Source organism: Curtobacterium sp. NPDC088465, from assembly GCF_044753165.1.
In the GTDB taxonomy this organism is placed as follows: Bacteria; Actinomycetota; Actinomycetes; order Actinomycetales; family Microbacteriaceae; genus Curtobacterium.
In genome coordinates this window covers 166,415-280,831 of record NZ_JBIVMR010000003.1, presented here as the reverse complement: position 1 = coordinate 280,831, position 114,417 = coordinate 166,415, and the positions used below count along the sequence as shown (strand labels likewise).

99 protein-coding genes and 1 pseudogene (1 of these 100 running past the window's edge) are annotated in these 114,417 nt (G+C 72.3%); 49 read left to right on the top strand and 51 right to left on the bottom strand.

The annotated features are described in order from the left end of the window. Positions 1-920, bottom strand: the 5' portion of a protein-coding gene (locus ACIP6W_RS13045) for an LLM class flavin-dependent oxidoreductase (RefSeq protein WP_400429964.1). 481 nt of this gene lie to the left of the window's left edge; 920 of the gene's 1,401 nt are visible here — the first part of the coding sequence; it begins with the start codon at positions 918-920; its stop codon lies off the left edge, out of view. A 113-nt stretch (positions 921-1,033) separates the two neighbouring features. On the opposite strand from ACIP6W_RS13045, the gene ACIP6W_RS13040 reads away from it, so the two are divergent. Further along, complete coding sequence (locus ACIP6W_RS13040) at positions 1,034-1,522, top strand: SRPBCC family protein (RefSeq protein ID WP_066655465.1); 489 nt, start codon at positions 1,034-1,036, stop codon at positions 1,520-1,522. A gap of 10 nt (positions 1,523-1,532) precedes the next feature. Here ACIP6W_RS13040 and sufU read toward each other — a convergent pair whose 3' ends face one another. The 6 genes from sufU to ACIP6W_RS13010 form a co-directional block, all read right to left on the bottom strand. Next, positions 1,533-1,979 carry a Fe-S cluster assembly sulfur transfer protein SufU gene (gene sufU, locus ACIP6W_RS13035; protein WP_066655467.1) on the bottom strand — a complete coding sequence of 149 codons (447 nt, stop codon included), beginning with the start codon at positions 1,977-1,979 and terminating at the stop codon, positions 1,533-1,535. Then, positions 1,976-3,271 carry an aminotransferase class V-fold PLP-dependent enzyme gene (locus tag ACIP6W_RS13030; protein ID WP_400430131.1) on the bottom strand — a complete coding sequence of 432 codons (1,296 nt, stop codon included), beginning with the start codon at positions 3,269-3,271 and terminating at the stop codon, positions 1,976-1,978. Before ACIP6W_RS13030 ends, sufU begins: the two co-directional genes overlap by 4 nt. Positions 3,272-3,369: 98 nt before the next feature. Further along, positions 3,370-3,582, bottom strand: coding sequence for an antitoxin (locus ACIP6W_RS13025; RefSeq protein WP_066655469.1), 213 nt, complete (start codon positions 3,580-3,582; stop codon positions 3,370-3,372). Between the two features lie 169 nt (positions 3,583-3,751). Beyond that, entirely contained in the window at positions 3,752-5,047 is a 1,296-nt protein-coding gene (locus tag ACIP6W_RS13020) for a chloride channel protein (protein ID WP_209684972.1), read from the bottom strand. A gap of 121 nt (positions 5,048-5,168) precedes the next feature. Then, a complete protein-coding gene (locus ACIP6W_RS13015; protein WP_400429961.1) occupies positions 5,169-7,289 on the bottom strand; it encodes an alpha-galactosidase in 2,121 nt (706 codons plus the stop codon). A 136-nt stretch (positions 7,290-7,425) separates the two neighbouring features. After that, positions 7,426-8,409 (bottom strand): magnesium and cobalt transport protein CorA, encoded by a 984-nt coding sequence (locus ACIP6W_RS13010; protein ID WP_400429959.1) that lies wholly within the window; start codon positions 8,407-8,409, stop codon positions 7,426-7,428. Between the two features lie 99 nt (positions 8,410-8,508). On the opposite strand from ACIP6W_RS13010, the gene ACIP6W_RS13005 reads away from it, so the two are divergent. Further along, positions 8,509-9,342: a tryptophan-rich sensory protein gene (locus tag ACIP6W_RS13005; RefSeq protein ID WP_400429957.1), complete on the top strand. Its 834-nt coding sequence runs from the start codon at positions 8,509-8,511 to the stop codon at positions 9,340-9,342. A gap of 141 nt (positions 9,343-9,483) precedes the next feature. On the opposite strand, the gene ald is transcribed toward ACIP6W_RS13005, so the two are convergent. The 3 genes from ald to ACIP6W_RS12990 all read right to left on the bottom strand — a co-directional run bounded on the left by ald (position 9,484) and on the right by ACIP6W_RS12990 (position 12,733). Further along, positions 9,484-10,584, bottom strand: coding sequence for an alanine dehydrogenase (gene ald, locus ACIP6W_RS13000; protein WP_066655475.1), 1,101 nt, complete (start codon positions 10,582-10,584; stop codon positions 9,484-9,486). 141 nt (positions 10,585-10,725) lie between these two features. Next, positions 10,726-11,730 carry an AraC family transcriptional regulator gene (locus tag ACIP6W_RS12995; RefSeq protein ID WP_081984986.1) on the bottom strand — a complete coding sequence of 335 codons (1,005 nt, stop codon included), beginning with the start codon at positions 11,728-11,730 and terminating at the stop codon, positions 10,726-10,728. 61 nt (positions 11,731-11,791) lie between these two features. Beyond that, entirely contained in the window at positions 11,792-12,733 is a 942-nt protein-coding gene (locus tag ACIP6W_RS12990) for a sugar-binding transcriptional regulator (protein WP_251154656.1), read from the bottom strand. A gap of 229 nt (positions 12,734-12,962) precedes the next feature. On the opposite strand from ACIP6W_RS12990, the gene ACIP6W_RS12985 reads away from it, so the two are divergent. Next, the gene (locus tag ACIP6W_RS12985) at positions 12,963-14,705 is read left to right on the top strand and encodes a glycerol-3-phosphate dehydrogenase/oxidase (RefSeq protein ID WP_251154551.1); all 1,743 of its coding nucleotides are present in this window, start codon (positions 12,963-12,965) and stop codon (positions 14,703-14,705) included. 273 nt (positions 14,706-14,978) lie between these two features. Here the strand turns inward: ACIP6W_RS12985 and ACIP6W_RS12980 are convergent, their stop codons facing one another. Both ACIP6W_RS12980 and ykgO read right to left on the bottom strand, forming a co-directional pair. Further along, entirely contained in the window at positions 14,979-15,635 is a 657-nt protein-coding gene (locus ACIP6W_RS12980) for a histidine phosphatase family protein (RefSeq protein WP_066655482.1), read from the bottom strand. Between the two features lie 27 nt (positions 15,636-15,662). Continuing rightward, entirely contained in the window at positions 15,663-15,785 is a 123-nt protein-coding gene (ykgO, locus tag ACIP6W_RS12975) for a type B 50S ribosomal protein L36 (RefSeq protein ID WP_058743312.1), read from the bottom strand. A gap of 60 nt (positions 15,786-15,845) precedes the next feature. Here ykgO and ACIP6W_RS12970 point away from each other — a divergent pair, with 60 nt between their 5' ends. After that, positions 15,846-16,883 (top strand): GTP-binding protein, encoded by a 1,038-nt coding sequence (locus ACIP6W_RS12970; RefSeq protein ID WP_400429954.1) that lies wholly within the window; start codon positions 15,846-15,848, stop codon positions 16,881-16,883. Between the two features lie 226 nt (positions 16,884-17,109). Here ACIP6W_RS12970 and ACIP6W_RS12965 read toward each other — a convergent pair whose 3' ends face one another. Beyond that, on the bottom strand, positions 17,110-18,612 hold the full coding sequence (locus ACIP6W_RS12965; RefSeq protein ID WP_400429952.1) for an MFS transporter: 1,503 nt from the start codon (positions 18,610-18,612) through the stop codon (positions 17,110-17,112). A gap of 189 nt (positions 18,613-18,801) precedes the next feature. Here ACIP6W_RS12965 and ACIP6W_RS12960 point away from each other — a divergent pair, with 189 nt between their 5' ends. Then, positions 18,802-19,338, top strand: coding sequence for a DinB family protein (locus ACIP6W_RS12960; protein WP_066655496.1), 537 nt, complete (start codon positions 18,802-18,804; stop codon positions 19,336-19,338). A gap of 135 nt (positions 19,339-19,473) precedes the next feature. Here ACIP6W_RS12960 and ACIP6W_RS12955 read toward each other — a convergent pair whose 3' ends face one another. Further along, positions 19,474-20,439 (bottom strand): sugar-binding transcriptional regulator, encoded by a 966-nt coding sequence (locus ACIP6W_RS12955; protein WP_066655499.1) that lies wholly within the window; start codon positions 20,437-20,439, stop codon positions 19,474-19,476. Positions 20,440-20,491: 52 nt separating this feature from the next. Then, positions 20,492-21,310 (bottom strand): GolD/DthD family dehydrogenase, encoded by an 819-nt coding sequence (locus ACIP6W_RS12950; RefSeq protein ID WP_271826878.1) that lies wholly within the window; start codon positions 21,308-21,310, stop codon positions 20,492-20,494. A 142-nt stretch (positions 21,311-21,452) separates the two neighbouring features. On the opposite strand from ACIP6W_RS12950, the gene ACIP6W_RS12945 reads away from it, so the two are divergent. From ACIP6W_RS12945 to ACIP6W_RS12930, 4 genes are all read left to right on the top strand, one after another. Next, the gene (locus ACIP6W_RS12945; RefSeq protein ID WP_400429949.1) at positions 21,453-22,628 is read left to right on the top strand and encodes a zinc-binding dehydrogenase; all 1,176 of its coding nucleotides are present in this window, start codon (positions 21,453-21,455) and stop codon (positions 22,626-22,628) included. 19 nt (positions 22,629-22,647) lie between these two features. Next, positions 22,648-23,973 carry an MFS transporter gene (locus ACIP6W_RS12940; RefSeq protein ID WP_066655506.1) on the top strand — a complete coding sequence of 442 codons (1,326 nt, stop codon included), beginning with the start codon at positions 22,648-22,650 and terminating at the stop codon, positions 23,971-23,973. 155 nt (positions 23,974-24,128) lie between these two features. Next, positions 24,129-25,868 (top strand): dihydroxyacetone kinase family protein, encoded by a 1,740-nt coding sequence (locus tag ACIP6W_RS12935; RefSeq protein WP_066655508.1) that lies wholly within the window; start codon positions 24,129-24,131, stop codon positions 25,866-25,868. Continuing rightward, positions 25,865-26,431: a ribose-5-phosphate isomerase gene (locus ACIP6W_RS12930; protein ID WP_081984988.1), complete on the top strand. Its 567-nt coding sequence runs from the start codon at positions 25,865-25,867 to the stop codon at positions 26,429-26,431. Before ACIP6W_RS12935 ends, ACIP6W_RS12930 begins: the two co-directional genes overlap by 4 nt. A 254-nt stretch (positions 26,432-26,685) precedes the next feature. Here ACIP6W_RS12930 and ACIP6W_RS12925 read toward each other — a convergent pair. Beyond that, positions 26,686-27,984: pseudogene (locus ACIP6W_RS12925) on the bottom strand (FGGY family carbohydrate kinase); the annotation flags it as partial. A gap of 150 nt (positions 27,985-28,134) precedes the next feature. Between ACIP6W_RS12925 and ACIP6W_RS12920 the strand changes: the two are divergent. The 3 genes from ACIP6W_RS12920 to ACIP6W_RS12910 are packed head-to-tail and all read left to right on the top strand — an operon-like array spanning position 28,135 to position 31,020. Beyond that, entirely contained in the window at positions 28,135-29,205 is a 1,071-nt protein-coding gene (locus tag ACIP6W_RS12920; protein ID WP_400429946.1) for an outer membrane lipoprotein carrier protein LolA, read from the top strand. Then, positions 29,202-30,191 (top strand): ABC transporter ATP-binding protein, encoded by a 990-nt coding sequence (locus ACIP6W_RS12915; RefSeq protein ID WP_400429944.1) that lies wholly within the window; start codon positions 29,202-29,204, stop codon positions 30,189-30,191. Before ACIP6W_RS12920 ends, ACIP6W_RS12915 begins: the two co-directional genes overlap by 4 nt. Next, positions 30,178-31,020, top strand: coding sequence for an ABC transporter permease (locus ACIP6W_RS12910; protein WP_209684958.1), 843 nt, complete (start codon positions 30,178-30,180; stop codon positions 31,018-31,020). The genes ACIP6W_RS12915 and ACIP6W_RS12910 overlap by 14 nt, the downstream gene beginning before the upstream one ends. A gap of 76 nt (positions 31,021-31,096) precedes the next feature. On the opposite strand, the gene ACIP6W_RS12905 is transcribed toward ACIP6W_RS12910, so the two are convergent. Further along, positions 31,097-32,158 carry an NADP-dependent oxidoreductase gene (locus ACIP6W_RS12905; protein ID WP_081984992.1) on the bottom strand — a complete coding sequence of 354 codons (1,062 nt, stop codon included), beginning with the start codon at positions 32,156-32,158 and terminating at the stop codon, positions 31,097-31,099. 81 nt (positions 32,159-32,239) lie between these two features. Further along, positions 32,240-33,160, bottom strand: coding sequence for a metallophosphoesterase (locus ACIP6W_RS12900; RefSeq protein WP_209684957.1), 921 nt, complete (start codon positions 33,158-33,160; stop codon positions 32,240-32,242). A 133-nt stretch (positions 33,161-33,293) separates the two neighbouring features. Here ACIP6W_RS12900 and ACIP6W_RS12895 point away from each other — a divergent pair, with 133 nt between their 5' ends. Continuing rightward, positions 33,294-34,304, top strand: coding sequence for a low specificity L-threonine aldolase (locus tag ACIP6W_RS12895; RefSeq protein WP_081984994.1), 1,011 nt, complete (start codon positions 33,294-33,296; stop codon positions 34,302-34,304). 42 nt (positions 34,305-34,346) lie between these two features. Here ACIP6W_RS12895 and ACIP6W_RS12890 read toward each other — a convergent pair whose 3' ends face one another. The 4 genes from ACIP6W_RS12890 to ACIP6W_RS12875 form a co-directional block, all read right to left on the bottom strand. Next, a complete protein-coding gene (locus ACIP6W_RS12890; protein WP_209684956.1) occupies positions 34,347-34,781 on the bottom strand; it encodes a hypothetical protein in 435 nt (144 codons plus the stop codon). Between the two features lie 79 nt (positions 34,782-34,860). Beyond that, positions 34,861-35,136, bottom strand: a complete 276-nt coding sequence (locus ACIP6W_RS12885; protein ID WP_066655542.1) for a type II toxin-antitoxin system RelE/ParE family toxin — start codon at positions 35,134-35,136, stop codon at positions 34,861-34,863. Next, complete coding sequence (locus ACIP6W_RS12880; protein WP_066655545.1) at positions 35,129-35,392, bottom strand: type II toxin-antitoxin system prevent-host-death family antitoxin; 264 nt, start codon at positions 35,390-35,392, stop codon at positions 35,129-35,131. The genes ACIP6W_RS12885 and ACIP6W_RS12880 overlap by 8 nt, the downstream gene beginning before the upstream one ends. A 60-nt stretch (positions 35,393-35,452) precedes the next feature. Beyond that, the gene (locus ACIP6W_RS12875) at positions 35,453-36,652 is read right to left on the bottom strand and encodes an ROK family protein (RefSeq protein WP_251154547.1); all 1,200 of its coding nucleotides are present in this window, start codon (positions 36,650-36,652) and stop codon (positions 35,453-35,455) included. A 134-nt stretch (positions 36,653-36,786) separates the two neighbouring features. Here ACIP6W_RS12875 and ACIP6W_RS12870 point away from each other — a divergent pair, with 134 nt between their 5' ends. The 6 genes from ACIP6W_RS12870 (at position 36,787) to ACIP6W_RS12845 (ending at position 44,101) form a co-directional block, all read left to right on the top strand. After that, positions 36,787-38,085, top strand: a complete 1,299-nt coding sequence (locus tag ACIP6W_RS12870; RefSeq protein WP_400429941.1) for an ABC transporter substrate-binding protein — start codon at positions 36,787-36,789, stop codon at positions 38,083-38,085. Between the two features lie 10 nt (positions 38,086-38,095). After that, positions 38,096-39,046: a carbohydrate ABC transporter permease gene (locus tag ACIP6W_RS12865; protein ID WP_066655553.1), complete on the top strand. Its 951-nt coding sequence runs from the start codon at positions 38,096-38,098 to the stop codon at positions 39,044-39,046. Then, entirely contained in the window at positions 39,046-39,951 is a 906-nt protein-coding gene (locus tag ACIP6W_RS12860; protein ID WP_066655554.1) for a carbohydrate ABC transporter permease, read from the top strand. Before ACIP6W_RS12865 ends, ACIP6W_RS12860 begins: the two co-directional genes overlap by 1 nt. 86 nt (positions 39,952-40,037) lie before the next feature. Then, positions 40,038-41,699 (top strand): glycoside hydrolase family 13 protein, encoded by a 1,662-nt coding sequence (locus ACIP6W_RS12855; protein WP_400429938.1) that lies wholly within the window; start codon positions 40,038-40,040, stop codon positions 41,697-41,699. 210 nt (positions 41,700-41,909) lie between these two features. Then, complete coding sequence (locus ACIP6W_RS12850; protein ID WP_066655558.1) at positions 41,910-42,878, top strand: ABC transporter ATP-binding protein; 969 nt, start codon at positions 41,910-41,912, stop codon at positions 42,876-42,878. Beyond that, a complete protein-coding gene (locus tag ACIP6W_RS12845; RefSeq protein ID WP_251161008.1) occupies positions 42,875-44,101 on the top strand; it encodes an ABC transporter permease in 1,227 nt (408 codons plus the stop codon). Before ACIP6W_RS12850 ends, ACIP6W_RS12845 begins: the two co-directional genes overlap by 4 nt. 64 nt (positions 44,102-44,165) lie before the next feature. Here ACIP6W_RS12845 and ACIP6W_RS12840 read toward each other — a convergent pair whose 3' ends face one another. Beyond that, entirely contained in the window at positions 44,166-44,798 is a 633-nt protein-coding gene (locus ACIP6W_RS12840) for a TetR/AcrR family transcriptional regulator (RefSeq protein ID WP_209684953.1), read from the bottom strand. Positions 44,799-44,872: 74 nt separating this feature from the next. Next, positions 44,873-45,538 carry a nicotinamide riboside transporter PnuC gene (pnuC, locus tag ACIP6W_RS12835; RefSeq protein WP_066655568.1) on the bottom strand — a complete coding sequence of 222 codons (666 nt, stop codon included), beginning with the start codon at positions 45,536-45,538 and terminating at the stop codon, positions 44,873-44,875. A gap of 99 nt (positions 45,539-45,637) precedes the next feature. On the opposite strand from pnuC, the gene ACIP6W_RS12830 reads away from it, so the two are divergent. Then, the gene (locus ACIP6W_RS12830; protein ID WP_209684951.1) at positions 45,638-46,180 is read left to right on the top strand and encodes a hypothetical protein; all 543 of its coding nucleotides are present in this window, start codon (positions 45,638-45,640) and stop codon (positions 46,178-46,180) included. A gap of 25 nt (positions 46,181-46,205) precedes the next feature. Here ACIP6W_RS12830 and ACIP6W_RS12825 read toward each other — a convergent pair whose 3' ends face one another. Next, the gene (locus ACIP6W_RS12825; protein WP_066655576.1) at positions 46,206-46,964 is read right to left on the bottom strand and encodes a TetR/AcrR family transcriptional regulator; all 759 of its coding nucleotides are present in this window, start codon (positions 46,962-46,964) and stop codon (positions 46,206-46,208) included. 85 nt (positions 46,965-47,049) lie between these two features. Here ACIP6W_RS12825 and ACIP6W_RS12820 point away from each other — a divergent pair, with 85 nt between their 5' ends. Beyond that, on the top strand, positions 47,050-47,913 hold the full coding sequence (locus tag ACIP6W_RS12820) for an NAD(P)H-binding protein (protein WP_400429935.1): 864 nt from the start codon (positions 47,050-47,052) through the stop codon (positions 47,911-47,913). 65 nt (positions 47,914-47,978) lie between these two features. On the opposite strand, the gene ACIP6W_RS12815 is transcribed toward ACIP6W_RS12820, so the two are convergent. Further along, positions 47,979-48,719 (bottom strand): hypothetical protein, encoded by a 741-nt coding sequence (locus tag ACIP6W_RS12815; protein WP_400429933.1) that lies wholly within the window; start codon positions 48,717-48,719, stop codon positions 47,979-47,981. 68 nt (positions 48,720-48,787) lie between these two features. On the opposite strand from ACIP6W_RS12815, the gene ACIP6W_RS12810 reads away from it, so the two are divergent. Continuing rightward, positions 48,788-49,342 (top strand): TetR/AcrR family transcriptional regulator, encoded by a 555-nt coding sequence (locus tag ACIP6W_RS12810; protein WP_251154545.1) that lies wholly within the window; start codon positions 48,788-48,790, stop codon positions 49,340-49,342. A gap of 12 nt (positions 49,343-49,354) precedes the next feature. Here the strand turns inward: ACIP6W_RS12810 and ACIP6W_RS12805 are convergent, their stop codons facing one another. After that, positions 49,355-50,239, bottom strand: coding sequence for an aminoglycoside phosphotransferase family protein (locus ACIP6W_RS12805; RefSeq protein WP_400429931.1), 885 nt, complete (start codon positions 50,237-50,239; stop codon positions 49,355-49,357). Between the two features lie 287 nt (positions 50,240-50,526). Between ACIP6W_RS12805 and ACIP6W_RS12800 the strand changes: the two genes are divergently transcribed. Together ACIP6W_RS12800 and ACIP6W_RS12795 are read left to right on the top strand one after the other, a co-directional pair. After that, on the top strand, positions 50,527-52,032 hold the full coding sequence (locus ACIP6W_RS12800) for a cryptochrome/photolyase family protein (RefSeq protein WP_311206041.1): 1,506 nt from the start codon (positions 50,527-50,529) through the stop codon (positions 52,030-52,032). A 229-nt stretch (positions 52,033-52,261) separates the two neighbouring features. Continuing rightward, complete coding sequence (locus ACIP6W_RS12795) at positions 52,262-53,578, top strand: GNAT family N-acetyltransferase (protein WP_400429929.1); 1,317 nt, start codon at positions 52,262-52,264, stop codon at positions 53,576-53,578. A 184-nt stretch (positions 53,579-53,762) separates the two neighbouring features. Here ACIP6W_RS12795 and ACIP6W_RS12790 read toward each other — a convergent pair whose 3' ends face one another. The 5 genes from ACIP6W_RS12790 to ACIP6W_RS12770 all read right to left on the bottom strand — a co-directional run bounded on the left by ACIP6W_RS12790 (position 53,763) and on the right by ACIP6W_RS12770 (position 60,619). Next, positions 53,763-54,761, bottom strand: a complete 999-nt coding sequence (locus ACIP6W_RS12790) for an ABC transporter permease (protein ID WP_066655611.1) — start codon at positions 54,759-54,761, stop codon at positions 53,763-53,765. Continuing rightward, on the bottom strand, positions 54,758-55,696 hold the full coding sequence (locus ACIP6W_RS12785; protein WP_400429927.1) for an ABC transporter permease: 939 nt from the start codon (positions 55,694-55,696) through the stop codon (positions 54,758-54,760). Before ACIP6W_RS12785 ends, ACIP6W_RS12790 begins: the two co-directional genes overlap by 4 nt. Next, positions 55,693-57,357 carry a dipeptide ABC transporter ATP-binding protein gene (locus tag ACIP6W_RS12780; RefSeq protein WP_400429925.1) on the bottom strand — a complete coding sequence of 555 codons (1,665 nt, stop codon included), beginning with the start codon at positions 57,355-57,357 and terminating at the stop codon, positions 55,693-55,695. Before ACIP6W_RS12780 ends, ACIP6W_RS12785 begins: the two co-directional genes overlap by 4 nt. Further along, complete coding sequence (locus ACIP6W_RS12775) at positions 57,354-59,021, bottom strand: ABC transporter substrate-binding protein (RefSeq protein ID WP_209685711.1); 1,668 nt, start codon at positions 59,019-59,021, stop codon at positions 57,354-57,356. Before ACIP6W_RS12775 ends, ACIP6W_RS12780 begins: the two co-directional genes overlap by 4 nt. Before the next feature lie 317 nt (positions 59,022-59,338). Then, a complete protein-coding gene (locus tag ACIP6W_RS12770; RefSeq protein WP_400429923.1) occupies positions 59,339-60,619 on the bottom strand; it encodes an MFS transporter in 1,281 nt (426 codons plus the stop codon). A 56-nt stretch (positions 60,620-60,675) separates the two neighbouring features. On the opposite strand from ACIP6W_RS12770, the gene ACIP6W_RS12765 reads away from it, so the two are divergent. Next, positions 60,676-61,632, top strand: coding sequence for a DUF5937 family protein (locus tag ACIP6W_RS12765; protein ID WP_066655635.1), 957 nt, complete (start codon positions 60,676-60,678; stop codon positions 61,630-61,632). A gap of 21 nt (positions 61,633-61,653) precedes the next feature. On the opposite strand, the gene ACIP6W_RS12760 is transcribed toward ACIP6W_RS12765, so the two are convergent. From ACIP6W_RS12760 to ACIP6W_RS12735, 6 genes are all read right to left on the bottom strand, one after another. Next, positions 61,654-62,589 (bottom strand): cation-transporting ATPase, encoded by a 936-nt coding sequence (locus ACIP6W_RS12760; protein ID WP_400429920.1) that lies wholly within the window; start codon positions 62,587-62,589, stop codon positions 61,654-61,656. Between the two features lie 585 nt (positions 62,590-63,174). Continuing rightward, entirely contained in the window at positions 63,175-64,434 is a 1,260-nt protein-coding gene (locus ACIP6W_RS12755) for an FAD-binding protein (protein ID WP_400429918.1), read from the bottom strand. Positions 64,435-64,444: 10 nt separating this feature from the next. Further along, positions 64,445-65,971, bottom strand: coding sequence for an L-arabinose isomerase (gene araA / locus ACIP6W_RS12750; RefSeq protein ID WP_400429916.1), 1,527 nt, complete (start codon positions 65,969-65,971; stop codon positions 64,445-64,447). Then, a complete protein-coding gene (locus ACIP6W_RS12745; RefSeq protein WP_066655643.1) occupies positions 65,968-66,678 on the bottom strand; it encodes an L-ribulose-5-phosphate 4-epimerase in 711 nt (236 codons plus the stop codon). The genes araA and ACIP6W_RS12745 overlap by 4 nt, the downstream gene beginning before the upstream one ends. Further along, a complete protein-coding gene (locus ACIP6W_RS12740; protein WP_400429914.1) occupies positions 66,675-68,453 on the bottom strand; it encodes a xylulokinase in 1,779 nt (592 codons plus the stop codon). Before ACIP6W_RS12740 ends, ACIP6W_RS12745 begins: the two co-directional genes overlap by 4 nt. A 507-nt stretch (positions 68,454-68,960) precedes the next feature. After that, positions 68,961-69,965 carry a LacI family DNA-binding transcriptional regulator gene (locus ACIP6W_RS12735; protein WP_400429912.1) on the bottom strand — a complete coding sequence of 335 codons (1,005 nt, stop codon included), beginning with the start codon at positions 69,963-69,965 and terminating at the stop codon, positions 68,961-68,963. 150 nt (positions 69,966-70,115) lie between these two features. On the opposite strand from ACIP6W_RS12735, the gene ACIP6W_RS12730 reads away from it, so the two are divergent. Beyond that, positions 70,116-72,185, top strand: a complete 2,070-nt coding sequence (locus tag ACIP6W_RS12730) for a glycoside hydrolase family 127 protein (protein WP_400429910.1) — start codon at positions 70,116-70,118, stop codon at positions 72,183-72,185. 117 nt (positions 72,186-72,302) lie between these two features. On the opposite strand, the gene ACIP6W_RS12725 is transcribed toward ACIP6W_RS12730, so the two are convergent. After that, a complete protein-coding gene (locus ACIP6W_RS12725; protein WP_066655657.1) occupies positions 72,303-73,352 on the bottom strand; it encodes a substrate-binding domain-containing protein in 1,050 nt (349 codons plus the stop codon). Positions 73,353-73,533: 181 nt separating this feature from the next. On the opposite strand from ACIP6W_RS12725, the gene chvE reads away from it, so the two are divergent. From chvE to mmsB, 3 genes are all read left to right on the top strand, one after another. After that, positions 73,534-74,667, top strand: coding sequence for a multiple monosaccharide ABC transporter substrate-binding protein (gene chvE, locus ACIP6W_RS12720; RefSeq protein ID WP_066655659.1), 1,134 nt, complete (start codon positions 73,534-73,536; stop codon positions 74,665-74,667). Between the two features lie 102 nt (positions 74,668-74,769). Beyond that, the gene (gene mmsA / locus ACIP6W_RS12715; protein ID WP_066655660.1) at positions 74,770-76,320 is read left to right on the top strand and encodes a multiple monosaccharide ABC transporter ATP-binding protein; all 1,551 of its coding nucleotides are present in this window, start codon (positions 74,770-74,772) and stop codon (positions 76,318-76,320) included. Further along, positions 76,307-77,488, top strand: a complete 1,182-nt coding sequence (gene mmsB, locus ACIP6W_RS12710) for a multiple monosaccharide ABC transporter permease (protein WP_066655663.1) — start codon at positions 76,307-76,309, stop codon at positions 77,486-77,488. The genes mmsA and mmsB overlap by 14 nt, the downstream gene beginning before the upstream one ends. A 103-nt stretch (positions 77,489-77,591) precedes the next feature. On the opposite strand, the gene ACIP6W_RS12705 is transcribed toward mmsB, so the two are convergent. Continuing rightward, complete coding sequence (locus ACIP6W_RS12705) at positions 77,592-78,872, bottom strand: alpha-amylase family glycosyl hydrolase (RefSeq protein ID WP_066658547.1); 1,281 nt, start codon at positions 78,870-78,872, stop codon at positions 77,592-77,594. Between the two features lie 124 nt (positions 78,873-78,996). Between ACIP6W_RS12705 and ACIP6W_RS12700 the strand changes: the two genes are divergently transcribed. The 3 genes from ACIP6W_RS12700 (at position 78,997) to ACIP6W_RS12690 (ending at position 80,832) form a co-directional block, all read left to right on the top strand. Then, positions 78,997-79,395 carry a DUF3253 domain-containing protein gene (locus ACIP6W_RS12700; RefSeq protein ID WP_400429908.1) on the top strand — a complete coding sequence of 133 codons (399 nt, stop codon included), beginning with the start codon at positions 78,997-78,999 and terminating at the stop codon, positions 79,393-79,395. A 35-nt stretch (positions 79,396-79,430) separates the two neighbouring features. Next, a complete protein-coding gene (locus tag ACIP6W_RS12695) occupies positions 79,431-80,525 on the top strand; it encodes an SDR family oxidoreductase (RefSeq protein ID WP_251161026.1) in 1,095 nt (364 codons plus the stop codon). Between the two features lie 130 nt (positions 80,526-80,655). Next, a complete protein-coding gene (locus ACIP6W_RS12690; protein ID WP_126891475.1) occupies positions 80,656-80,832 on the top strand; it encodes a CsbD family protein in 177 nt (58 codons plus the stop codon). Between the two features lie 65 nt (positions 80,833-80,897). On the opposite strand, the gene ACIP6W_RS12685 is transcribed toward ACIP6W_RS12690, so the two are convergent. Continuing rightward, positions 80,898-81,971, bottom strand: a complete 1,074-nt coding sequence (locus ACIP6W_RS12685; protein ID WP_066655668.1) for a spore photoproduct lyase family protein — start codon at positions 81,969-81,971, stop codon at positions 80,898-80,900. A 45-nt stretch (positions 81,972-82,016) separates the two neighbouring features. On the opposite strand from ACIP6W_RS12685, the gene ACIP6W_RS12680 reads away from it, so the two are divergent. After that, positions 82,017-82,346: a biopolymer transporter Tol gene (locus tag ACIP6W_RS12680; RefSeq protein WP_400429905.1), complete on the top strand. Its 330-nt coding sequence runs from the start codon at positions 82,017-82,019 to the stop codon at positions 82,344-82,346. Positions 82,347-82,355: 9 nt separating this feature from the next. On the opposite strand, the gene ACIP6W_RS12675 is transcribed toward ACIP6W_RS12680, so the two are convergent. The 4 genes from ACIP6W_RS12675 to ACIP6W_RS12660 all read right to left on the bottom strand — a co-directional run bounded on the left by ACIP6W_RS12675 (position 82,356) and on the right by ACIP6W_RS12660 (position 87,607). After that, positions 82,356-84,182, bottom strand: a complete 1,827-nt coding sequence (locus ACIP6W_RS12675) for a beta-galactosidase family protein (RefSeq protein ID WP_400429903.1) — start codon at positions 84,180-84,182, stop codon at positions 82,356-82,358. A 75-nt stretch (positions 84,183-84,257) separates the two neighbouring features. Beyond that, on the bottom strand, positions 84,258-85,589 hold the full coding sequence (locus ACIP6W_RS12670; protein ID WP_251154530.1) for a sugar ABC transporter substrate-binding protein: 1,332 nt from the start codon (positions 85,587-85,589) through the stop codon (positions 84,258-84,260). Positions 85,590-85,691: 102 nt separating this feature from the next. Then, complete coding sequence (locus tag ACIP6W_RS12665; RefSeq protein WP_066655680.1) at positions 85,692-86,675, bottom strand: carbohydrate ABC transporter permease; 984 nt, start codon at positions 86,673-86,675, stop codon at positions 85,692-85,694. Then, positions 86,672-87,607 (bottom strand): carbohydrate ABC transporter permease, encoded by a 936-nt coding sequence (locus ACIP6W_RS12660; RefSeq protein WP_066655681.1) that lies wholly within the window; start codon positions 87,605-87,607, stop codon positions 86,672-86,674. The genes ACIP6W_RS12665 and ACIP6W_RS12660 overlap by 4 nt, the downstream gene beginning before the upstream one ends. Before the next feature lie 188 nt (positions 87,608-87,795). On the opposite strand from ACIP6W_RS12660, the gene ACIP6W_RS12655 reads away from it, so the two are divergent. From ACIP6W_RS12655 to ACIP6W_RS12645, 3 genes are all read left to right on the top strand, one after another. Then, complete coding sequence (locus tag ACIP6W_RS12655; RefSeq protein WP_400429901.1) at positions 87,796-88,824, top strand: LacI family DNA-binding transcriptional regulator; 1,029 nt, start codon at positions 87,796-87,798, stop codon at positions 88,822-88,824. A 63-nt stretch (positions 88,825-88,887) separates the two neighbouring features. Further along, on the top strand, positions 88,888-89,745 hold the full coding sequence (locus tag ACIP6W_RS12650) for a 3-hydroxyacyl-CoA dehydrogenase (RefSeq protein ID WP_400429899.1): 858 nt from the start codon (positions 88,888-88,890) through the stop codon (positions 89,743-89,745). 70 nt (positions 89,746-89,815) lie between these two features. Further along, a complete protein-coding gene (locus tag ACIP6W_RS12645; RefSeq protein WP_400429897.1) occupies positions 89,816-91,324 on the top strand; it encodes a GNAT family N-acetyltransferase in 1,509 nt (502 codons plus the stop codon). 269 nt (positions 91,325-91,593) lie between these two features. Here ACIP6W_RS12645 and ACIP6W_RS12640 read toward each other — a convergent pair whose 3' ends face one another. Next, a complete protein-coding gene (locus tag ACIP6W_RS12640) occupies positions 91,594-93,096 on the bottom strand; it encodes an alpha-N-arabinofuranosidase (protein WP_251154527.1) in 1,503 nt (500 codons plus the stop codon). Between the two features lie 231 nt (positions 93,097-93,327). On the opposite strand from ACIP6W_RS12640, the gene ACIP6W_RS12635 reads away from it, so the two are divergent. The 3 genes from ACIP6W_RS12635 to ACIP6W_RS12625 all read left to right on the top strand — a co-directional run bounded on the left by ACIP6W_RS12635 (position 93,328) and on the right by ACIP6W_RS12625 (position 96,634). Beyond that, positions 93,328-94,695, top strand: coding sequence for an extracellular solute-binding protein (locus ACIP6W_RS12635; RefSeq protein ID WP_251154526.1), 1,368 nt, complete (start codon positions 93,328-93,330; stop codon positions 94,693-94,695). 123 nt (positions 94,696-94,818) lie between these two features. After that, positions 94,819-95,715: a carbohydrate ABC transporter permease gene (locus ACIP6W_RS12630; protein WP_066655692.1), complete on the top strand. Its 897-nt coding sequence runs from the start codon at positions 94,819-94,821 to the stop codon at positions 95,713-95,715. A gap of 1 nt (position 95,716) precedes the next feature. Beyond that, positions 95,717-96,634: a carbohydrate ABC transporter permease gene (locus tag ACIP6W_RS12625; RefSeq protein ID WP_066655694.1), complete on the top strand. Its 918-nt coding sequence runs from the start codon at positions 95,717-95,719 to the stop codon at positions 96,632-96,634. 226 nt (positions 96,635-96,860) lie between these two features. On the opposite strand, the gene ACIP6W_RS12620 is transcribed toward ACIP6W_RS12625, so the two are convergent. Both ACIP6W_RS12620 and ACIP6W_RS12615 read right to left on the bottom strand, forming a co-directional pair. After that, positions 96,861-97,238, bottom strand: a complete 378-nt coding sequence (locus ACIP6W_RS12620) for a VOC family protein (RefSeq protein WP_066655697.1) — start codon at positions 97,236-97,238, stop codon at positions 96,861-96,863. Positions 97,239-97,261: 23 nt separating this feature from the next. After that, the gene (locus ACIP6W_RS12615) at positions 97,262-98,089 is read right to left on the bottom strand and encodes a siderophore-interacting protein (RefSeq protein WP_066655700.1); all 828 of its coding nucleotides are present in this window, start codon (positions 98,087-98,089) and stop codon (positions 97,262-97,264) included. A gap of 29 nt (positions 98,090-98,118) precedes the next feature. Here ACIP6W_RS12615 and ACIP6W_RS12610 point away from each other — a divergent pair, with 29 nt between their 5' ends. The 4 genes from ACIP6W_RS12610 (at position 98,119) to ACIP6W_RS12595 (ending at position 102,332) form a co-directional block, all read left to right on the top strand. Beyond that, positions 98,119-99,198, top strand: a complete 1,080-nt coding sequence (locus ACIP6W_RS12610; protein ID WP_235426357.1) for an iron ABC transporter permease — start codon at positions 98,119-98,121, stop codon at positions 99,196-99,198. Next, positions 99,195-100,316 carry an iron ABC transporter permease gene (locus ACIP6W_RS12605; protein WP_209685674.1) on the top strand — a complete coding sequence of 374 codons (1,122 nt, stop codon included), beginning with the start codon at positions 99,195-99,197 and terminating at the stop codon, positions 100,314-100,316. The genes ACIP6W_RS12610 and ACIP6W_RS12605 overlap by 4 nt, the downstream gene beginning before the upstream one ends. Beyond that, the gene (locus ACIP6W_RS12600) at positions 100,313-101,233 is read left to right on the top strand and encodes an ABC transporter ATP-binding protein (RefSeq protein WP_251161033.1); all 921 of its coding nucleotides are present in this window, start codon (positions 100,313-100,315) and stop codon (positions 101,231-101,233) included. The genes ACIP6W_RS12605 and ACIP6W_RS12600 overlap by 4 nt, the downstream gene beginning before the upstream one ends. 73 nt (positions 101,234-101,306) lie before the next feature. After that, the gene (locus ACIP6W_RS12595; protein ID WP_400429893.1) at positions 101,307-102,332 is read left to right on the top strand and encodes an ABC transporter substrate-binding protein; all 1,026 of its coding nucleotides are present in this window, start codon (positions 101,307-101,309) and stop codon (positions 102,330-102,332) included. An 81-nt stretch (positions 102,333-102,413) separates the two neighbouring features. Here ACIP6W_RS12595 and ACIP6W_RS12590 read toward each other — a convergent pair whose 3' ends face one another. After that, complete coding sequence (locus ACIP6W_RS12590) at positions 102,414-104,474, bottom strand: transglycosylase domain-containing protein (protein ID WP_400429891.1); 2,061 nt, start codon at positions 104,472-104,474, stop codon at positions 102,414-102,416. A 219-nt stretch (positions 104,475-104,693) separates the two neighbouring features. On the opposite strand from ACIP6W_RS12590, the gene ACIP6W_RS12585 reads away from it, so the two are divergent. Further along, positions 104,694-105,686 carry an alpha/beta hydrolase gene (locus ACIP6W_RS12585; protein WP_400429889.1) on the top strand — a complete coding sequence of 331 codons (993 nt, stop codon included), beginning with the start codon at positions 104,694-104,696 and terminating at the stop codon, positions 105,684-105,686. 20 nt (positions 105,687-105,706) lie between these two features. On the opposite strand, the gene bla is transcribed toward ACIP6W_RS12585, so the two are convergent. Next, entirely contained in the window at positions 105,707-106,672 is a 966-nt protein-coding gene (gene bla / locus ACIP6W_RS12580; protein ID WP_400430129.1) for a class A beta-lactamase, read from the bottom strand. A gap of 169 nt (positions 106,673-106,841) precedes the next feature. Further along, positions 106,842-108,323: a mannitol dehydrogenase family protein gene (locus ACIP6W_RS12575; protein WP_400429887.1), complete on the bottom strand. Its 1,482-nt coding sequence runs from the start codon at positions 108,321-108,323 to the stop codon at positions 106,842-106,844. 182 nt (positions 108,324-108,505) lie between these two features. Here ACIP6W_RS12575 and ACIP6W_RS12570 point away from each other — a divergent pair, with 182 nt between their 5' ends. The 5 genes from ACIP6W_RS12570 (at position 108,506) to ACIP6W_RS12550 (ending at position 114,240) form a co-directional block, all read left to right on the top strand. After that, entirely contained in the window at positions 108,506-109,141 is a 636-nt protein-coding gene (locus ACIP6W_RS12570; RefSeq protein ID WP_158407762.1) for a TetR/AcrR family transcriptional regulator, read from the top strand. Positions 109,142-109,213: 72 nt separating this feature from the next. Beyond that, a complete protein-coding gene (locus ACIP6W_RS12565; protein ID WP_400429885.1) occupies positions 109,214-111,922 on the top strand; it encodes an MMPL family transporter in 2,709 nt (902 codons plus the stop codon). A gap of 461 nt (positions 111,923-112,383) precedes the next feature. Then, a complete protein-coding gene (locus ACIP6W_RS12560) occupies positions 112,384-112,830 on the top strand; it encodes a MarR family winged helix-turn-helix transcriptional regulator (RefSeq protein ID WP_400429883.1) in 447 nt (148 codons plus the stop codon). A gap of 49 nt (positions 112,831-112,879) precedes the next feature. Beyond that, complete coding sequence (locus ACIP6W_RS12555; protein WP_400429881.1) at positions 112,880-113,092, top strand: hypothetical protein; 213 nt, start codon at positions 112,880-112,882, stop codon at positions 113,090-113,092. Positions 113,093-113,145: 53 nt separating this feature from the next. Continuing rightward, positions 113,146-114,240: an alkene reductase gene (locus ACIP6W_RS12550; protein ID WP_209685658.1), complete on the top strand. Its 1,095-nt coding sequence runs from the start codon at positions 113,146-113,148 to the stop codon at positions 114,238-114,240. Positions 114,241-114,417 lie beyond the last annotated feature (177 nt).

Below are 114,417 nucleotides of genomic sequence, written 5' to 3'. Positions count from 1 at the left end.
TACGACCGGTAGTCGCGGTACTTGGCCTGGGCTGCCTCGTCGGTCTCGTCGGTGATGACGGTGAGCAGCGTGTAGACGCGGGCGGCGTAGCGGTCGCGACCAGCGGCCTCCAGGGCGTCACGGATCCTGCCGACGGTCGCGGCGAGCTGCGGGACCGTCGGTGCGCCGACGAAGACCGCCTCGGCGTTCTCGGCGGCGAAGCGGATGCCGCGGGGCGAGGCGCCCGCCTGGTAGACCACGGGGCTCCGCTGGACCGAGGGCTCGGACAGGTGGATGCCGGGCACGTCGAAGTGCGTGCCGTGGTGCTCGATCGGGTGCACCTTCGACGGGTCGGTGAAGACACCGGTCTCGCGGTCCTCGACGACGGCGTCGTCCTCCCACGAGCCCTCCCACAGCTTGTAGAGCACCTCGAGGTACTCGTCGGCGACGTCGTAGCGGTCGTCGTGGGAGAGCTGGTCGGTCTGCCCCATGTTGCGCGCGGCGCTCGGCAGGTACCCGGTGACGACGTTCCAGCCGATGCGGCCCTTCGTCAGGTGGTCGAGCGTCGAGATGCGCCGGGCGAACGGGTACGGGTGCTCGTAGGCGGTGCCCGCGGTGATGCCGAAGCCCAGGTGCTCCGTGACGGCGGCCATCGCGGAGACGAGCAGGATCGGGTCGTTCACCGGCACCTGCGAACCGGTGCGGAGCGCGGCCTCGTTCGTCCCGCCGTACACGTCGTAGGTGCCGAGGACGTCGGCGATGAAGATGCCGTCGAAGCGCCCGCGCTCGAGCAGCTGCGCCAGGTCCGTCCAGTACGACAGGTCGTTGTAGTGCCGCGAACGGTCGCGGGGGTGGCGCCACAGCCCCGAGGACTGGTGCGCGACGCAGTTCATGTCGAACGCGTTGAAACGGATCTGCCGGGTCTCGTTCGTCGAGGTCACGCGGCGAAGCTACGTCCAGCAGCCCGACGCGTCACGTGAGGTGACGCCGTGTGACGCCCGCCCGACGCACGGCGCCTCGGACCTGAGTCGATCTCGCGTGGCAGCATGGCGGCGTGCCCGTCGTCGAGTCCCGCTGCGTCGTCCCCGTCCCCGTCGCGGTCGCCTTCGCCGTGTCGCAGGTGCAGGGACCGGTCCGGAAGCGCTGGGACCCCTTCATCCGTCGACAGCACCTCATCGGCGCCGACGCGCCGGCGAAGGGCGTCCGGACCTTCACGGTGCAGCGCTCGGGCCTGCGGATGGAGAGCGAGTACGTCTCGTACAACCCGCCCTCGAACGTCGGCATGAAGATGACGAAGGGCTCGTGGTTCTTCGAGAAGATGGGCGGTGGGTGGCGCTTCACGCCGGTGGAGGGCGAGCCGGGCCGCACGCTGGCGGTGTGGCGCTACAACTTCACGTGCCGACCCGCCTGGCTCGCACCGCTGGCCGAGCGCATCGGCGCGTTCGTCCTGCAACGCGACATCGACCGACGGATCGCCGGGTTCGCCCGGGGGTGCAGCGACCCGGTCGTGCTCGCACACGTCGGTGCCGCTCCTGGGAGCTGACCGGACCGGTTCAGACCGCGGTGGCCTCGCGGACGGCAGCCTCGGCAGCCACCCAGGCGAGCATCCCGCACTTCACCCGCATGACGAACTTCGAGACGCCGTGGAAGGCGACGAGGTCCTCGAGGACGTCCTCGTCGGGCTCCCCGGCCCCGCGCGACCGCATCATCGTGCGGAAGGACTCGGTGAGCTCGAGCAGCTCCGGGACGGTCCGGCCGACGGCCATGTCGGTCAGCACCGACGCCGAGGCCATCGAGATCGAGCACCCGTCGCCCTGCCAGCCGATGGCCGCGATGCGGTCCGACCCGGGCTCGAGCCGCACGCTGACGGTGATCTCGTCGCCGCAGGTGGGGTTCCGTTCGAAGTGCGACGCGTCGGCGCCGTCGAGCACGCCGTCGCCGTGCCGCGCCTTCGCGTGGTCGAGGATGACCTGCTGGTAGAGGGAGTCGAGGCCGTTCACGAGGCCGCTCCGAAGTACCCGCGGACCTCGCCGACGGCGGTCAGGAAGCGATCGACGTCCTGCTCGGTCGTGTACACGTAGGTGCTCGCCCGGCTGGTCGCGACGAGTCCGAGCCGACGGTGCAGCGGCTGGGCACAGTGGTGCCCGGACCGGACCGCGATGCCCTGCGCGTCGAGGTACTGCGAGACGTCGTGGGCGTGCACCCCGTCGACGTCGAAGGACACGAGTCCGGAGCGCGGCACCCCGGCGGGCGGGCCGACGACGCGGATGCCCGGCACCGCCGCCAGACCGTCGAGCATCCGGCGGGCGAGGTGCTCCTCGTGGGCGCGGACGCGTTCCATGCCGATGGCCTGCAGGTAGCGGACCGCCTCGGCGAGTGCGACGGCCTGGGACACCGGCTGCGTCCCGGCCTCGAAGCGCTCGGGCGCCGGCATGTACTCCGACGACTCCATCGTCACGGTCGTGATCATCGATCCACCGGTGCGGAACGGCGGCAGGGCGTCGAGGAGTTCCCCGCGACCCCACAGGACGCCGATGCCGTTCGGCCCGAGCATCTTGTGCCCGGAGAACGCGGCGAAGTCGACGCCGAGCTCCTGCACGTCGAGGGGCCGGTGCGGCGCGGACTGGCACGCGTCGAGGACGACGAGGGCGCCGTGCGCGCGGGCCGCTGCCACCACCGCGGCGACGGGCGCGACCATGCCGGTGACGTTCGAGACGTGCGCGAACGCCACGATCCTCGTGTGCTCGGTGATCCGGGAGACCGCGTCCTCGGCGGTCCAGGTGCCGTCGTCGGCCACCGGGACCCAGCGCAGGGTCGCACCGGTGAGCGCGGCGAGCTCCTGCCACGGCACGAGGTTGGCGTGGTGCTCGGCCTCGGTGACCAGGACCTCGTCGCCGGGACCGATGCGGAAGCGCTCCGCCGCCGCTCCCCCGCGTCCGCGGCTGGCGTTGGCGATGCCGTACGCCACGAGGTTCAGCGCGTCGGTGGCGTTCGCCGTCCAGACGACCTCGGACGGCGACGACGCCCCGAAGAAGCCGGCGACCGTGGCCCGTGCGTCCTCGTAGGCGTCGGTGCTCAGGGCCGCGAGCGTGTGCGCACCGCGGTGGACGGCCGCGTTGTCGTGCTCCAGGAACCGTCGCTCGGCGTCGAGCACCTGCCGCGGCCGCTCGGCCGTCGCGCCGGAGTCGAGGTACGCGAGCGGCTGCCCGTTCACCTCCTGCTGGAGGATCGGGAAGTCCCGCTTGATCGCGGCGACCTCGGACTCGGTCAGCGGCTGGTTCGGGGCGAGCACGGTCACGCGGTCAATCGTGGTCGGTCCCGCCCCGTGCGTCCAATCGCCTGCAGCGGACAAGGAGCCGGAACGGCGGCGGGACGCAGGCAGGCCGGCCGCTACTCGTTGCCGATGCGCTTGTCGGCCTGCTCGCGTGCGGCGTCGATCTTGTCGTCGTACTTGCCGCCCGTGGCCTTCTTCACCGCGTCGGCCACACCGCCCAGGACCTTGTCGCTGACGTCCTCGGCCTTCTCGCTCTTCAGGGCGTCCTGGACCTTGCCGTCCTTCAGGAGCTCCTGTGCCTTCTTCGTGATGTCGTCGAACCCCGCCATGGACGGCTCCTCACCTCGTGCGGGGCCCGTCGCCCCGACCTGCCGCCGATGGTAGGCGCGGCCCCGGCGCCTGTCCGGGTGGGCCGGCCCGGTGTCGCGGCTCCGGCGCCTGTCCGGGTCGCGGCCGGCCCGGAGTCGCGGCCGGCCCGACCCGGTCCGGACGGACGACTCAGACCATCTGCGCGCTGCGTCGCCGCGCGAGCAGGTAGGAGACCGCGACCGAGCCCGTGATCGCCAGGAGCGACGGGATGAGGATGTCCGTGCCCTCCTGCGTGAACTCGACGACGAGCACGAGCGCGGTGAACGGCGCCCGCATCGTGGTCGCCAGCAAGGCCGCCGCTCCGACGAACGCGAACGCCGCCAGGCTCGAGCCGTCAGCGGGCCAGAGCAGCACCCACAGGCCGCCGAGCGCGGCGCCCACCGCGGAGCCGACGGCGATCGAGGGCGTCAGCGTGCCACCGACCGCACCGGCTCCGATGGTCGCCGAGGTCGTGATCGTTCGGATGACGCCGAGGAGGAGCAGGAACACGATCGGCGACAGCCCGGCGAACGTCGGCGCCTCGGTCGTGGCGTTCATCGCGACGAGGCCGAGCGCGCGCCCGTTGCCGAGGATCTCCGGGAACGGCACGGCGATGAGCCCGACCATCGCGAAGACGACGGGCAGCACGACGAGCAGGTGCCACCCCTTCGGCGCCGTGGCCTGCAGCCGGTTCGTGAGCTTCACGAAGCCGACTCCCGCGAAGCCGAGCAGCGGCCCGACGACGACCGCCCAGACCAGCAGCGACGGCGACAGGTGCATCGCGGGCACGTCGTAGAGCACCTCGTCCGGGATCACGAGCCGTGCGGTGAACGCGGCGATCGCGCTCGTCGCGAAGGCCGGCAGTGCGGTCGCGAACGTGAGTTCACCGAGCAGCACCTCGACCGCGAAGAGCGCGCCTCCGAGCGGCACGTCGTACACCGCCGCCAGGCCGGCAGCAGCACCGCAGGCGACGAGGATGCGCGTCTCGCGCCCCGTCAGGCCGGCACGAGCGGTGACGAGCTGGGACAGCCAGGCACCGATCTCGCGGGGCGCGACCTCCTTGCCGATGGAGGCGCCGAGCCCGACGGCCAGGATCTGCACCGCGGCGTTCGCGACCGTGGCGAGCGCCGGCATCCGCTTGCCGTCGACCGCGCCGGTCACCGACACCACGGGCTTCGCCCACCGCCGGAGCGCCCACCACGCGACGCCCGTGAGCACGCCGGCCGCGGCGAGCGCGAGGAAGCGGTTGAGCCCGGAGGGCGCATCGGCCGCCTCGCGGTGCCCGCCGAACGGGTACCCGAAGGCGACGAACTGGATGGCCTGCAGGGCGAGCCACACCGAGATGCCCGCGACGCCGCCGGCGATGCCGACGAGCCCGGTGATCACGGCGAGCTTGAGGGCCCAGACCGGCGTGGTCGTGCGTGTCGCGTTCCCGGTCTGCGGCATGACCGGAAGCCTAGCGGCGATCGGGACCGGCCCACGGACGGCCGACGGCACCCGTGGACGGACGGGAGGCCCGTGGCGGGGCCGCCACGGGCCTCCCGTCCGGCTGCTGGTCGCGTCGCGGTCAGACGGCCGTCACGCGGAAGGGGACCACCTGGTCGGCCGGCAGGAGCGGGGGCTGGAGGCCGACCTGCTCGAGCACGCGGCCGCTGAAGACGCGGTCGCCGGCCCACCAGTCGGGCGCCCGGACCTCGTGGTCCTCGCCGACCAGGACCGGGTCGACGCGGTACCGCGTGTCCGGGTCGAGGTCACGGAGGACCACGCGCCCGATGCCCGACACCTCGGACCGGCCCGTGCTCGCGACGAAGAACACGGCCTGGCGGCGGTCCTCGGCGACCACGCCGTAGACCAGGCGCGTGGGGTCGACCTCGTCGACGCGGACGAGCAGGCCGCCGTGCAGGAGTGCGCGCCACTCCTTGTGCAGCGCGATCCACGACGCGAGGGTGCCCTCCTCGTCCGCGGTGGCCTGCGCGAGGTCCCACTCGATGCCGAAGTGCCCGATCAGCGCGGTGCCCGCACGGAAGGACACGTCGTGGAAGCGGCCCGTCGTGTGGTTCACCCCGCTGGCGACGTGCGCGCCGAGGAGCTCCGGCGGCAGCAGCTGCTGCGTCCAGCGGTGCATCTGCTGACGCTCGAAGGGGTCGATGTCGTCGGACACCCACACGCGGTCGGTGTGCTCGATCACCGCGAGGTCGACGCGCGCACCACCGGACGAGCACGACTCGATCTCGAGCCCCGGGAAGCGTTCCTTGAGCGTCGCCATCAGGCGGTAGGTGGCGAGGGTCTGCTCGTGCACGGCTGCCCCGCCGCCCGGGTGCCCGGCCTCGACCAGGTCGCGGTTGTGGTCCCACTTGACGTAGTCGACGCCGTACTCGCCGATGATCGCGGTCATCCGCTCGAGCACGTACGCGTACGCCTCCGGGATCGCGAGGTTGAGCACCTGCTGGTCGCGCGAGCGGACGGGCAACCGGCCGTCCGCCTGCATGATCCACTCCGGGTGCGCCCGGGCGAGGTCGCTGTCCTCGTTCACCATCTCGGGCTCGAACCACAGCCCGAACTCCATGCCGAGGGCACGGACACGGTCGACGATCGGACCGAGACCGTCCGGCCAGACGTCCTCGTCGACGTACCAGTCACCGAGACCGGCGTGGTCGTCACGGCGACCGCGGAACCAGCCGTCGTCGAGCACGTACCGTTCGACGCCGAGCCGGGCGGCTCGCTCGGCGAGGTCGGTGAGGCGGGCGAGGTCGTGGTCGAAGTAGACCGCCTCCCAGACGTTGATCGTCACCGGCCGCGGGGTCGACGGGTGCTGCGGGCGGCTGCGGAGCCAGTGGTGGAACCGGCGGGCCTGGTCGTCGAGGCCGTCACCCCACGCGCCGTACACCCAGGGGCCCTCGTAGGTCTCGCCGGTGTCCAAGCGGACCTCGCCGGGGAGCAGGAGCTCGCCACCACCGGCCACCTGGCGCCCGGTCGCGAGCCGCTCGGCGAAGTGACGGTGGTTCCCGCTCCACGCGGTGTGCACGCCCCAGACCTCACCGCGGGCGAACCCGAACCCGGGCTCCCCCACGCTGAGCACGGTCGCGGCGTCCGCTCCGGTGCGACCCTTGCGGCTGTCGCGCTCGTGCGTGCCGACGACGAGCTCGCGACGCTGCGGGGTGCGCTCCTTGCCCCAGCGGCCGGCGAAGTCGAGGACCTCGCGGGCGCGGGAGGGCACGGGCAGCGCCACGGTCAGGTCGTCCACCGTGTAGGTGCCGACGGCGGTGTTCGTGACGGCGGCGCGGGCGCGCACCAGGCCGGACACGAGCAGCTCGAGCGTCACGCGGACGGCGAGGCCCGCGGTGGTGTCCTCGGCCTCGGCGGTCACGTGGGTGTCGTCGACGTCGATCGCCGTGACGGTGAAGGCCGGTGACCAGTCGCGACCACCACGGTGGCCGGAGAGCCCGGGGCGACCGGTCCACCCGCGGTGGGGCTCCGGCAGCAGTGCGAGGCGGACGGGCACGTCGGCCTCGTTGTTCGCGACCGGGGCCACGTCGGCGTCCGCGAGGGCGACGAGCTCGTCGTGGGCGAGCGGCCCGAGGGCAGCACCCCAGTGCACGACGGCGGGCAGCGCGCCGTCGCGGCAGTCGAGCACGACGGACACCCCACCGGCGGTCAGGTGGACGAGGGCGTTCGTGGTGGTGGGCATCGTTGCTCCGGTCGGCGTCGTCGACGCCTGCGCGTCGTGGGCACGACGAGCCTGGCTGGCGCGGCGCGTGCTGCGCAACACGACGCGCGAGGGTCCGCAGAACCGGCGGGGCCGGGCCGTCCGGGACGGTGGGTCGTCAGAACCAGCGCTTCACCTTGAAGACGACGAACAGGATCGCGGCGAAGGCGATCATCGCGACGATCGACAGCGGGTACCCCCACGTCCACGACAGTTCGGGCATGTGCGTGAAGTTCATCCCGTAGATCGCCGCGATGAGCGTCGGCGCGAACAGGATCGCCGCCCAGCCCGAGATGCGCTTCGTGTCGTCGTTCTGCTTCTGCGCGGCGAGGGTCGAGTCGACCGTCAGCGCGTTCTGCAGCAGCTGTCGGAAGGTGTCGAGTCGCTCGACCGTGCGGATGACGTGGTCCAGGACGTCGCGGAAGCGGCGCTGCAGCTCCACCGGCAGGTGGTACTTCTCCGCGCCGCGGTGCAGGTTCTCGATGATGCCGATGAGCGGACGGGCCGCGCGTTGGAAGTCGACGACCTCGCCGAACAGCTCGTAGATGCGCCTCGACACCCCCGCCACCCCGGAGAACAGCTGGTCCTCGATCTGGTTGATGTCCTCCTCCAGGCCGTCGATCACCGGCGCGTAGCCGTCGACGATCGAGTCCATGAGCGCCCAGAGCTGCGCCTGCGGTCCCGCCGTCACGAGGGCCGGCTTGCCGCTGAGCCGTCGGAGCGCGTGCGGGACGGCCTGCCTGCCACGTGGGTCCGCCGGGACGACCGCCAGGAAGAAGTCCTGCCCGACGAAGGCGTGCACCTCGCCGAACTCCACCTCCTCCGGGCCGTCGTGGTAGACCGCCGGCTTCAGCACCGTGAAGAGCGTCGAGCCGTAGCGTTCGAGCTTCGGGCGCTGGTGCCCCTCGGCGGCGTCCTCGACCGCGAGCTCGTGCAGCCCGAGGGCGACCGCGACGTCCCCGAGCTCCTCGGCGTCGGGGCGGTGCAGCACGATGCACGCGCTGGCGCCCTGCTCGCCGATCATCCGGAAGGTGTCGTCGAGCGACGGGCAGGCGATGGGGGCGATGCGGTCGACGTAGACGGTGTTGAGCTCGACGGTCACGATGCCACCGTACGCACCGCCCGTCGGCCCGTCCCCCGGCCACCTGGACGTCGGCTGCGTCCGACGCGACGGCACGGGCCTACCGTACGGGTCATCAGCATGCTGACGAACGGAGCGGACATGAAGAAGATCTGGAAGCGCATCGCGGTCGCCGTGAGCGCTGTGGTGGCAGTGGTCGGCGCCTTCGTCGGCTCGGGCGCAGCGGGCGGGACCCCCATCGCCGAAGCGGCCGGCGGTGCACTCTCGGCGTCGTCGACCGCGATCGCACCGGCCGGCCCCGCGTTCTCGATCTGGAGCGTCGTCTACGTCGGGTTGATCGCCTACACGGTGCGGCAGTTCTTCCGCACCGCCGACGACGAGCGCCACGAGCGCCTGTTCGTCCCCGCGGTGCTGTCGCTGCTGCTCAACGCGGCGTGGATCCTGTCCGTGCAGTTCGGGTTCCTGTGGGCGAGCGAGCCGATCATCGTCGCGCTGCTCGGCGTCCTGGTCTGGGCATTCGCGGTGCTGCGGCGGACGCGTCCCTCGGGTGCCGTCGAGGCGATCGTGACCGACGGGACGTTCGGGCTCTACCTCGGGTGGGTCTGCGTCGCGACCGCGGCCAACACCGCAGCGGTGCTGACGGCCGCGGGCTTCCGGGGCTTCGGACTCGGGCAGGACGCCTGGGGCGTGCTCGTCGCCGCGGTCGCCGGGCTCGTCGGGGTGCTCCTGGCGATCTGGGGCGGCGGACGACTCGCACCGACCGCGGCGCTGTCCTGGGGTCTCGCGTGGGTCGCGGTCGGACGGCTCGACGGGCCGCTCGTGTCCGTGCCGACGGCGGTCACGGCCGTCGTGGCGATCGCCGTTGCGGTCGTCGTCACCCTCGTGGTGCGCGCCCGGGTCGGCTGGGCCGCGCGCTCGCGCGGGGCGCGCGCCGCGGCCGCGGCCGCGGCGTAGCCGCGGCAGCCCGCGCGGCGCAGCCGCGAGACTCGGCTGCGCGGACACCTTCGTAGCGTTCCAGCCGCGAAAGTGTCCGCCAGGCCGAGTTTCGCTGCCTCGGCCGCAGCGGCGCGGCGGCGACGCGACGCGCGGCGCGCGTCAGCGCGCGGCGGCCGCCAGGCCGTGCGCGGCCGCGACGGCCTCGTTCACGACCTGGCCAGCGTGCACGTTCACACCCTTCGCGAGGGCCGGGTCGACCTCGGTGGCCCGCTCCCACCCCTGGTCGGCGATCGCGAGGGCGTAGGGCAGCGTCGCGTTCGTCAACGAGATCGTGCTGGTGCGCGGGACGGCACCCGGCATGTTCGCGACGCAGTAGTAGACGGCGTCGTGCACACGGAAGGTCGGGTCGTCGTGCGTGGTCGGCCGCGAGCCCTCGAAGCAGCCGCCCTGGTCGATCGCGATGTCGACGAGCACCGACCCCTGCCGCATGTCCGCGACCATGGCGTCGGTCACGAGCTTGGGCGCCGAGGCACCGGGGATGAGCACCGACCCCACGACGAGGTCCGCCTCGCGCAGCGCATCGGCGATCGCGTGCGACGACGACCGCAGCGTCGTGATCCGACCGTCGAACCGGGCGTCGAGCGCACGCAGCCGCGGCAGGCTGATGTCGAACACCGTGACCTCGGCGCCGAGCCCGAGGGCCATGGTCGCGGCGTGCTCCCCCGCGACCCCGCCGCCGATGACGACGACCCGGCCGCGCGGCGTCCCGGGGACCCCGCCGAGGAGCAGCCCGCGGCCGCCCTTCGTGCGCATGAGCTGGTCGGCGCCGACCTGCACGGAGAGCCGCCCGGCGATCTCCGACATCGGCGAGAGGAGCGGCAGCGACCGGTCCGGCAGCTGCACGGTCTCGTAGGCGATCGCGGTCGCACCAGAGGCGACGAGCGCGTCGGTGAGCGGCCGGTCGGCAGCCAGGTGCAGGTAGGTGAAGAGCACCTGTCCCGGACGGATCGACGGGTACTCGGAGGCGACGGGCTCCTTCACCTTGAGGACGAGCTCCGCCTGCTCCCAGACCTCGGCGGCCGTGCCGACGACGGTGGCTCCCGCAGCCCGGTACTCGTCGTCCGAGAAGGACGATCCGGCTCCGGCACCGGCCTGCACGAGCACGCGGTGACCGTGCAGCGCGAGCTCACCCACACCCGCCGGCGTGGCCGCGACGCGGTACTCGTTGTTCTTGACTTCGGTGGGGACGCCGATCAGCATCACGGACTCCTTCGTGGGCGGTGCAGGACACTTCCACGATGCGCCGGAGTTCGTTTCGGATGGGTTTCCGCCGAACATCTGCACGGTCTCCGCCGATACGGTCGCACGAGATTCGGCTCGGCCCGCGCACGCCCCGGGTGGTCAGTGCGCGCGGAGCGACTCGCTCGGCAGCTCGCCGAAGCGGGCGCGGTAGGTCGCCGAGAACCGGCCGAGGTGCCCGAACCCCCAGGCGCGAGCGATGTCCGCCACGCTGGTGTCGTCGCGGTCACCGCGGAGCAGGTCCCCCCGGGCGCCGTCGAGCCGCACGCTGCGCAGCAGGTCACCCGGCGTCTGGTCGAGGTGCCGCCGGAGCGACTGCTGGAGCCCACGCGGACTGAGCCCGGCCGCCGCAGCGATCTCGGCGGTCCCGATGGCGTCCCGCGCGTGGGCGTGCACGTACTCGAGCGCCAGCCGCAGTCGGGCGTGCTCCGGACCGTTGCCGGTGACCGTCGACTGCCAGCGCTCGCGGTGCGGGAAGGCGTCGACCGCCGCGGTCACGAAGGCGTCGACGATGCTGCGCCGTGCCGCCGGGCTGAGGTCGTTGTCGCTGTGCAACCAGGTCGACGAGTGCGCGCGCACGACCGACTGCCAGGTGCGCACGCCGTCGGCGGTCGGACGGTGCATCGCGTCGAACGTGAAGTCGGCATCGCCCACGAGCGACCTGACGTGCGCCTTGTCGAGCTGCACCAGGTTCAGCCCGATGTCGCGGTGGTGCAGTTCGTACGCATCGGGCAGGACCACGGGCACGCCGGGCTCGAGGTCGATGCTCCGGCCGCCGAAGGTGAGGGTACTGGACCCGGACCGCAACCACGCGACGAGGACCTGGTCGTCCACGACGCTCTCGGTCCGGAGGTCGACGAGGAACCGGGCCGTCCGCAGGGACAGCAGCCCGTCGCTCACCCCCGCGAAGTCCCACTGTGGGCGCTGTCGGGTCCGTCGGACCCGGGGCGCCCGGAAGTCGTAGTCGCCGGTGAAGAACGACAGGGCTTCATCCACGTCGGTGCCGGCGATGCGGCGGAAGGAGCGGCCGTCCGTCGCGGTCGCAGGTGCCGCCGGGACGGCGCCGTCGGACTCCACCCGATCGGGGTTCTCGTGAGAAGGCACCATGGACCAGAACCTACGGGGCACCACCGACAAAGTAGGTTGGCACCTGACCCAAGCGGAGCGGTCAGGGCTGCAGGATCGCCTGCCCGACGCTCTCGTCCAGGATGAGGTCGGTGACCAGCCCGGCCGCGAGCGCACCCTTGAGCGACGCCGCCTTCGAGCGCCCGGCGACCACGCAGACCCGACGCGGCGCCCGCTTGATCGTGTCGAGGTCCGGCGCACCGGCCCGGGCGTTCACGCCGATGTCCTTCCACGAGCCGTCGGCGCGGTAGAACACGGTCGAGACGTCCCCGACGACGCCGGCCTCGGTGAGCTCGTCGCGGTCGGACGGGTCGAGGTACCCGCCCGAGTACACGTGCGACGGCACCGGCGCCTGCGGGGCACCGACGCCGAACACGACGAGGTCCATCCGCTCGTGCAGGTCGAGGACGCGGCGGATCGAGCGCTCGCGGAACAGCGCCTCCTTCGTCGCCGGGTCGTCGAAGAACGCCGGCACCGGGAACTGCTGCACGAACGCGCCGTACGCCTCGCCGAACCGGCGCAGGATCTCCGACGCGTAGACGATGCCCGTGGTGCGGGTGTTCGCGGCGCCGTTGATCTGCACCACGGTGGACCCGTGCGTCGTCTTCGGTACGAGGTAGCGGCTCACCGCGCTGACGGTCGATCCCCACGAGATGCCGATCACCATGTTCGACTCGACGTACTGCGTCAGGATGCGCGCCGCGGACAGCGCCACCCGCTCCAGCCGGTCCACGTCGCTCGTGTGGTCCGGCACCGGCACGACGTGCGCGTGGACGCCGAACCGCGCGCGGATGTTGCGACTGAGCGCGGCGGCCTGGTCGAGGGGCGAGCGGATCTGGATGTCCACCAGCCCGGTGTCCCTGGCGTACTTCAGGAGGCGCGACACGGACGAGCGCGAGGTCCCCAGCTCGTCGGCGATGGCGTCCATCGTCAGGTCCTGCAGGTAGTACAGGTGCGCGGCGCGCAGCGCCTGCTGCGTTCGCATCGGCTGCGCTGCGTCACTCACGGAACCGAGCATGCACGGACGTGCAGGGCCTCTGCAACCCCTGTCGCGCCTCCCGGCCGTCGCCCCCGCACCCGCAGCGGCGTCGCGAGCCGGCCTGCCGACCCGATCGACACGTGTGCTGCACGTTCGTGCACGCAAGTTGCCCGCCTTCCCACACAGGCGCACCATCGGAGGAGTCCCACGGAACCGACCAAGGAAGCGACGCACCATGTCGAAGAAGACGCAGCCCCGGAAGACGGTCAGCGCGCTCACCGAGCGCCCGAACGCACAGGTCCTCATCGTCGGTGGCGGCATCAACGGCATCGCCACCTTCCGCGACCTCGCCCTGCAGGGGGTCGACGTCGTGCTCGTCGAGCGCGGCGACTACGCCGGCGGGGCCTCGGCCGCGTCGAGCCACATGATCCACGGTGGCATCCGGTACCTCGAGAACGGCGAGTTCCGTCTCGTGCGCGAGAGCGTCCAGGAGCGCAACGGCCTGATCCGCATCGCGCCGCACTACGTGAAGCCGCTGCAGACCACGATGCCGATCTTCTCGACGTTCTCCGGCATCATGAACGCTCCGCTGCGCATGCTCACCCACAAGCAGCGCTCGACCAAGGAGCGCGGTGCCGCGCTCATCAAGATCGGCATGACGATCTACGACTCCTTCTCGCGTGACGGCGGCTCGGTGCCGAAGCACCGCTTCCTCACCAAGAAGGCCGCGCTCGCCGACATGCCGGCACTCAACAAGGACCTCAAGTACACGGGTACCTACTACGACGCCTCGGTGCACGAGCCGGAGCGCCTTGCGCTCGACGTGCTCAAGGACGGCCTCGCCGCCGCGCAGGGCACCGGCAGCGCCGCGACCGCTCGCGCCGTCAACTACGTCGAGGCAGCCGGCACCCGTGACGGCGGCGTCGTCCTGCGCGACCGCGAGACCGGTGAGGACTTCGTGTTCACCGCCGACGTCGTCGTGAACGCGTCCGGCCCCTGGACCGACCTGACGAACCAGGCCTTCGGCGGCGAGACGAAGTTCATGGGCGGGACGAAGGGCTCCCACATCGTCGTCAAGAACGACGAGTTGCTCGAGGCGACCAAGGGCCGCGAGCTGTTCTTCGAGAACAACGACGGCCGCATCGTCCTCATCTACCCGCTCAAGGGCCGGGTGCTCATCGGGACGACGGACATCGACGCGGACCCGTCGAAGCCGGTGACCACGACCGAGGAGGAGATCGACTACTTCTTCGGCCTGGTGAAGCACGTCTTCCCGCAGATCGAGGTCACCCGCGACCACATCGTCTACAGCTACTCGGGCATCCGCCCGCTCCCCCGCCACGAGGACACCGCCCCCGGCTTCGTGTCCCGCGACTACCGGATCGTCGACACCCCGATCGCCGGCCTCCCCGACACCACGGTGCTGAGCCTGGTCGGTGGCAAGTGGACCACGTTCCGCGCCCTGGCCGCGCACCTGTCGAGCGACGTCACCACGAAGCTCGGCACCGCCCGGAAGGTCGACACGACCGGCATGGCGATCGGCGGCGGCAAGGACTTCCCGACGACCGACGCGCAGCGGGCGCTGTGGATCAAGTCGCACCGTGACGGCCTCGACGAGTCCGTCGTCGAGGGGCTGCTCGAGCGCTACGGCACCCGTGCGGCCGAGGTCGTGGACGTCCTCACCGACGGCCCGGTCGTGCCCCTCGAGTCCGACCCGTCGCTCACGCGGGCCGAGGTCGCGTACTTCGCGCAGCACGAGCAGGCGGTCCACCTGGTCGACGTGGTGCTCCGGCGCACGAACCTCGCCTTCGTCGGCGGCGTCACCATCGACCTGCTCGACGAGCTGGCGGACGTGCTCGCCGACACCCTGGGCTGGGACACCGAGGAGCGCGCGGACGAGGTCCAGCGCACGCTCGACGTCCTGCGCGAGTCGCACGGCGTGATCGTGCCGCTGCACACGACGGCGCAGCCCGCGTAGTCCACGCGAGCGCAGACGGACGGGAGGCGCGGTGCCGGCTGGCACCGCGCCTCCCGTCCGTCGCGTGGTCACGCACTCGCGCACCGCTCGGATCACCAGACGCCGCCGTCCTGACGAGACGCCGCCGTCCCGACGAGACGCCGCCTTCCCGACGAAACGCCGCCTTCCCGACGAAACGCCGCCGTCCCGACGAGACGCCGCCGGATCGGGCGGCGTCTCGCTCGACTGCGGGCGTCTCGAGTCGACGCCGGCGTCTCGGGCGCGGCTCGGCCGTCAGAACGCGTCGCCGGTGGGGTCCTGCGCCGTCCGGTCGATGAGGTCCTCGCCACCGACTGGCTCGCCCTCCCAGTCGACCAGGCGCCAGCCGTCCTCGAAGGACCCCTCGACCTCGACGATCCCGGTGTTCTCGAGGTGCCGCTTCGTGCCGAACTCGTCCGGGGTGTTCTGCGCGACCGCGCTGGCCCAGGTGCGGATCGCCGCGCCGTGGCTGAACGCAGCCGCGACCTCGACCCCGGTCGCGAGGATCTGCCGCACGGCGTCGTCGTAGCGCGCGAAGAAGTCATCGCCGCTCTCGGCACCGGGCATCCGGCCCGCGCGGTCCCCCGCCGACCAGCCGTGCACGGTCGAGATGTAGAGCTGCACCGAGGTCCGGTCGTGCTTGCCCTGCAGGTCGCCCGCCTCGATCTCACGGAGCCCCGGCAGCACGACGGGTTCGAGCCCGAGCGCCGCAGCGAGGGGCGCGGCGGTGTGCTGCGTCCGGACCATGGACGAGACGAAGAGCCGCTCGATCCCGCGGTCGGCCAGGGCCGCGGGCAGCGCGTCCGCCTGCTGCTGCCCGAGCTCGGTGAGCCCGGGCCCGGGCACCTCGGCGTCGAGGACACCGTTCACGTTCGCGGGGGTCTGGCCGTGCCGGATGAGCAGGAGTCGCATGACCCCACCCTACGGACGGCCGGTGACCTACCCCTGGCGGGCCTTCCAGCGTGGGTCGCGCTTGTTGATGACGTACACGCGACCGCGGCGACGCACGATCTGCGAGCCGGGGATCTTCTTGAGCGCCTTGAGCGAGTTGCGGACCTTCACGGGGGTCTCCTTCCTGCACCGGCTCCTTGTTGAGAACGGTTGTCATGTAGGGTACTCGACATGCGCCCCGCAGCAACCACCCTCGTCACCGCCCTGCACGATGCCGACGCCGTCCGTGTCGCCGGCAGGATCAGCAGCGGCCACCGCATGCACGTCGCCGGCAACGCCCTCGCCGCGGCCCGGGGCATCGCCGCGCGGCGCGACCAGCTCGACCGCGTGTGCGGACCCGACGCCGACCACGACCTCGTCGTGACGCTGGCGCCCGAGGTCGACGTCCGCGCGGTCGGCATGATGCTCGCGAACGCCGCGCGCTCGGAGACCGGGGACGACCGGATCCTGCGCCACGTGGTCGCCGTGCTCCGCGCGGACGACGTGGCCCACCTGCTCTGGTCCGACGTGGACGACGCCTTCGTCGCGGCCGAGCGGGTGGTCTCCGTCGTCGAGTACGTCACGGTGATCGCGCTCGACCGGGTCGAGCCGCTGTCCGGGCGACGACGTCGCGCCCTCGTGTCCCTCCTCCACCGCATGGCACCGCACGCGGTGATCGTCGCCGCGCCCGCCGTGCGCAGCGCCCTCGACCTGCCGGCGTCCAACGGCGGCGCGGCACGGCTGCTGGCCTCGGGGGCCGGGTGGATGCGCGCCCTGTCGTCCGACTCCGGCCGGACCGACACCGGGCGCGGTCCGCGGGACGACCTGGTGACCGTGCGGTACCGGGAGCCCCTGCCGTTCCACCCGGGGCGGCTCGCCGACGTCATCGCCGACGACCTCGCGGCGGGGGCGAACGGCCGGGTGCTGCGCTCGAAGGGCTTCTTCCGACTGGCGTCCCGGCCGGACCACGTCGGCTCGTGGTCGAGCTTCGGCGCGATGCTGGCGCTCGACCCGACCGCGAACCCGTCGTGGGACGAGGACGCACCGGTCGGTCAGGCGATCTGGTTCGTCGGCGAGCGCCTCGACGTGCACGCCGTCGAACGCGCGCTGGACGGTGCGCTCCTCACCCCGGCGGAACTGCTCGCCGGGCCCGACGTGTGGCGTCGGTGGCCGGACCCGTTCCCGGTGTGGCCGGCGCTCGACCCGTCGCACGAGCACCGGCACGACTGAGCACCGCGGACGGCCGACCGGCGCGGGCGCCGGCGGCGGCACCGACGGCGGAGCACTGCTCGCCAGGGACGTGGGAACGCCCGGAGACGCGGGTGACGCGCGAACCGCGACGTTGCACGCGTCGATCGACACGTGCAACGTCGCGAACCTGGCACCTGGCACCGCGCGTCGGGCGCCGCGCGCCGCCCCGAGCCCCGGTCACCCGGCGCCGGTCAGCCGCACCCCCTCAGCGCTCGGCGGCTGCTTCCGCCTGGTCCTGCGCCGCGAACGGCAGGTCCCCCAGGTCGAGGTTCGGGTTCGTGTCCTGCGTGAGGACGAGCTCGCGAGCCTCGTCCTCGGACTCCACCGCGGGCATCGACCCCGGCAACGGGCGCTGCGACGACTCGCGCATGCAGAACACACCGACCGCTCCGACGATGCTCATCGCGACGAGGAAGTACGCGGGCGCCAGCTGGTCCCCCGTGGCCGTCAGGAGCGCCTGCACGATGAGCGGCGTCGTCCCGCCGAACACGGCGATGGCGATGTTGTAGGCGAAGCCCATGCCGCCGTACCGCGTCGACGTCGGGAAGAGCGCCGGCAGCGACGCCGCCTGGTTCGACACCCACAGCGCGGTCATCAACGCCAGCAGCCCGAGCCCGGCGAGGGTCGACCACTGCGCGCCGTGCCCGATGAGCAGGAAGGCGGGGACGGCGAGCACGACGGTCGTCCCGGCGCCGATCCACATCACGGTGCGGCGACCGATCCGGTCGGACAGCCGTCCGGCGACCGGCAGCATCACGGCGAGCAGCACGAGCACGGGGATGGTGAGCAGCGTGCCGTCGATCGCGGAGTAGCCGAGCGAGTCGGTGAGGTACGTCGGCATGTACGAGGTCAGCGCGTAGCCGACCGTGTTCGATGCGCCGACGAGCATGATCGCGATGACGATGGGGCGCCAGTGGTCGCGCACCATGACGAGCACGTTCGCCGGTCGGCCGCCTGCTGCGGCCTCGCGGTCCGACGCGGCGGCCTCCTGCGCGGCCTGCGTCGCCTGGAACACCGGCGACTCCTCGATGCGCAGGCGGAACCAGATCGCGACGACGCCGATCACGCCGGCGAGCAGGAACGGCAGGCGCCAGCCCCAGGCGGTCATCGTCTCCTCGCCCAGGGTCACCTGCAGCACCGTCACCACGGTCGCACCGAGCGCGAAGCCCATGTAGCTGCCGAAGTCGAGGATGCTCGCGAAGAAGCCGCGCCGACGGTCCGGGGCGTACTCGGTCACGAACGTGGTGGCCCCGGCGTACTCACCACCGGTCGAGAACCCCTGCGCGAGCTTCAGCACGACGAGCACCACCGGAGCGACCGCACCGATGGTCGACCACGCCGGCAGGACCCCGATGAGGAAGGTCGACGACGCCATCAGGATCAGCGTCGTGGCGAGCACCTTCTGTCGTCCGAGCCGGTCCCCCAGCCGCCCGAACACGATCCCGCCGAGGGGCCGCGCGACGTAGGTCGCCGCGAACACCCCGAGACTGAACAGGATCTGCACCGACGGTTCGGCCGTGGGCAGGAACACCCGGCCCATCGTGACCGCCAGGTAGCCGTAGACCCCGACGTCGTACCACTCCATCGTGTTGCCGACGACCATGCCGCTGACGGCCCGGCGCATCATGCTCCGGTCGACCACCGTGACGTCGCTGACGCGCAGACGTCGGGGTGGTCGGGTGCTGGTACTGCTGGGGTCGGAACCCATTCGCGATCTCCTCGTGGTGGGGCGGGCCGGTCGGTACCGGCCCGGGACAGCCAGCAACGCTAGGGAGCACGGGGCCGGGCACTGCCACGGGATTCACAGGGAACGGCGTGTCACCCGGACGGGGGTCCCGCCCGATCCGCATGCCCGTGCCGATGGGGCGCGAGGTCACGAGCCGGTAACGTCTGCCCCATGGCGATCCGACCGGACACGAAGAACTGGACCTGGGTGATCGGCGCGGCGTGCCCCGAGTGCGGCTTCGACGGCGCAGCCCTCGCCTTCCGCGACGTCCCTGCCGTGATCACGGAGAACACGGCGGCCTGGCCGGAGCAGCTCGCCCGTCCGGACGTCCGGCAGCGCCCGGACGACCACACGTGGTCGCCGCTCGAGTACGGCGCACACGTCCGCGACGTCCACCGGAAGATGACCGAACGCCTCCGCCTCGTGCTGTCCGAGGACGGCCCGGCCTTCGCGAACTGGGACCAGGACGCCACCGCCGTCGAGGAGCGGTACGGCGAGCAGGACCCGGCGGTCGTCTCCCGCGACCTGACCGAGGCGGCTCGCGACGCCGCGGCCGCGTTCGCCGCGGTACCGGACGACGCCCTCGGGCGGACGGGCCGGCGGTCGGACGGCAGCGTCTTCACGGTCGCGACCCTCGCGACCTACTACGCGCACGACCCGGTGCACCACCTGTGGGACGTCCGCAGGACCGCCCGCACGACCGACTGACGGTCGGGACACGGGACGGACGGGAGGCGCGGCACCGGCCCGCACCGCGCCTCCCGTCCGTCGACGGTGCCGTCCCGACGGCGGGCGGCACGCGCACGGGCGACGCGGCCGAGAGCGACGCTGTGCGCGGCCGGGTCAGGCGAGCGCGTCGAGCAGGGCGCGCGCGGTCGCGGCGTCGGTCACCAGCTCGTTGACCATGCCGGCGCGGACCGCGCCGACGATGCTCGGCACCTTCGCCGCCCCCACGGCCACACCGACCGCGTGCGGGACGCCGGCCAGGACGTCGCGCGAGGTCCGGACCATGCGCTCGCTGCCGGGGAACTCGATCGGCGAGCCGTCCGCGGCGAAGAAGTTGAGGCAGACGTCACCGGCGGCCTGGTCGAACACGGCGTCCTCGACCGGGATCCCCCGTGCCAGCGCGTCGCGGGTCGGGGTCGGTGCGCCGACGCCGAGGATCGCACCCTTGGCCCGCCCCCACAGCCCGACCACGTGCTGGAAGGCGGGGTCCTCGTCGAGGGTGGCGCGCATCGCGGCGGACGGCAGGGCCTGCGCGAAGAGGAACGCCGGGATCGCACCGGAGTGCTCGGCAGCGGTCCGCGTGATCTCGTTCGTCTGGAACCAGGGCATCGGGTCCGCCTGGCCGCCCACCGTCGGGACGATCTGGACCCCGGCCAGCGGCGGCATCCCGGCGTGTGCGACGTCGTACACGGTGCGACCGGAGGACATCAGCACGGCGTCGCCGGGCGTGAGCCCCATGCCCTCGACCGCGGTCGCGATGGGGGCGGCCAGGTCGGCACCGAGCGTCGCCTGGTGCGTCACGGCGGCCAGGTGCACGGCTCGGAGTCCGAGCACGACCTGCAGGCGCTCGGCCAGTGCGACGGTCTCGTCCTGGAAGGGGTCCACGACGTCGATCCGGACGAGTCCGGCGCGGCGGGCCTCGGCGACGAGACGGCTGACCGTGGGACGGGAGACCCCCAGGCGCGACGCGATCTCGACCTGGGTGGCGTCCTCGAGGTAGTACATCCGCGCCGCCTGGTACACGGTGTCGAGCGGGAAGCGGGCCCGGGCCCCCTCGGCGCCGGTGGTGCTCTCGGAGGACATGCTGCGGACCCTTCGGATCGGTCGGACACTCGGATCGTAGTCCGACCGGGGGTCACCGGATCGTGAACCCGCCGTCCACGCGCAGGTCGGCGCCGTTCACCATCGCGGCACCGTCGCTCGCCAGGAACAGCACCGCGGCGGCGATCTCGGCGGGGGTGGCGAAGCGACCGGTCGGGATCTCGTCCTGGTGGCGGAGCCCCGCCTCGTTCGCCCAGGCCGCCCGGCCGAGGTCGGTGAGCACGACGGTCGGCGAGACGGTGTTGACCGTGACCCCGCGTCCGCCCCACTCGAGTGCGAGCACCCGGGTCAGCCCGAGGACGCCGGCCTTCGACGCGCAGTACGCCGCGTGCCGGTCGAGGCCGACGTGTGCCGCCTGCGACGCGATGTTCACGATCCGACCGCTGCCCGCCGCGAGCATGTGCCGCCCGACCGCCTGCGCCAGCCGGAAGGTCCCGGTCAGGTTGACGTCGAGCGTGCGCGCCCACGCGCCGCCGTCCAGGTCCTCCGCTGCGTCGAGCGCGACGATGCCGGCGCAGTTCACCAGCACCTCGATCGACCCGGCGGCGTCGACGACCTGCTGGACCGCCGCCGAGACGGAGGCGTCGTCCGTGACGTCGCAGGCGAGCCCGAGGTGCGCACCGGTGGGGACGTCGGGCAGCCCGGCGGCTGCAGCGGCCGAGGCGTCCGTCCGGACGTCGACGATCGCGACCCGGGCCCCGCGCGACGCGAAGGCGTGGGCGATCGCGTTGCCGATGCCGGACGCCCCACCCGTGACGACCGCCGTGCGGCCCGTCAGGTCGTTCGTCAGCTCGACGGCGTCGGGGCCCGGTCGGAGTGCGGCGGCGAGGTCGGTCTCGGTGGCGGTGGTCATGGTCGCTCCCTTGCGATGCGCGGTCGTGGTGTCGGAACGATAGCAGAAATTGTGTTCTGGACATCTGTTCCCGAGCGTGTACAGTCGTCGCCGAACCATCGGAACGGGCACACCGCCCGGCTGACCAACGGAGGACCAGCTCATGTCGACGACGACGACCGAGACCCCGGCGCAGGGCGACGCGCACCGCGAGAACCCGACCACGATGCGTGCCGTGGTGGTCCACGGTCCGGGCGACTACCGACTCGAGGAGCGTCCGGTCCCGCAGCCCGGACCGGGTGAGCTCCTGCTCCGCACCGACGCCGTCGGCATCTGCGCGAGCGACCTGAAGTGCTACCACGGCGCGGCGAAGTTCTGGGGCGACGAGAACCGCCCGGCATGGGCGGAAGCCGACCGGATCCCCGGCCACGAGTTCGTCGGGACGATCGTCGCCGGCGCCGACGACGCACTCGCGAAGCGCGGTGTGGCACTCGGCGACCGCATCGCCTGCGAGCAGATCGTGCCGTGCTGGGAGTGCCGCTACTGCCTCGAGGGCGCCTACTGGATGTGCAACGTCCACGACATGTTCGGCTTCAAGGGCTTCGACGGCGCGATGGCCGAGTACGTGCTCGTGCCGAGCGGCGCCCTGACGCACCCGGTCGACCGCGCGCTGCCGGGCCAGGTCGCCGCCTTCGCGGAGCCCCTCTCCTGCGCCTTCCACGCCGTCGAGCGCGGCGACATCCGGTTCGGCGACACGGTCGTCATCGCCGGCGCCGGTCCGATCGGTCTCTCCGCGATCGCCGGCGCCCGCCAGAAGAACCCGCTGCGGATCATCGCGCTCGACGTCGTCGACGAGAAGCTCGCGCTCGCCCGCAAGGTCGGCGCCGACCTGACGATCAACATCGCACACGAGGACGCCGTCGCCCGGGTGAAGGAGCTCACCGACGGCTACGGTGCCGACGTCTACATCGAGGCCACCGGCCACCCGTCCGCGGTACCGCAGGGCCTGAACCTGCTCCGCAAGCTCGGCACGTTCGTCGAGTACTCGGTCTTCAAGGACGCCGTATCCGTCGACTGGTCGATCATCTCCGACGACAAGGAGCTCGACGTCCGCGGGGCACACCTCGGTCCGCACACCTGGCCGGCGGCGATCAAGCTGCTCGAGTCCGGCATGCTGCCGATGGACGAGATCTGCACGCACCAGTTCCCGCTCGAGGACTTCCAGCAGGCACTGGACCTGGTCGGCGACTCCGCCGGTGCGTCCGTCAAGGTGTCCATCATCCCGTCGCTGTCCGCACCGACCACGTCCGCGCCGACCACGTCCGTCGCGCGGGCCTGACACCCGAGGAGCCCCCGCGATGTCGACGACGACCGCGCGCACCACCGCCTCCACGCCCACCGCCGGCCGGTCCGAGGGCCGGCTGGACCGGATGGGGATCCCCCGTCCGCTCGCCCTCGGCTTCGTCGCCGTGCTGGTCTTCATGACCGGCAACGGCGTCGAGTCGAACTTCATCACCCCGCACATGGTCGCGGTGCTCGGCAGCCCCGAGGCCACCGTGGCGACGATCGTGACGTTCTACAGCCTCGCCGCCCTGATCGGCAGCTACGTCTCCGGCGCCCTGTCCGACCTGGTCGGTCCGCGCCGGGTGATGATCCTCGGCTTCGCCGTCTGGGTCGTCTTCGAGGTGCTGTTCCTGCTGGCCCTGGAGGTGCAGAGCGTGCCGTTCGCCGCCGTCGCGTACGCCCTGCGCGGCTTCGGCTACCCGCTGTTCGCGTTCGCCTTCCTGGTGTGGGTGAACATCACGACGCCGGTGGAGCGCAACGGCTCGGCCGTCGGCTGGTTCTACGTCGCCTTCACCGGTGGGCTGCCGACCCTCGGCTCGCTGTTCGCCATCGGGGCGATCCCGGTGTTCGGCGGCGGCACGGTCGGCGAGGCGGGCGCGATGGTCGCATCGATCGGCCTCGTGGTCGTGGGCTTCCTGATCATGCTGTTCGGCGTCCGCCTGCCCAACGGCTTCACGCGGATCGCACCCGCCGGTGAGAGCGCCTGGCGCGTGATGACGAGCGGGATCCGCCTCACCGCCACCCGGCCGAAGATCCTGATGGGCTTCCTCGTCCGCCTCATCAACACCGCGCCCGAGTTCGGCATGTTCGTCGTGCTGCCCGCGATCATCGCGAACGACCGCGGGTGGGGCCAGAGCCGCTGGCTGCTCATGACCGTCTGCGTCTACGCGACGAACATCCTGGTCAACGCCCTGTTCGGATGGGTCGGCGACCGGATCGGTTGGCAGCGCACGGTGAAGTGGTTCGGCATCGTGGGCTCGGCGACCGGGCTCGTCGCCTGGTGGTACGTGCCGCAGCTCGTGCCCGCGGGCTCCGACTGGGGCTACGTGCTCTCGGTCGTCGCCGGCTGCGTGTTCGGCTGCCTGCTCGCCGGCTTCGTCCCGATGGGCGCGATCATGCCCGCGCTCGCCCCGGAGCACAAGGGTGCCGCGATGGCGATGTACACCACCGCTGCCGGTGGCGCGGCGTTCCTCGGCACCGGCGTCGTCGCCGCGGTCTTCGCGCTCGGCGGCGGCGGCCAGGCGGTGACCTGGACCTTCGTCGGCCTCTACGCCTGCGCCTTCGTGATGATCCACTTCCTCGACGTGCCCCAGGGACGCCCGCACCGCGGCACCCGCTGAGGCCCGCCGAGCCGACCCCGGGCGGCGGTGGCCGTCCCACCGCCGCCCGGCCCCCCGACCCGTCCCCTCCGTCCCGACCGACGCACCCGGTCGTCCGACCCGATCCTGACCCCATCCACCGGACCCCGGTCCACCGCACGACAGGAACGCACTCCATGACCACGATCCACGACGACCCCGAGGACTTCGCCGACGACCAGCTGGCCGGCTGGCTCGCCCTGTACGCCGACCGGGTACGCGGCGTGCACGGCGGGGTGGTCGCCCTCCCGACCGAGGGCGCCGACCGGCAGGTCGCCGTCGTGGTCGGCGGCGGATCCGGGCACTACCCCGCGTTCTGCGGCGTCGTCGGCCCCGGCTTCGCCACCGGCGCCGTCGTCGGCAACGTCTTCACCTCGCCGTCCGCGGCCCAGGTGTACTCGGTGGCCAAGGCCGCCGACCAGGGCCGCGGCGTCGTGCTGTCGTTCGGCAACTACGCCGGTGACACGATGAACTTCGGCCTCGCCGCCGAGCGCCTGCGCGCCGAGGGCATCGACACGCGCATCGTCGTGGTCACCGACGACGTCGCGAGCGCCGACGAGGTCGCGCAGCGGCGGGGCATCGCCGGCGACTTCTCGGTGTTCAAGGCGATGGGTGCCGCCGCGGCGGCGGGACTCGACCTGGACGAGGTGGAGCGCGTCGGCACCGCGGCGAACGCCGCCACCAGGACGATCGGCGTCGCGTTCTCGGGCTGCACCATGCCCGGCGCCACCGAACCGCTCTTCTCCGTCCCGGACGGACACCTCGGCCTCGGCCTCGGCATCCATGGTGAGCCGGGCATCCAGGACGTCCCGGTGCTGCCCGCGCGGGAGCTCGCCGCACTGCTCGTCGAGCGGCTGGTCGCAGAACGCCCCGAGGGCGCCGGGCCGCGGGTCGCACCGATCCTCAACGGCCTGGGCGACACCAAGTACGAGGAGCTCTTCCTGCTCTGGGGCCGCGTGCTGCCGCTCCTCGAGGACGCCGGGCTCGAGGTCGTCGAGCCCGAGGTCGGCGAGCTCGTCACCAGCCTCGACATGGGCGGCTGCTCGCTCACGCTGCAGTTCCTCGACGACGAGCTCGAACAGTACTGGCGCGCGGACGCCTACACGCCGGCGTACCGCAAGGTCGCCGCTCCGGTCGCGGCGCTCGTGCCGGCTGACGCGGTGGCCGAGGCCGAGGCGGAGGCGACCGTCGTGCCGGACGCGACCGAGGCCTCCCGGCGGGCAGCCGAGACCGCCCGCGCAGCCGTGGTGGCGATGGACGCGCTGCTCCGCGAGCACGAGGAGACCCTCGGGCGCATCGACGCGGTCGCCGGCGACGGCGACCACGGGCGCGGCATGGTCAAGGGTGTCTCGGCGGCTCGCCGGTCCGTCGAGCAGACCGACCCGGCCGCGGGTGTCGCCTTCGTGCTCGGTCGGGCGGGTGACGCCTGGGCGGCGTCCGCCGGCGGGACGTCCGGTGTGCTCTGGGGCGCGGCCCTCGAGGCCTTCGGTCGTGCCCTCGGCGACGACCGGGAGACGTACGGTCCGGCCGACGTCGTGGCTGCCGCGCAGGCGTTCGCGGACTCGATCGTCCACCTGGGCGGCGCGGCCCGCGGCGACAAGACGCTGCTCGATGCACTGCTGCCCTTCGTCGACCAGCTGCGGTCCTCGGTCGACGACGGCGCCGACCTGCCGGCGGCCTGGCGGACGGCAGCGCGGGTCGCCGTCGAGCAGGCGGAGGCCACGGCGGACCTGCGGCCGAAGGTCGGGCGGGCCCGACCCCTGGCCGAGAAGAGCGTGGGGACGCCCGATGCGGGCGCCACCTCGATGGGGATGGTCCTCACACGGATCGGCGAGGTGCTCGCCGACCGCGCACGACGCGAAGGAGTGGACGCATGACGCTACGACTGGTGGTGGGCTCGGACGACGCGGGCTTCGACTACAAGGAGGTCATCAAGCGGGACCTCGAGGCCGACGACCGCGTGGCCAGCGTGGTCGACGTGGGCGTGGACGCGGACGGCCACACGGCGTACCCGCACGTCGCCGTCGACGCCGCCCGGATGATCGCGGACGGCGAGGCCGACCGGGCGATCCTGGTCTGCGGCACCGGGCTCGGCGTCGCGATCAGCGCGAACAAGGTCCCCGGCATCCGGGCCGTCACGGCGCACGACTCGTTCAGCGTCGAGCGGTCGGTGCTGTCGAACGACGCCCAGGTGCTCTGCATGGGCCAGCGGGTCGTCGGCATCGAGGTCGCCCGGCGGATGGCGAAGGAGTGGCTCGGGTACACGTTCGACCCGTCGAGCGCGAGCGCGGAGAAGGTCGCCGCGATCTGCGGCTACGACGGCTCAGCGCCCGTCGGCACCGACGCCGGAGGCGCAGCCGGCACCGACGCCGGAGGCGCAGCCGGCACCGACGCCGGAGGCGCAGCCGGCACCGACGCCGGGGTCACCGCCACCGCGTGACCTGACGCCGGTCGCCCCCTCGGGACCGCCAGCGCACCCGCCGGACCGGCTGGTGCGGTGGCGGTCCCGTCGTCGCGCTGGCGGCGCGCCAACCGGTGCACGACCGGCACGGTCGCCTCGTAGAGCTCCCGGTAGTCCCGGTACCCGAGGTCGTACCGCTCGGAGGCCACCGGATCCGGTTCGATGACGACCGCCGGCGGGTTCCAGGCGCGGATGTCGACGCGGTCCGCGCCGTCGACGAGCAGCGCGGCCAGGTACGCCGTGCCGAAGCACGCCCCCGTGGTGACGGACGGGATGGTCTGCGGGAGCCCCGTGACGTCCGACACGATCTCCGGCCACAGTCGTCCGAGCACCCCGCCGCCGGCGCCGACGAGTTCGTGCACGTCGATGCCGGCCCCGCCCAGCACCTCGAGGTTGTGGCGGACCGCGTAGGCCGTCCCCTCGAGCGTCGCGCGGTAGAGGTCACCACGCGTGTGCCGGACCGTCAGCCCGGCGACCACTCCGCGGGCGTCCGGGTCCGCGATCGGGGTCCGCTCCCCGGCGAAGTAGGGCAGGACGAGCAGTCCCCCGGCGCCCGGACCGGCGGCCCGCGCCTCGGCGAGGAGTGCTGCACGGTCGCCGTCGACGAGCCGCCGGAGCCAGTCGGTGACGGCGCCGGAGGTCGCGGTGCCCCCCGCGACGCAGGGCTGCCCAGGGCGGGTCCCGACCGTGGTCCACAGACCCGGGACCGACGTCGGCCGGTCGGTGGGCGCGATGAGGAACATCGTCGACCCGTACTGCAGGAACACCCGCCCCGGCGCGGGGACGCCGGAGCTGACCCCCTCGGCCCAGGCGTCGATGGTCCCCGCGATCACCGGGATCCCGGCCGGGAGGCCCGTGGCTGCGGCCGCGGCGGCCGTCACGTCACCGGCCCGGTCACCGGGCCAGAGCAGCCGCGGCATCCGCAGACCGGGCGCGAGCCGCGCGCACCACTCGTCGATCCAGCGCTCGGCGTGGACGTCGTACAGCGGGGTCGTCTGGCTCGCCGAGTGGTGGTCGAGGACGTACTCGCCGGTGAGCTGCTCGACGATCCGCGACGAGGGCATCGTGAACCGTCCGGCACGACGCCACGTGTCGGGTTCGTTCCGGGCGAGCCACGCGAGCTTCACCCCGGCGGCCTGGGTGCTGAGCCCGCTGCCGCACCGGGCACGGACGGCGTCGTCACCGCCCAGCTCCGCCGCGACCTCGTCGAGCATGTCCGCGGTGCGGGTGTCCACCCCGTAGAGGATCGCGGGCCGCAGCGGCCGTCCGTCCTGGTCCGACAGCAGGACGCACGGACCGATGCCGCTGACCCCGACCGCCTCGACCCGCGCGTGCGGGACCCGTGCGAGCAGCTCGGTCGTCAGGTCCACGAACTCGGCCCACCAGGCGTCGCCGTCCATCTCGACCCGCCCCTCGACGGGGCGGTCGACGCTGTGCTCCCGGCAGCCCTCGGCGAGCACCCTGCCGTCGAACCCGGCCAGCAGCGCCTTCGTGCTCGAGGTACCGATGTCCAGTCCGAGGACCGCGCGCATGCCGTCTCCTTCGCCGCCGTGTCGTCCCGTCGCCGGGCGGACCGATCCTACGAGTGCCGGGCACCGGGACGACAGCCGCGGACGCCCAGCCGACTGTCGGCAGCCCGACGTACGGTGCTCGCGACCCACCGCTCCACCGAAGGGGACACGATGCAGAAGTCAGCCTGGCTGCCCGCCGCGATCGCGCCGGTCGTCGTCGCCGGCGTCATCGCCGCGCCCGTGATCGCGAACGCCGCTGCCGGACCGGTGGCGGGCTCGGACCCCACCGCGGCCGAGGTCCTCGCGAGCATCGCGGGGTCCCGGGACGCCCAGTACTCCGGCACGATCGCGCAGACGAGCGACCTCGGGCTGCCGGAGCTCCCCTCGGGCAGCGGCGGCTCCTCGCTCGAGGGCGACGCGTCCGACGTGCTCGGACTGCTCACCGCCGCGCACACCGCGCGGGTGTACGTCGGCGGCGAGGACGAACAGCGCTTCCAGCTGACCCAGCAGCTCGCGGAACAGGACGTGGTCCGGAACGGGTCCGACGTGTGGACCTGGGACTCGAAGGAGCGCACGGCAGTCCACCTGACGCTCCCCGCGGACGCCGACGCCCCCACCGCCGGCGCCACCACGCCGGCGCAGGCGGCTCAGCGTGCGGTCGACGCGATCACCCCGAGCACCCGGGTGTCCGACCCGACGACGATCCGCGTCGCCGGACACGACGCATGGCAGGTCACCCTGACGCCGAGGTCCGACGACACCCTGGTCGGCTCGGTCCGGCTCGCCGTCGACCAGCAGACCGGGCTGCCCCTGCGCGTCACCGTGACCGCAGCCGGGCAGCAGGACCCGGCGTTCCAGGTCGGGTTCACGAGCCTCGACTACGGCGCGCCCGACGCTCGCCTGTTCGACTTCACCCCGCCGTCCGGCGCCGAGGTCACGACGAAGGACCTCTCGGACGCCCACCAGCACGGGCAGGGCGGTCGGGCACACGGCGACGACCGGAGCGGCGTCGGACCGACGGTGACCGGCTCCGGGTGGGACAGCGTCGTGGAGCTGCCCGCCGGCGACACCGCCGGACCGGGTCCGGACTCCGACGCCTCGGCGCTCCTCGACCAGGTGACGAAGCCCGTCGACGGCGGCCGCGCACTGCAGACGTCGCTCGTGTCGGTCTACCTGACGGACGACGGCCGGGTGTTCGCCGGCGCCGTCCCGGTGTCCGCGCTGGTCGCCGCCGCCAAGTGACGACAGCCCCGCAGCCGGACCGGGCGGCGACGGAGCCCGGCCGGCCCGTTCCCGACCTCGCGATCCGGACGCAGTCGCTCGTCAAGGTGTTCCGCCGGCAGCGCGCCGTCGACGGGATCGACCTGGCCGTCCCGCGCGGATCGGTCTTCGGGTTCCTCGGTCCGAACGGCTCCGGCAAGACCACCACCATCCGGATGCTCCTCGGACTGTCGGCGGCGACGAGCGGCACGATCGAGGTGCTCGGCCGTGCGGTACCGGGCGCGTTGCAGGAGGTCCTCCCCCGCGTCGGCGCGCTCGTCGAGGGTCCGGCCGCCTACCCGTACCTGTCCGGTCGGGCGAACCTGCAGCGGTTCGACGCGGCGGACCCGACCTCCGACCCGCGCACCCGCCACGACCGTGTCGCGGCGGCGCTCGACCGCGTCGGGCTCGGCCACGCCGCCGACAAGAAGGCACACGCCTACTCGCTCGGCATGAAGCAACGCCTCGGCCTGGCGGGCGCACTGCTCGCGCCGCGTGACCTCCTCGTGCTCGACGAGCCGACGAACGGCCTCGACCCGCAGGGGACCCGCGAGGTCCGCAACCTCATCCGCTCGCTGGCCGACGACGGCACCACGGTCTTCGTGTCGAGCCACCTGCTCGCCGAGATCGAGCAGGTCTGCACGCACGCCGCGGTGATGCGGAGCGGGCGCCTCGTGGCGCAGGGCTCCCTCGACGAGCTCCGGGCGACGGGCGGACGGACCCTGACCGTCCGGACCCCCGACGTGGGCGAGGCCTCGGCGGTGCTCGTGCGGTTGGGGCTCTCCCCGCGTCGGGACACCGGTGCGGACGTCCTGGTCGCCGACCTGCCCGACGACGTCCTGCCCGAGACCGTCACGGCCGACCTCGTCCGTGCCGACGTCCGGGTCCGGGGCGTCGCGGTGGGCGGCGGCACCCTCGAGGACCTGTTCGTCGCGCTCACCGGAGAGGGGTTCGATGTCGCAGCCTGAGCCCGTCCGCCGTCCCGTCCGCCCCTTCGCCCTGCTCGGGTCGGAGCTCGCGCTGCTGTTCCGGCGCCGCCGGACCTGGGCGATGCTCGGTGCCCTCGCCCTGGTCCCGGTGCTCATCGCGATCGCGGTGCGCCTGACCACCGACGGTGACTCCGGTGGTCCCGCGTTCCTCGGGGACATCACGAACAACGGCCTCTTCGTCGCGTTCACCGCGCTCACCGTGTCGATCCCGCTGTTCCTGCCCCTGACCGTGGGGGTCGTGTCGGGGGACACGGTCGCGGGCGAGGCGTCGCACGGCACGATCCGCTACCTGCTGGTGGCCCCGACCGGCCGCCTGCGGTTCATCCTGGTCAAGTACGCCGCCACGGTCGCGTTCTGCCTGGCCGCGACGCTCCTCGTCGTGCTCGTCGGCGCGGCGATCGGCGCACTGCTCTTCCCGATTGGCCCGGTGACCCTGCTGTCGGGGACGCAGGTCGGCGGCTGGTCGTACGCCGGCCGCGCACTGCTCCTCGCGCTGTACGTGGCCCTCTCGATGCTGGGGCTGGCCGCGATCGGGCTCTTCGCCTCGACGCTGACGACGGTGCCGGTCGGGGCGATGGCCGCGACGGTCGTGCTCGCCGGGGTGTCGCAGGTGCTCGACCAGCTCCCGCAGCTCGACCGGCTGCACCCGTTCCTGTTCTCGCACCTGTGGCTCGGCTTCGGCGACCTGCTCCGCGACCCGATCGCGTTCGACTCCTTCGGGGCGAACGCGCTGCTGCAGCTCGGCTGGGTGGCCGTGTTCGGTGCGCTGGCGTACGGACGGTTCGCGACGAAGGACGTCCTCAGCTAGCCGACGCACGCTCTCCCGCGCACGCATCGGGCCCGGCCTCCTGCCGGAGACCGGGCCCGATCCTCGCGCGTGTGGTTCAGGCCTCCGGGCTCGCCGACCCGCCGGCCATCGTCTCGGTGTCCGCGCCTCGTGCATCGGCGTAGCGGTCGCGCAGGTCACGCGCCTTCTCCGAGCGGTACCAGTCGAGTCGCGCACCGGTCTCCACCGTCTGCATGCCGATCACGACCTTGCCGCGGGAGCGCATCTCGGCCAGGTCCTCGTAGGCGTCGACGATGTACTCGAACGGGTAGAAGCCCGAGATGAGCACCTGCACGCGGCGGTCCTGCACGGCCTTGCCGAGCAGGGTGAGCAGGTCACGGGCCTCCTCGTCGTCGGCCGGTGCCCGCAGGAACCGGATCTCGACGTCGCGGCGGTGCTCGGAGGTCACCAGCCGCTCCGACGGCACGCCGAGCCGCGATGCGAGGTCCGCTGCACCGCCACCGCCGTGGTTGTCGATGAACGCGGTGATCGGCCGGCCGGCCGCCATCTGCCGGATGCGGTCCTCCTCGCCCTCGCCGTACGCGACCGGCAGCGTGCCGATCTGCCGCAGGTAGTCGTGGTTCCGCGGGCTGCCGAGGGCGATGACGGTCGCGCCGGCATCGTGCGCCAGCTGGCACTCGATGTGCCCGACACCGCCGGCAGCGGCGGAGATCACGACGGTGTCGTCGGGCCCGAGACGGAGTCCGCGGACGATCGTCGCGGCGGTGGCGCCGGCCAGGTAGAGGCCGCCGGCGACCTCCCACCCGACGTGCTCGGGCTTCTTCACGACCGCACCGCGGGGCACGCGGATCCAGGTGGCGTGGGCACCGCCCTCGGGCGCGTGGCCCATCACCTCGTCGCCGACCTTGAGGTCACGGACCTCGGCGCCGCGGGCCCGGACGATGCCGGCGAAGTCGACGCCCTGGTGGGCAGGGAACTCGAGGTCGATGTGGTCGCGCAGCTTCCCCTCGCGGAGGAACCGCTCGACGTGGTTCAGGCCGGCGGCGACGACCTCGACGACGACGTCGCCGGGTCCGGGCTCGGGACGTTCCTGCGGGACGAGGTCGACGACGTCGAACCCGCCGTACCGGTCGTACTGCACTGCACTACCGATGCGCATGGGGGACTCCTTCCGTGGGCATGGCTCCGGTGTACTCGCGACGCCGGAACGGTGTCCGTGAGCGAGGGGTACCGGGCGCCGTCAGCGCGCGGCGGGCCCCGCCTGCTCCGCGATCCGTGCCACCGTCTCGGCGTCGAGCGCGAAGGCGAGCACGTCGCGGTCCGGGTCGGGGACGCGGACCGGTGTCGACCAGACGGAGCCGTCGGTGGCGACGTCGACGACCAGTGCGCCGTGGGCGACGTGGGCGGACTCCTCGGCGTACGGTCCGACGACGTCCGTGTCGTTCGCGACCCCGGGCGCGACGAGCACCGGGACGCCGGCGAGCGACCCGGCGCTGTGGTGGTGCTGGTGCCCGCCGAGCACCACCCGGACGTCCGAGCCGTCGAGGAGCTCGGCGAGGTCCTCGGGGTCCTGCAGGCGGAGGGCCTCGTGCAGCAAGGTCGGCGAGGGCACCGGCGGGTGGTGGAGCACGACGACCGTGCCGTGCGGGACGGGCTCGCCGGTGAGCGCCGTGCGGAGTCGCTCGAGCGCGGCGTCGCTGAGCGCGCCGTAGCCGGCACCGGGGACGCTCGTGTCGACCGTCACCACGCGGAAGCCGGCGACGACCGACTGCCCGGAGACCGGCACGGACGGCGGGACGTACTCCATCGTGTGCGCGAGCGGCGTGCCGCCCTCGCCGAGGACGTGGCCGTTCGCGAGGACCTGGCGGAAGCCCTCGCGGAGGTCGTGGTTGCCGGGGACCAGGACGAGTGCGGCGCCGTGCCGCTGCGCCCATGCGCCGATCCGCTCGCGAGCCGTGCGGTAGGACGCAGGACTCCCGTCCTCGGACACGTCCCCCGAGACCACGACCAGGCCGACGCCCGGGACCCCGTCGACGTGCGCGAGCACCGCGTCCAACGCCGCCGTCGTGTCGACCGATCCCTGGTGCAGGGCACCGTCACCGGTCAGGTGCGTGTCGGACAGGTGGAGGATGCGGAGGGTCCCGGCTGCTGGCGGCTGCATGGGCCTCACGCTAGCGACGCCGGTGATCGACGGACTGGACGGCGGGTCGGTGTTGCCTGGTGATCGACGGACTGGACGGCGGGTCGGTGTTGCCTGGTGATCGACGGACCGGACGGCGGGTTAGCGTTGCCCGGTGACCGACGCTCCGATCGACCTGCGCTCCGACACCGTGACCCGCCCGACGCCTGCGATGCGCCGAGCGATGGCCGACGCCGAGGTCGGTGACGACGTCTTCGGCGAGGACCCGGAGACGAACGCCCTCGAGCGCGAGGTCGCCGACCTGCTCGGCCACGAAGCCGGGCTCTTCACCCCGACCGGCTCGATGGCGAACCAGCTCGGGCTGCGGCTGCACGTCGCGCCGGGCGAGGAACTCCTGGCGGACGTCCGGGCCCACGTCGTCCGCGCCGAACTCGGTGCCGCGGCGGTGTTCTCCGGCATCACGACGCGCACGTGGCCCTCGGAGCGCGGACGCCTCGTCGCGGCGGCGGTCGCGGAGGTGGCTGAGCCGAACGCCGGCGCCTACAGCGTGTCCACGACGGCGATCGCGATCGAGAACACGCACAACTTCGGTGGCGGGACCGTGCAGCCCGTCGACGAGGTGCACGCCGTGCAGGCGTTCGCGCGGGAGCACGGCATCGCGGTGCACCTCGACGGTGCCCGGTTGTGGAACGCCCACGTCGCGTCGGGGATCGCGCTGCGCGACCTCGCCGCGGGGTTCGACACCGTGTCGGTCTGCCTGTCGAAGGGGCTCGGCGCGCCGGTCGGCTCGGTGCTCGTCGGCTCCCGGGAGCACGTCGCCGCGGCCCGCACCTGGCGGAAGCGCTACGGCGGGGGCATGCGGCAGACGGGCTTCCTGGCCGCGGCGGGCCGGTACGCGCTCCGGCACCACGTCGACCGTCTCGCCGAGGACCACACCAACGCCCGGGTGCTCGCGTCCGCGCTCGACGTCGACCCCGCGACCGTCGACACGAACATCGTCTTCGCCGAGGTGACCGATCCGGCAGCCTTCGTGGCCGCGGCCGCCGAGCGGGACGTGCGGGTGATGCAGCTCGGCCCGAGGCACGTCCGGCTCGTGACGCACCTCGACGTCAGCGCCGAGCAGGCCGCCCGTGCCGCCGAGGTCCTGGCGGCGCTCCTCCGCTGAGGGGCCGCGAGCGGCCGCCGGGCGCTCGCGTCCCGCGCCCGGTCAGTCGCACATCCAGCGCGAGCCGAAGGCGTCGTGGACCCGACGCAACGCGTCCGGGGTCCCCCACTCCTGGACATCGACGCAACCAGGACCGGCCTGCGCCGCGACGACGCCGAACCGCCCGACACCGCTGTACGCGTACCGGACGCCCGACGCGGCAGCCTGCGAACCGGTGCCGAGCGATCCCCCCGGCAACTGCAGCTGGCCTCCGTCGGGGAAGACGAGCACCTGACCGGTCGGCTCGCACGCTGGCGGGTCGTCGGACGCCAGGGCGGAGACCGAGACGGGTGCTGCGCCGTTGCACACCGGGAGCGGGGCCGCGTCGCTGCCCGTCAGGGTGAGGACACCCTCCTCCGGACCGACGGCGACGCACCCGGTGCACAACACCGCGAGCAAACCGAGGACCGTGGGAACGAGGACGGGTCGGATCGTCACGGGCCCAGTCTGCCGCGGACCGAGCCGCGGTGTCACTGATCGGCCCAGGGGGGGTCGGCGGTCGGTCGGTCGGTCGGGTTCAGCGGTACACGTCACGGCGGTGGCCGATGACCAGCACGAGGACCACCAGACGATCGTCGACGATCTCGTAGACGATCCGGTGGTCGCCCACACGGACCCGGAACTCGCCCGGCCGGCCGACCAGCGCGGTCGACCCTGGCGGACGCGGCGTCGTGCGGAGCAGGACCAGGGCGGCGAGCAACCGCCGCTGCACGACCCGGTCGAGCTTCGTCAGCGCCTTCGCGGCACGCTTGGTCAGCTCGACCCGGTACTCGACGGGCGAGGCTTCACCCAAGCGTGATGCCCAGCTCGCGGGCGACCTGCTCGAGGGGCAGCGTCTCCGGGTCCTCCGCGAGTTCCCGCCGAGCGCGATCGACAGCGGCCCGGTCCATCGCGTCCTCGAGCGCCTGCAGTGCCCGGCGAGCCAGTTCCGCCTCGAGCACGACGACCTGCTCGCGGCCGCGGACCGTGATGGCGACCGGTTCGCGGTGCGCATGGTCGATGAGGTCGGACCATCGCTGGCGTGCTTCACTCGCGGGCAGGTTGTACATGTACCGATCGTACGACTCGTACGTCCGGTCGGGAAGGGCGCGGTGGGAGCGGATCGGCGGTCAGGTCGCGACGGCGGGGGTCTCGGCGGGCAGCGGGAAGGCCAGCGGGTCGGCGTGCACGAGGTCGAGCGCACGCGCGACGGCGCCGAGGACCACGACGTCGCCGCCGAGCCGCGACGGCACGACCTCGGGCGTCGGGTCGTACTCCCAGGCAGCCAGGTGCTCGCGCGCCCGCTCGATCACGGGAGCGGCGGCGTCGGCGATCGCCCCGGCGACGACCACGCGGTCGATGTCGAGCAGGCTCGCGAGCAGGACGCAGACCCGGGCGAGGCGGTCCCCCAGGCGGTCGACGACCTCGAGCGCCACCGGGTCGAGCAGGGCGGCGGCGGCGAACACCGCCTCGGCGCCCGGCTCCTCGACGCCGCCGAGCAGGGAGGCCGGACCGATGCGCCCGTCGGCCCGCGCCGCGCGGACGAGCTCGCGGGCGGTGCGCCCGATGCCGTTCGACGAGGCCACCCCGTCGACCAGGTCGAGCACCCGGAGCTCACCGGCACCGCCCCGGGCACCACGGAGCAGCACGCCGTCGACGACCAGGCCGGCGCCGAACCGCTCGCCCGAGAGCAGCGCCGCGAACGAGGCGTCCCCCGAGGAGGGCCGTTCGGCCAGCGCGGCGGCGTTCGCGTCGTTCTCGACCACGACGACACCGTGGGGCACGACGTCCGAGAAGCCCGGGTTCATGCTGTCCCAGAAGCCGCCGTCGCGGGGTGACGCACCGAGCGCGTCGACCGGAGCCGGGATGCCGACGACCGTCACGAGCACGCGGGCGGCGTCCACGTCCGCCGCGGTGAGTGCCGCCGCGACGGTGTCGGTCGTCACACTGAGCCGGACGGGCACCTCGAGCCCGGACTCGCCGAGCGCCCCCTCGGTGCGGGCGAGGACGGCGCCGCGCAGGTCGGCGACGAGCGCGGTGACGCGGTGCTGCCCCGCGTCGACGCCGACGACGACCCCGGCGTCCGCGACGAGTTCCCAGCGCCGGGCGGGCCGGCCCTTCCGGTACTCCCCTGCCGTGCGGGCGTCGTCGAGGTCGCGGAGCCAACCGAGCCGGACGAGCTCCGCGCACGCGGCGAGGACGGTCGAGCGGGTCAGCCCCGTGGCGTCGATCGCCTCGGTCGCCGTGAAGGCACCGGACGACGGCTCGAGGGCGTACGCCAGGACCGTCTCGGCGCTGGTCGCGCGGGGGGTCACACGGCGCTGTGGCATGCGCCGACCCTACCGCGACGCGACTTGCTTGCGCGATTAGATTTTCTGAGTACATTTAGTCGCGCGAGCCGACACCGACGCCGGCACGCGAGTCGGAACGGCAGGGACGCCGGGTCCGGACGGACGGAGACGACGTGCAAGCACACGCCACCACCAGGAGCACGGCCGGGGTCACCCGCCGCGGGTTCCTGCTCGGTGCGGGCGGCATCGGCGCGGGCCTGGCACTCGCCGGGTGCGCCCCGCTCGGAGGATCGAGCAGCCGACCCGAGACGATCACCTTCTACGTGTCGAAGCCCGAGGTCATCGGGTACTTCGACGACGTCATCGCGAAGTTCCACGACAGCCAGTCCAAGATCCGCGTGGTCCGCGACTCGACGTCGAACATGTCCGCGAACTTCGTCCGGAACCGACCGCCGGACCTCGGGTGCCTGAACTACAACTACGCGATGGTGTCGTTCGTCGAGCACGGGGCCCTGACCGACCTGTCGGACCTGCCCGAGAAGGACACGATCAACCCCGACCTCTGGCCCCTGATGCGCCAGACCGCGGACTACCCGGGCCGGACGAGCGTCCTGCCCTACTCGGTGACCGCCGCGTCGGTGATCTACGACAAGCATCTGTTCGCGCAGCAGGGTCTCGAGGTACCGACGACCTGGAGCGCGTTCACCGACGTGTGCGAGCGTCTCGTGAAGGCCGGGATCACCCCGATGTACGGCACGTACAAGGACAACTGGACGATCGCCCAGGGCATGTTCGACTACTCGGTGGGCGGCATGCTCGACGTGCCGTCGACCTTCGCGGCGCTCGACCGCGAGGGCACCTCGGTCGGCAGGGGGTCGGCGGTGTCGTTCGAGAAGGACTTCGCCGCTCCCGTCGGTCGCATGGTGGACCTGCTGCAGTGGCACCAGCAGGGCGCCGCCAGCCGGGGCTACGGCGACGGCAACCTCGCGTTCGCGCAGGGGAAGGCGGCGATGTACCTGCAGGGCCCCTGGGCGCTCGGCGAGATCGCGAAGACGAACCCCGACATGGACCTCGGCACCTTCCCGTTCCCGGCGACCGACGACCCCGCCGACAACAAGGTGCGCGTCAACGTCGACCTCGGGCTCTGGATCCCCGAGGCCTCACGGAAGCAGGAGGCCGCCCGCGAGTTCCTGTCCTTCCTGATGAGCCCGGAGATCAGCGACCGGTACAACGCCGACAACAACGGCTTCGGCGTGCGGAAGGACTCCCCTCCGGTCTCGAACCCCGCGCTCCGCGGCATGCAGGACTCGTACGACCAGGCCGCGTTCTACCTCGGCGCCTCGCAGCTCATCCCCGCCGAGATCCCGGTGGCGAACTACCTGCAGTCCATCGCCTTCGGCGGTGCGCCCGACCCGCAACTCCGCACCCTCGACGGCGACTGGGCGCGGCTCGCGCTCCGGTCGGCCGCGTAAGGAGACGACCTTGGCCACCACGACCACCGAATCGATCACGACGGCGGACCGCCGCCGCCGGGGCGGAGCCGCACCGCGCCTCCAGGCCGGCGTCCGCGGACGCGCCAAGCGCGTCGATCCGCTCTTCCTCCTGTTCCTCGTCCCCACGCTCGTGCTCTTCACCCTCGCCATCACGCTCCCCGCAGCGATGGGCATCGTGCTGAGCTTCACGAACTCCGTCGGCTTCGGCGAGTTCCGGTTCACCGGCCTGACGAACTACGTCGCGGTGTTCTCCGACCCCGCGATCCTGCAGGCGTACCTGTTCACCATCGGGTTCTCGCTCGTCACCGTGCTCCTGGTGAACGCCGTGGCGTTCCTGCTCGCGATCGCGCTGACGTCGAAGATCCGCGGCAAGATCGCGCTCCGCGGCGTCTTCGTCCTGCCGATGGTGATCTCCGGCATCGTCATCGCCTACGTGTTCTCGTTCCTCTTCGCGAACAGCCTGCCGGCGCTCGCGACCACGCTCGGCATCGCCCCGCTCGAGCAGAGCATCCTGGCGAACCCCGACCTGGCGTGGGTCGCGATCGTCGTCGTGACCGCCTGGCAGGCGATCCCGTCGACGCTCCTCATCTACATCGCCGGCGTCCTGTCGATCCCCGGCGAGGTGTACGAGGCCGCGGCGCTCGACGGTGCCAGCGCCTGGCGGCAGCTGGTCTCGATCACCGCACCCCTGACGGCGGGCTACATCCTCATCAACCTCGTGATCGGGTTCAAGAACTTCCTGAACTCGTACGACATCGTCGTCGGCCTGACCGACGGCGGCCCGGGCACCTCGACCACGACGGTCGCGATGTCGATCTTCAAGGGCTTCAGCGGCGGCGACTACGCGTACCAGATGGCGAACGCGACGATCTTCTTCGTGATCGCCGTCGTCATCGCCGTGATCCAGCTGCGGGCGACCCGCGGGAAGGCAGCGCTCTGATGACCATGCAAGCACCCCTCCGTCCGGGCACGACGGCGACCGGCAGCATCCGGTCGGTCGACGCCGACCGCACCGCCGGACGCCGCGGTGAACGGTTCAACTGGCCGGTCACGATCGTCCTCGCGCTGTGCACCCTGTCCGTCCTCGTCCCGCTCTACGTCACCGTGACAATGGCGTTCAAGACCACGACGCAGGCCGTGGACGGCAACGCGTTCTCGCTGCCGGCGCCGTTCAGCGTCGACGGCTTCGTGCAGGCCTGGGAGCTCACGGACTTCCCGCGGGCGTTCGGCGTCTCGGTGCTCATCGCGGCGATCACCGTCGTCGGGACGATCCTGCTCGCGTCGTTCACGGCGTACGCCATCGCCCGGAACTGGGAGCGCCGCTTCTTCCGCTGGTCGTTCTTCTACCTGCTCGCCGCGATGTTCCTGCCGTTCCCGGTGCTCGCACTGTCGCAGGTGAAGCTCACGGGCCTCGCCGGGCTGGACAACCCGTTCGGCGTCGCGATCCTGCACGTCATGTTCCAGCTGTCGTTCAGCGTGCTGCTCTTCACCGCGTTCCTGCGCTCGATCCCGGCCGAGCTGGAGGAGAGTGCCCGCATCGACGGTGCGAGCACGGGGCAGGTGTTCTGGCGACTGGTGTTCCCGCTCCTCGCGCCGATGAGCGCCACCGTCGGCATCTTCGCGTTCCTGGCGTCCTGGAACGACTTCGTGATGCCGTCGCTGATCACCTCGGACCCGGCGCTGCAGACCCTGCCGGTGCTGCAGCAGATGTTCCAGACGCAGTTCAGCAACAACTACAACGTGTCGTTCGCCTCGTACCTGATGGCGATGGCCCCGGCGATCATCGTCTACCTCGTCACCCAGCGATGGGTGATGGCCGGCGTGACCCAGGGCGCGATCAAGTGACGCCGACGTCGCCGTCCGCGACCGCGGACACGAACGCAGCCGCAACGACCACGACCACCACCCGCACGAACAACGAAAGGCCCGACGTGACCGACACGCTCGTCCAGCCCGCAGCCGCCACCGACGCCGAGACCTGGTGGCGCCAGGCGAGCGTCTACCAGGTGTACCCCCGCTCGTTCGCCGACGCGGACGGCGACGGCATCGGCGACCTCCGCGGGGTGACCTCACGGGTGCCGTACCTGGCCTCCCTCGGCATCGAGGCCGTCTGGCTCAGCCCGTTCTACCCGTCCGCACTGGCCGACGGCGGCTACGACGTCGACGACTACCGCGACGTCGACCCGCGTCTGGGCACCCTCGCCGACTTCGACGAGATGGTCGATGCCCTGCACGGCGCCGGCATCCGGGTCATCGTCGACATCGTGCCGAACCACACGAGCGACCGGCACGCGTGGTTCCGCGAGGCACTGGCGTCGCCGAAGGGCAGCCCGGCCCGGGACCGCTACGTGTTCCGCGACGGCACCGGTCCCGACGGGTCCGAGGCGCCGGCCGACTGGGTGTCGATCTTCGGCGGCCCGGCCTGGACCGCCGTGGGCGACGGCCAGTGGTACCTGCACAACTTCGCGACGGAGCAGCCCGACCTGAACTGGGCGAACCGCGAGGTGCGCGACGACTTCCTGCACACGCTGCGCTTCTGGTCGGACCGTGGTGTCGACGGCTTCCGCATCGACGTGGCGCACGGCCTGGCGAAGGACCTGCCCGCAGGCGAGCTGCCCACGTGGGCCGAGGTGCTCGCCGCCCCGAAGGACGGCTCGCACATCCTGTGGGACCGCGACGACGTGCACGAGATCTACGCCGAGTGGCGGACGGTGTTCGACGAGTACACCCCGGCACGGACGGCCGTCGCCGAGGCCTGGGTCGCAGCCGACCGCCGTGCCCGGTACGCCAGCGCCGAGGGACTCGGGCAGGCGTTCAACTTCGACCTGCTCGAGGCGGACTTCGACGCACAGCAGTTCCGCACGATCATCGAGTTCAACCTCGGGCTCGCCGAGCAGTCCGGCTCGTCGACGACGTGGGTGTTCTCGAACCACGACGTCGTCCGGCACGCCACCCGCTACGCACTGCCCGCCCGGAACGGCGACGAGCAGAAGCAGGGGTCCGCGTGGCTGCTCGCGGGCGGTGACCAGGCGGCGCTCGACCGTTCGCTCGGACTCCGTCGGGCCCAGGCGGCGACGCTCCTCGAGCTCGCGCTGCCCGGCTCGGCCTACCTGTACCAGGGCGAGGAACTCGGCCTGCACGAGGTCGGCGACATCCCCGACGCCGAGCGCCAGGACCCGGCGTTCTTCCGGAACCCGGGCGTCGACGTGGGCCGTGACGGCTGCCGCGTGCCGATCCCGTGGACGCGGCAGGGTTCGTCGTTCGGGTTCGGCGAGGGCGGCTCGCACCTGCCGCAGCCGGCGTGGTTCGCGCAGGTCTCGGTCGAGGCGGAGGACGCCGACCCCGACTCGACGCTGAACCTGTACCGGAAGGCCCTGGGCCTGCGCGGCCAGCTGCAGTCCGAGGAGCACCTCGAGTGGCTCGAGACCGGTCGCGACGACGTGCTCGCGTTCCGCCGGCCGAACGGCTGGACGAGCGTGACGGTGTTCGGCGACGAGCCGTACGCACTCCCCGCCGGCGAGCTGCTGCTCGCCTCCGCGCCGGTGGCAGACGGCGCACTGTCGGGTGTGGGGACCGCCTGGTTGCGTTCCTGACGGAACCCGGTGGCGGACGGGAGGCGCGGTGCAGGCAGGCACCGCGCCTCCCGTCCGTCGTGTGGTCACCTCGGTCGTCGCCCACCGGGCAGGACCGGGCGTACCAGGTGGGAACGGGCGTACCGGGTCGAACCGTTCGACCAGGTACGCCCGTTCTCGCTTCCCACCGCACGTGCGATGGACTCATTCGTCGCCGGTAGGGTCGGCAGCATGAGCGGCGCGAGCATCAGCGTGCGGGACCTCGTCATGCGCTTCGGGGACCGGGACGTCGTCGACGGGCTGTCGTTCGACGTGGCCCCCGGCGAGACCTTCGGGCTGCTCGGCAGCAACGGTTCGGGCAAGACCACCACGATCCGGGCGCTGCTCGGCATCACGACGCCGACCTCCGGCACCCTGCTCGTCGACGGCGCACCGTACCGACCCGCGACCGGCGGCATCGGGTACCTGCCCGAGGAGCGCGGGCTGTACCGCAAGGAGTCCGTGCTCGACGTCATGACCTACTTCGGCACGCTGCGGGGCCTCCGCCGCACCGAGGCCGCGGCGTGGAGCACCGAGTACCTCGAGCGCGTCGGGCTCGCCGACCGCGCGAAGCTCCGTGTCGACAAGCTGTCCGGCGGGCAGCAGCAGAAGGTGCAGCTCGGCATCACGATCATGGACCGACCGCGCCTGCTCATCCTCGACGAACCGACGAAGGGGCTCGACCCGGTCAACCGTCGGCTGCTCCTCGACCTGGTCGACGAGCGGAAGGCTGACGGCGCGACCGTGGTCCTCGTCACGCACCACATGGACGAGGTCGAGCGCCTCTGCGACCGCATCCTGCTGCTCAAGGACGGCCGGGCAGCCGCGTACGGCAGCATCCCCGACGTGCAGGACGCCTTCGGCGGCGCCGTCGCCCGGGTGCAGCTCACCGGCACGGTCCCCCGTTCTCCCCTGTACCGCCTCGCCCGGCACGAGGGTCACGTCGCCCACCTGGTGCCCACCGAGGCAGCCGCGGTGGACGGGTCGGACATCCTCGCCGCGCTCGTCGGCGCAGGTGTGCACGTGACCGCGTTCGAGATGCGCCGCATCCCGCTCGACGAGATCTTCGTCCAGGTCTACGGCCACGACGCCGGGGCCGACCAGGCCCCGGCCGGCCGGGCGTCGACGCAGCACACCACCGCGAGCGGGGCGGCGGCGTGAGCCGGCTCGGGACGGTCGTGCGCTTCGAGTTCGTCCGCGCCGTCAAGAAGCCCGCGTTCTGGATCGGCACCCTCGCGCTCCCGATCGTCGTCGTCCTGGTCTCGGTGCTCGTCGGCGTCGGACAGGCGGCCGGCTCCGACTCGATCTCGTCGAGCGCCTCGGCGGCGAAGACCTCGTTCCGGTACGTCGACCACTCGGGCCTGGTGTCGGCGCGGGTCGCGGCCGAGTGGGGCGGGTCGCCGTCCGACGACCCGGCCGCCGACCGCGCGGCCGTCCGGGCGGGCACGCTCGAGCTCTTCGTCGAGTACCCGGAGAAGCCGTCGGCGCAGGCGATCCGGCTGGATGCCGCCGACCGCGGACTGTTCGAGAACGGTGGCTACTCCTCGCTCGCCGAGCGGGTGCTGGAACGCAGCGTCGCGGCCTCGGTCGGTGACGAGGAGGCGGTGGCGCTCCTCCGCGCCCCGCCGTCGACCGACCTGACCACGTACGCCGACGGCCGCGTCGCCCCGGGCTGGCTGTCGATCGTCCCGCCGCTGCTCTACGCCCTCGCGTTCTTCGGCATCGTGATCCTGCTCGCGACCCGCATGGTGACGGTGGTCGTCGAGGAGAAGGAGAACCGCATCTCCGAGATGATCCTGACCGCGGTGACGGCCGGTGACCTGATCCGGGGCAAGGTCCTCGCCATGTTGCTCGTCGGGCTCGTGCAGGTCGGGGTCGTCGTGCTGCCGGGCCTCGCGGTCGCCCTGGTCGCACTGCCCCTCGTCGCGTCGCGGCTCGGTGGCCTCACGGTGGACCCGTGGCGGATGGTCGTCGGTGCGCTGCTGCTCGTCGGCGGGGTGCTGCTCGCCTGCGGGCTCTTCGTCGCCGTCGGCGCTGCGGTGCCCTCGATCAAGGACGCCTCGACGCTGCAGTCCGCCGCGATCTTCGCCCTGATCATCCCGCTCTACGCGGCGTTCTTCGTGATGACGACGCCGTCGTCGCCGGTGGCGGCGTTCTTCACGTACTTCCCCACCTTCACGCCGATCACCGCCATGGTCCGGAACGCCGTCGGATCGCTGTCCGTCGTCGAGTCCGTCGTCTGCATCGTCGAGGTGTTCGCCGTGGCCGCGGTGCTGCTCTGGTTCGCCGAGTACCTGTTCCGCCACTCGGTGGCGCAGTACGGGTCGAAGGTCACGGTGCGGCAGATCGCCGGCTGGCGCCGGGGCCGAGCCCGGGCACGCTGACGCGGTCCGACGGACGCGGGTCGTCGACGGGCCGACGGGTGTCGACGGCGGCACCGCTCGTGGGTCAGCCGCGGACGAGCGCCTCGTCCACGTCCCAGGCCACGGCTTCGGGCTCACGCCAGCCGTGCCGGAGCGTGTGCACGGCACGGTCGTACTCGACCAGGACGTCGAGGTACGGCCGGACGAGCATCTGCAGCTGGAGTCCCTCGTAGACCGCGAGCAACTGGGTCGCGGCCTGGTGGGCGGGGATGCCGATGGTCTCCAGACCGGCGTCGACGTCGCGCTGCAGCCCGACGGTGAGCTCCTCGACGTACTCCTCGAAGCGCTTGCGGAAGAAGCCGGCGAAGTCCCGTTCGGACGCGGCGAGGGTCACGACGCCCGCGAGCACCCGGACGAGACCGGGGTCGGCGACGTCCTCGGCCAGGGTCATCCGCACGTGCTCGAGCGTGCACCGCGGCACCGACGACCGGCGGGATCCGCGGAGCTGCAGCCAGCGGTCGTAGACCACAAGGAGCAGTCCGTCCCAGGTCGGGAAGAGCCGGTCGACGACCGTGCGGTCCACGCCGCAGGTCTCGGCGACCGTACCGGCGTCGACCTCGTGGAACGGGTGCAGCCGGTAGGCCCGGATCGCCCCGCGCACGATCCGCTCGGCCAGCGACGCGTCGTCCTCGACGGACCCGCCGTGCATGTCTGCCATCCCGACAGTCCACCGCACCCGGCCCCGGCGTGTCTCCACCCAGTGCGGGGGTCAGGCAACACCTGTCGAGCGCGTCAGCCCACCGTCACCGGCGCCGCCGACGGCTTGCGCCCCTGCTGTACCCAGACGAAGAACCCGGTCAGGGTGAAGGCGCCGTAGAAGACGTACATGAGCCCGGACGCGTAGTAGCCGGCCGAGAAGAGCAGCGGCACCCCGACCAGGTCGACCGCGACCCAGATCAGCCAGAACTCGACCCAGCCCTTCGCCATGCCGTACGTCGCCAGCACGGACCCGACGAAGATCCAGGCGTCGCTCCAGACCGGCTCGTACGAGCCGAGGGCCCGGAACACGGGCGTCAGGACGGCGGTGCCGCCCACCAGCGCCAGCACCAGCAGCCCCCGGGTCGACCAGGAGGCCCACCGCGGCTCGACGACGGTCGTCGCCTCGTCCGCGCGGTGCGTCCACCGGTACCACCCGTAGACGCTGACGACGATGAACATGACCTGTCGGCCGGCCTGGCCGAGCAGGTTCACCGGGTTCGGGGTGTCGAAGAGCGCACCCATGAACACCGTGAAGAGCAGGGCGTTCCCGAGGATCCCCACCGGCCACGCCCAGACCCTGCGACGCATCCCGCCGAGCGCACTGAGCAGCCCGAACACGTTGCCGATCACCTCGCGCCAGAGCACGGTCTGGTCGCCGATGACGAGCTGCGCGTCGAACAACCACCGCACGATGCCCATGGGCCCTCCTCGTTCCGAGACCGTGCAACCGTACGGGCAGCGGGCGCATTCCTCCGGCCGCGCGACCCCGTGTGACGTGCCGGTCTAGGCTCGGGCAGCGTGACGGACGGGCTCGTGGAGGACGCGGTGCGGCGAGCGCGGACCCTGCTCGACCACGCGGCCGCGCGCCTGCGGGCAGCCGGCGTCCGCGACGAGGCCCTCGGCGAGTACGTCGAGCCCCGCGCCGTCCTCGGGATCCGTCGGGAGCCGACGATCCGCTCGCTCGGCCGGGTCTGGCGCGTCGGAGCCCTGCTGCTCGGATCGTCCTCCGAGACCGCCGGCGGGGTCTGGGCGACCGGGCAGATCACCCGCGTGACCGACCCCGGACGCCAGCAGTTCGTCTCGGTCTCCGCCGAGGTGCGCCGCGCCTACCGGGCGGCCGCGGCGAAGGGGCACTTCGCCGCGGGCGACACGGTCAACCACGGCGCGGTGCCGATCCCGCTCGACGACTCGCTCGTCGGGGCCGATGGTGTGCTCGCCGTGGTCGACGGCGAACCGGTCGTCCGCTGGTCCCCCACCTCCGGGACCGCCGTGCCGCTCGAGGACTACCTGCGGGACCGGGTCGCGCTGCTCGTGGACCCGCCGAGGGGCGCGACCGACTGAGCTGCGTCCGACGCAGGTCGGACGGTCAGGCTCCTCCGGAGTCGGACTCCCGACGCCCCGCCGCCACGCGGTCGAGCCACTCCGCCAGGACAGCGCGCTCGGCTGCCGTCAGTCGGTCGAGTTCCTCGACGCCGGCGCGCAGGGTCGACGCCGCGGTGCGGAGCGCCCGGTCGGGACCGGCGACGACGTCGCGCTCGGGGACGACGACCTGCGCCTCGACCGCGGCCCAGACCGTCTCGGCCAGGGCAGGGTCGCGTCGGCCCTCCGGTTCGCCCAGGATCGCGAGCACGGCACCGGTACCGGCCGCGTGCACCAGCCGGACCGCCTCCGACGCCCCGACGAGGAGACGTCCGGCCACCGCGACCCGTCGCAACCGTTCCTCGAGCACACGCAGCCCGGCCGCCACGGCGGGTGACCCTCGCCCGCGACGCGGGTCGCTCATGATGACGAACAGGTCGGGGTTGGCGAGCCCGAAGGCGATGGTCGCGTCCCATCCCGCGCGGAGCGCCTCGACCGGGTCCGTCCCGTCCGCTCCGGCGGCGTCGACCATCGCGGCCTTCTCGGCGCTGAACACCGTCATGACGTGCTCGGCGACCGCGTCGAGCAGTCCGTCCTTGTCCCCGAAGAGCCGGTAGATCGTGGGCGCCTGCACTCCTGCTCTCGCGGCGACCGCTCGCGTCGTCACCGCGTCGACACCGCCGTCGTGGAGGAGCTCCGCAGCGCCGACCACGATGCGCTCGCGGACGTCGCGACGGGAGTCGATCGCCGGTGCGGTACTGGTCACGGATCAACGCTAACAGGTGCTTGCTTCCACCGAAAACCAGCGCTACGGTTCTCGTGTTTCCACCGCTAACACGAACGAGGCCACCATGATCACGATCACCGGAGCGACCGGCGCACTCAACGGCGCCACCGCCGACCACCTCCTCGACCACCTCCCGGCATCCCGGCTCACGGTGGTGACACGGGACCCCGCACGCGCCGCGCGGTTCGCCGAGCGCGGCGTGACGGTGCGTCACGGCGACTACGACGACCCGGCGGGCCTGGTCGAGGCCTTCGCCGGCTCGGACCGCCTGCTGCTCGTCTCGTCGAACGACCCGGGAGGGGACACCGTCCGGCAGCACCGGAACGCCGTGCAGGCCGCGGCGAGCGCCGGCGTCGGACACGTCTTCTACACGAGCCACCAGGGCGCGGGAGCGGCGTCCCCGTTCGTGCCGGCACAGCACCACGCCGCCACCGAGGACCTGCTCGCCGAGTCGGGCCTCCGGTGGACCTCGCTCCGGAACGGCTTCTACGCCCACAGCCTGCAGTGGCTGCTGGGGCCGTGGCCGGAGACGGGGACGGTCGCCCTGCCGGCAGACGGACCGGTGTCCTGGACCGCCCGTGAGGACGCAGCCGAGGCGGCCGCCGCCCTGCTGCTGCAGGAGACGCCGGCCGAGGGACCGGTGACCATCACCGCGACCGCGGCACCGACCTTCGGGGAGCTCACGGACCGGCTGGCCGAGCGCGTCGGTCGCGACGTCGGCTTCCGGCTCGTCGACGCGGAACAGTGGGTCGGCGGCGCCGTCGCGGCGGGGCAGGACGAACGCATGGTCCGGTTCCTGCTCGGCATGTACGAGGCAGCGGCCGGAGGGTGGTTCGCGGGGACGGACCCGACGCTCCGGACGCTGCTCGGCCGCGAGCCGAGGTCTGCGGACGACGCACTCGACGCCGTCGTCGCCGGCACGCGCTGAGCGGACGCCGTCGTGCCGGTCAGCCTGCCGCGAGCGCGACGCCCCGGCCGACCGGCCGACCGGCATCAGCGGCGCGACCGCGCGGTGAGCCACTCGTCGAAGGACGGTCCGACCACCTCCGTACCCACGTCCGGCAGGAGCGCACCGTCGCGGAACGCGCGCCCCAGCCGACCGGGGATGCGGAGCGGCAGCGCACGGATGCCGGGAGCGGGCAGCGACTCCGTCATCGCCAGCAGTGTCGTCCGCCGCGGCCCGGCGACCTCGACGCGTCGCTCCCTGCGCTCACCCGAGACGACCTCCGCCACGACGGCGGCCACCGCGGTCAGCGCCACGGGAGCGATCGTCATCGCCGGGACCAGCGCGACGCGACCGACGCCGAAGCGCTCGGCGTTCTGCTCCGCGAACTCGTGCCACTGCGTCGAGCGCACCACCGACAGTTCGGCACCGGTCGTCGCGGCGGCCCGTTCCTGCGCTGCCTTGCCAGCGAAGTAGCCGTACCCCTGCACCTCCGGACGCTCGCACCCGAGGACCGAGAGCAGGACGTGCCGCGCCCCGACCGCTGCGGCAGCCGAACCGATCGCGGTGGTCGACCGGACGAAGAAGTCGGTGGCTCGTCGGCGGCTCGTCGTGAAGCGACCGGTGGCCTCGACCACCACGTCGGCACCCCGGAGCACAGCCGCGACGTCGTCGCGCAGGACGTCGAACCCCGTCCGCCGCGACGACACCTGCACCGCCCAGCCCCGCGCGGCGATCGCCGCTCCGATCGCTCGACCCGATGCTCCCCCGCCGACGACGACTGCGCGCACGACACCCTCCCGATCGATCCTCTACAGATGTAGAGAACAGTACGATGTCCTGGCCGAGAGGGGAAGCCATGGGACGACGCGACGACCTCGCCGACGCGGCGGTCCGTCTCGTGGCGCGCGGCGGCGCGCGGTCACTCACCCACCGCGGCGTCGACACCGAGGCAGGGGTCCCGCCCGGGTCGACGACGTACTACGCGTCGACCCGGCACGCACTGCTCGCGCTGGTGGCGGCGCGGATCACCGAGCAGCTGGCGTCCGACGTCGCCGGACTCCAGCTGCCGGAGGACCCGGACGACGCCTCGGTCGTCGCGGTCGCCACCGGGTTCCTCGACGCACTCGCTGCTCGCGGCGATGCACAGGCCGCCCGGCTCGCGCTCCTCGTCGAACTGCGCGACGACCCCGGACTGCGTGCTCCCCTGACCGGCGCCGACCCGGTGCGTGACGACCTCGTCCGAGCGGCACGGACCCTGCTCGACGGCATCGGCGTCGTGGACCCGGACGGCTCAGCACGGGACCTCGTCGGGATCGTCGACGCCCTGCTGCTCTACCGGGTCGGCGCGGTCGCCGCCGTCGATCCGCACGCGGTGCTCACGGCCTACGTCGCCGGGCTCCCGCGGAGGTGAACCCCGCGGTGGTCAGGCGCCGAGCCCGTCGACCACCGCAGCACGGGCCATCGCGTCGACACCGTCGCCGAGCGCTCCCCTGCTCACCGACCAGAGGGCGGACTCGACCAGCCGTGCCGTGCACCAGGCGGCGATGCGGTCCGGGGACTGGCCGGTCGTGTCCGACAGCACGGCGACCCGGTGCCGGACGGCGCGCAGGGGGTCGCCCGTGCGGAAGGGGTCGTCGACCTGCACGAGCACCGGGCTCAGGTCGTAGGCCGGATCGCCGACCATCGGCTTCGGGTCGATGACGAGCCACGGCGCCCGGACCGCCGCGAGCACGTTGCCGGGGTTCGCGTCCCCGTGCACGACCACCGACCGTGGGGCGCCGCGGGGCAGGGTGCGGAGCAGGTCGGTGCCGCGGCGCACGAGTCCGGGGTCGAAGGGTGGCGCGAGCTCGAGCATCCGGGCATCGGCGAGCGCCGCCCACTCCGCGGCGACGTCGGCGACGGACTCGAACGGGTGGTCGTCCGGGATCCCGGTCGCCCAGAGCCGCGTGAGCAGACCACCCGCGGTGCGCAGGCGCTCCTCGGCCGGCACGTCGTCGCGCTGCACGAGGCGGGTGCCGGGGTCGCAGCGCTCGAGCAGCAGCACGAAGGGGTCGTCCGGGTCCACGGCGAGCAGGCGGACCGCCCCGGCGCCGTCCCACCACCCGAGCGCTGCTGCCTCGTGCTCGGCCTCGCGGTGCGGCAGGGACAGCTTGAGGACGGCATCGCCGCCGTCGGGCAGCCGCACTCGGACGACGTGCGAGACGCTGCCGCCCGCGTACGGCTCGCCGGGGCGCAGGTCCCAGCGCTCGACCGCGCGGGCGAGCAGACGCGGGACGGACGCACGCCAGTCCTGCTCGGTCGGCCACATGCTCGGAGCGTACCGAGCGCCGGGACGGGGGTGGCGGGGCGGGGGCGATCCGGGCCTCCAGTCCGACCCGTGCAGGGGGCGTCGCCGACGCCGGTCGTCGGCGGCCCTCGGTCGCACGACGTGCCGTCGGCGGCCGTTCCGGTCGCACGACGTGCCGCGCCCGCCGAACACGAGCGGCACGTCGTGCGACCGGAACGCGGCCGCCGGGCCAGCCCTGGCCGCCGACGCCGACGCCGGGGCACACGCGCCGTCAGCCGGGCGTCACACGCCGCCGGTAGCGTCCGGGCATGGCACCCGACCACGGCAGCACCGACGCCGGCAGCACCGACCGCACCCGGCTCGTCCTCCCGGGGCAGTACGGACCGCTGTTCGACGACGGCGGCCCCGCGCTGGTGGTCGAGGCGCGCGAGTTCTTCACCGCACGACCGATGCACCGGGCGAAGGCACACCTCTGGTTGAGCGCCCTCCGCCACCGGGTGCGGGAGCTCGGCGACCGGGCCGAGCACGTACAGGTCGAGGGTCTCAAGGACGCGCTGGTCGGCCGGGACGACCTCGACGTGGTCGACCCGCCCTCCCGCACCCTGCGCGCGCAGGTCCGGCACTGGGGCCGTGGCACCGAGATCCTGCCGAGCCGCGGCTTCATCACCGACGAGGCCGAGTTCGCCGAGTGGGCCGCCGAGCGCACCGGACGCTTCCGGATGGAGACCCACTACGAGCGGGTCCGCCGCCGCGAGGGCTGGCTCATGCACTCGGACGAGCCGATCGGCGGGAGGTTCAGCCTCGACGACCAGAACCGGGAACCACCGCCCAGGGGAGCGACCACGCTCGGGCTGCCCGATCCGTGGTGGCCGACCGAGGACGAGATCGACGACGAGGTCCGCCACGACCTCGACCGCTGGGAACACGACGGCCTCGTCCGCTTCGTCGGCAGGGACGACACCCGCCGCTTCGCCGTGACCGCCGACGAGGCCCGGCAGGCCCTCGACGACTTCGTGCAGGTCCGGCTCGGGGACTTCGGGCCGTTCGAGGACGCCACGCTGACGAACGACTGGACCATGGCGCACTCGCTGCTCAGCGTGCCGATGAACCTCGGCGTGCTCGACCCGTTCGAGGTCGTCGAGGCAGCCCTCACCGCGCACCGCGACCACGACGCCCCGCTCGCGAGCGTCGAGGGCTTCGTCCGCCAGGTCGCGGGCTGGCGCGACTACGTCTGGCACCTCTACTGGTGGTTCGGCGACGACTACGGCGCCGAGGAGAACGCCCTCGGCGCACACGAGCGGCTCCCCCGCTGGTGGCAGGAGCTCGACGCGTCCGAGATCGACGCGGTCTGCCTGTCCACCGCGATGGAGGGTCTGCACGACCACGGCTGGCTGCACCACGTCCAACGGCTCATGGTGCTCGGCAACTGGGCCCTGCAGCGGGGCTACGACCCGGTCCACCTGACGGAGTGGTTCACCGACGTGTTCGTCGACGGCACCGACTGGGTGATGCCCGCGAACATCATCGGGATGTCGCAGCACGCGGACGGCGGGATGGTCGCGACGAAGCCGTACGCCTCCGGTGGCCGCTACATCGACCGGATGTCGGACCACTGCGGCGGCTGCCGCTACGACCCGACGAAGCGGCTCGGCGAGGACGCGTGTCCCTTCACCGCCGGCTACTGGGCGTTCCTGTCGCGCACCGAGCCCGCGCTGCGGGAGAACAACCGGATGGCGCGGCCGCTGCAGCAGATGCGGAAGCTGGCGGACCTCGACGAGGTGGTGGACCAGGAGGCGCGGCGCGGCACGCCCTGACCGGCCCCGCGTCCCGTCGTGACCAGGCGTGGGGGGGGGGGGGGGGGGGGGGGGGGGGGCGCGCGGGCCCCCCCCCCCCCCCCCCCCCCCCCCACGCCGGTCACCAGCCGCGCACGCAACGCGTGCGCCCGTGGAGCAGCAGACGTCGGGTCACCCCCGGCCACTCGACGGTTGCTGCTCCACCGCGCGAGGGAGGCGCCCGCGTGGAGCGCACCGGTAGGGTCGGCTCGTGGCCAGCAACGACGCATTCGACGACCGCTACGACCTGCGCGAGTTCGCGCCGACGACCGACGCCGAGGGGGCGCCGACGCCGGAGACCGAGGCGTGGATGCGCGCCGTCGGGTTCGGGTTCCACGAAGCCCACCCCGACGCCGAGGGTGCCGCGCGGATGGCGTCGCACTTCCTGGAGGACCAGGAGACGTTCCTCGGCGTGTACCTGCGCGACCCGTTCCCGGGCTCGGTCGACGAGACGTGGCCGGCCGGGACCTTCACCTGGTTCCGCAAGCGCCTGACGTGGGCCGAGGGCGCCGCGATCGACACGCAGGCGATCTCGGCCGTGACGGTCCGACCGACCGAGCGTCGGCGCGGGATCCTCCGCCGCATGATGACGCACGCGCTCGAGCGCGGCGTCGCCGAGGGCTACGCCGTCGCGTCCCTCACCGCGTCCGAGGGCACCATCTACCGCCGCTTCGGCTTCGGCTGCGCGATCCGTGAGCGGGCGGTGACCGTCCGCCGCGAGCGGGCACTGCCGCTGCTCGCGCCGACCACCGGCACCGTCGCGGTCGTCACGCCGGAGTGGCTCGCCGAGGGCACCGGGCGCGCCGTGTTCGACCGGTTCGACGCACGCACCCCGGGCTCGATGGTCCGGAACGCCGGCACGTGGCCGATCGTGTTCGGGCTCCGCGACGGCGAGGGCCAGCCCGCGAAGGACGTCCGCGCCGCGGTGCACCGCCCCGACGACTCCGACGAGGTCGACGGCTACGTGACCTGGCGCGTGAAGGAGGGCAAGGGCGACACCGTCCTCGAGATCGTCGACCTGGTCTACGCGAACGATGCCGCGTACCTGTCGCTCTGGGAGTTCCTGCTCTCGATCGACCTGAACGACGTGGTGCAGTACAGCCGCTCGCGGCTCGACGACCCGATCGTCGCGGCCCTCGGCGACAACCGCGCCTACGACGTCGAGCACGAGGAGGACCACGTCTGGCTCCGGGTGCTCGACGTGCCGGCGGTGCTCAGCAGCCGGCCGTACGCGGTCGACGGTTCGGTGACGCTCGCCGTCTCCGACGCGATGGGGTTCGCGTCGGGCACCTACCGGCTCGACGTCACCGACGGGCAGGGCACGGTGACGCGCCTGTCCGACGGCGCCGACGGCGAGGCCGACCTGCGGCTCGACGTGGCTGACCTCGGCGCGGTGCTCATCGGCTCGGTGTCCCCGGTCACCCTCGCCGCGGCCGGACTCGTGCGTGCGGCGGACCAGACGGCGCCCGCGCTGCTCCGGGCGATGCTCACGCCGGCCCGCACGCCGCACGGGATCACGTACTTCTAGGCGTGCGCCGGGCGCGCCGCCCGCTGCACCACGACCAACCGGAAGCACCTCGCGCCACGGAACCCCATGGCGCGAGGTGCTTCCGGTTGTGCAGCAGCACGCCGCACCACCAATCGCGCCGACACATGGCGAGCCGACGTTGCGCGTCGCGGGCCCGGGCTGCCGGCCGAGCGGGGACCGGCACCTACGCCCGGCGACGCACCCGTGGGTCGACGAACGCGTAGACGACGTCCACGATCACGTTCGCGGTGACGATGAGCAGCGCCGAGAACACCGTGAAGCCGACGACCACCTGCAGGTCGAGGGTGTGCACCGCATCGATGAGCAGCGCTCCGAGGCCCTGCATCGAGAACACCTTCTCGGTGATGACCGCGCCGCCGAGCAGCGACCCGAGGTCGAGCCCGAACAGCGTCACCACGGGCAGGATCGCGGTCCGGAGTCCGTGCCGCACGACGACCTGCCGCTCCCGCAGGCCCTTCGCACGCGCGGTCCGGACGAAGTCCTGCGACATCGACTCGAGCATCTCGCCGCGGGTCAGCCGCGCGTAGATGGCCGCGCTGATGAAGGCGAGCACGCACCACGGCAGCACCAGGTGCGTCACCCACCCGACCGGGTCCTCGACGAACGGCACGTACCCGCTCGTGGGCAGCCAGCCGAGGGTGAACCCGAACAGCAGGATCGCGAGCAGCCCGATCAGGTACGCGGGCGAGGACACCCCGGCGACGGCGACCGTCATGACGGCGCGGTCGGCCAGCGTCCCCCGCTTGAGCGCGGACACCGTGCCGCCCGCCACACCGGCGACGAGCCACAGCACGGCCGCCCCGACGGCGATCGACGCGGTCACGGGCAGGCGCGACGCGATGAGGTTCGTGACGCTGTCGTGCAGCTGGAACGAGTACCCGAAGCACGGTGCCGCGCACGTGATCGTGGAGGCTCCGGAACCGAAGGTGCGGCCGGCGAAGATGCCGGCGAGGTACGCCCCGAACTGCGCGAACCACGGCTTGTCGGTGCCGAGGAACGCCTGCACGTCGGCGAGCCGCTCGGGCGTGCACGGCTTGTCGCAGATCGCCCGGGCCGGGTTCGTGGGCAGCAGCATGAACAGCGCGTAGGTGATCGCCGCGACGACGAACAGCACGACGACGGCGCCGAGGATCCGGACGGCCAGGAAGCGGACGGTGCTCATCGGTCGCCCCCGCGCGGGTCGAGGGCGTCGCGCAGGGCGTCACCGAGCACGTTGAAGGCCAGGGTGATGAGGAACAGTGCGGCTCCGGGGAAGACGAGGTACATCGGATCGGTCTGCACCCAGCCGATCGCGTCGCCGATGCTGCGGCCCCACGACGGCGTCGGCGGGTTCACCCCGACGGCCAGGAAGGACAGCGCGGCCTCGGCGCCGATCATCGACGGGATCGAGATGGTCGCGTAGACGGTGATCGTCGCGGCGAGGTTCGGCAGGAGCTGCTTGCGGATGACGTGCCAGCGCCCCGCACCCATCGCGGTCGAGGCGACGACGTAGTTCCGGCTCACGAGCGAGAGCGTCTGCCCGCGCACGACGCGGGCGACGGAGGGCCACCCGAAGAACCCGATCACGAGCACGACGAGCAGCGGCTTCGGGAACGAGGTCGGCACGACCGCGGTGAGCGCGATCATGAAGACCAGGGACGGGAACCCGAAGATCACGTCGACCACGCGCGACAGCACCCGGTCGTACCAGCCGCCGAGGAACCCGGTGGTGACACCGACGAGCACCCCGATCACGATCGACATCGCGGTCGCGGCGAGCCCGATGCCGAGCGAGGTCCGTGCGCCGTAGGTCACGATGGCGAACAGGTCCCGCCCGGTCAGCGGCTCGACGCCGAACCAGTGCTCACCGCTCACGCCGCCGGCAGCACCGCGGGGAGCCCCGAAGTCGTTCAGTGCGTCGACGTCGTAGCTGTACGGGTTCTGCCCGGTGGCGGCGGCGATGAGCGGTGCGGCGATCGCCACGACGACGAACACCGCGACGACGATCGCGGCGGCCACGGCCCAGCGGTCCTGACGGACCCGGCGCACCACGGCGCGGAACCCGGTGGTCCGACCGGCCGAGGCGGAGACGGGCCTGTCGACGACGTTCGCGGTCACGAGACCACTCCTTCCCAGGCGCGCCAGGCCTCGCGGCGGGCGGCCTGTCGCGCGGGATCGGCGACCGGGGCCGCCGCGAGCAGCATGCGCGTGTAGTCCTGCTGCGGGTGGTCGAGCACGGCGGAGGTCGCGCCGCGCTCGACGATGCGGCCGTCGTGCAGCACGACGACGTCGTCGGCGAGCTGGCGCACGACGGCCAGGTCGTGGCTGATGAGCAGCATGCCGAAGCCGAACTCGTCCTGCAGGTCTGCGAGCAGGTCGAGCACGGCGGCCTGCACGGTGACGTCGAGGGCGCTGGTCGGCTCGTCGGCGATCACCAGGGCCGGTCGGAGCGCCAGTGCCCGGGCGACGGCGACGCGCTGCCGCTGGCCGCCCGACAGCTGGTGCGGGAACCGTTCGGTCCACGACGGGTCGAGCTGCACCGCGGACAGGAGCTCGCGGGCGCGGTCGGCGCGCGAGGCCGGTGTGCCCTCGCCGTGCACGAGCAGCGGTTCGGCGATGCTCCAGCCGATGGTCTGTCGCGGGTTCAGCGACGACGCCGGGTCCTGGAAGACGATGCCCACGCGGCTGCGGAGCTCGCGCAGGCGCTTCCCGCGTGCGGTGCGCAGGTCGTTGCCGTCGACCTCGACCGAGCCGTCCACGACGGGGACGAGTCCGGCGAGCGCGCGGCCGATGGTCGACTTGCCGGACCCCGACTCCCCCACCAGGCCGAGCGTCCGGCCGGCCGTGAGTTCGAGGTCGATCCCGTGCACCGTGGGGTCGCCGCGGCGTGCGTAGCGCACGGCGACGTCGCGCAGGCGCGCGACCGCGGGTGATGGCCGGGAGGCACGAGACTCGGCCCCCGACCCGGCCGCGGCCGACGGTGCGGACGCGGGGTGTGCCTCCAGGGCGGGGACCGCGGCGAGGAGCTCGCGCGTGTAGTCGGCCTCCGGGTGCGCGAAGACGTCGGCGACCGCTCCGTGCTCGACGGGGTCACCGCGGCGCATCACCAGCACCTCGTCGGCGACGTCCGCGACCACACCCATGTCGTGGGTGATGAGCAGGACGGCGAGGTCGCGTTCGCGACCGAGCCGACGCAGCAGGTCGAGGATCCCGGCCTGGACCGTCACGTCGAGTGCGGTCGTCGGCTCGTCGGCGAACAACGCGACGGGGTCTCCCGCGAGCGCCATCGCGATCATCGCCCGCTGGAGCTGCCCGCCGGACAGCTCGTGCGGGTAGGCCTTCCGGATCCGGGCCGGGTCCGGCAGCCCGGCAGCCCGGAGCAGCTCGTCGACGCGGGCGGAGACGCCCGCCCGGTCCAGGTCGGTCGGGTGCGCCCGCACGGCCTCGGCGATCTGCGTGCCGATCGCCAGCACGGGGGTGAACGAGTTCATCGGTTCCTGGAACACGACCCCGATGCCCGCACCACGGACGGCGCGCAGCTCGTCCACGGAGGCGCCGATGAGCTCGGTCCCGCGGAACCGGGCGCTGCCCGACACACGGGCGGAGGGTGGCAGGAGTCCGAGCACGCTCATCGCGCTGACGGACTTGCCCGAACCGGACTCGCCGACGAGCGCGAGCACCCGGCCGGGCGTCAGGGTGAAGGAGACGTCACGGACGACGGGCTCCGCGTCGCCGAACGCGACGCGGAGCCCCTCGACCTCGAGCAGCGGTGCACTCACTGCGAGAGCGAGACCTTGAGGTAGTTCGGGTAGGCCGGGAAGTCCGCGATGCGGAAGTTCTCGACGTTCGACCCGGCCAGGAAGGACTGCTTCGCGTAGATCAGCGGGACGACGGGGGCGTCCTCCATGATCCGCCGGTCCGCCTGCGCCCACAGCTCCTGCGCCTCGGACTGGTCGACCGTGCCGGTCGCCTTCGCGATGAGGGCGTCGACCTCGGGGTTGCTGTACTTCGAGACGTTGTACCCGCCCCCACCGATCTCCGACGAGTCGTAGAGCGGCTGGATGTTGGCGTTCGCGCTCGGGAAGTCCGGCTGCCAGCTCGACAGCGAGAGGTCGAAGTCGGTGCCGTTCGTCGTCGCCTGGGTGAACGAGTCGTAGTCGAGCGGCTTGAGCGTGACCGTGATGCCGGCGCGCTTCAGCCCCGCCTGCAGGGCCTGCGCCTGGGACAGGTAGGTCGGGTCGTTCTGCGTCACCAGCGTGAGCTTCAGGTCCTCGGCACCGGCGTCCTGCAGCAGCGCCTTCGCCTTGTCGACGTCGCCCGTCGCGCCGGTCTCGTACAGGTCGTAGTCCTGGCGTCCGGCGATGCCCGGCGTCACGAGCGTCGACGCGTACTCGCCGGCGAGCGCGCCGCCGGCGGCGATGCGGAACGACTTGCGGTCGACGGCGTACTGCAGCGCCTGGCGGACCTTCAGGTCCTTGAGCGCCCCGCGCTGCGTGTTGATCGCCATGTAGGTGATCGGGCCGGCCTTGCTCGTCGCGAGGCGGTCCTGCGCAGCGGGGTTGGCGCGCACCTGGTTGAGCTCGGCGGCACCGAGGAACTGCGCACCGAACGCGTTCTTCGCGTCACCGTTGTCGGCGATCAGGCTCTGCGTCGTGGTCGACGCGTCCTGGCTCTCCTTGAAGACGATCTTCGACGGACCGGCCGTGCGGATCGCGTCGGTCTTCGCGCTCCACTCCTTGTTCCGGACGAGCGTCACCTGCGAGCCCTGCGTGTTCGACTCGATCTGGTACGGGCCGCTCGACACGGGCTTCGCGTCGTACGCGCCGGTGTCCTTGCCCTCGCCCTCGGGCACGGGCGCGAACGCCGGCATCGACGCGAGCCACGGCCAGTCGCCGTACGGGGCGTCGAGCGTGAAGACGATGGTCTTGTCGTCGGGGGTCTCGATGCTGTCGAGCGTCTTCCCCTCGAACGGGCCCTGGTAGTCGGAGCCGCCGACCAGCAGGGACTTGTGGTAGCTCAGGCCGCCGGTGAGGTTCGGCGCGAAGGACCGCTCGATCCCCCACTTGATGTCCTTCGTGGTGATCGGCGTGCCGTCCTGGAACTTCAGGCCGTCCTTGAGCGTGTAGGTCCAGGTCCTGCCGCCGTTGCTCGACTCACCCGTGGTGGTCGCCAGGTCGGGGACGACCTTCGCGGTCTTCCCGGGCTGGACGTCCCAGGTGGTCAGGCGGCGGGCGACCAGGCCCATCGAGGTGATGCCGAGGCTCTGGCTCGTCGCCGGGTCCCAGTGCAGCGCGGTCTGCGCGGTGAGGATGTCGAGCGTGCCGCCCTTGCTCGTGCCGGTGGACGCGTCGTCCGACGCGCCGCCACCCGAGCAGCCGGTCAGCACGAGGGCTGCGGCGGCGGCGACGGCCGCGGTGATCGTCAAGCGCTTGGGGCGGTGCATGGTGTGCTGCTCCTCGTGGGGGGGGGGGGGGTGGGGGTGTCGAGCGCCGCCGACCGGGGGTCCGGTCTGCTGCGGCCAGCGTCGTCGTGGTGGACGGGGTGTCCGTCCCGGTTCGGGTGGCCGGGCGGTCCATGGTGGCACCGGTCGGTGCGCGGACCCGAACGCTCGCGTGGTCCGGACGACATGCAACGCAACATTGCACGACGCAACAGCACAACGCCTGCGGCTCGAGCGTATTCCCGCGGCGCGCGAGGCGTCCGGTCACGCCCGACGGACGGCGACGACGGACACCGGTCGGGAGGCGCGGCGCGGCCCCGTCAGGCCGCGACCGTCGTCCTCACGGCGCGTCCGGCGATCGCTCCGACCCCGAGCGCCGAGCCGAGGAACACGACGGCGAGGATCGCCCAGCCGGCGGTCCCGAGGTCGACGGCGGTGAGGGTCACCACGGTGGGCGCGATCATCGCAGCGACCGCGTACCCGGTGCCGTACACGCCCTGGTACGCACCGATCCGGTCCGCCGGTGCGAGCTCGAAGCTCAGCGCCCACCCGGCCGCACTCGACGTGACCTCCGCGAGCGAGTGCGCGACGGCCGCGAGGACGAGCACGGCGGTCGCGGTCGCAGCCGGCACCCAGTCGTCCCCGCGGACCCACCCGGCGGCGGCCCACAGGCCGCACGCCACCGCCATGACCCACCCCGCGTGCCGCATCACCCGGGCCGCTCCCGCGACGGTGTCCGTCCCGCGGCTCAGCCGGACCTGCAGCAGGACGACGATCACGGTGTTCACGAGCAGCAGCGGCGAGACGAGCACGTCCGGGGCGACGGTGTGCTGCACGATCCAGATCGGCACCCCGACCTCGAACAGGCCGAACTGCATGCCGAACAGTCCCGTCAGGGCGGTGACGGCGAGGAAGCGCACGTCGCGGTAAGGGCTCCGGCCGGCGGGTTCCCGGCGCACGATCGTGCCGGTGTCCGTGCGGTCCGCGGGGGCCGCGTCGACGCGCGCCGCCGACAGACCCGCGACGAGGACCGCCGACGCCAGGAACAGCGCGCCGGAGAGCACCATCGTCACGCGGTAGGCCTCGCCGGTGCCGATCGCGAGCGGGACCGCGGCGAGCGCGGTGCCCACGCCGATGCCGACGTTCGTGACCGTGCGCATGGTCGCCCGGACGCGGACCCGCTCCCCACCGGGGAACGCCCGGCCGACCGCAGCGCTCCGGACGGCGCTGCCGCCCTGCTGCGCGAGGGTCACGACGGACGCCGTCGCGACGAGCGTCGGCAGGTCGTGGACGAGCACGTAGCTGATGAGCGCGAGCCCCTGCACCAGGTGCAGCCACACGAGCATCCGTCGCGCGCTGAACCGGTCCGCGAGGTGCCCGAACACGAGCGACGCGGCGACGCCGACCGCGCCGGCGACCGTGAGGCCCAGACCGACCGCGACGGCCGGGAGCCCGACGATCGTGATGAGGTACAGCGAGGTGAGCGTGAAGAAGGCACCGCGCCCGAGGGTGTCCACCAACGTGACCGTGAGCAGGCGTCGGAGCGTCGGGTCCTGTCGGACCAGGGTGCGGATCGGGACCGGTTGCGCCGTGGTGCTCACGGTCCTGTTCTCGCAGCAGCGCGGTGCTGACCAGAACGGATGTAGCGTCAGGCTTCATGATCCGCTACCGACTCGAGCCCTCCGACGTCTCGGCGGTGCGGTTCGGCATCTCGCCGCTGTCGGAGCTCGGCCTCGGGCTGCGCGCCTTCCGAGCACCGGAGCGGTACCCCTTGCAGCGGCCGTGGCTCGAGCGCATCGCCGGCGTGCTGCCCGTCCTCGACCGCCCCGTCCTCGCCGGCCTGGTCGACGAGCGCCGGTGGGTCGCGGACTTCGTCAACCCCCGTCCGGAGTCCCCGCTGGGGTCGTTCGACGACGAGCTCCGTGCCCTCGGCCGGATCTCCCCCTCCCGGCTCCGGACCGACCTCGAGCGGGTGCACGCCACCGTGCCGGACGTGTTCGTCGGGCGCCACGAGGACGTCGTCGACCGGCTCGTCCGGGCGCTCGCCACGACGTGGGAGCTCTGCTTCGCACCGTACTGGCCGCGGATGCGCCGCGTGCTGCAGGCCGACGTGACCCACCGCGGCCGGATCGCCGCGCACGAGGGCGTCGGTGCGGTGCTCGGTGGGCTGTCCGAGTCGGTGCGCTTCGACGGCCGACACGTCGACGTCCGGTTGAGCAGCCCGATCGCGCGCGACCGCCCGGTGCAGGGCGAGGGACTGACGCTCGTCCCGTCGGTGTTCGTCGTCCGCGCGTCGACGCCGATCGACGACGACATGCCCCCGACCGTCATGTACCCGGCGCGGGGGCAGGGCGCGATGTGGTCGACCGCGTCGCACCCCGACGCCGGCGCCGTCCGCGACCTGCTCGGGGGCACGCGGGCCGCGCTCCTCGACGCGCTCGGCGAGCCTGCGTCGTCGACCGACCTCGCGATGCGGTTCGGCGTCTCGACCTCGGCCGTCAACCAGCACCTGCGGGTGATGGAACGGGGCGGGCTGCTCAACCGGACGCGGTACGGCCGCGCGGTGCTCTACTACCGCAGCACCGTCGGCGACGCGCTCGTCCGACGGGAGTGAGCACGTCGGCCGCCGGGCGTGTCAGCGATCGAACAGCCCACCGAGGAAGTCGTTGCCGAGGTTCGACGCCTGCTCGCCCAGGCCGGATGCCTGCTCGCCGAGGCCGGACGCCTGCTCGCCCAGTCCGCCCAGGAACTGCTCGCCCTCGGCCGCGAAGCCCTCGACGCCGCCGCCCAGGTCCGCGAGACCGAGGTCACCCATGCCCGAGGCGATGCCCTCGAAGTCGACACCGAGGTCGGCCGCGCCGGCCAGCACGGGTGCCGCCGCTGCGCTCACCACTGCTCCTCCGGCGACCGCCACCGCGAGACCACCGAGCGCCACCGCACCGGCACCGACGGCAGCACCGCCGGCGAAGGCGCCACCCCTGCCGCTGCCCGGTCGCCCGGAGCCGCCGAGCACGCGGCGGATGAGCCCGGGTCGGGACATCTCGCTGCGGGTCATCGCCCGCGCCATGCCGCCGGACGAGTCGTCCCGCAGGTGCTCGTGCGGCGGGAGCTCCGAGTTCAGCCGGTCCCGCACCTGCTGCCGCTGCGCCGGGGTGAGCCGCGCGAAGGCGTCGTGGTGCACCTGCTCGATCTGGTCCGGGCTCGCCGTCCGCAGCAGGTAGTCGTACTTCGCCAGGGCGATCTTGTCCGCGTCGGCGTGCCCGCCGTGCGCCTGCGGCTGCTCCGGGTGCTGCTCGGTCCGACCGTACTGCTGCTGCGGCTGCCCGTACTGCTGCTGTCCCGGCTGCTGCTGTCCCGGCTGCTGCTGTCCCGGCTGCTGCTGTCGCGACCGGTCGTCGCCCGTCAGCTTGTCCGCGGCAGTCCGGACGATGTCACGCCAGTCGGTCCCGCCCCCGGTGCCGTGCGGGTTCTGCTGGTGGCCGGCTGCGGCGTTCCCCTGCGCGCGCTGCTTCTGCATCTGCTTGTCGATGACCTTCGAGGCCATGCCGAGGATCCGGTTGAGGTTCGCCATGCCCCAACCTTTGTGATCACACATGTGAGCACTCAGCGACCGAGCAGTGCGCTGACCCCCGATCAGGTCCGAGAGCGCTGGGAGCGACGGAGCGGTCGGCGCGCAGACTGCGGCGCGCGGTGCGAGCGACCCCGATCCGGTGGTACATCACCGGACGGTTCGGGAGGGTGTCCTCGGCCGTGCACCCGCCGGAGCGCGGCCAGGTGAACGTGCGAGGCCCGGATCTGCAGGAACAGATCCGGGCCTCAGTTCGCCTTCCGAGTGGAAAGCCAGGGATGCAAACCCATCCCCGAGCTCAGCGCTCGGACCGATGGTAGCCGAGCCCGCTCGGCTTCGCATCCCTGGCTCGAAGCTCTTCGTGTCCGCCGGCGACGACACCAGGAGGTCCTCGATGTCGCGAGACGACGACGGCCGGAACAGGCGTCACGCGCTCTGGCTGGGGAGCGCGAGCTTGCTCGTGAACACCACCAGACTGCTGGTCGACCTGCTCCGCAAGGGCTGAGGATGCGGGTGCCCCTCGCCGCCACCAGCGGCGAGGGGCACCCCGTCGGTCAGGACGGCAGGCGCGTCAGGACGGCAGGCGCGTCAGGGCAGCAGGCGCGCCAGGAACGCGTTGCGGAACCGCCCGGTCGGGTCGAGGTCCCGCACGAGCGCCGCGAAGTCGTCGAGGCGCGGGTACGCCTCGCGCAGGCGTTCGACGCTCGCGGCGGAGACCTTGCCCCAGTGCGGGCGGGGATCGAAGGGCGCGAGGACACCCTCGATCCGCTCGACCGCGGCAGCCACGGCCTCGGCGTCCCGTCGGAAGGTGAAGTGCAGCCCGACCGACTGCCGTCCCGACGAGGGCGCCAGCCATGCCGTGTCGGCGGCGATCGTCCGGACCTCGGCCGCGATGAGCAGCGGCGCGAAGAGCGGTTCGAGCGGGCGCAGCGCATCGAGCGCGGCGACGGCGTGCTCTGCGGGGACCAGGTACTCCGCCTGGATCTCGGCACCGGTGGACGGCTCGAAGGTCGACCGGAAGTGCGGCAGCCGCTCGGCCCACGGCCCGGGGACCCCGCCCTGCTCGGTGACGCTCGCGGCGTCGTTCTCCCCCGGGTGCACGGGCCCGTCCGCCCGACGGGCACCGAGCGCGACGAGGTCGACCGACGGTGCAGGTTCGTCGACGCGGTGCTTCGTCCAGACCTGTCGGGCACCGCGGTCGTCGAACGAGGTGAACAACGACACCGAGTACGCGTCCGACACCGCCCGGTCGAAGTGCTCGAGGACGGCATCCCACGGCAGGTCGAGGTGCACGGTCGTGGCCACCTGGAACGTCGGCTCGATCGCGAGCTCGACCGCGGTGACGACGCCGAGCGCACCGAGTGCCACCCGGTGCGCGTCGAGGGCGCCGTCCGGCGACGACGCGTCGACCCGGACGACGTCGCCGGAGGCCCGGACGACCTCGAGCCCGACCACCGCCTGCGCGAGCGACGGGTTGCGGACGCCGGAGCCGTGCGTGCCGGTGGCGACCGCGCCGGCGACCGAGATGTGCGGCAGGGAGGCGAGGTTCGCGAGGGCCCAGCCACGAGCCTCCAGGCCGGCCGCCACCTGTGCGTGCGTCATGCCGGCGGCGACCCGCACCACGCGCCGGTCGGCGTCGACCTCGAGCACCGGCGGGAGGCCGGCGAGCGTGACCTGGACGGCGTCGGTGTCGGCGATCTCGTTGAACGAGTGCGTCGAGCCGAGCGCCGTCAGGCGCGGCGTGGCCGCGACGAGCTGCCGGAGCGCCGCCACCGAGGTGGGGCGCTCGAGCGCGGAGGCGCGGTAGGTGACGTTCCCCGCCCAGTTGGTGCGCGTCGTCGTGGCCACGGTCACGGTCCTAGAACCCGCGGTCGAGACGGTGCCACGCCTGCTGCAGGCGGAGCTCGTCGCGGAACCCGCGAGCCGTGGTGTGCTCGTCGATGACCAGGAACTCGGTGCCGACCATGGTCGCGAGGTCCTCGACGACCTGCAGGCCGACGGCCGTCGTCATGACGGTGTGGTGCGCGGCGCCGGCGGTGAGCCAGGCCTCCGCGGCGACCGGGAACGACGGACGCGGCTCCCAGACGGCACGGCCGACCGGCAGGTTCGGCAGCGACTCGGTCGGCGGGACGACGTCGACGACGTTCGCGGTGAGGCGGAAGCCGTCGCGCGTGTCGGACAGGGCGACCACGACGGCTTCGCCCGCGTCCGCGGTGAAGACCAGGCGCACCGGGTCGTCCTTGCCACCGATGCCGAGCGGGTGGATCTCGAGCGTCGGCGTCGCGGTGGTGAGCGTCGGCGAGACCTCGAGCATGTGCGCGCCGAGGATCTTCTCGGCACCCGGGGTGAGGTCGTACGTGTAGTCCTCCATGAGGGAGGCACCGCCGGGCAGGCCCGCACCGGCGACGTTCATCGCGCGGACGAGGACGGCGGTCTTCCAGTCGCCCTCGGCGCCGAAGCCGTAGCCGTCGGCCATGAGCCGCTGCACCGCGAGGCCGGGCAGCTGCTTGAGCGTGCCGAGGTCCTCGAAGTTCGTCGTGAACGCAGCGGAGCCGTTCTGCTCCAGGAGTGCACGGAGGCCGAGCTCGATCGCGGCGCCGTCGCGGAGCGCCTGGTGACGGTCACCGCCGTCGCGCCGCAGCGACGCGTCGACGTCGTAGTCGCGCTCGTAGACGGCGACGAGCTCGTCGACCGCTGCCGTGTCCGCCTCGGCCTCGGCCACCGCTGCGGCCAGCTCGTTCACGGCCCAGGTGTTCACCTGCACGCCGAGCTCGATCTCCGCCTCGGTCTTGTCGCCCTCGGTGACGGCGACGTAGCGCATGTTGTCGCCGAAGCGCGTCAGCTTCAGCTCGCGGACGGCCGCCGCACCGGCCGCGGCGCGCGTCCAGTTCTCCACCCGCGAGACCACGCGCGGGTCGGACACGTGCCCGACGGCGGTCGCGTGCCGGACGCCGAGGCGGGCCAGCGCGTAGCCGAACTCGCGGTCGCCGTGCGCGGCCTGGTTGAGGTTCATGAAGTCGAAGTCGATGTCGCCCCACGGCAGCGCGACGTTCGCCTGGGTGTGCAGGTGCAGCAGCGGCTTCGTGAGCGCCTGCAGGCCACCGATCCACATCTTGGCCGGGCTGAACGTGTGCATCCACGTCGTCACACCGATGACCTTGTCGTCGGCGCTCGCCTCGATGAGCGCGCGACGGATGCCGTCGGCGTCCTTGAGCACCGGCTTCCACACGAGCTTCACGGGCAGTGCACCCGCGAGCTCCGCGTGCACGGCCTTGCTCTGCTCCTCGACCTGGCGCAGGGTCTCCTCGCCGTACAGGCCCTGCGACCCGGTGAGGAACCAGACCTCGTAGCTGTCGAGGGTGGCCTGGGGGTTCACCTGCGTCATCGCATGGCTCCTTCGGGGTTCTGTCCGTAGACGTTCTGGTAGCGATCGAAGAGTCGATCGATGTCGTCGGGGGCGATCGGCACGAGCTCCCCGCCCTGCTTCGCGATGTGCACGGTGCGCGCGACGTCCTCGCACATCACCGCCGCCTTCACGGCGTCCTTCGCGTCCTTGCCGATCGTGAAGACGCCGTGGTTCTGCATGAGCACGGCGCGGCTCCGGTGACCGGCGAGGGTGTCGACGATGCCGCGGCCGATGGAGTCGTCGCCGATGATCGCGAACGGGCCGACCGGGATCGGACCGCCGAACTCGTCCGCCATCGCGGTGATCACACAGGGGATCTCCTCGGCGCGGGCGGCCCATGCCGTGGCGTACGTCGAGTGGGTGTGCACGACGCCGCCCACCTCGGGCATGTTCCGGTAGACGAAGGCGTGCGCGGCGGTGTCGGACGACGGGCCGTGCGCGTTGCCCCACCCGTCGGCGGGCAGCCCGTCGAGGGTGCAGACCACCTGGTTCTCCGGGGTGAGGTCGTCGCTGGAGACCCCGCTCGGCTTGATGACGAACAGGTCGGTGCCCGGCACGCGCTCGGAGACGTTGCCGCCCGTCCAGATGACGAGGCCGTAGCGGACGAGCTCGCCGTGCAGGGACGCGACGCGCTCCCGCGCCGCGGCGACGGCTGCCCTCGTCTCGTCCGTGATCGGTCCGGTCATGCGGCTGACTCCTTCTCGGTCTGGAGGCGCGCCTCGACCACGTCGGTCGGCTCGCCCTGGTCGGTCGGTGCGGGCTGCCCCGTCGGTGCGGCCTGGTCCGTCGGTGCGGCCTGGTCCGTCGGTCCGGCCTGGTCGCTCGCCACGCTGGTGCGGGTCGCCGCGGCGGCGACGTCCTGCACGGGGAGGGCCGTGCGGTAGCGGGCCAGGTAGTCCTGGAAGCCCGCGACGTCGCGGTCCTCGGGCTCGGCGACGTGGACCGCGTCGCCGCGGAACACCGTGTCGGCGAGGAAGTCCTCCAGCGGGCGGTCGGTGTGCTCCAGGTACGCCGCGAGCACCGCGATGCCCCAGGCGCCACCCTCGCCCGCGGTCTCCTCGAGGGCGACCGGCACGCGGAGCGCTGCGGCGAGCAGGCGCTGCGGGGCACCCGGCGTGCGGAAGAGGCCGCCGTGCGCGGTCATCCGGTCGACGGCGACCTCCTCGCCGTGCAGGACGTCCATGCCGATCGCGAGGGTCGCGAAGGCACCGTGCACCTCGGAGCGGACGAGGTTGCCGAGCGTGAAGCGGGCGCCGGGGGTGCGCAGCAGCAGCGGTCGGCCGTCCTCGACGTGCGTGACCGGCTCGCCGGCCAGGTAGTTGAAGGAGAGCAGCCCGCCGGCGTCCGGGTCCGCGTCGGCGGCCTCGGCCAGCAGGGTGGCGTAGACGTCGTCGACGGGGACCGACGCGCTGCCGGTCCGTTCGCTCGTGGCCTCGGCGAACCGGCCGAAGACACGGGCCCAGGCGGCGATCTCGCTCGCACCGTTGTTGCAGTGCACCATCGCGACCGCGTCACCGGCCGGGGTCGTGACGACGTCGAGCTCCTCGTGCGGGGTCCGGAGCGCCCGCTCGAGCACGACCATCGCGAAGATGCTCGTGCCGACGCTGACGTTGCCGGTGCGCGGGGCGACGGCGTTCGTGGCCACCATGCCCGTGCCGGCGTCGCCCTCGGGCGGGCAGAACGGGACGCCGGGCTGCAGCGTGCCGGTGGGGTCGAGCCACGTGGCTCCCTCGGGGGTGAGCGCGCCCGCGTCCTCACCCGCGACGAGCACCTCGGGGAGCAGGGCGCGGAGGTCCGGGACGCGGTCGCCGAGCAGGTCCTGCGTGGCGGCGAGCATCGACGCGTCGTAGTCGCGGCGACCGGGCTCCCCCGGGGCGCTCTCGACCGGGCCGGACTCGATCGGGAACATGCCGCTCGCGTCGCCGACGCCGAGGACGTCGCGGCCCGTGAGCATGCGGTGCACGTACCCGGCGAGCGTCGTGACGCCGGCCAGCTGGGCGACGTGCGACTCGTCGTCGAGCACGGCCTGGTACAGGTGCGCGACCGACCAGCGCTGCGGGACGTTGAAGTCGAGCGCGGCGCTCAGCTGCTCGGCGGCCGGACCGGTCGAGGTGTTGCGCCAGGTGCGGAACGGGACGAGGAGCTCGCCGTCCTCGTCGAACGCCAGGTAGCCGTGCATCATCGCCGAGACGCCCGCCGCGCGGAACGCCGTCGGGCGGACGCCGAACTGCCGCTCGACGTCGGCGACCAGGTCGGCGTAGGCCGCGCGGACACCGGTCTCGACGGCGACCAGCGGGTAGGTCCACCGCCCGTCGACGTACTCGTTCTCCCACTCGTGGGAGCCGCTCGCGATCGGTCGGAGCTGCTCGTCGACGAGCACGGCCTTGATCCGGGTGGAGCCGAGCTCGATGCCGAGTGTCGTGCGGCCGTCCTCGACCTGCTGCCGGCGGTCGTCGCTCATGTGTCCTCCCGAGACCTCGTCGTCCTGCGTGAGCGCTCACATCCTGGCACGTGAGCGCTCACGCCTGCAACGCATCGGCGCGCCGCCCTGCTCGCGCGCGCCGGGCTCCCGCCCGCTCCCGCCCGCTCCTCCCGCTGCTCCCAGCGCCGAGCGGGCACGATCTGTCACGCTCGGCATCCCGCGCCGACACAACTCGCCCGCTCGGCGGCACCCCCGCGGCAGGTCGTGCCCGCTCGCGCAGCGAGGCTGCTCTCTCCACCGAGCCGTACCGAGCCCCACCGAGCCGTGCCGAGCCCCACCGAGCGGGCACGATCTGTCACCCTCGGCCCCCCTCGCCGACACATCTCGCCCGCTCGGCGGCAACCCCGCGGCAGGTCGTGCCCGCTCGGCGGCAACCCCGTGGCAGGTCGTGCCCGCTCGCGCAGCCGGGCACCCCCGCCCGCCGCCCGGCGCCCGGCGCCCGGCGCCCGGCGCCCGGCGCCCGGCGCCCGGCGCCCGGCCGCCGGACTACGCGCCGAGGGTGCTCTCGCGGACGACGAGCGACGGGGTGACGGCCGTCGAGACCGGACTCCCGCCGGACACGAGCTCGAGCAGCGCCCGGCCCGCGATGCGACCGAGCTCGTCGAGCCGCATGTCGACGGTGGTCAGCGGAGGCCGCGACGCGAGCGCCACCACGTCCCAGTCGTCGTACCCGGTCACCGCGACGTCCCCCGGCACCGACCGCCCGGTCTCCCGCAGTCGGTCGCACACGCCACGGGCGATCTGGTCGTTCCCGCACAGCACCGCGTCCACCGCGGACGGCTCCCGGTCGAGCAGGTCGACGGCCTGCCGCCCCCAGCGCTCGGACCACTCCCCGTGCATCGGAGCGCCCACCATCCGGTCACCGAGCACCGGGGCAGCCCCGCGCGCCCGGTCGACCGCCGACCGCGCGTCCTGCGGGCCCGTGACGACGGCGACCCGCTGCCGCCCGAGTCCGACCAGGTGCGCCGCCGCAGCAGCAGCGCCGGCGGGGTCGTCGAGCGTGATCGAGACGTCCGCGGGGTCGGTGGACGGGGTCAGCGCGTAGACGACGGGCACCGGGACCGGCACCTCGATCGGCGGCCGGGCATCGGCGGAGCGGCCGGTGACGATGATGCCGTCGACGCCGCGGGCGACGAGCGACCGGAGGTAGTGGGCCTCGCGCACGTGGTCGTCGCGGGTGTCGGCGACCAGGACCATCACCTCGCCGGCGGACAGGGCGTCCTCGGCCCCGAGCAGCACCGGCATCGTGAACCGTCCGAACGAGTCGGTCGTCACCATGCCGACCGTCCACGTCCGGCCGGAGGACAGCGCACGGGCACGTGCGTCGCCGACGAACCCGAGCTTCTCCGCCGCGTCCTTCACCCGCGCCCGGGTCTCGTCGCGCAGCTGCCCGGTGTCGTTCAGCGCCTTCGACGCCGTCCCGATGGACACCCCGGCGAGCGCTGCGACGTCGCTGATGCGAGCGAGTCGGGCTCTGCGGTCCGTGGCCACGGCAACGTCCTTTCCGGCGGGGGCCCGGACGACCGAGCCCGCGCTGATCCTAGGCGACTGCGCTCTTGTGCTGCCGCACCACCTGTCGTACGGTCGTCCCGGAAAGCGCTTTCCGTACGGACGGCCGCCAGTCAGACGCAAGGAGGCGCCATGACCACCACGACCGGAACCCCGACGGCCACCCCCGCGACGGGACGCGGGGCGCGGACCGCGACCCCGGTCCTCCCGACCGCAGGTGCGCACCTGGCGTCCCGCCCGCTCCCCACCGGCGATGCGCGCATCACCGGGGGCTTCTGGGCGCTGCGACAGGACCGCAACGGTCGCGACGCCGTCCGCAGCGGGTACGAGCGCCTCCGCGACGCAGGGAACTTCCGGAACCTGCGCATCGCCGCGGGCGACGAGCAGGGAGAGGCGGTCGGGCCGATCTTCATGGACTCCGACGTGACGAAGTGGCTCGAGGCCGTTGCGTGGGAGTACGGCCGGGCCCCGGCCGACGACCTGCTCGAGCTGCAGCGCGAGGTGACGGCGCTCTACGCCAGGGCGCAGGCGGAGGACGGCTACCTCGACTCGGTGCAGCAGGTCCGGGGCGGGGGCGAGCGGTACGTCGACCTGAAGTGGAGCCACGAGATGTACTGCGCCGGGCACCTGTACCAGGCCGCGGTCGCGCAGCACCGCGCCACGGGTGACACCGGCCTGCTCGAGGTGGCCGTGCGGAACGCCGACCACCTCGTCCGGACGTTCGGCCCGGGTGACGACCGCACCCAGGACGTCGACGGCCACCCCGTCGTCGAGATGGGGCTCGTCGAGCTGTACCGCGAGACCGGCACCCGCGCCTACCTCGACCTGGCGCACTGGTTCGTCGACGCCCGCGGGCGCGGCATCATCGAGCGCGCCGGCGGCGAGCCGACGTACTTCTCCGACCGGGTCCCCGTCCGCGAGGCCACCACCGTCGAGGGCCACGCCGTCCGCGCCGTCTACCTGGCCGCCGGTGCCGTGGACGTCGCGATCGAGACCGGCGACACCGAGCTCCTCACGGCGAGCGAGCGCCAGTTCGCGGACATGACGGCCACGAAGGCGTTCATCACCGGCGGCCTCGGCGCCCGCTGGGACTGGGAGGCGTTCGGCGACCCGTACGAGCTCCCGACGGACCGCGGCTACGCCGAGACGTGCGCGGCCATCGGCGGCATCCAGTGGGCGTGGCGGCTGCTGCTCGCGACGGGGAAGCCCGTGTACGCCGATGCGATCGAGCGCCTGCTCTACAACGCGTTCCTGCCCGGCGTGAGCCTCGCCGGCACCGAGTACTTCTACGTCAACCCGCTGCAGCACCGCGACGGCGCGCACCAGGACGAGAACCGCTCCCCCGCCCACGGACGTCGCGGCTGGTTCGACTGCGCCTGCTGCCCGCCGAACATCATGCGCACGTTCGCGAGCCTCGACGGGTACCTGGCGACGGCGACCGACGGCGGCCTGCAGGTCCACCAGTACGCGGACGCCGACCTCGGCCCCGTCCGCGTCGCGACCGGCTACCCGCACGACGGCCGCGTGGTCGTCACGGTGACCGAGGACGGCCCCCTGGCGCTCGGACTCCGCATCCCGGCGTGGTCGGACACCACCACCGTGACCACCCCCGACGGCACCGCGACCCCGGAGCCCGGCACCCTGCACGTGGTCGAGCGCGCGTGGACGGCCGGTGACACCGTCGAGCTCGCCTTCGACACGACGCCGCACCGCTACGTGGCGGATCCCCGCATCGACGCGGCACGGGGCCAGGTGGCGATCGAGCGCGGGCCGCTCGTCTACGCCGTCGAGCAGGCGGACCAGCAGGGCTTCACGGTCGACGACCTGACGGTCGACGCGAGCGCGCCGGTAACCGAGGAGCGCCGCGACGACCTGCTCGACGGCGTCGTCACGCTGCGCGTCGCCGGGCACGCTCCGGCGCGGCACGAGCAGGCGGCGTGGCCGTACCGACGGCTGGAGCGGACGGGAGGCGCGACGCACCCCGCCGACGCCACCCCCGTGACCGAAGCGGCCGGCTCCGCGACCGCGGCCGGTCCCGCCGGGGCGACCCCCGTCACCGACGCGGCCGGCTCCGCGACCACGGCCGGTCCCGCCGACGCGACCACCGGCCTCCAGGCCGTCACCGCGACCGCCGTGCCGTACTACGCCTGGGCGAACCGCGGCCCCGCACCGATGCGCGTCTGGCTGCCGCTCGCCCACTGAGCGCGGCACCGCCCAGGTCGCACGACGTGCCGTCCGTCCGCGCGACGGACGGCACGTCGTGCGACCGGGACGACCGCTGGCGGCACGTCGTGCGACCGGGACGACCGGCGCCGCCGCTCAGGCGGAGCGCCGCACCACGAGCTCGGGCAGCAGCAGCGTCTCGTCGAGGGGCTCCCCCTCGACGACGGCCCGGACCGCCTCGAGCACCCGCTGCCCCATCGCCATGAAGTCCTGGCGCACGGTGGTGAGCGGCGGGGTGAAGTGCGCGGCCTCGGGGATGTCGTCGAACCCCACCACGGCGATGTCGTCCGGCACGCGGAGTCCCTCGTCGGCGAAGGCGTGCAGCACCCCGAGCGCCATCTGGTCGTTGCCGGCGAAGACCGCGTCGACCGCGTGCACGTCGATCGTCCGCGCCGCCGCGAAGCCGCTCGCCGGGGTCCAGTCGCCGTCGAGCACGACCGGTTCGAGTCCGGCGTCGCGCATGATCCGCCCGTAGGTCTCCCGGCGGACCTCGGACTCCTGGGACACCGCGGGCCCGGCGATGTGCACGACCCGGCGGTGCCCCCGGGCGAACAGGTGCTCCATCACGAGGGTGGTGCCCGCGGCCTGGTCGATCGCGACGGCGGCGACACTGCGTGCCGCCGGGGTCCGGACGGCGTCGCGCTGCACGGCGTTCGCGACGACGACCGGCACGGTGACCGGGATCGTCAGCGACGCGAGCGCGTCGAGCACGCGGTTGTCGGCGGCGACCAGCACGATCGCGGCGACGTCCTGCGCGAGCAGCGTGGTGAGCGCCCCGGACAGGTCCACGGGGCGCGGGTCGTCCGGCAGCGTCGAGAGCAGCACGTGGTACCCGGCCGACCGCGCGGCACGCTCGAAGCCGACCGCGGTGCTCGACGGTCCGTACAGCGCGTCGCCCGCGGTGATGATGCCGAGCGCGCGACTGCGTCCGCCGGCGAGGGCGCGGGCGGCGGCACGCGGCCGGTAGCCGAGCTCGGCGACGGCGTCGGTGACCTGCGACCGGTAGGCGTCGCGGACGGTCGGATCGCCGTTGATCACGCGGGAGACGGTCTGGTGGGAGACCCCGGCGCGCTCGGCGACGTCGAAGATCGTCGGGGCCTTCCGGCGTCTGCCGCCGGGACCCCCGAGCGCGGTCGTTGTCGTCACGTGGCCGAGCGTAGCGTCCGGTCCGCTCGGCGCAACAACATCTCGGAACGGTCACGACGAGTTGACACCCCGGTACGGAACCCTCAGTATGTGAGCGCTCACACGAGCACATCCCACGGGGCACAGCAGCCCCAGCACCCGAGCGCGTCGAGGACGACGCGAGAGGAACAGAGGTACTTCGATGATGAAGCGCAGGATCATCGCGGGGGTCGCGGCCCTCGGCATCGCGTTCTCCCTGGCAGCATGCTCGGCCGGCGGCCGTGCGTCCACCGAGGGCGGCGGCGACACCGCGGACGGCAACAAGGGCGCCCTCGTCGGCGTCGCGATGCCGACCAAGGTCTCCGAGCGGTGGATCAAGGACGGCAACGCCGTCAAGAGCGACCTCGAGAAGGCCGGCTACAAGGTCGACCTCGAGTACGGCGACAACAAGGTCCAGCAGCAGGCCCAGCAGGTCAGCAACATGATCACCAAGGGCGCGAAGGTCCTGATCATCGCGTCGATCGACGGTGGTGCACTCTCCGACCAGCTCGACGCCGCCGCCAAGGCCGGCATCAAGGTCATCTCGTACGACCGCCTGCTCACCGGCAACAAGAACGTCGACTACTACGTGTCGTTCGACAACTACAAGGTCGGCGTCGACCAGGCCACCTCGCTCCTCACGGGGCTCGGCGTGCTGGACGACAAGGGCGAGAAGACCGGCAAGAAGGGCCCCTTCAACATCGAGGTCTTCGCCGGCTCGCTCGACGACAACAACGCCGGGTTCTTCTTCAACGGCGCGATGGACACCCTCAAGCCGTACCTCGAGGACGGCACGCTGAAGATCGGCTCCGGCCAGGACCAGCTCTCGCAGGCCGCCACGCAGCAGTGGGACCCGGCGACCGCCAAGGCCCGCATGCAGAACCTCGTCGCGTCGACGTACTCCGGCGGCACGAAGCTCGACGGCGTGCTCTCGCCCTACGACGGCATGTCGATCGGCATCATCTCGGCCCTCCAGGGCGCCGGCTACGGCTCGGGTGACCGTCCGCTGCCGATCGTGACCGGCCAGGACGCCGAGGCCGCCTCGGTCAAGTCGATCATCGCGGGCCAGCAGTACTCCACCATCTACAAGGACACCCGCAAGCTCGCGAAGCAGTCCGTGACGATGGCCGAGGACCTGCTCTCCGGCAAGACCCCCGAGGTCAACGACACCAAGAGCTACGACAACAAGGTCAAGGTCGTCCCGACCTACCTGTTCCAGCCCACGGTGGTGACGAAGGCCAACTACAAGGAGGTCCTCGTCGACAGCGGGTACTACACCGAAGCCGACCTCAAGTAGGACGCAACCATCCACAGGACTGGAGGCGCGGTGCACCCCCGCACCGCGCCTCCAGTCCGTCTCCACCCGCGCCCAGGCGCGGACGACGGAAAGGCGGTCCACATGGCGGACACCATCCTCGAGATGCGGGACATCACCAAGACCTTCCCCGGTGTGAAGGCGCTCCAGGGCGTCTCGATCGAGGTCGAGCGCGGTCAGGTCCACGCGATCTGCGGCGAGAACGGCGCCGGCAAGTCGACCCTGATGAAGGTGCTGTCGGGCGTCTACCCGCACGGCTCCTTCGACGGCGAGATCCTGCTCGACGGCAAGCCGGTGCAGTTCGGTGACATCAACGGCTCCGAGAAGGCGGGCGTGGTGATCATCCACCAGGAGCTCGCCCTCAGCCCGTTCCTGTCGATCGCCGAGAACATCTTCCTCGGCAACGAGCGCGTCAAGGGCGGGCTCATCGACTGGAACCAGACGAACCTCGAGGCGGCGGCGCTGCTCAAGCGCGTCGGACTCAGGGACAACCCGGTCACCAAGGTCACGGACATCGGTGTCGGCAAGCAGCAGCTCGTCGAGATCGCGAAGGCGCTCTCGAAGGAGGTCCGGCTCCTCATCCTCGACGAGCCGACCGCCGCGCTGAACGACGACGACTCGGAGCACCTGCTCGAGCTCATCCGCTCACTGCAGGCCGAGGGCATGACGGCGATCATCATCAGCCACAAGCTCAACGAGATCAAGGCGATCGCGGACAAGGTCACGATCATCCGCGACGGCAAGACCATCGAGACGCTCGACATGCACGCCGACGACGTCTCCGAGGACCGGATCATCCGCGGCATGGTCGGTCGCGACCTGTCCAGCCGCTACCCGGAGCGCGAGCCGAAGATCGGCGAGGAGCTCCTGCGCATCGAGGACTGGACCGTCCACCACCCGCTCGACGGCTCCCGCGAGATCATCCACCAGGTGAACCTGAACGTCCGCGCGGGCGAGGTCGTCGGCATCGCCGGCCTCATGGGCGCCGGCCGCACCGAGCTCGCGATGAGCGTCTTCGGGCACTCGTACGGCACCGGCATCTCCGGCACCGTCTACAAGCGCGGGGTGCCGATCAAGACGAACACGGTGACCCGGGCGATCGACAACGGCATCGCCTACGCCACCGAGGACCGCAAGCGGTACGGCCTCAACCTCATCGACGACATCAAGCGGAACATCTCCGGCTCGGCACTGGGCAAGCTCGCCGACTGGGGTTTCGTGAACGCCTCGAAGGAGACCACCGTCGCCGGCGGCTTCCTGAAGAGCATGAACATCAAGGCGCCGAACGTCGACGCCGTGACGGGCAAGCTCTCCGGCGGCAACCAGCAGAAGGTCGTCCTGTCGAAGTGGATGTACGCCGACCCGGACGTGCTCATCCTCGACGAACCGACCCGCGGCATCGACGTCGGCGCGAAGTACGAGATCTACACGCTCATCAACGACCTGGCCGACCAGGGCAAGGGCGTCATCGTGATCTCGTCCGAGCTGCCCGAGCTGCTCGGGATCTGCGACCGCATCTACACACTCTCCGAGGGCACGATCACCGCTGACGTGCCCCGCTCCGAGGCCACGCCAGAGGTCCTCATGCAGTACATGACCCAGGAACGGGAGACCCCAGTCAATGAACGCGCTTAAGTCCGCCGCCGGCTACCTCACCGGGCAGCTCCGACAGATCGGCCTGTTCATCGCGCTGATCGTCATCGTCATCTTCTTCCAGGTGGCGACGAACGGCATCACGCTGGCCCCGATCAACGTCTCGAACATCATCGTCCAGAACAGCTACATCCTGATCCTGGCGATCGGCATGGTCATGGTGATCATCGCCGGCCACATCGACCTGTCCGTCGGGTCGGTCGTCGCCTTCAGCGGTGCGATGGCGGGCGTCATGATCACCCAGTGGGGCCTCCCCTGGCCGGTCGCGGCGCTCCTCTGCCTGGTCGTCGGCGCCCTCGTCGGTGCCTGGCAGGGCTTCTGGATCGCGTACTTCGGCATCCCGGCGTTCATCGTGACGCTCGCCGGCATGCTCGCGTTCCGCGGCGCCACCCAGATCGTGCTGCAGAACCAGCAGATCTCGCCCTTCCCGGAGGGCTTCCGCTCGCTCGGCTCCGGCTTCCTGCCGTCGTTCGGCACCACGGGCTACGAGCCGCTCACGATGATCCTCGGCATCGCGGCCGCCGCCGTCATGGTGATCTCGGCCTTCCGGGGCCGCATCACGCGTCGCAAGTACCAGCTCGAGAGCGAGCCGTTCGCCTGGTTCATCGTGAAGACGGCCTTCGGCGCCGCGCTCGTGATCTACGTGGCGCTGCTCCTCGCCAGCTACAACGGCACCCCGATCGTGCTCGTCGTCCTCGGTCTGCTCGTGGTCGTCTACTCGGTCGTCATGCGCAGCTCGGTGTTCGGTCGCCACGTGTACGCGATCGGTGGCAACGCCCTCGCCGCGCAGCTGTCCGGCGTCAAGACCAAGCGCGTCACGTTCCTGCTCTTCGTGAACATGGGCGTCATCGCGGCCCTGGCGGGCGTGGTCTTCACGGGCCAGCTCAACCTGGCCGCCCCGGGTGCCGGCAACGGCTTCGAGCTCGACGCCATCGCGGCCGTGTTCATCGGTGGCGCCGCCGTCACCGGCGGCATCGGCACGGTGCCGGGTGCGATCGTCGGTGGTCTCATCATCGGCATCCTGAACAACGGCATGTCGATCCTCGGTGTCGGCACCGAGTTCCAGTCCCTCATCAAGGGCCTGGTGCTGCTCGCCGCCGTCGCGTTCGACGTGTTCAACAAGCGCCGGGCGGCGTCCGCCCGCAAGTAGCGGTCGATCCCCCTTCGCCGAGGCTCGGGTCGGCGGACAGTTCCGTGGTCGTGGGACCGCGGAACCGTCCGCCGGCCCGAGCCTCGTTCTGTACGCGGAAGCGTCAGGCGGTCAGGACGGCCCAGGCGGCGGCCGGGAGGCGCAGGGTGCCGTCCCGCAGGTCGCCCCCGCCCGCCTCGACCCGTGTCGCGTCGGCCGCGGGCACCTCCACCGGGTCGTCGGCCAGGTTCAGGGCGGTCACCACCGCGGCGTCGGCCGTCGCGGTGCGCAGGACCACGGCCGTGTTGGTCAGGTGGACGACGTCGGTGTGCGCCCGGTGCAGCCAGGGGTTCCGCCGACGCAGGGCGACGAGGGCCTCGTGCGCGTGGGTCAGGTCGTCCGGCTCGGGCGGCATCGCGGGCAGCTCCGGACGGACGGCGTCGTCGCCACCCTCGCGTTCCTCCTTGACCCCGGTCCAGCCGTACTCGTCCCCCGCGTAGACCACGGGGGTGCCGGCCACGGTGAACAGCACCGCGGCGGCGTGCCCGGCGAACCGCTCCCCCACCGCGCTCGCGATCCGCGTCACGTCGTGGTTGCCGACGAACGTGGTGGGGACGAACGTCGCGAGCAGGGCATCGTGCCGCTCCACGGCGTGTGCCAGCTCGAAGCAGTTCCGGTCGGCGATCCCGTGCCAGACCGCCTGCCACAGCTCGTACTGCGTGGTGGAGTCCATCGTCGACGCCGCGACGATCGCAGCTGCGTCACCGTGGATGACCTCGCCGCTGAACCAGGCGTCGGGGTACTGCTCGCGCACCCGCGGCAGCACCCGTGCCCAGAACGACGGCGGCACGGCGTACGCGGCGTCGAGCCGCCAACCGTCGACCCCGCGGGCGAGCCAGTAGGTCATCACCTCGACCACCAGGTCCTCGGCGGCGCGGCCCTCGTGGTCGAGCGCGACGAGGATGTCGTGCCCCTCGAAGTCGCGGACCGGCACGGGGTCCCCTGCCTGCCAACCGGACCGTTCGACCGCGAAGAGCTCCGCGGTCGGGGCGTCCGGGCCCTGTTCCTCGAGCGCACGGAAGGCGGGGTGCTCGCGCCCGACGTGGTTGAACACGCCGTCGAGCACGACCCGGACACCGCGCTCGTGGGCGGCCCCGACCAGCGCGACGAGGTCGGCCTCGTCGCCGAGTCGGGGGTCGACCCGGAAGTGGTCGACGGTGTCGTACCCGTGCGTCGAGCTCGCGAAGACCGGCCCGAGCAGCAGGCCGTTCAGCCCGAGGGCGACGACGTGGTCGAGCCAGGGCACGAGCCGCTGGAGCCGGTGCTCGACCGGACGGTCGTCGACTGGCGTCGTCGGACGGACCTCGGCGCCGACCGCGCCGAGCGGGTAGACGTGCCACCACATCGCGTGCTCGACCCAGGCGGATCCGTGCGGGCGGGGGACGTTCGGTTCGGGCTCCACCGGTCCGATCGTGCCAGCCGAGCCTGTGCTGTGGGTCGTGTCGGACCGCAGGACCAGGATGGTGCGCATGGGACGAGCGATCAGGACCGCTGCGGACGCCTCGGCATCGCAGGAGGCGCACGCGGAACGGACCTGCGCGTCGTGCGGTCGGCGGATGCCGTCGTCCGCCTCCCCCGACGCGAAGTGGTGCTCGGCTGCGTGCCGGAAGCACGGCGTCGACGCCACCGACCGTGCCCTGGAGCAGCGGATCGACGAGCTGCTCGCCGCCCGTGCACGGACGTCGAGCATCTGCCCGTCCGAGGTCGCGCGGTCCCTCGCGCCCGACGACTGGCGACCCCTGATGGAGCCCGCCCGACGGGCAGCACGTCGCATGGTCGCACGGGGTGAGGTCGAGATCACCCAGCACGGCAGCGTGGTCGACCCGTCCACGGCGAAGGGTCCGATCCGGATCCGACGCCCCCGGTAGGGAACACCTGTCGTCGGCGCGCGTTGCACCCGACGATGACGACCACCACAGAACCGACCCCCGCCCGCCCCGAAGCCCTCGTCGTGGGTGCCAGCGGCATCACCGGCTCCGCCCTCGTCGACCACCTGCTCGGTCTCGGGTGGGACGTGACCGCACTCTCGCGCCGCCCGCTCGCGCGCGACGGTGTCCGGACCGTCGCCGCCGACCTCCGCGACCCGGACTCGCTGACGGCGGCCCTCGCCGACGAGCGGCCCACGCACGTGTTCTTCACCGCGTGGCAGCGCCAGGAGACCGAGGCCGAGAACATCCGCGTGAACGGCGGCATGGTCCGCGACCTGCTCGCCGCGCTGTCCCACGCGCCGCTCGCCCACGTCGCCCTGGTGACCGGGCTGAAGCACTACCTCGGCCCGTTCGAGGCGTACGCGGCGGGCGAGATGCCGGACACGCCCTTCCACGAGGAGGAGCCGCGGCTCGACACCCCGAACTTCTACTACGCGCAGGAGGACGAGCTCTTCGCCGCAGCCGAGCGCCAGGGGTTCACGTGGTCGGTGCACCGCTCGCACACCGTCATCGGGTACGCCGTCGGCAACGCCATGAACATGGGCCTGACCATCGCCGTGCAGGCCACCCTCGCGAAGGAGCTCGGCCTGGACTTCGTGTTCCCGGGCAGCGAGGCGCAGTGGAACGGGCTGACCGACATGACCGACGCCGGCATCCTCGCCGAGCACATGGTCTGGGCAGCCACCAGCCCCGAGGGTGCGGACGAGCCGTTCAACGTCGTGAACGGTGACGTGTTCCGGTGGCGGTGGATGTGGCCGCGTCTCGCCGCACACCTCGGCGTCGACCCGGATCGGGTCGTCGGCTACCAGGACCGTCCTCGACCGCTCGAGGAACAGATGGCTCCGCACGAGGGTGCATGGGCCGGCATCGCCGAGCGGTACGGACTGGTCGAGTCGGACATCACCCGGCTGGCCTCGTGGTGGCACACCGACGCCGACCTCGGCCGGGCGATGGAGGTCGTGACCGACATGGGCAAGAGCCGCGAGGCGGGCTTCACCGCCTTCCGCCGGACCGAGCGGGCCTTCACCGACCTGTTCGACCGCTACCGCGCCGAGCGGCTCGTCCCGTAGGCGTACCCCGGCCGACCCGGTCGGGGTACACGAACCTCCGACCGGGCCGCGAGTCGGCGCCGACGCCCTGGTTGTCTCGGTTCCACAGACGCCGGGAGCCCTCGGCGGTTCCCGGAGGAAGGAAGACACCATGTCGCTCGGAGACAAGGCCAAGGACGTCACCCAGAAGGTCGCCGGCAAGGTCGAGGAGGCCGTCGGCAAGAAGACCGACGACGCCGAGCTCACGCACCAGGGCCAGAAGGACCAGGTCATGGGCGAGGGTCGCCTCGACAAGGAGAAGGCCAAGGACGCGTTCGACGGCAAGTGAGCCTCGCGCTCTGACGCCCGTACCGCTCGAGCGGTGCGGGCGTTCGTCGTTCCGGGGCGAGGTGCCTAGAAGGCGTACCGGATGCGGCAGGACGGCAGGTGTTCCGCCACCAGCTCACGGAACCGCTCGACGAGCTGCCCCTTCATGCCTGACCGGTAGCGCACGTTGACCGCACCGTTCTGCGACACCTTCTGCTCCTGCAGGTCGGGACGCCAGAGCAGGTCCTCGGCCTTCGGGTGCCACCCGAGGTTGACCTCGTGCAGGGGCTGGTTGTGCGTCAGGAAGATCACCTCGGCCGCGAGCTGCGCCTTGGCCGCGGGAGACAGCACGTCGTCGACCTGGCGCAGCAGCTCGGCCCAGTCCGACTCCCACGTCGGCGTCAGGATCACGGGCGAGAAGTTGAGGTGCACCTCGTACCCGGCGTCCACGAAGTCGTTCACCGCGGCGATCCGCTCGGCGATCGGGCTCGTGCGGATGTCGGTGACCTTCGCGGTCTCGTGCGGCATGAGCGAGAACCGGATGCGCGTGCGGCCCATCGGGTCCCAGTCGAGCAGCTCGCGGTTGACGTACTTCGTCGCGAAGGACGCCTTCGCGGTGGGCGTCATCCGGAAGAGGTCGCAGAGGTCGCGCACATTGTCGCTGATCAGCGCGTCGACCGAGCAGTCGCTGTTCTCGCCGATGTCGTAGACCCAGGCGTCCGGGTCGCACTGGTTCGGCTCGGTCTTCGGCCCCTGCTTCGCGATGTTGCGCGCCACGTGCTTCGTGATCTGCTCGATGTTCGCGAACACCGTCACCGGGTTCGAGTACCCCTTGCGCCGCGGCACGTAGCAGTAGGCGCACGCCATCGCGCACCCGTTCGCCGTCGACGGGGCGATGAAGTCGGCGGAGCGCCCGTTCGGTCGGGTGACGAGCGACTTCTTCACGCCGAGCACGAGCGCCTCGGTCTTGATCCGCACCCAGCGCTGCACGTTGCGCTCGTCGCCGTGGACCTCGGGGATGTTCCAGTGCGAGGCGACCGGCACGATCTCGGCGTCCGGCCAGCGCCCGAGGACCTCCTGCCCGCGCGGGAGCTCGAGGGCAGCATCCTCGGCGTAGATCCGCTTGACGTCGAGCATGGGTCGCACGCGTGGTTCCGTCATCGACACCTGTCTACCGCCGACCACCGACGGTGCAGACTCGGGAGCATGACCGCCGAGCCCGACGACCACTTCTTCGTCGTGGACGGCCGCCGGTGGCGTCGCACCGACCCCGCGTTGCCCGAGGAGGTCGCCGCGGCACTGCGCTCGCACCTCGGCCGCGGGCGCAACGCCGTGCGGCAGGCGAAGCGCGCCGGCGACGAGGACGCCCTCGCCGCCGCCCGGCACCGGAACGGCCTGGCGAAGCACGGGCTCGGCGAGCGCGGCCCCGAGTGGTGGACCCGCCCCGAAGCCGACCGGATCGCCGACGCCGAGCGCGCCCTGGCCGACCTCGACGCCCTCGACGCCCTCGACGCCCTCGACGCCCTCGACGCCTGACCCTGCCCGCTACGCCTCGGTGTGTCCCAGGTCGGGCTCGAGCAGCATGCAGACCGTGCGGGACGCCGAGGCGTGCAGCTCGAACACGACGACCTCGTTCCGACCGGCACGGAGCACCGGCCCCGGCACGGCCAGCGTCTGCTGCGGCCCGCGCGACCAGTACCGCCCGAGGCAGAACCCGTTCACCCAGGCGACACCCTTGCGGAAGCCGTCGAGCGACAGGTAGCGGTCCTCGGTGGACGTCAGGTCGAACGACCCGGCGGCGAGCACGGGCCCGGCCAGCACGTCACCGTCGGTGGGTACCAGCGCCGCGAGCTGGTCGACGGCCGCCGGTGCGATCGGGTCGAGCGCGAGCGGTGACGCCGACCACCGGGCGAGCGGCACACCGTCGACGGCCACGCCGCCGATCAGGCCCTTCGGCTCGCCGATGCGGGGGCCGTAGTCGACGCGCCCCTGGTCCTCGACGAGGAGCTCGAGCGTGCCGGTGACCGGCGGGAGCGCGATCGCCCGGTCGTGGTGCTCGCGCTCGAGGACGCCGACGACGACCCCGTCCACCGAGACGACCGCACGGTCGCGGACCTCGGTGCCGACGGTCAGGACGCCGCCGTCCGGCAGGTCGACCTCGGTGCGGTACAGCACGAAGCCGCTCGCGGCGCCGAGGGCGTCGAAGGTCGGCGGCTCGTCGTGCGTCGACCAGTCGGTGAGCGTGGGCAGCAGGGAGCGGAGCGACGCGACGCGGTCCAGGCGGACCGCGAGGTCCGTGGCGGGGGTGACCCGCGGCTCCCGGCCGCTCGAACGATCATACGATCCAAGGCGGCCCGACCCACCCTCCCGCATCGACTCGGGCAGCGGCGGGACGGGTGCGTAGCGCTCGATGACCGCGCGGAACGCGTGGAACTTCGCCGTCGGACGACCGGCCTCGTCGAGCGGGGCGTCGTAGTCGTACGACGTCGCGATCGGCCGGTACACGCCCTTGTCGTTCGCGCCGTTGGTGAAGCCGAAGTTCGAGCCGCCGTGGAACATGTAGATGTTGACGGAGCCGCCGGCGGCGAGCAGGTCGTCGAGGTCCGACGCCGACGCGGACGCCGGGGTGGTGTGGTGGTGCTCGCCCCAGCTGTCGAACCAGCCGTCCCAGAACTCCGAGCACATGAGCGGGCCGGTCGGCTGCGCCTGGCGGAGGCGCGCGAGACGCTCCGTGGAGCGGGACCCGAAGGAGCCGGTCTTGTGCAGCGAGGGCAGCGAGCCGTCCTCGAGCATCGAGTCCATCGGCTGGTCGACGCTCGTGAACGGGACGGTCAGACCGATGGCCCGGTGCATCTCCTCGAGCGCCCGCAGGTAGGACGCGTCCGAGCCGTAGGCGCCGTACTCGTTCTCGACCTGCACGAGCACGATCGGGCCGCCCTGGTCGATCTGGCGCGGAACGAGCACCGGCGCGAGGTGCTCGAGGTACTCCTGCACGGCGGCGAGGAAGCCCGGCTCGTTCCGCCGGACGCCGCCGGTGCCGTCGGCGAAGAGCCAGTAGGGCAGGCCGCCGTTCGACCACTCGGCGCAGATGTAGGGCCCGGGGCGGACGATGGCGTGCATGCCCTCGGCGGCGACCAGGTCGAGGAACCGGCCCAGGTCGAGGCCGCCGGTCAGGTCGAACACACCGGGACGCGGCGCGTGGGCGTTCCAGGCGACGTAGGTCTCGATGGTGTTGAGGCCCATCAGCTTCGCCTTGCGGATCCGGTCCTGCCAGAGGTCCGGGTGCACGCGGAAGTAGTGGATCGCGCCGGACAGGACCCGGTGCGGCTCGCCGTCGAGCAGGAAGTCGGAGTCGCCGATGGCGAAGCGCATGGTGTGTCTCTCTCGTACGACGGGGCCGTGCGGACGTGGTGTCCGCACGGCCCCGGGGTGTGGGGAACGCGGGTGTTACTTGCTCTCGACCGTGAAGCCCTGGTCCTTGCCGTACTTCACGAGTGCCTTCTGCCAGGCCTCCAGACCGCCCTCGAGCGAAGTGCCGTTCTGGTAGGACTGCCCGACGGTGTCGGCGTAGACGCTGTTCGCGTAGACCTGGTACGGCAGGTAGGTGAAGTCGTTCGCCGAGGACTTCGAGGCGTCGACGAGGACCTTGTTGATCTCCTGGCCACCGAAGTACTCCGGCTTCTCGTCCAGGAACGAGCTCGAGTTCAGGTCAGCGGTCGTCGACGGGAAGCCGCCGGACTGCATGAAGACCTTCGTGGACTCCTCCGACGAGTTCAGCCACTTCAGGAAGCCGGCGGCGAGGGCCGGGTTCTTCGACTGCTTCATGACGACCTGCGAGCTGCCGCCGTTGCTGGCGGTCTGGGCCTGGCCGCCGTCGTAGGTCGGCATCGGGGCGACGCGCCAGTCACCCTTTGCGTCCGGCACGCTGGCCATCAGGTTGCCGGGCATCCAGGCGCCGGTGACCATCGTGGCGATCTGGCCGTTGCCGAGCTGCTTGTACCAGTCGTCGGTCCAGCCGGTGGTCTTCGACAGCAGGCCCTGCTCGACGAGCTGGTCCCAGGTCTTCGCCCACTTCTGCGTGCCGGCGTCGTGCAGGTCGATGGTGATCTTGTCGCCGTCGGTCGTGAACGGGGTGCCACCGGCCTGGGCGATCATGCTCGTGGTGAAGCCGGCGTCGCCGGAGTCCGCCGCGATGTACTTCGACGAGTCCGCCTCGTGCAGCTTCTTGCCGGCGGCGATGTACTCGTCCCACGTCTTCGGCACCTCGATGCCGTACTCGTCGAAGACCTTCTTGTTGTAGAACAGCGCCATGGGGCCGGAGTCCTGGGGCAGGCCGTAGACCTTGCCGTCCATGGCGACGTTGCTCCAGGTGCCCTTCGAGAACTTGCTCTCGAGGTCGCCGAAGCCGTACGACGACAGGTCGACGAGCGAGTCGGACAGGGCGAACTGCGGCAGCGCGTAGTACTCGACCTGCGCGACGTCGGGAGCACCCGAGCCGGCCTTGATCGTGTTCTGCAGCTTCGTGTACTGGTCGGCTCCGGTGCCGGCGTTGACCAGCTTGACCTTGACCTTCGGGTACTGCTTCTCGAACGCGGCGACCTGGTCCTTGGCCGAGGGGGTCCAGGACCAGTAGGTCAGCGTGCCGCCGTCCTTGAGGGCCTTGTCGATGTCGTCCGCCGAGCCGCCGGCGGAGCTGCCGGAGGCGCAGGCGGTCATCGCGATGGCGGCGGTGACGCCGATGGCGAGGGCGCTGAGCCCGCGCCGGAGACGCTTGTTCATGGGTTGCCTTCCACTTCTTCGTGATCTGGGGCTGGGGTGGTGCTGCTGTGTCCCGGTCGGGAGGCGCGTGGCGGGCTGCCGGCGCGCCTCCCGTCCGGAGGGTCAGGCCTTGACGGAACCGGCCGCGAGGCCGGACTGCCAGAAGCGCTGGAGGAAGAGGAACGCGACCACGATCGGGATGATCGTGAGGAGCGATCCGGTGACGACGAGGTTGTAGATCGGCTGCGCGCCGGAGCCGGTGGCCTGGGCGTTCCACTGGTTGAGGCCGACCGTGAGCGGGTACCACTTCGGGTCGCTCAGCATGATGAGCGGCAGGAAGTAGTTGTTCCAGGTGGCGACGACCGCGAAGAGCAGGACGGTGACGACACCGGGCGTGAGGAGCTTCAGCGCGATGGTGAAGAAGATCCGGAACTCGCCGGCGCCGTCCATGCGGGCGGCCTCGATGAGCTCGGTCGGGATCGCGTCGATCGCGTAGGTCCAGATGAGGTACATCCCGAACGGGCTGATGAGCGACGGCAGGATGATCGCCCAGGGGGTGTTCGTCAGGCCGAACTGCGAGAAGAGCAGGAAGGTCGGGACGGCGAGGGCGGTGCCGGGGACGGCGATCGCCCCGAGGACGACGGCGAAGACCGCGCGACGGCCGGGGAACTGGAACTTCGCCATGCCGTAGCCGGCGACCGTGGCGAGCAGGGTGGCGCCACCGGCACCGACGACCACGTACAGCAGCGTGTTGCCGAGCCACTGCAGGAAGATGCCGTCGTTGTAGGTGAGGGTGTCGACGATGTTCTGCCAGAGGTTGAAGTCGCCGCCGAACCACAGGCCGAACGTCGACAGCAGGGACGCCTGGGTCTTGGTGCTGTTCACCAGCAGGTAGAACAGCGGTGCGAACGAGTAGACGACGAAGACGACCATCACGGCGGTCAGGAGACCGGAGCGCTTCACCTTGCGTCCGTCGACCGGCTTGCCGGCGCGGCGCGACCGGGAGGCGCGGGTCGCCCGGTCCCCCGGGTCGCGCTGGGTGGTGGTCGCCTCGGTGACCGTGGCCGGGCTGGTCGCGCCGGCGGCGGGCTGCTGCAGGGTGCTCATCGGTTCTCCTGGCGGGTTCCGCGGACCTGGACGACGTAGGCGATCACGGCGGTGATGACACCCATGACGATGGCGACGGTGGCGGAGTAGTTGAACTGCTGGCCGCTGAAGGACAGCGAGTAGGCGTACATGTTCGGGGTGAAGGCGCTGCCGATGACGTTCGGCGCGAGCGTCTTCAGCAGGTTCGGCTCGTTGAAGAGCTGGAAGCTGCCGATGATAGAGAAGATCGTCGCGATGACCATCGGGCCGCGCAGGGCGGGCAGCTTGATCGAGAAGACGGTGCGCAGCGGGCCGGCGCCGTCGAGCTCGGCAGCCTCGTAGAGCTCACCGGGCACGACGCGCAGGGCGGCGTAGAAGATCAGCATGTTGTAGCCGAGGAACTCCCACGTGACCACGTTGCCGATCGACGTGAGGACCCAGGTCGGGCTGAACGGCTGGAGCAGGTCGATGCCGAGCGCGCTGTTCGCGGCGCCCGTGAGGCCGAACTGATTGCCGTAGATGAAGCCCCAGATGAGGGCGGCGACCACGCCGGGCACGGCGTACGGCAGGAACACGGCGATGCGGAAGAACCCGGTGCCCCAGAGCCGTGCGCTGTCGAGCGCGAGGGCCGCCACGAGCGCGAGGCCGAGCATGATCGGGACCTGCACGACCAGGAAGAGTGCCACGCGACCGAGGCCCTCCCAGAACTGGGCGTCCTGGAACAGCTGCACGTAGTTGGCGAACCACACGAACTGGTTGCCGCCGATGAGCTGGTCGCGGAACAGGCTGAGCCAGAGCGCGTAGCCGATCGGCACGATGAGCATCGCCACGAGGACGACGACGAAGGGGCCGACGAACAGCCAGCCGGTGTACCGCCCCCGGACCTTCGGGCGGCGAGCGGTCGGCCGCGCCGGCGGTGCCGCCTCGGCCGGGCGCGCTGCGAGCGTGCTCATGTGACTCCCTTGTCTGCTGCGTTCGGGTTCCGGACCGGGCACCCGACGGTGCCCACGGGTCGTGCCCTGCCTGCGCTGGCACGGATCCGGAGGACGTCGATGTTGACGTCAACATCGAACAACGTCACCGTAGCATGGCAACGTCAACATGCACTAGCGTTCGGGGAAGTCGAACGGAGGGAACAGCGTTGTCGACCGATCTGACCGCACCGCGCCGTGCGCCGTCGCTGGCCGCCGTGGCCGACGCCGCCGGCGTCTCGATGCAGACCGTGTCGCGCGTCGCCCGTGGCTTCGACAACGTCAGCCCGGACACCCGGGACCGGGTCCAGCGCGCCATGGACGACCTCGGCTACCGGCCGAACCGTGCGGCTCGTGCGCTGCGGTCCGGGCGCTTCCGGACCATCGGCGTGATCATGTTCACGCTCGCGTCGTTCGGCAACATGCGCACGCTCGAGGCCATCTCGGCCGCTGCGGCCGCCGCGGACTTCACCATCACCCTGCTGCCCATGGCGTCGCGCACCGGCGAGGGCGTCCGCACCGCGCTCTCCCGGCTGCACGAGCAGGCGGTCGACGGCGTCGTGATCGTCATCGAGTCGCACATCATCGACACCGCCGAGGTCGTGCTGCCGAGCGGTGTCCCGCTCGTGGTCGTCGACTCCGCGGGCACGACCGACCGGCCCTCCATCGACATCGACCAGGCCGAGGGCGCACGGCTCGCCACGCAGCACCTGCTCGACCTCGGGCACGAGACCGTCTGGCACGTCGCCGGACCCACCGCCTCGTACTCCGCGGAACGCCGCCTCGTCGCGTGGCGCGAGACGCTCGAGCACGCGGGCCGCAGCGTCCCCCGGGTCCTCCCCGCAGGGTGGTCGACGGCCGACGGGCACCGCGCCGGGCAGGAGATCGCGGCGCGGCCCGATATCACCGCCGTCTTCGCGGTGAACGACCAGACCGCGCTCGGGGTCCTCCGGGCGGCGCACGAGGCCGGTCGATCGGTGCCGGAGAGCCTCAGCGTGGTCGGCTTCGACGACTTCCCCGAGTCGGAGTCGTTCTGGCCGCCGTTGACCACCGTGCACCAGTCCTTCGACGAGGTCGGGCGGCGGGCGGTCGCGACGCTGCTGGCGCAGATCGAGGGCACCCCCGTCCGCACGTCGACCGACCTCGTGCCGGTGCGCCTGGTCGAACGAGCGAGCACGGCACCGCCGCCGCGGGCCTAGGCGCCCGCGTCGGGTCAGGCGCTCGCCCGCGCACTCCCACGGGTCGGGAGCACACTGGGCAGCATGACCACCTTCAGATCCGTCACCGTGCTCGGCGCCGGCGTCCTCGGCACCCAGATCGCCCTCCAGACCGCCCGACACGGCATCCCCGTCGTCGTGTACGACATCAGCGAGGACGCGGTCGCCGCCGGTCGTGAGCGACTCGCGGGCATCGTCGAGCAGTACCTCGGCGACGTCGGGCAGGACGCCCGACCGGACGCCGACGCCGCCGTCGCGCGGATCACCTTCGACACCGACCTCGCCCGGGCCGTCGGTGGGGCCGAGCTCGTCGTCGAGGCGGTCCCCGAGCGACTCGAGACCAAGCGCGAGGTCTACGGCCGGCTCGCCGAGGTGGCGCCGGCGGAGACCGTCTTCGCGACGAACTCGTCGACCCTGCTGCCGAGCGCGATCGCGGACGCGACCGGCCGCCCTGACCGCTTCCTCGCGCTGCACTTCGCCAACCACGTCTGGCGGCAGAACACCGCCGAGGTGATGGGGACCGAGCAGACCGACCCCGAGGTGTTCGAGCGCGTCGCGACGTTCGCCGAGGAGATCGGCATGGTCCCGATCCGCCTGCACAAGGAGCAGCCGGGCTACGTGCTCAACTCCCTGCTCGTGCCGCTCCTCGACGCCGCCGCGGGCCTGGTGCTCCGCGGGGTGGCCGACCCCGCCACGATCGACACCACCTGGCAGATCGGGACCGGCAGCCCGGTCGGGCCGTTCCGCATGTACGACGTCATCGGGCTCCGCACCGCGCACGCGGTCGCGAGCGCGTCCCCCGAGCCCGGCGCGCAGGCCTGGGCCGCGTACCTGCAGTCGGAGTACCTCGACCAGGGCAAGTACGGCGTCGAGTCGGGTGAGGGGTTCTACCGCTACCGCTGACGCGAGCAGGCCTGACGCGAGCAGGCCTGCCGTTGCGCACGCCGGACGTGAGCACCCCTAGGATCTCGGGATGGAACTCGTCGCCCCCTCCCCCGAGTACTACCCGTCCTTCCGCCGCGCCCTGCAGGAGTGGGACGGTGCCCACCAGGACGGCGCCGGGATCCGGGACGCCGCGGCGCTGCAGGACCGAGCGGGCTTCGAGCGCTGGGTCGACCAGCTCCTGGCCGAGGAGACGACCCCGGCCAGCCCCGACCACGTGACGTGCACCTACCGCTGGATGGTCGAGGGTGACGAGTACCTCGGCAGCGTCGCGCTGCGGCACGAGCTCAACGACTTCCTCCGCTCGTACGGCGGGCACGTCGGGTACGGCGTCCGGCCCTCGGCCCGGGGCCGGGGCCTGGCGTCCGCGGCGCTCGCCGAGGTCGTCCGCGCGGCTGCCGAGCGCGGGCTGCCCGAGGTCATGCTGACGTGCGACGCGACGAACCCCGCGTCCCGCCGGGTCATCGAGCACGCCGGCGGCCGGTACGAGCGCAGCGTGGTCGACCCGGACGGGCACACCCTGCTCCACCACTGGATCCGCACCGGTGCGCACGCGCACCCCGACGTCACCGAGGTGGACATCGTCGGCGGCCCCGAACCGCTGACCGTCGGGCTCCAGGACCACGATCCCGCCTGGTCCGCCCGCTACGAGGAGCACCGTGCACGGATCGCCCACGCCCTGGACGGCCAGCACGTCACGATCGAGCACATCGGCTCGACGTCCGTGCCGGGACTCGCCGCGAAGCCGATCGTCGACGTCGCGGTCGCCGTGCCGGACGTCACCGACGAGGCCGCGTACCTCACCCCGCTGCTCGCCGACGGGTACGAGCTCCGGGTGCGCGAGCCCGGGCACCGCCTCGTCCGCACGCCCGAGCGCGACGCGCACGTGCACGTGTACGAGCACGGCGCTGCCGAGCTCGACGACTACCTGCTGCTCCGCGACCAGCTCCGCCGCGACGACACCGACCGGCAGCGGTACGAGGACACCAAGCGTGCGCTGATGGAGCAGTCGTGGGACGACACGAACGCCTACGCCGACGCGAAGACCGCCGTGATCACGGACATCCGGTCCCGAGCGCGCGCCGCGGTCGTGCGCATCCGTCCGGTGCGGTCGACGGACGCCGCTGCGTGGCAGGCCCTGTACGCCGGCTACCGCGCGTTCTACCGACTGCCGGAGGACACCGAGGCCGTCCGGACCACCTGGCAGTGGGTGTCGACGGGTGCACACGGGCTGACCGGCCTGGTCGCCGAGGACGCCGACGGCCACCTGCTCGGGCTCGCCGACCTCCGACGGTTCGCCCGCCCGTCGTCGGCGACGACCGGCCTGTACCTCGACGACCTGTTCACGGCTCCCGACGCCAGGGGGCGCGGCGTCGCGACGGCACTGCTGCACGAGGCGGCGGCCACCGCCGCTGCCGAGGGCGCGAGCGTCGTCCGCTGGATCACCGCCGAGGACAACGCGACCGCGCGGGCGGTCTACGACCGCGTCGCCGCGGCGACCCCGTGGGTCACCTACGACATGCGGCCGTCCGCGGACTGACCGAGCGGCGGACGGGAGGCTCGCGGCCGGACCGCACCGCGCCTCCCGTCCGGCACGTCCCGGGTCGGGAGGTCCGTGGCGGTACCGCACCGCGCCTCCCGTCCGGCCCGCGCCGGCAGGCTCCGGCCCGCTCCGGCCCGCTCCGGCATGCTCCGGCACGAGCGAAGGGCACCGGTCCGCTCGCGCGGGCCGGTGCCCTCCGTGCTCACTCGACGCTCACCGGAGCGCTCGCCGAGGCGTTCGTGCGCCGACCGTGGTCGGCGGTCGGGTCAGCCGATCGACAGCGCGGTCCAGGAGACCGGGGGCAGCTCGATCGTGATCGTGTCGCCGTCGCGACGGACGGTCTCGTTCGTGCGGAGTCCGACGCGCTCGCGGCCCTCGAGGTCGTTGACGGCGTGCACGTCGTCGTCCCAGATGCCCTCCGCGCGGACGTCACCGTCGGCGCCGATGCCGGCCAGGTCGATCGTGACGGTCGTCGACTCGGTCTGGTGACGGTTCACCAGGAAGACCGCTGCCCTGCCGTCCTCGACCGTCGCGGCGGAGTCGACCACGGGGACCTCGCCGTACTTGCCGCCGTCGACCGTGTCACCCGAGGCCTTGACCTGCAGCGACGTGCCGTTCGCGAGCTTCGAGGTGAGCGAGAACGGGAAGAACGTCGTCTGGCGCCAGGCCGGGCCGCCGGGCTCGGTCATGATCGGGCCGATGACGTTGACGAGCTGCGCGAGACTCGCCGACGCGACGCGGTCGGCGTGCCGGAGCAGCGAGATGAGGAGCCCACCGACGACGACGGCGTCCGCGACGGTGTAGACGTCCTCGAGCAGGCGCGGCGCGACCGGCCAGTCCTGCAGCTCGAAGGTCTTCTGCTGCTCGTTCCACTTGCTGATCGACCAGACGTTCCACTCGTCGAACGAGATGTCGATGCGCTTGTCCGACTTCTTGTGCGCCTTGACGTGGTCCGCCGCGGTGGTGACGGTGTCGATGAAGTGGTCCATGTTGACGCCCGAGGCGAGGAACGTCGACATGTCGCCGTCCTCCTCGTAGTAGGCGTGCGCCGAGATGTAGTCGACGTCGTCGTAGGTGTGCTCGAGGACCGTGCGCTCCCACTCGCCGAACGTCGGCATCGAGGCGCCGGACGAACCGCAGGCGACCAGCTCGAGGTCGGGCTGGATCTGTCGCATGGCCTTCGCGGTCATGGCGGCGAGCTTGCCGTAGTCCTCGGCGTTCTTGTGGCCGAGCTGCCACGGGCCGTCCATCTCGTTGCCGAGGCACCACATCGTGATGGCGAAGGGCTCCTGGCGGCCGTTCGAGCGGCGGTACTCGCTGAGCGCGGTGCCGGCGTCGATGTTCGCGTACTCGAGGAGCTCGATGGCCTCCTGCGTGCCGCGGGTGCCGAGGTTCACGGCGAGCATGAGCTCGGAGTCGACCGCGTCGAGCCAGTGCTGGAACTCGTGCAGGCCGACCTCGTTGGTCTCGGTCGAGTGCCAGGCGAGGTCGAGGCGACGGGGGCGCTGCTCGACGGGCCCGACGCCGTCCTCCCACTTGTAGCCGGAGACGAAGTTGCCACCGGGGTAGCGGATCGCGGAGACGTTCAGCTCCTTGACGAGGTCGATGACGTCCTTGCGGAAGCCGTGCTCGTCGGCGGTCTCGTGTGCCGGCTCGTGGATGCCGTCGTAGACGTGGCGCCCGAGGTGCTCGACGAACCCACCGAACAGGCGACGGCGCACCGGCCCCACGGTGAACGCGGCGTCGAGGACGAGGTGTGTGCGAGGCATGGATCTCCTTTGATCAGCGTGGGGGCTCGTGGTGCGACGTGATCGGCCCGGAACGAAAGTGAGCGCTCACGTCCCCATGAACGCTAGCGGGTTCCGGGCGGATGGGGAAGCGGGGACGCGCCCCGGTCGTGACCTTCACGAAAGGGGTGGCGCACCCCCGGACCTGCCGCTACTGTGAGCGCTCACGGAGCAACGACCGCTCCGCTCGGCCCGTCCCGATGGAGTGATGCCATGCCGATCCGACCAGCCGTACCCACCCCGCAGTCCCGCGGCGGTGCCTTCACCCGCAGGACCCTGCTCGCCGGTGCAGCCGCCGGCGCCGCGGTCCTCCCCCTCGCCGCGTGCTCGAGCCCGCTCGCCGCCGGCGTCGCCGGTGCCCCGCTGAACCCCGAGACCCTCGTCTTCTGGAACCTCTTCGGCGGTGGCGACGGTGTCCGTATGCAGACGATGGAGGCCGGCTACGCGAAGCAGCACGGCGGGCCGTCCTCGCTGCAGGCGACGACGTTCGCCTGGGGCAACCCGTACTACTCGAAGGTCACACTGGCCACCGTCGGGAACAAGCCGCCGGACGTCGCGATCGCCCACCTGACCCGTGCGAAGCCGCTCTGGGACGGCGGGCTGCTCGACCCGATCACCGAGGACGACCTGGCGAGCGTCGGCCTGAGCGCCAGCGACTTCAACCAGAAGGCCTGGACCGCGCAGAAGACCGACGGCAAGAACATCTGCGTGCCGCTCGACACGCACCCCTTCGTGCTCTTCTACAACGTTGACGTGTGCCAGAAGGCCGGGCTCATCGACTCCGACGGCAACCTGAAGGACCTCGACGGGCTCGAGAACTTCGAGGCCGCGCTGGCCGCCGTCGCGAAGGTCACCGGCGGCACCGCGCTCAACGTCGCGAACGTCAGCGAGGTCGCGACCCCGTGGCGCTTCTTCTGGTCGATGTACAACCAGATCGACGGCGCGACGCCGTTCATCAGCGACGGGGGCGCGAAGCTCACCGTCAACGAGGACGCGTACACGAAGGTCACCGACATGACCCAGAAGTGGGTGAAGGAGGGCTGGCTGAACAAGGGGCTCGACTACGCCACCGCCCAGACGCTGATGTTCACCGGCAAGGCGGGCTTCTTCATGCAGGGCGAGTGGGAGATCAGCACCGCGCAGTCCATCAAGGGGCTGAAGTTCGGCATGGTCCCCGTCCCGCAGCTGTTCGACAAGCCGGCGACGCAGGCCGACTCGCACACGTTCATCCTGCCGCGGAAGGACCGGACGCCCGAGCAGCGCAAGGCGCACATGCTCTTCATCAAGCAGATGCTCGAGCAGAGCCTGACCTGGGCCGAGGGCGGGCACGTCCCCGCGTACATGCCCACGTTCGACAGCACCGCGTTCAAGGACCTCAAGCCGCAGTCCAACTACGCCTCGGCAGCCGAGTCCGCCGTCTTCGACGACCCCGCCTGGTACGGCGGATCGGGCTCGACCTTCGAGAACACCGTCGGCGCCCAGCTCGCACTGGTGCAGCAGGGCAGCAGCTCGCCCGCCCAGGCGCTCGCGGCCATCAAGGACCAGCTCGCCACCTACCTCAACACCCCGAGCCCGCTGTGACCGGGCACGCCTCCCCGACGACCGACGTGAACACCGCGCGAAAGGCACGATGACGTGACCGCTGCACCAGTTCTCACCCGACCCACGGACGCTGCCGCGGTCACCCGTGGCACGCGCCCCCGCGTGAACTCCACCAACCGGGGACAGGGCCGCACCGGCTGGCTCTTCCTCGCGCCCTTCGGCCTGTTCTACCTGGCCTTCCTGCTCGGTCCGACGGTCTGGATGATCGTCACGAGCTTCTTCAACACCTCGACCGTCCGCACCGGGCTCGGCAGCTTCGCGGGCTTCGCGAACTACGCCGAGATGCTCGGTCGCGCCGACTTCTGGTCGTCGCTCTGGCACACCCTGCAGTTCACGCTCTACACGACGCCGCCGCTGGTGATCCTGGCCTTCGTCTTCGCCGTGCTGACGAACCGGATGAACCGCGGGCAGTGGTTCTTCCGCCTGGCGTTCTTCCTGCCGTTCATCCTGCCGTCGGCGACGATCTCGCTCATCTGGGTGTTCATCTTCACCCCGGCGACGGGCCTCTTCGCCTCGATCCAGCAGGCGATCGGCCTGACCCCGGGTGCGGGTGTGCTCGCGAGCCCGAACACGGCCATGATCGGCGTCGCGATCGCCACCGTGTGGTGGACCCTCGGCTTCAACTTCGTGCTGTACCTGGCCGGCCTGCAGGAGATCCCCCGCGAGCTGTACGAGGCCGCCGCGGTCGACGGTGCGTCCAGCTGGCAGCAGATCAAGTCGATCACGCTGCCGCTGCTCGGCCGCACGACGACGCTGGTCATCCTGCTGCAGATCATCGCGAGCCTGAAGATCTTCGACCAGGTGTACCTGATGACGAACGGCGGCCCGGGCATCTCGACCCAGGTCTCGCTGCAGCTCATCACCGGCGTCGGCTTCACCGACAACCGTCTCGGCGCCGCGTCCGCCGCGTCGGTGCTCCTGTTCATCGTGATCGTCGCGATCGCGGTCATCCGGCAGCTCGTCGAGCGCGCTGCCGCCAAGCGAGAGATCGGGGCCTGACATGACCGCCACCGAGAGCATCACCACGTCGCGTCCGCGGAAGCTGCGCTCCGGCGTCTCGGCAGCCGCTCCCGCGAACGCGGCGAAGATCGGCGTCTCCGGCAAGGGCTTCAACACCGCCGCCGCGATCATCCTGACGGTGTTCGCGATCATCTGGCTCATCCCGAGCCTGTTCGCCCTGAAGACGTCACTGTCCGACAACGGGGTCGCGGCCCTGGGCGCGAACGCGATCCTGTCGAACTGGAACCCGACGCTGCACTCCTACGCGTCGCTGTTCCGGTCCGGCGACATCTGGAACTGGTACCTCGCCAGCGGCGTGACGAGCCTCGTCACCACGGCGCTGACGGTGCTGTTCGCCTCGATGGCGGCCTTCGCGCTGTCCCGTCTGGCGTTCCGCGGCCGGAACGTCGCGTTCCTGCTCATCATCCTGGGCATCATGATCCCGACGCAGGTCCTGATCATCCCGATCTTCCAGGAGCTCAACGCGGTCAACCTGCTCAACACGTACTGGTCGGTGATCTTCCCGCAGGTGCCGGCCGTGATCGCGGTCTTCATCTTCAAGCAGTTCTTCGACGGCATCCCGAAGGAGCTCGAGGAGGCGGCGCGCATCGACGGTGCGGGCATGTGGAAGATCTACTGGTCGGTGATCATGCCGCTGTCCCGTCCGGTGATCGCCGCGGTCGCGATCCTGACCTTCGTCGGGGTGTGGAACAACCTGCTCCTGCCGCTGTTCGTGCTGTCGAACCCGGACCTCATGACGATCCCGGTCGGGCTCGCCACGGTGCAGGGCAGCTTCGGGCAGCGCTACGCCGACATCCAGGCCGGCGCGATCCTGGCGGCGCTGCCGCTGATCATCCTCTACCTGGTCTTCCAGCGGCAGATCGTGGAGGGCGTGACGGGCTCGGGCCTCAAGGGCTAGACGCTCCGCGTCGACGGACGGGAGGCACGGTGCCAGCTGGCACCGTGCCTCCCGTCCGTCGTGCGCGTGGTCGGACCGGGCGTCCCTGGTGGACGCGGGCGTGCCTGGTCGAAGCGGGCGTCCCTGGTCGAAGCGGGCGTGCCTGGTGCTCCTGAACGACCAGGTACGCCCGAGATCGCATTGCATCGCGCCTGTCTTGGGAAGGAACGGGCGGCGCGAGGGCAGGTCAGAGCGGGTCGAGCCGCGTCCGCAGCAGGCAGAACTCGTTCCCCTCGGGGTCCTGCAGCACGTGCCAGGACTCCTCGCCGGTCTGTCCGACGTCTGCGGGTCGGGCACCGAGCGCGAGCAGCCGCTCGAGTTCGGCCTCCTGGTCGCGATCGACCGGCGAGAGGTCGAGGTGGAGCCGCAGGGTCTGGGTCGGCGCGTGCTCGACCCGGTTGAGGATGATCGTCGGGGTCGCGCCGCCGAAGCCCGATGCGGGCCCGATCTCGATGCCGTCGTCGTCCTTCCCGAGTTCGACGTAGTCCAGGACCGCGCACCAGAAGCGCGACAACGCCTCGGGGTCGCGGCAGTTCAGCACGAGTTCGCTCAGTCGACTGCTCATGCCCGCACGCTACGCGGGGACGTTCAGGCGGGGACGACCTGGCGCGCGTCGTGCTTCCAGAACCCGGAGAAGGTGATCCGGGTCTTCGGCAGACCGGCACGGTGCAGGTGTCGCCGGCCCTCGGTCGCGAGCCGCGACTCCCCGACCACGAAGGCGTACCCACGGTCGTCGGCGGGCACGTACCGCTGCAGTTCGGCGAGCGCCGCGCGTCCGGGGACGTCGTGCTCGGTGTCCGCCCGGACGATCCACGTCACCGTGACACCGACCGGGGCGTCGAGCACGCGGACGTCGGCGGCGGTCGGGACCTCCTGGATGATGCGGCCGACGGCGTCGCGCGGCAGCGACGCCGCGATGCCGACGACGGCGGGCAGGCCGGTCTCCTCGGCGGCGACGACGACCTCGCCGGCGTCATCCGGGCAGTCGAAGATGCAGCCCTGGTCGAGCATCGCGAGCTCGTCGCCGGGACGGGCACCGCAGGCCCAGATCGCCGCGCGGCCCTCGGGCTCGCCGTCGGCGTCGCAGTGCACGACGAAGTCGACGTCGAGCTCGCCGACCTCGGGACGGAAGGCCGCGACCGTGTAGTTCGCGCAGTGGGGACGGACGTCCTCGGGGATGGCGAGGAACGACGGCCACCAGCGGCGACCGTCCAGGTCGGGCATCCGGAAGGCGTCCTGGTCGGGGCGCGGCACGAACAGGCGGAACCAGTGGTCGAAGCCGAGGAACGGGAACTCGTGCAGGTCGTCGCCCGTCACGGTGACCCGCTGCACCGACGGGGTGTGCCGGACGGAGCGGAGCACCCGAGCACGGAAGAGCCGGGGTGCCTCGGGCATGAGCCGCGGGATCTTCGCCATGAAGGGAAGGCTACCCTAAGCTGGCCTGCGTGCCATCCCCCGAAACCGTCCTGACGCCCGACCGGGCCGCCCGGAGCGAGGCCCCGCCGCGTGCCGACGGCGTGCACCGCCGGGCCGTCCGTCGTCGGCTGCTGGTGGTCGTGGCCCTGGTCGTCGCGCTCGTCGTCGCCGCGGTCGCGAGCATGCTCCTCGGGAGCAACCGGCTCGGCGTCGACCAGGTGCTCGCGGGGCTGACGCGCAGCGGATCGAGCACCGCCGAGGCCGTCGTCTGGGGTTCCCGCATCCCGCGCACCCTGATCGGGGCGGCCGTCGGCGCAGCGCTCGGCATCGCCGGGCTCCTCATGCAGGGCCACACCCGGAACCCGCTCGCCGACCCCGGGCTGTTCGGCGTCTCCTCCGGCGCCGGGCTCGCGGTCGTGCTCGGCGTGTACGTCTTCGGGGTGACGAGCACCGGGGCCACCGTCTGGTTCGCCCTCGTCGGGGCCGTCGTCGCGAGCGTCGTCGTGTTCTCGGTGACCGTCGCCGGCAGCGGCACCGCGAGCCCCGTGCCCCTCGCCCTGGCCGGGGCCGCCGTCTCCGCCCTGCTCGGGGCGATCACGTCGTTCATCGTCCTGACCGACCAGGACTCCCTCGACGCCTACCGCCTGTGGGTGGTCGGGTCGCTCGCCTCCCGGCAGCTCGACGTGCTCGTGGCCGCGGCACCGTTCCTGCTCGTCGGCGCCGTGCTCGCGGTCTGGAACACCCGCGCCCTCGACGCCCTGGGGCTCGGCGCCGAGCTGGCGAAGGGCCTCGGCGAGAACGTGCTCGTCGCCCGGCTCGTCGGGCTCGGCGGCATCACGCTCCTGGCGGCCGGTGCCACCGCCGCCGCCGGACCGATCGGCTTCGTCGGCCTCACGGTGCCGCACGTCGCCCGCGCCCTGGTCGGGACCGGGCACCGCTGGACGCTCCCCGTGTCGGCACTCGTCGGCGCTGCACTCGTGCTCGTCGCCGACGTGGTGGGCCGACTGGTCGGCGGGTTCTCCGAGGTCGAGGTCGGCATCGTGCTCGCCGTGCTCGGCGGTCCGGTCTTCGTCGCCGTCGCCCGTCGCCGATCGCTGGTGTCCCTGTGAGCGCCGCCACGGACGGACGGCTCGAGGCCGAGCGCGCGGTACCGTCCGGCACGGACCGTCCGCCCGCCGGTCGCCGTGGTGTCCGGATCGGCCCGGTCGGACTCGCCTGGCGTCCGCGGGTGCTCGGCTGGACGGTCGGTTCGCTCGCCGTCGCCCTGGCCCTGGTGGTGCTCGGCGTCGCGGTCGGCAGCACGTTCATCGCGCCGGGCACCGTCGTCCGCGCACTGCTCGGCGCCGAGGACGGCCCCGAGGGCTTCATCGTCACCACGCTCCGACTCCCCCGCGTGCTCACCGGCGCCCTGGTCGGCCTGGTGCTCGGGACGGCCGGCGCGCTGACCCAGACGGTGACCCGGAACCCGCTCGGCACGCCGGACATCATCGGCGTGACCTCGGGAGCGAGCGTCGGCGCGGTCGCCGCGATCGTGCTCGGCGGTGGCACCTACTCGGTGTCGGCGGTCGTCCTGAGCGGCGGCATCCCGGTGGCGGCGACGATCGGCGCACTCGTCGCCGCGGCCGCCGTGTACGGCCTCGGCTGGCGGGGCGGCGTGCAGAGCTACCGGTTGGTGCTCGTCGGCATCGGGGTGAGCGCGACGCTCGACGCCGTGACGAGCTACCTGCTCGTCCGCGCGAAGATCACCGTCGCCACGGCGGCGTCGCAGTGGCTCGTCGGCAGCCTGTCGAGCACCTCGTGGACGACGGTCTGGCCGCTCCTGCTCGTCGCAGCGGTCTGCGTCCCGATCGCCCTCGCCACCAGCGCCGCGCTCGGCATCGGGCAGCTCGGCGACGAGGTCGCGACCGGCGTCGGACTCGGCGTGCAGCGCCACCGGCTGCTCGTCCTCGCCCTGGCGGTCGTCCTCACCGCCGCCGCCGTCGCCGCCGCCGGACCGATCGGCTTCGTCGCGTTCGTCGTCCCCCAGGTGGCCCTGCGGCTGGCCGGGACGAACCGTCCGCCACTGCTGCTCGCGGGGGCGCTCGGGACGGTCCTCGTCCTCGGCGCCGACCTGCTCGCGCGCTCCGCCTTCCCGTGGCAGGTGCCCGTCGGCATCGTGACCACCGTCGTCGGGGCCCCGTACCTGATCTGGCTCCTCGTCCGCCATCGCAAGGAGATGTCCCGATGACCGCCACCACGACCGACGGCAGGACCGCGGGCGCACCGGACGCGACCACCGACCGGAGCGCGGGCGGCGCCTCGACCGGCACCGTGCCTCCCGTCCTCGAGGCCCGCGGACTGTCCGTCGGCTACGACCGCGACCCCGTCCTCCGCGACCTGGACCTGCGGATCGAGCGCGGGACGGTGACGACGTTCCTCGGCGCGAACGGGTGCGGGAAGTCGACGCTCCTCAAGGCGTTCGGCCGCGTGCTGAAGCCACGGTCGGGCGAGGTGCTGCTGGACGGCTCCCCCATCCGCCGGGAGCCGAACCGCGCCGTCGCCCGGCGGCTCGCGATCCTGCCGCAGACGCCGGTGGCTCCCGCCGGCACGAGTGTCCTCGACCTCGTGATGCGCGGACGGAACCCGCACCAGTCGTGGGCGAAGCCGTGGACGGCCGACGACGCCGACGTCGCCGAGCAGGCCATCGCGGCGACCGGGCTGACCGACGTCGCGCACCGCGACGTCGCGAGCCTGTCCGGCGGCCAGCGGCAGCGCGCCTGGATCGCCCTCGTGGTGGCGCAGCAGGCGGAGACCCTGCTGCTCGACGAACCGACGACGTACCTCGACCTCGCGCACCAGCTCGACGTGCTCCGGCTCGTGCGGCGCCTGAACCGCGAGCAGGGGTCGACCGTCGTGATGGTGCTGCACGACCTGACGCTCGCGGCGCGGTACTCGGACCGGCTCGTCGTGCTGCACGACGGCGGTGTCGTCGCCGACGGCACGCCGCAGGACGTCCTGACACCCGCCGTGCTGCAGACCGCCTTCGGGCTGCACGCCCGCGTCGTGCCGGACCCGGTCACCGGCGCGCCGATGATCGTGCCCGAAGCAGACGAGCACGAAGCGGACGAGCACGAGGCGGACGAGCACGAGGCTCCACGCGCCTGACCGCCGCCGATCCGGGTCCGTGTTCTCGTCCGATGCTGGCGGGTCTCTCAGAGTTAGGTTAGGCTCTCCTAACGTGAAGATCCCCCGCCGCGGCTCCCTGCGCGCCGCCCTCGTGACCTCCGTGGCCGTCTCGGCCCTCCTCCTCACCGGCTGCTCCGGTGCGAACGACGAAGCCGGCTCCGGCGACACCGCGGGCACGGGCTCGGCCGCCTCCGGTCCCTGGTCGTACGAGGACGCCACCGGCACGACCGTGAAGACCGACAGCACCCCGAAGCGCGTCGTCGTCCTCAACGACGTCGCCATCTCGTTCATCGAGTACGGGCTGCGCCCGGTCGGCACCTTCGGCCAGCTGACGATGGCGAAGGACAAGCGGTTCGCCGACCTCGACACCGACGGCATCACCCAGCTCGGCGAGGCGTACGGCGACATCGACCTCGAGGAGCTCGCGGCCCTGAAGCCCGACCTCGTCGTCACGTCGGTGTACCCGAAGGACGAGCAGGGCACGCTCGACACGACCCAGCCCGGCTACGGCTTCAAGGACAAGGAGCAGCAGCAGCAGGTCGAGGCGATCGCACCCGTCGTCCAGGTGAAGTGGGGCGGCAAGGGCGAGGACGTCATCGAGACCATCGCCGACCTGGCCGAGTCGCTCGGTGCCCCCGAGTCGAAGGTCCAGGCCGCCGAGGACCGCTTCGACGCGGCCGAGGACACCCTCGAGCAGGCCGCGGAGTCGAGCGACGTCTCCGTGGTGTCGATGTTCGCCGACGGCTCCGGCGCGTACGTCACCCGCCCGAGCGACGAGCCGAGCCTGCAGATGTACTCGTCGTTCGGTGTCGACTTCGTGGACCCGAAGCCGAAGGGCTTCTACTGGGGCGTCTACTCGTGGGAGAACGCGGGGCAGATCACCGGTGACGTGCTCCTGCTGTCGCAGCAGGGCTACCAGGTCGCGGACCTCGAGAAGCAGCCGACCTTCGCCGACAACGCCGCGCTCGAGGCGGGCCAGGTCCACAGCTGGACCTTCCCGGCGCTCGACTACGCATCGCAGGCGGACTACATGTCGAAGCTCGCGGGCTGGCTCGAGGACAGCAAGAAGGTCTCGTAGCGACCCACGTGCGGACGGGAGGCGCGGTGCCGGCTGGCACCGCGCCTCCCGTCCGTCACGGGGTCGCTCCGCAGCGGACGATCAGCCGGCGGGCAGCGCCGCGTTCACCGCCGTCTGTGCCTGCCGCCACACGTCCGCCCGGGACCCGGCGTAGGTGCCGCCCTGGCCGCTCCCGACGTACCGCAGGTTCGTCTTCCCGCCGTCGGTGTTGCCCTGCCAGTACGCGGTCACCGCCCGCGAGGTCCCGCCGACGAGCCAGATCTGGTCCGCCGCGTCGGTCGTGCCCGTCTTGCCGAACAGCGTCGCCCCGTCGAGGGTCTGCCCACCCGACGCCGTGCCGCCGCGGAACGCACCCTGCATCACCGCGAACGCCTCGGCCGCGACCGACGCCGACACCGCCTGCGTGCAGGACCGCGGCTGCCCACCGAGGGCCGTCCCGTCCGGCCCGGTGACCTGGTCGACGACGACCGGGGCGCAGTACACGCCGCCGTTCGCGATCCCGGCGTAGGCGGCCGCCATCGTCAGCGGTGCGATGCTCGTCGTCCCGAGGATCGCCGCCGGGTTCGCCGGCAGCTCCCCACCCGTCGCCGGGTGGACACCCAGTCGCGCGGCGGTGTCGCGGATGTCGCAGAGATCGAGCTGCGACGCCATGTCCGCGTAGGCTGCGTTCACCGACTGGGCCGTCGCCGCGCGGACCGAGTACGGCCCGGTCTGCCCCGGCGAGTCGTTCTTCGGGTCGTACGGGGCGTCCAGCGTGACCCGCTGCCCGCACTGCGTCCACGTGGCGCGAGCCTTCCGCGTCCCGTCCACCACCGTGTCGGGGCTCCGGCCGGACTCGAGCCACTGCAGCAGCGTGAACATCTTGTAGGTCGAGCCGACCTGGAACCCCTTCGAGCCGCCGTTCGACTCGTCGGTGGCGTAGTTGAGCGAGGTCGCCGTCGCCGGTGCGTCGGCCGACCGGTCGAAGTCCTTGTTCTGCGCCATCGTCAGCACGCGACCGGTGCCCGCCTCGACGGTGTCGAGCGTCGCACCGAGGGCGAGCCGGCTCTCGGTCGCCGGGTCGTGCAGGGCGAGCAGGTCCTTCTGCTGGGTGTTGAGGTCGAGGTCGAGGGTGGTCTGCACCCGGTACCCGCCCGTGCGCCACGCGGCGGCGCGGGCACCGGGGTCGGCGCCGAGCTGCGGCAGCTCCTTCGCCACCTGTTCGGCGTACGCGCAGAAGAACTCCGCGCCGCGCACCGCCGACTCGCACCCCTGCTGCGGCGCCGTGAGGCGGACGTAGTCGGCGGGACGGGACGCGAGCGCCGTCGCGAGGTCCGCGTCGCTCAGGTGCCCCTGCTCGTGCATCGAGCGGAGGATGACGTCCCGCCGCGCCTGGTTGTCGGCGTGGTGCTCGGGCGTCGACAGGTCGCGGCGCTCGGGCCACTGCACGATGGCGATCAGCGACGCGGCCTCGGCCGGGGTCAGGTCGGAGGCGTCCTTGCCGTAGTACCGCTGCGCGGCTGCCTGCACGCCGTAGGTCTGGTCGCCGAAGTACGCGATGTTCAGGTAGGCGGCGAGGATCTCGTCCTTCGAGTACTCCTTCGCGAGTCCGATCGCCAGCTTCACCTCGGCGAGCTTGCGCTCCGGGCTCTTCTTCGTCGCCTCGCGGTAGCCGGCCTCGCGCTCCTCGGCGGTCGGCAGTTCGCTCGCCTGCTGGATCTTGATGTTCCGCACGAGCTGCATCGTGATGGTGGAGCCACCGGACCCGCCCTGCCCGCCGGAGGCGATGACGCTCGCGACCGACCGCACGAGGCTCGTCGGGTCGACGCCGCCCGTCTCGCGGAAGCGCTTGTCCTCGCCGTCGATCGCGGCGTGCTCGAGGGTGTCGCTGATCTGGTCGAGCGACAGCTCCTGGCGGTTCTGGTCCCACACGTCGACCAGGTGCACGGGCTGCCCGCCCTGGTACGCCCAGATCTCGTTGCGCTCGGGCAGGTCACCGATCTCGATGTACTCCGGCATCGAGTCGAACAGGTCGATCGCCGAGGTCGTCCCCACGCCGGCCACCGCGAGCACCGGTGTCACCCCGACCCCGACCAGCAGCCCCGCCAGCACGCTGCCGCCGACGAAGCCCAGGGCGGCCCCGGTCGCACGTCGCATCGTCATGTCTCCCCCTCGTCGTCCCGCCCCCGTCGTCCGGAGGCGTCGGGTGACCCTCCCAACGCTGTTCGGACGTCTGCCCGGGGTTCCCCGGGCAGAACCGGCACGACCGCTGGGAAAGGACCGAGTCGGTACGGATCGTTACCGCAAGGGCTCCCGCCGTCACCGTCCCGTGACCCGACCGTGACCGCGTCGTGACCGTGCGCTCGTCGGTACGCTCGGGGGATGGGGACCGGACGGTGGCACGAGGACGTGCTGGGGGCCTCCTTCGAGCGCCTCGAGCTCCCGCTCGGCGAGGACGGTGAGGGACCGGTCGTCGCGACCCTGGTGCGGCGCCGGCGGTCACCGAACGACCTGCTGCTGCACGCCCGCGGCCCCCTGCACGGCGTGGACGTGCTGTACGTGCACGGCTGGTCCGACTACTTCTTCCAGGTGGAGCTGGCGGAGCACCTCGAGCGGCTCGGAGCGCGCTTCCACGCCCTCGACCTGCGGAAGTACGGCCGGAGCCTCCGCCCGCACCAGACGCCCGGGTTCGTCGACGACCTGGCCGTGTACGACGAGGACATCGGTGCCGCCCTCGACGCGATCGCCGCCGAGCACCACGGCGGTCCGCGCCGACGACTCGTCCCGATGGGGCACTCCACCGGCGGGCTGACCCTGGCGCTCTGGGCCGCGCGGCACCCCGACCTCGTCGACGGCCTCGTGCTGAACAGCCCGTGGCTCGAGTTCCAGGCGAGTGCACTCGGCCGGGCGATCGTCACGCCGGTGATCAAGCTCGGAGCGAAGCGGAACCCGCTCGCGCCGATGCCCGCGGTCGACCCGGGCTTCGCGACGCGGACGGTGTCCGCCACGGGCGAGGGGTCGTGGACCTACGACCAGCGCTGGCGGCCCGAACGGGGCTTCGCCCTGCACCCCGGGTGGCTCGCCGCGGTGTTCGCCGGGCAGGAACGGGTCGCGCAGGGGCTCGGCATCGCGGTGCCGACCCTCGTGCTGCTCAGCGACAAGAGCATGCTGCAGCCGCGGTGGGACGACGCGATGACGCGCGCCGACGTCGCGCTCAACGTGGACGTGGTCGCGCACCGGGCCCTGTCGCTCGGCGCCGAGGTGACCGTCCGGCGCCTGCACGGGGCCCTGCACGACGTGGTGCTCTCCGCGCCCGAGGTCCGCGACCAGGTGTGGGACGTGCTCGGGCGCTGGGCCACGACGCTCCCGCGCTGAGCACCGCCCGGGGGTGTCCCTCAGCCGATCCGCTGGACCGCCAATCGGGTCGCCGCGGCCACCAGGGCGTCCGACGGCTCCGCGTCCGCCCGCTCGTGCGCCGTGAACACGACGAGCACGACGGGGTCCCGGCCCGGCGGCCGGACGACGGCGATGTCGTTGCGCACCCCGTACGAGGCGGTCCCGGTCTTGTCCGCGACCGACCAGCCCCCGGGGACGCCCGCCCGGATCGTGCCCTCACCGGTGGTCGTCCCCGACATCGACGACCGCAGCAGCTCGCGGTCCCCGGCGTCGAGCGCGTCGCCGACGAGCACCGCCCGCAGGTCGCTCGCCGACTGCGCCGGGGTCGTCGTGTCCCGCGGGTCGCCCGGGGCCGCCGTGTTGAGGTCGGGCTCGACGCGGTCCACCCGGGTCACGTCGTCCCCGATCCCCCGCAGCCACCGCGACACCCCGCCCACCCCGCCGAGCCGCTCCACGAGCAGGTTCGCAGCCGTGTTGTCGCTCTCGCGCACCGCCGCGTCGACGAGCGCCCGGACCGTCATGCCCTCGTCGACGTACCGACTCGTGACGGGTGCGTACTCGAGCAGGTCGCCCCGTCCGTAGTGCACGACCTCGTCGAGGTCCTCGCCGCTCGACGCGTCGAGGACCGCCGCGGCGATGAACGCCTTGTTCGTCGAGGCGAAGGCGAACCGCTCGTCCGCCCGGTACCCGACGCTGCTGCCGTCCGCCGTGTCGATCGCGACGACGCCGATCCGGGCGTCGTCCCGCTCCTCGAGCGCGGCGAACGCGCGGGACGTCGCCGCGTCCGCGGTCGCGGTCGGTGTCGGTACCGGTACCGGTACCGGCGTCGTGGTCGCCGTCGGAGCGCCGCCCGCCGTGCCCGAGGGGTCGCCACCACCACTGCCGCTGCACCCGGCGAGCGTCAGCGCGGCCACCGCCGCGATCGTGGCCAGGGTCGTCCTCGTCGTCCGCACGCTGACGAGCATGCCGACCCCGCCCGCGATCCACCTGCACGTCGCGTCCCGCCGTGCGAGCGACGCGGCCACGGTCGGACGGGAGGCACGTGGCGGTGCCACCCCGCGCCTCCCGTCCGGTGGTGGCGGACCCGGGACGCGTGGTCGGGGTCCGCACGCGCCTCTCGTCCGGCGGGCGACGTCAGGAGCGCGACAGGCGCGTGACCGTCGCGTGTGCGCCGTGCTGCAGGAGCCCGTCGAGCGCGTCGCGGTACGCCGCGACGAACCGGTCGTCGTCGACCAGGTCGCCGAACACCTGGCGGTCCTGCAGGAAGGCGAGCCGGTCCTCGTCCTGCCGCCGCGCGGCCGCCGTCAGCCGGTCGGCGACGCGGTCCACGACCTGGATCGGCTGCCCGTCCTCGTCGGTGCCCTCCGCGTAGCGCGCCCACGAGGCGACGATGCCGGCCGAGAGCGCGACGGGACCTCCGGATGCGAGGTTCTCGCGGACCACCGGGAGCAGCCACTTCGGGATGCGGTCGCTCGACTCGGCGCAGAGCCGGGCGAGGGTGTCGCGGACCTCGGGGTTCCGGAAGCGCTCGATGAGCGTCGCCGTGTAGTCGTCGAGGTCGATCCCGGGGACCGCGTGGAGCGTCGGGGTCGCCTCCTCGGCCATGTAGCGGCGGAGGAAGGTGGCGATCGCCTCGTCCTGCGTGGCCTCGTGGGCGTAGCGGTACCCGGACAGGTACCCGAAGTAGCAGAGCCCCTGGTGGCTGGCGTTGAGGAGCCGGAGCTTCATCAGTTCGTACGGCTCGACGTCGTCGACGAGCTGCACGTCGGCGTCCTCGTACCGGGGGCGGCCGGCGGGGTGGTCGTCCTCGAGCACCCACTGGAAGAACGGCTCGGCGACGACCGGCCAGGCGTCCTCGATGCCGAGCTCGTCACGGACCCACGCCCGGTCCTCGTCGGTCGTGACCGGGGTGATCCGGTCGACCATCGAGTTCGGGAACGACACGTGCTCGCCCATCCACGCCGCGAAGGCCGGGTCCTGCAGGCGGGCGTAGGCGGTGAACATCTGCCGAGCGACGTGCCCGTTGCCCTGGATGTTGTCGCACGACATCACCGTGAACGGCTCGAGACCCCGGTCGCGACGACGCCGGAGCGCCTCGACCACGAGGCCGAAGACCGTCCGCGGCGGGGCGTCCCCGCGCAGGTCCGCTGCGACACCCGGTTCGTCCGCGACGAACTCCCCCGTGACGTGGTCGAAGTTGTAGCCGCCCTCGGTGATGGTCAGGCTGACGATCCTGGTGTCCGGGTGCGCCATCTTCTCGACGACCGCGTCCGGGTCGTCCACCGCGAGCAGGTACTCGACGATGCTGCCCACGACCCGCGACTCCCGCGTGCCGTCCGGGTGCTTGAGCACGAGCGTGTAGAGGCCGCCCTGCTCCGCCATCGCGGCGGCCATGCGACGGTCCTGCTCGAGCACACCGACACCGCAGATGCCGTACTCGCGGGCCTCGCCCTGCTGCAGGAGCCGGTCCACCACCATCGCCTGGTGCGCACGGTGGAAGCCGCCGACGCCGAAGTGCACGATCCCCGGGGTGATCCCGTCGCGGTCGTAGCTCGGCACGGCGACGCCGCTCGCGGCGATCCGGTCCAGGGTCTCCGGGCTCAGGCGGACGGTCATGGGTACTCCTTCGTACGGCGGTCGCGAGCCCCCAGTCTGGCAGCCGGAACCGGTGTGCGGAACCGGTGTTCCGACCCGACGCATCCGGATCGACCCGCGACCCTCCGTGCCCGGGGGACGAACCTGAGGGAGCGCTCGGAGAAGGTGCACCGAGTGCATCGATGCACCTAGTGTTGGCACACGTGACCACCACCGACCGTCGTGCCGCGCTCAAGGCGAAGCACCGTGCCGCGATCCTGCAGGCAGCGCGGGACCTGGTCGACGAACGCGGCGGACGCGGTTTCGGCGTCGACGACCTGGCATCGCGTGCCGACATCGCGCGACGGACCGTCTTCAACCACTTCGCGTCGCTCGACGAGGTCCTGCTCGCGGTGTGCGAGCAGGAGCTCTCGGTGATCATCGACCGGTTCCTGGCCGACATGGCCCGGACCCCGATCGGTGACGGCAGCCGCGCGTCGATGTTCGAGGAGCTCGAGTCGGCCGCACGCGGGGCCGACCTGGCGCCGGCGATCTCCGGGATGTACCGGATCATCGGTGAACCGGGGAAGGAGGACCCGAAGGCCGCGGTCCTCACCCAGACCGCGTTCTCGCGGGTCACCGACCGGCTGCGCGACGAGGTCGCCCGGCGACACCCGGGTGCGGACCCGCTCGACACCGCGCTGCTCGTCGACTCGCTCATGAGCGGGATCGTCGTCATCGCCGACCACTGGCTCACCAACGACGGCCCCGAGCTCACCCCGGCGTCACTGACCGCCTGGGACGCCCTGCTGAGCAGACTCGTGCACAGCGTCCGCTCCGGCTACATGCCGGCCTCCTGACCACTCCCCCCGGGGTCCACCGGCGCACCCCGCACCACCACAGCACCTGACACGAAAGGACGGGGCAACCGCATGGCCGGTCTCCTCTACCGTCTCGGACGGTTCTCCGCACGACGCCACTGGCTGGTGATCATCGCCTGGATCGTCATCATGGGCATCGCGGGGCTCACCTACAGCCTGTTCGCGGGCACGATCTCCTCGTCGATCACGATCCCGAACACCAAGACGAGCCAGGTGCAGGACGAGCTGGCGGACAAGTTCCCGTCGGCGAACGGTGGCAACGGCACGCTGGTCTTCGAGACGACCGACGGCAAGGCGTCCACCGCGACGCAGCAGGCCGACGTCAAGGACTTCCTGGACGGGATCGCCGACCTCGACGGGGTGAAGGAGGTCCGTGACGGCTTCACCACGCAGGACCAGCTCGACGAGCAGCGGCAGAAGATCGTCGACGGGCGCCAGCAGATCGAGGACGGTCGCAAGCAGATCGAGGACGGCCAGGCCCAGCTCGACCAGCAGAAGGACCAGCTGGAGTCGGGCAAGCAGCAGATCGAGCAGGCGCAGGCGCAGCTCGACCAGCAGAAGGCCCAGGCCGAGGCGCAGGCCCAGGCCGCCGGGGCCGCCGCCGCGAACAGTGCGGCCGCGCAGGCCGGTCAGCAGCAGCTCGAGCAGGCCCAGGCGCAGATCGACGCCCAGCAGCAGCAGATCACCGCGGGCGAGCAGCAGATCGCCGACGCCCAGCAGGAGATCGACGACAACACGAAGAAGCTCGAGGACAACGAGCGCGAGCTGGAGCAGGGGTCCGACCTGCTCGACCTGTCGAAGGACATCCGCTTCGTGTCGTCGAACGGCGCTGCCTCGATCGGCACCGTGCAGTTCACGAAGTCGACCTTCGAGGTGCCGCAGGAGACCAAGCAGGAGATCTCCGACCGGGCCGAGAGCGCGAAGATCGACGGCGTCGAGGTGTACGTCTCGAACGACATCGCGCAGGGTGTCCCGTCGATCCTCGGCCCCGGCGAGATCGTCGGTGTCATCATCGCCGCGCTCGTGCTCTTCCTGATGCTCCGCACGGTCATCGGCGCCGCCATCCCGCTGCTGTCCGCCGTGCTCGGCGTCGGCGTCGCCACCCTCGCGTCGCTCTCGTTCTCGAGCCTGGTCGAGTTCATCTCGGTCACGCCGGTGCTGGGGGTGATGCTCGGCCTGGCGGTCGGCATCGACTACTCGCTGTTCATCCTCAACCGACACCGGACGCAGCTGAAGGCCGGCATGGGCGTCCACGAGTCCATCGGTCTCGCCAACGGCACCTCCGGCAACGCGGTGGTCTTCGCGGGCACGACCGTCATCGTGGCCCTGCTCGCGCTCAACATCACCGGGATCCCGTTCCTCGGCCTGATGGGCACCGTCGGCGCCGTCGCCGTGCTGTTCGCGATCCTCATCGCGACGTCGTTCACCCCGGCGCTGCTGTCCCTGCTCGGCATGCGCATCCTCCGGAAGAAGGAGCGGCAGCAGATCGGGCACACCGGGTCCGTCCGGGTGCCGAACAAGCCGATGTCGACCTGGCGCGCGGTCGTCACGCTCGTCGCCGGCGTCGCGGTGCTCGGCACGATCGCCCTCCCCGCCACGCAGATGCGCCTCGGCCTGCCGACCGGTGCCTCCGAGGCCACCGACTCGTCGCAGTACAAGGCGTACAAGGCGCTCGAGGACGAGTTCGGCGCCGGCCAGAACGGTCCGCTGCTCGTCGTGGCCGACCTGCCGGAGGCGATCGCGAAGGACGACGTCACCGCGACCGAGGTCACCATCGGCCAGGCGCTCGCGAAGAACGACGACGTCGAGGCCGTCCTGCCGATCGGCGCGTCGTCCGACCGCGACATCATCGCCTTCCAGGTCAAGCCCGCGGGCGGCCCGGACAGCGTCTCGACCGAGACCCTGGTCAAGGACCTGCGCGAGCAGACCGTGCAGACCGACGACGGCACGGTGACGCTCGGGGTCGCGGGCAACGCCAGCGCGAACATCGACGTGTCGGAGAAGCTCGCGAACGTGCTGCCGCTCTACCTCGTCGTGGTCGTCGGCCTGTCGCTGATCATCCTCATCGTCGTGTTCCGGTCGTTCCTCGTGCCGATCACCGCGACGGCCGGGTTCATCCTGTCCGTGCTCGCGTCCTTCGGTGGTCTGACGGCCATCTACCAGTTCGGCTGGCTGGGCTCCGTGTTCGGCGTGCACGACCCTGCGCCGATCCTGAGCTTCCTGCCCATCATCGAGATCGGCATCCTGTTCGGGCTCGCGATGGACTACCAGCTCTTCCTGGTGTCCGGCATGCGTGAGGCGTACGCGCACGGCGCCTCGGCCAAGGTCGCGGTGCAACGCGGTCTGCACGCCGGTCGCGCGGTCGTCACGGCAGCTGCGATCATCATGATCTCGGTGTTCGCGGGCTTCATCTTCTCGGAGTCCTCGACCATCAAGCCGATCGGCTTCGGCCTGGCGTTCGGCGTGCTGGTCGACGCCTTCGTCGTCCGGATGCTGCTCATCCCGGCGGTCATGCACCTGCTCGGGAAGAGCGCCTGGTGGATCCCGAAGTGGCTCGACCGGATCCTGCCGGACGTCGACGTCGAGGGCGCCAAGCTCGAGCGCTCGCACCCCGGCGACGACCGCGGCCACGGCGCCGAGCCCGCCGTCGCCGGTGCCACCGCCGGGGCCGGAGCCGGAGCACACCGCGGGTCGCACGCCGCCGACGTGGAGCCCGATGCGAACCCGCACGAGGGGCACACGCCGACGCACCGCGCCTAGGCGTCGAGCGTCCGCGGGGGCGCCAGCCCCACTGCACCGCCGGGAGGCCCGGTGCCGGTCCACGAGACCGGCACCGGGCCTCCCGTCCGTGTGCCGCGCGCGATCGCGCGTGCCGGGCGTACCGGGTGGAAACGGGCGTACCGGGCGGACCCGGGCGTACCGGGTGGGGTCGGGCGTACCCGGTGCAAACGGGCGTGCCGGGCGTACCCGGGCGTACCCGATGGGGCCGGGCGTACCCGGTGGAAACGGGCGTACCGGGTGGAAACGGGCGTACCTGGTCGTCCCGAAGGACCAGGTACGCCCGTTCCCGCCTCCCATCGCGGGTGTCATGGGAAGGAACGGGCACGGCCACGGGCACGGGCACGGGCACGGGCACGGCACGGCACGGCACGGCACAGTGGAACGTGCACGACCGCAGCACCGGGCGCCCGATCCGTTCGTGGACGAAGTACCGTGGACGCATGACCGCGCCCGACGTCGACCCCCTCGCCCTCGACCGGCAGCTCTGCTTCGCCCTGGCCGCCACGAGCCGCAGCGTCATCGGCCTGTACCGCGACCTGCTCGACCCGCTGGGCCTGACGCACCCGCAGTACCTCGTCATGCTCGCCCTGTGGGAGCACGACCCGCGATCGGTGCGCGAGATCGCCGCGGAACTCCGCCTCGACTCGGCCACGCTGAGCCCCCTGCTCAAGCGCCTCGAGGCATCCGGCTACGTCCGACGCCAGCGCAGCGCGGCCGACGAACGCCAGCTCGAGGTGTCGCTCACCACCGCCGGTCGGGCACTCCGCGAGCGGGCGAGCACCGTCCCGATCGCGGTGGCCGACCGGCTCGGCTGGCCGCTCGACCGGCTCGAGCGGCTGAAGGACGACCTGACGGAGCTGCTCGGACGCGTCGACGCACTCGACTGAGCAGATACTTCGTGGCAGAATGATTCGTGTACGAACGAAAGGACGGACCGTGGGTCGCTTCGGCAGCTGGTACGACCGCTGGAACCGCACGCTCATCGAGAAGATGGGCCCGTCGCAGATCGGCGCCGGACGCGACGAGGGCATCGACGACCGCAGCGTGGACCGTCCGTGCCCGATCTGCCAGCAGCCACTCTCGCAGCACACCGTGATCCGCCCCGAGGGCCAGGTCCGCTCGAGCACGCTGGTGTGCCCCGGTCGCTGAGGATCCGCCGTGCCGGGGGAATTGCCCCGCGCAACACGTGGTTGAACGGACACGTGAAGCTCTTCGAAGCCGCCGACCTCGGCGCACTCCACCTCCGCAACCGCATCGTCATGGCACCCCTCACCCGGACGCGCGCCGGTGAGCAGGGCATCCCCAACGACCTCCTCGTCGAGCACTACGCGCAGCGCGCCGGCCTCGGCATGATCATCACCGAGGGCACCTGGCCCGTGCAGGAGGGCCGCTCCTACCCCGGGCAGCCCGGCATCGAGACCGACGAGCAGGTCGCCGGGTGGCGCCGCGTGACGGACGCCGTGCACGAGCGCGGCGGCACGATCGTCATGCAGCTCATGCACGGCGGTCGCGTCTCGCACACCGACATCTCGCAGACCCCGCGCATCGTGGGCCCCTCGGCGATCGCCGCTCCGGGGCAGACGCACCTGGCCGACGGCTCGAAGGCCGACATGCCCGTGCCGCACGAGCTCACCACCGACGAGGTCCGCGAGGCCGTCCAGGGCTTCGTCCGCGCCGCTCGCAACGCGATCGCGGCCGGGCTCGACGGCGTCGAGGTGCACGGTGCGAACGGATACCTCGTGCACGAGTTCCTCTCCCCCGTGTCGAACACCCGCACCGACGAGTACGGCGGGTCCCCCGAGAACCGGGCGCGCTTCGCCGTCGAGGTCACCACGGCGATCGCGGAGGCCGTCGGCGCCGACCGCGTGGGCATCCGTCTGTCGCCGCAGCACAACATCCAGGGCGTGCTCGAGGAGGACGACGCCGACGTCCGTGCGACCTACACCGCCGTCGCCGAGGGCCTCGCGCCGCTCGGGCTGGCCTTCGTGGACGTCCTGCACGCCGAGCCGGCCAGCGAGCTCGTGCAGCACGTGCGCCGCACCGCAGGTGCCCCGTTCATCGCGAACTCGGGCTTCTCCTCGATGACCACCCGCGACGAGGCGATCACGCTGCTCGACGGTGACCTCGCCGACGCCGTCGCGGTGGGCCGGGCCGCCATCGCGAACCCGGACCTCGCCGAGCGCTGGGAGCAGGACGCGCCGCTCAACGAGCCGCGTCCCGAGCTCTTCTACGGTGCGAGCGCCGAGGGCTACACCGACTACCCGACGCTCGACCAGGTGCGCGAGCCCGTCGCGTAGTCGACGCGACCAGGGACGGACGGGGGGGGGGGGGGGGGGGGGGGGGGGCCCCCCCCCCCCCCCCCCCCCCCCCGCCCCGGGGGGCCCCCCCCCCCCCCCCCCCCCCCCGGGGGGGGGGGGCGCCCCCCGCCCCCCCCCCCCCCCCCCCCCCCCGACGTTGCGTCTTGCGGAGAGGGG

What these genes read in the sequence shown, in the direction of transcription:
- ACIP6W_RS13025 (WP_066655469.1), bottom strand. Translation starts at nt 3,582, where the DNA reads ATGGCGGGGTTCGACGACATCACGAAGAAGGCACAGGAGCTCCTGAAG.
- ACIP6W_RS13020 (WP_209684972.1), bottom strand. Translation starts at nt 5,047, where the DNA reads ATGCCGCAGACCGGGAACGCGACACGCACGACCACGCCGGTCTGGGCC.
- ACIP6W_RS13015 (WP_400429961.1), bottom strand. Translation starts at nt 7,289, where the DNA reads ATGCCCACCACCACGAACGCCCTCGTCCACCTGACCGCCGGTGGGGTG.
- ACIP6W_RS13005 (WP_400429957.1), top strand. Translation starts at nt 8,509, where the DNA reads ATGCTGACGAACGGAGCGGACATGAAGAAGATCTGGAAGCGCATCGCG.
- ald (WP_066655475.1), bottom strand. Translation starts at nt 10,584, where the DNA reads ATGCTGATCGGCGTCCCCACCGAAGTCAAGAACAACGAGTACCGCGTC.
- ACIP6W_RS12995 (WP_081984986.1), bottom strand. Translation starts at nt 11,730, where the DNA reads ATGGTGCCTTCTCACGAGAACCCCGATCGGGTGGAGTCCGACGGCGCC.
- ACIP6W_RS12990 (WP_251154656.1), bottom strand. Translation starts at nt 12,733, where the DNA reads ATGCGAACGCAGCAGGCGCTGCGCGCCGCGCACCTGTACTACCTGCAG.
- ACIP6W_RS12985 (WP_251154551.1), top strand. Translation starts at nt 12,963, where the DNA reads ATGTCGAAGAAGACGCAGCCCCGGAAGACGGTCAGCGCGCTCACCGAG.
- ACIP6W_RS12980 (WP_066655482.1), bottom strand. Translation starts at nt 15,635, where the DNA reads ATGCGACTCCTGCTCATCCGGCACGGCCAGACCCCCGCGAACGTGAAC.
- ACIP6W_RS12970 (WP_400429954.1), top strand. Translation starts at nt 15,846, where the DNA reads ATGCGCCCCGCAGCAACCACCCTCGTCACCGCCCTGCACGATGCCGAC.
- ACIP6W_RS12965 (WP_400429952.1), bottom strand. Translation starts at nt 18,612, where the DNA reads ATGGGTTCCGACCCCAGCAGTACCAGCACCCGACCACCCCGACGTCTG.
- ACIP6W_RS12960 (WP_066655496.1), top strand. Translation starts at nt 18,802, where the DNA reads ATGGCGATCCGACCGGACACGAAGAACTGGACCTGGGTGATCGGCGCG.
- ACIP6W_RS12955 (WP_066655499.1), bottom strand. Translation starts at nt 20,439, where the DNA reads ATGTCCTCCGAGAGCACCACCGGCGCCGAGGGGGCCCGGGCCCGCTTC.
- ACIP6W_RS12950 (WP_271826878.1), bottom strand. Translation starts at nt 21,310, where the DNA reads ATGACCACCGCCACCGAGACCGACCTCGCCGCCGCACTCCGACCGGGC.
- ACIP6W_RS12945 (WP_400429949.1), top strand. Translation starts at nt 21,453, where the DNA reads ATGTCGACGACGACGACCGAGACCCCGGCGCAGGGCGACGCGCACCGC.
- ACIP6W_RS12940 (WP_066655506.1), top strand. Translation starts at nt 22,648, where the DNA reads ATGTCGACGACGACCGCGCGCACCACCGCCTCCACGCCCACCGCCGGC.
- ACIP6W_RS12935 (WP_066655508.1), top strand. Translation starts at nt 24,129, where the DNA reads ATGACCACGATCCACGACGACCCCGAGGACTTCGCCGACGACCAGCTG.
- ACIP6W_RS12930 (WP_081984988.1), top strand. Translation starts at nt 25,865, where the DNA reads ATGACGCTACGACTGGTGGTGGGCTCGGACGACGCGGGCTTCGACTAC.
- ACIP6W_RS12920 (WP_400429946.1), top strand. Translation starts at nt 28,135, where the DNA reads ATGCAGAAGTCAGCCTGGCTGCCCGCCGCGATCGCGCCGGTCGTCGTC.
- ACIP6W_RS12910 (WP_209684958.1), top strand. Translation starts at nt 30,178, where the DNA reads ATGTCGCAGCCTGAGCCCGTCCGCCGTCCCGTCCGCCCCTTCGCCCTG.
- ACIP6W_RS12905 (WP_081984992.1), bottom strand. Translation starts at nt 32,158, where the DNA reads ATGCGCATCGGTAGTGCAGTGCAGTACGACCGGTACGGCGGGTTCGAC.
- ACIP6W_RS12900 (WP_209684957.1), bottom strand. Translation starts at nt 33,160, where the DNA reads ATGCAGCCGCCAGCAGCCGGGACCCTCCGCATCCTCCACCTGTCCGAC.
- ACIP6W_RS12880 (WP_066655545.1), bottom strand. Translation starts at nt 35,392, where the DNA reads ATGTACAACCTGCCCGCGAGTGAAGCACGCCAGCGATGGTCCGACCTC.
- ACIP6W_RS12875 (WP_251154547.1), bottom strand. Translation starts at nt 36,652, where the DNA reads ATGCCACAGCGCCGTGTGACCCCCCGCGCGACCAGCGCCGAGACGGTC.
- ACIP6W_RS12860 (WP_066655554.1), top strand. Translation starts at nt 39,046, where the DNA reads ATGACCATGCAAGCACCCCTCCGTCCGGGCACGACGGCGACCGGCAGC.
- ACIP6W_RS12850 (WP_066655558.1), top strand. Translation starts at nt 41,910, where the DNA reads ATGAGCGGCGCGAGCATCAGCGTGCGGGACCTCGTCATGCGCTTCGGG.
- ACIP6W_RS12840 (WP_209684953.1), bottom strand. Translation starts at nt 44,798, where the DNA reads ATGGCAGACATGCACGGCGGGTCCGTCGAGGACGACGCGTCGCTGGCC.
- pnuC (WP_066655568.1), bottom strand. Translation starts at nt 45,538, where the DNA reads ATGGGCATCGTGCGGTGGTTGTTCGACGCGCAGCTCGTCATCGGCGAC.
- ACIP6W_RS12820 (WP_400429935.1), top strand. Translation starts at nt 47,050, where the DNA reads ATGATCACGATCACCGGAGCGACCGGCGCACTCAACGGCGCCACCGCC.
- ACIP6W_RS12810 (WP_251154545.1), top strand. Translation starts at nt 48,788, where the DNA reads ATGGGACGACGCGACGACCTCGCCGACGCGGCGGTCCGTCTCGTGGCG.
- ACIP6W_RS12805 (WP_400429931.1), bottom strand. Translation starts at nt 50,239, where the DNA reads ATGTGGCCGACCGAGCAGGACTGGCGTGCGTCCGTCCCGCGTCTGCTC.
- ACIP6W_RS12800 (WP_311206041.1), top strand. Translation starts at nt 50,527, where the DNA reads ATGGCACCCGACCACGGCAGCACCGACGCCGGCAGCACCGACCGCACC.
- ACIP6W_RS12790 (WP_066655611.1), bottom strand. Translation starts at nt 54,761, where the DNA reads ATGAGCACCGTCCGCTTCCTGGCCGTCCGGATCCTCGGCGCCGTCGTC.
- ACIP6W_RS12775 (WP_209685711.1), bottom strand. Translation starts at nt 59,021, where the DNA reads ATGCACCGCCCCAAGCGCTTGACGATCACCGCGGCCGTCGCCGCCGCC.
- ACIP6W_RS12765 (WP_066655635.1), top strand. Translation starts at nt 60,676, where the DNA reads ATGATCCGCTACCGACTCGAGCCCTCCGACGTCTCGGCGGTGCGGTTC.
- ACIP6W_RS12760 (WP_400429920.1), bottom strand. Translation starts at nt 62,589, where the DNA reads ATGGCGAACCTCAACCGGATCCTCGGCATGGCCTCGAAGGTCATCGAC.
- araA (WP_400429916.1), bottom strand. Translation starts at nt 65,971, where the DNA reads ATGACGCAGGTGAACCCCCAGGCCACCCTCGACAGCTACGAGGTCTGG.
- ACIP6W_RS12745 (WP_066655643.1), bottom strand. Translation starts at nt 66,678, where the DNA reads ATGACCGGACCGATCACGGACGAGACGAGGGCAGCCGTCGCCGCGGCG.
- ACIP6W_RS12740 (WP_400429914.1), bottom strand. Translation starts at nt 68,453, where the DNA reads ATGAGCGACGACCGCCGGCAGCAGGTCGAGGACGGCCGCACGACACTC.
- ACIP6W_RS12730 (WP_400429910.1), top strand. Translation starts at nt 70,116, where the DNA reads ATGACCACCACGACCGGAACCCCGACGGCCACCCCCGCGACGGGACGC.
- chvE (WP_066655659.1), top strand. Translation starts at nt 73,534, where the DNA reads ATGATGAAGCGCAGGATCATCGCGGGGGTCGCGGCCCTCGGCATCGCG.
- mmsA (WP_066655660.1), top strand. Translation starts at nt 74,770, where the DNA reads ATGGCGGACACCATCCTCGAGATGCGGGACATCACCAAGACCTTCCCC.
- mmsB (WP_066655663.1), top strand. Translation starts at nt 76,307, where the DNA reads ATGAACGCGCTTAAGTCCGCCGCCGGCTACCTCACCGGGCAGCTCCGA.
- ACIP6W_RS12705 (WP_066658547.1), bottom strand. Translation starts at nt 78,872, where the DNA reads ATGTGGTGGCACGTCTACCCGCTCGGCGCGGTCGGCGCCGAGGTCCGT.
- ACIP6W_RS12700 (WP_400429908.1), top strand. Translation starts at nt 78,997, where the DNA reads ATGGGACGAGCGATCAGGACCGCTGCGGACGCCTCGGCATCGCAGGAG.
- ACIP6W_RS12695 (WP_251161026.1), top strand. Translation starts at nt 79,431, where the DNA reads ATGACGACCACCACAGAACCGACCCCCGCCCGCCCCGAAGCCCTCGTC.
- ACIP6W_RS12690 (WP_126891475.1), top strand. Translation starts at nt 80,656, where the DNA reads ATGTCGCTCGGAGACAAGGCCAAGGACGTCACCCAGAAGGTCGCCGGC.
- ACIP6W_RS12685 (WP_066655668.1), bottom strand. Translation starts at nt 81,971, where the DNA reads ATGACGGAACCACGCGTGCGACCCATGCTCGACGTCAAGCGGATCTAC.
- ACIP6W_RS12680 (WP_400429905.1), top strand. Translation starts at nt 82,017, where the DNA reads ATGACCGCCGAGCCCGACGACCACTTCTTCGTCGTGGACGGCCGCCGG.
- ACIP6W_RS12675 (WP_400429903.1), bottom strand. Translation starts at nt 84,182, where the DNA reads ATGCGCTTCGCCATCGGCGACTCCGACTTCCTGCTCGACGGCGAGCCG.
- ACIP6W_RS12670 (WP_251154530.1), bottom strand. Translation starts at nt 85,589, where the DNA reads ATGAACAAGCGTCTCCGGCGCGGGCTCAGCGCCCTCGCCATCGGCGTC.
- ACIP6W_RS12665 (WP_066655680.1), bottom strand. Translation starts at nt 86,675, where the DNA reads ATGAGCACCCTGCAGCAGCCCGCCGCCGGCGCGACCAGCCCGGCCACG.
- ACIP6W_RS12660 (WP_066655681.1), bottom strand. Translation starts at nt 87,607, where the DNA reads ATGAGCACGCTCGCAGCGCGCCCGGCCGAGGCGGCACCGCCGGCGCGG.
- ACIP6W_RS12650 (WP_400429899.1), top strand. Translation starts at nt 88,888, where the DNA reads ATGACCACCTTCAGATCCGTCACCGTGCTCGGCGCCGGCGTCCTCGGC.
- ACIP6W_RS12645 (WP_400429897.1), top strand. Translation starts at nt 89,816, where the DNA reads ATGGAACTCGTCGCCCCCTCCCCCGAGTACTACCCGTCCTTCCGCCGC.
- ACIP6W_RS12640 (WP_251154527.1), bottom strand. Translation starts at nt 93,096, where the DNA reads ATGCCTCGCACACACCTCGTCCTCGACGCCGCGTTCACCGTGGGGCCG.
- ACIP6W_RS12635 (WP_251154526.1), top strand. Translation starts at nt 93,328, where the DNA reads ATGCCGATCCGACCAGCCGTACCCACCCCGCAGTCCCGCGGCGGTGCC.
- ACIP6W_RS12625 (WP_066655694.1), top strand. Translation starts at nt 95,717, where the DNA reads ATGACCGCCACCGAGAGCATCACCACGTCGCGTCCGCGGAAGCTGCGC.
- ACIP6W_RS12620 (WP_066655697.1), bottom strand. Translation starts at nt 97,238, where the DNA reads ATGAGCAGTCGACTGAGCGAACTCGTGCTGAACTGCCGCGACCCCGAG.
- ACIP6W_RS12615 (WP_066655700.1), bottom strand. Translation starts at nt 98,089, where the DNA reads ATGGCGAAGATCCCGCGGCTCATGCCCGAGGCACCCCGGCTCTTCCGT.
- ACIP6W_RS12600 (WP_251161033.1), top strand. Translation starts at nt 100,313, where the DNA reads ATGACCGCCACCACGACCGACGGCAGGACCGCGGGCGCACCGGACGCG.
- ACIP6W_RS12590 (WP_400429891.1), bottom strand. Translation starts at nt 104,474, where the DNA reads ATGACGATGCGACGTGCGACCGGGGCCGCCCTGGGCTTCGTCGGCGGC.
- ACIP6W_RS12585 (WP_400429889.1), top strand. Translation starts at nt 104,694, where the DNA reads ATGGGGACCGGACGGTGGCACGAGGACGTGCTGGGGGCCTCCTTCGAG.
- bla (WP_400430129.1), bottom strand. Translation starts at nt 106,672, where the DNA reads ATGCTCGTCAGCGTGCGGACGACGAGGACGACCCTGGCCACGATCGCG.
- ACIP6W_RS12575 (WP_400429887.1), bottom strand. Translation starts at nt 108,323, where the DNA reads ATGACCGTCCGCCTGAGCCCGGAGACCCTGGACCGGATCGCCGCGAGC.
- ACIP6W_RS12565 (WP_400429885.1), top strand. Translation starts at nt 109,214, where the DNA reads ATGGCCGGTCTCCTCTACCGTCTCGGACGGTTCTCCGCACGACGCCAC.
- ACIP6W_RS12560 (WP_400429883.1), top strand. Translation starts at nt 112,384, where the DNA reads ATGACCGCGCCCGACGTCGACCCCCTCGCCCTCGACCGGCAGCTCTGC.